The sequence below is a fragment of the Haloimpatiens massiliensis genome (assembly GCF_900184255.1).
Classification (GTDB): Bacteria; Bacillota; Clostridia; order Clostridiales; family Clostridiaceae; genus Haloimpatiens; species Haloimpatiens massiliensis.
On sequence record NZ_LT854640.1, the window covers coordinates 1407672 to 1523014 of the forward strand.

Here is a 115343-nt window from a genome sequence, read left to right on the forward strand (position 1 = left end):
TCGTGATTCTATATTTTTCAAGAAAATATATAGCTTAAGAACTGAATCTGAAAGATACAATTCAAGATGGAAAAATCTCAATACTGAACAAGCTCATGTTAGAAATATTAACTCTGTTACTAATCTAAATACTATTGGACACATTTGCCTTTTAACCGTTGCACTTGCTGCTATAAAATCTGATTGTATAGATAAATCCAAATCCCTATCGGGATTTAAAAGAACAGCTTAATCAAAATACATTTTTTAACATTGTTTTTTACTATGGGAGTAGTCTGCCCTTTTTGCTTTTTTTATTATTAATCTCTACTTCAAATTCTTCTCAACAAGCTCCGCTCAAGAAAATTTGGAACTATTTTACTTTAATCATTTGATTTTTTATCAATTATGCTCATCTCTATTCTCTATTTATTTCACTTTGTTTTATTTATCATAATAACTTCATCTTATATATAAAAAATAGGAATGGCAGACAGAACACTGGATAATAATTTGCTAATTGATGAAAGCTACTAAAAAAATTTCATTTAGTTTTTGCTAAATGGATATATCTATATTAATTGAAATTATCCTACACTAAAAATTCATAAACATTGAAAAGAAATTTGATTTTATGGTATATTTTTAAATATGTAACTTAAAAATATGAAAGAATAATGGGTACTAATTACCAAAAAAATATTTTAAATCCTGTAGAGTTCAGTTTAAATCTTGCAAGATTAATGATTATAGAATTTAATTACAATTGGTAATTTATATTAATTCCATTTTAAATTTTGAATGTTGTATTGTAGCATAAATGATCATTGATCATTGGTACATTTAGCATTAATGGAATACCCTTAATAATTATATCAGAAATTTTAGCTAATATAAAATGGAATAATTAATAAAGTAAAATTGTTTTGTGAAAGGAGAAAAAGTATGAATGAAGTAGATATTATCCAAATAATAAAGGGAGAAGATAAAAGAAATCCTTTTACTGATAAAGAGATAGGTGAAAAACTCAATATAGCAAGGGAAGCAGTAACTGAAATTCGAATTCAAGAGGGAATACCTAATTCTAGAGAGAGAAGAGAAAAGTTTATATATGAGGATATTAAAAAAATACTATTGGAAGATGTAAATATATCTGACAGAAAATTGGCAGGTCAACTAAAAGAAATGGGGTATGAAATTTCTAGATATTCCGCAGTTCAAATGAAAAAGGAAATTTTGGAAAATAATAAGGGTGGTTCCATAGATAGTGATAAAAAGGCATATGAAGAACATGAACTAAAGAAGGATGTAAAAATGGGCAAAACAGTGGAAGAAAAAGTGGATGAAAAGGTGGAATTAAATGTGGAGAAGCATGTGAAGCAACATGGGGTAGCTTTTGAAAAAATAGTGGGATACAACAAATCATTAAAAGTTCAAGTTAGCCAAGCAGAAGCTGCTATATTATATCCTCCTCATGGACTACATACGTTACTTTTAGGAGAATCTGGAGTAGGAAAAACTTTTTTTGCTCAAGCTATGTATGATTTTGCTATAAAGTCAGGAAATTTTAAAAAAGATGCTCCTTTTGTAATCTTTAACTGTGCAGATTATTCAGATAATCCACAACTTTTATTAGCTCAACTTTTCGGGTATGCAAAAGGAGCTTTTACAGGAGCTGTTGGAGATAAGAAAGGTCTTGTAGAAAAGGCTCATGGAGGAATTCTGTTTTTAGATGAAGTTCATAGATTGCCTAGTGAAGGACAAGAAATACTATTTTATTTATTAGATAAGGGAATGTATAGAAGGCTTGGAGAAGCTGAAAGTACTAGAACTGTTGATGTTATGATTATTGCTGCAACTACAGAGGAACCAAAAACATCTCTACTTCTTACGTTTACAAGAAGGATTCCTATGGTAATAGAGCTTCCTTCTATAAAAGATAAGCCTTTAGAAGAAAGATATGATCTTATAAGTGATTTCTTTTCAAAGGAATCTTTTAGAGTGGGAAAAGATATTACTGTTACTTATGAAGCTGTTAAATCTTTAATGTTGTATGAGTGCCCAGGAAACGTAGGACAGTTAAGAAGTGATATTCAAGTAGCTTGTGCTAGAGGACTTCTTCATGCTAAAATTAACAATTTAAATAGAATAATAGTTGGAATAAACGAATTACCCTCCCATGTTAAAAAAGAAATACTAGAAATACATAAAAGAGAGCCTAAAATTGAAAATTTATTTAATAGTAATATAAATGTAAGTCCAAATATGTTAAATGAAGAAACAAAGGAAAAGGATAGATATGTTTTGCCACAAAATATCTATCAATTTATAGAAGAAAAGTTTAGTGAACTTCAAAAAGAAGGGTTAGATAAAAAAACAATAAATAAAATAGTCAGTGAAAAAGTTGAATTTCAATTAAATAATTTTGTAAAGAATAATGAATTAGAGTCTATAGATGTAAATAAGAAATTAAGTGCTGTAGTGGGAAACAAAATAATAAATGCTGTAGAGAAAACTGTAGAGATAGCTAGAAATTTCTATGATAATGTACAGAAAAATTTCTATTATTGTGTAGCTATACACTTAAGTTCTACATATGAAAGATTAAATAATGGCAAGAAAATAAAAAATCCTCAACTAGATTATATAAAATCTGAATATGCATTGGAGTATAAAGTGGCAAAGATTATGGCTAATCAAATAAATGAAGATTTAAATATAGAGTTGCCAGAGGATGAAATAGGATTTTTAGCTATGTATTTGAAAACATTTACTAATGATAAGAAAAGCAAGGAGAGCAGGGTGGCTATAATTGTACTAACCCACGGTAGAGTGGCTGGAGCTATGGCGGAAGTTGCCAATAAACTTCTAGGAGTGAATCATGCTGTAGGAATAGAAATGTCTTTAGATGAAAGTCCTAAGGAAGCTTTAAAGAGAACAATAGAAGTTGTTAAGAAAATAGATGAAGGAAAAGGATGTTTGATATTAGTTGATATGGGTTCTTTGGTTACTTTTGGTGAAATTATAACTAAGGACACAGGGATTCCTACTAGGGTTATAGGAAGAGTTGACACAGTGATGGTATTAGAAGCTGTGAGACGTGCTATGATACCGGACAGTAATCTTTATGAAATCGCAGAGGCATTAGATGGTGATAAAAATTATGTAGGAATAGTTGAAGGAGTACAAAAATCTAGTGAAAATCCTAAAACTATAATAGCTCTTTGTATAACAGGGCATGGAACTGCTTTAAAAATAAAAAAATATATTGAAGATTTAACAGACAATTTTGATGATGATATAAATGTAGTGTCTTTGGGACTTATAGGTGAATGCCATGTGGAAGAAGAAATTAAAAAGTTATCTTCTAAAAGCAATATAATTGCAGTGGTAGGAACAGTAAATCCTAAAGTGAATAATATACCTTTTATATCTTTCGAAGAAGTACTAAATGGTATAGGAGTTAATAAAATAAAAAAGATTATAGGTGTAAATGCATCCAAGAATGAGCAAAAACTGCAATGGAAAAAGGAGAGACGTCTAGAAAAATTACTAAATGAAGAAATTATATTATTAGAAGAAAATTGTACTACCAAAAATGAAGTCATAGATAAATTGTGTAGTTTACTTCAAGAAAAAGGTTATGTATCATCAGATTTTACACTAAGTGTGTATAAAAGAGAAATAGTGGGAGCTACCTTTATGGGTAATGGTGTAGCAATACCCCATGGAGAACCGGAATATGTTATAAAACCAGCCATAGCCATAATGAAACTAGAAAAAAGCATATGGTGGGATGAGGAGAAAAAAGTAGATTTTATATGTATGTTAGCTATAAATGAAAATGAAAAAGAAGGAATATTAGAGTTACATAGTGTTATATCTGTTCCAAACAAGCTTAATAAAATAAAGAAAAGTAAAGATGTTGCGGAAATGAAAGAAAAAATAATTGATCAAATTATATAAATTGGCATGTAAATTGCTTTTAATAATTATTGAAAATATATGTTTAATAAATTTTTATAAAAAACTACACAATTAGCCGGTAAAGTGGCACGAGACTTGCTAAAGAATATAACATACAGGAGGTTAAACGTTAACATGAACTTAAAAAATTATTTTAAAAAGGAATTAATTATATGTAATTTGGAAGCAGAAAATAGAGAAGAAGTTTTTCAGAAGATGTCTAATGTATTATTAAAAGAGGGATATGTAAAAGAAAGTTTTTTTAATGGGTTAGTTCAAAGAGAAAAGGTATTTCCTACAGGATTAACTTTGACAAAGTACAATGTAGCAATTCCACATACGGATGCTGAACATGTAAATACTCCAGCTGTAGCTTTAGCTACATTAAAAAAACCAGTAATGTTTAGCAATATGTGTGATATGGATGAAAAGGTAAGTGTAAACGTTGTTTTTATGATGGCTTTAAATGAGCCACATAGTCAAGTTATGATGCTTCAACAATTAATGGGATTAATTCAAGATCAAGATACTCTTGAAAAAATGGTTGGGGCAGCAAATGTGGACGAAATAGTAAAGGTTATTGAAGAGTTGGATAAATAAAGGACTAGCTAACTTAAGAAGAAATATAAATTAATTTAAATTAGTTTATATATAAATTATTAAAATATACAAAGTAAGGGAGAGAGTAAAATGAGTATAAAAACAAAAGTAGTTTTAGTAGCATGTGGAACAGGAATAGCTACATCAACTGTAGTAGCAAACAGGGTAGAACAATTAATAAAGGACAATGGCTTAAATGCAAGAGTTATTCAATGTAAAATGGGTGAGGTAGCATCTAAAGAAGATGAGGCGGATTTACTTGTTACAACAACAATTCCTCCAAGACAATACAAATTTCCAGTAATCAAAGCTATGAATTATTTAACAAACATTAATACAGCAAAAATAGATCAAGAAATAATAAACTACTTAAAGTAATTTTTACTTTAAGTTCAGTTTGAAATGTAAACCAATACATTAGAATTAATCCAATTGTTTTAAAAAATAAATATTAAGGGGGAAAAAACATGGATGGATTATTATCGGTAGTACAATATATTTTAAACCTGGGGCCAACAGTTATATTACCGCTTACAATAACAATAGTAGGAATGGCTTTTGGACAAGGATTTAAAAAAGCTTTTAAATCAGGTATTACCATTGGAGTAGGTTTCGTAGGTATTAATTTAGTAGTAGGATTGCTTGTTAATAACTTAGGACCAGCTGCTCAACAAATGGTTCAAAGATTTGGATTGCAACTTAACATAATTGATATGGGTTGGCCGGCAGCTGCTGCTATAAGCTGGGCATCACCAGTAGCAGCTATTATGATACCAATAGCTATGGCAGTTAACATAGTAATGCTACTTACAAAAACAACAAAATGTATGGATATAGATATTTGGAATTATTGGCATTTTACTGCAGCGGCAGCTAGTGTATTTGTTTTAACAAATGGTAACTATTTGTTAGCTATACTAGGTGGAATCATATATGAAATAGCAGTTTTAAAGATTGCAGACAAGACTCAGCCAATGGTAGAAAATTTCTTTGGATTAGAAGGAGTTTCACTACCAACAGGTTCAACTACAGCTTTTGGATTAATAGGTATTCCAATAGCTAAGGTTGTAAACAAAATTCCAGGAATCAAGAATTTGAAAGCAGACCCAGAGACTATACAAAAGAGATTTGGAATATTTGGTGAGCCAATGATGATGGGCTTAATACTAGGTTTAGGATTAGGTGCACTTGCAGGATATGATTTTGGTAAGATACTACAAATGGGTATTTCAATGGCTGGTGTTATGCTATTGATGCCTCGTATGGTTAAGATACTTATGGAAGGATTAATACCAGTATCAGAATCAGTAAGAGAATTCTTACAAAAGAAATTTGGTGAAAAGGTCGATATCACTATAGGTCTTGACGCAGCAGTTGCTGTTGGACATCCAGCAGTAATGGCAACAGCATTAATATTAGTTCCTATAACATTATTATTATCAGTTATATTACCAGGAAATCAAGTATTACCATTTGGTGATTTAGCTACAATACCGTTTTACATAGCCTTCGTTGTTGGTGCTCATAAGGGAAACATAGTTCACTCAGTTATAACTGGAACTATAATCATGGCATTATCATTATTGATGGCAACTAATATAGCATCATTCCACACAATGATGGCACAGCAAGCACATTTTGCTATACCAAAAGGAACCACTTTAGTGTCAAGTTTAGATATGGGTGGAAACTTCTTAAACTGGATAGTTATAAAAATATTCCAAGTAATAGGTGGATTATTCTAAATTAAATAATAAAAAGAAGGGTGTTTTTATAAACACCCTTAAAAATAAATTGAATTAATAAAAATGGCATGAAAATTGCTGATATATTTATTGAAATACAAGATTAGTACAAATTCAACCATTAATATTAAAAAAATAAACCATTAATATTATAACACAAAATAAGAATAGATAATTGAATGGAGATGATTAAATGAAAGCATCAGTATTGTATGGGGTGGGAGACATGCGCTATGAAGAAGTACCAAAGCCTCAATGTGATGATGATTCTGTTATTGTAAAGGTCAAAGCCAGTGGAATTTGTGGTTCAGATCCTCCAAGAGTATTGAAAAATTGGAAATATGATTTACCAGCTATAATAGGACATGAGTTTTCAGGGGAGATAGTTGAAATTGGAAGCAATGTTAAAGGATTTGAAATAGAGGATAGAGTAGCGGCTATACCATTTATACCATGTAATGAATGCTATTATTGTAAATCAGGTTTATATTCTATGTGTGAAAATCATGGAATGCTTGGAGCTAAGTCTTATGGAGGATTTGCTGAATATGCAAAAGTTCCAGGAACAAATTTAATAAAAGTATATGATATGGATTTTGAAAGCGCAGCAATGATAGAACCATTAGCAGTTTCATTGCATGGAGTTTTAGGTCTTCAGCCAGGTGTTGGAGATACAGTTGCTGTTATGGGGGCTGGAACTATAGGACAGCTAGTTATTCAATGGTTAAAAATATATGGAGTAGAAAAAGTCATAGCAGTAGACATATCAGAAGTTAAACTAGGAGAAGCAAAAGCTTTAGGAGCAGATTCTTGCATAAATGCAAAAGAGTGTGACCCAGTAGAAAGAATTAACGAAATAACAGAAGACATGGGTGTAGACATATCTATAGAATGTGCAGGTTCTAAAATAACTGAAGAGCAATGTCTTTTAATAACTAAAAAACGTGGAAAAGTAGGTTATCTAGGAATAGCTTATACAGATGTTTTATTAAGAGAAAAAGCTTTTGAAAATATATTTAGAAGAGAATTAACTGTACAAGGATTTTGGAATTCATACTCAGCACCATTCCCAGGAAAAGAATGGACAAAGAGTGTTGAATATGTTAAAAATGGAAAAATTAAATTGAAAGAAATGATTTCACATAGATATAAATTAAGTGAAGCTAGTAAAGCTTTTGAAATGATAGGTTCTAGAACAGAAGAATATAACAAAGTAATGATATTAACTGATGAAAATCAATAAACAAAGCCCTTTATTTCGGGTAGAATGTTCTCGATTTGAGAGTTTGCAATTTTTATTTAGGGGCGTAGCTATTGTTATGTCCCATTTTCATAGAGTATAGAATATAGCGGTAGTAGGTATTCATGGGATAGTAAGTAATAACTAAATTATTGAGGGTGATAAAGGATGAAAGCTTTATTAAAATATGAAAAAGGCTACGGAAATATGGAGTTAAGAAATATAAAGGAACCGGATTTTAATGAAGAACAAGTTAAAATAAAGGTGAAATATTCAGGTATATGTGGATCTGATATACATACGTATAAGGGAGAATACAAAAATCCTAAAGTTCCTGTAGTTTTAGGACATGAGTTTTCTGGAGAAGTAGTAAGTGTAGGTAAAAACGTACAGGGGATAAAAATCGGAGATAATGTAACTAGTGAAACTACATTTTATATATGTGGAAAATGTGACTACTGTAAAAATAAAGATTACAACCTATGCTCTAATAGAAAAGGATTGGGTACTCAACAAAATGGAAGTTTTGCAGAATACGTCATTGCCAGAAAAGAAAGTGTGCATGTGCTTCCGGAAGGAGTAGATTTATTATCAGCGTCTTTAACTGAACCACTAGCATGTACAACACATGCTGTAATGGAAAAAACATCAATAAAAAAGGGAGAAAAGGTATTAATCTTTGGACCTGGACCTATAGGTAATTTCACAGCTCAAGTGGCTAAAGCTAACGGTGCTTATGTAATATTAGCAGGCATTGATAAGGACAAGGATAGATTAGAGTTTGCTAAAGGTTTAGGTATAGACAAAACCGTAAATATTCAAAAGGAAAACCTAAAAGAAATTGTTAATGAATTAACAAATGAATATGGGGTGGACAAGGTTTTTGAATGTTCAGGGGCTGTACCAGCAGTGAATTCTGCTCTAGATTTACTAAGGAAAAAAGGTACTTTAGTGCAAGTTGGATTATTTGTTAAGTCATTAAATGAATTAGATCAGGAGAAAATAATACAAAAGGAAATTAATTATGTAGGTTGCAGAAGTCAAAAACCAAGTTCATGGGTTAAGGCATTAGATTTACTTAAAACAGGGAAAGTGGATGCTAAAGCATTGGTTACAGATATTTATAGTTTAGATAATTGGGAAGAAGCTTTTGAAAAAGTTATGAGCGGAGAGGCTATGAAAGTTGTTATTGAATCTTAACTAAATTGTAGGAGTGATAAAATAATGAATAATGAAAAATTAAAAGAAGTAGCTACTCAGATTAGAATAGACATAATAGAAATGATAGCTCAGTCTAAATCTGGACATCCAGGTGGGTCTTTATCTTGTACAGATATACTAGCAACATTATATTTTGATAAAATGAATATAGAACCAGAAAATCCTCATTGGGAAGGAAGAGATAGATTAGTGTTGTCCAAAGGCCATGCTGCTCCAGCTTTATATGCAACACTTGCAGAAAAAGGATATTTTGATAAAAAACATTTAAGTACATTAAGAAAATATGGTTCTATTTTACAAGGTCATCCTGATATACATTCAACACCAGGGATTGACATGACAACAGGTTCTTTAGGACAAGGATTGTCAGCAGCAAATGGTATAGCTTTAGCTGGAAAGTTAAATGAAATAGACTATACAGTTTATGCAATTCTTGGAGATGGGGAGATACAAGAAGGACAAATATGGGAAGCAGCTATGACATCTTCACACTATGATTTAGATAATTTAGTAGTATTTATAGATAATAATGGACTTCAAATCGATGGAAGAAATGAAGACGTTAAAAATATTTATCCAATAGATAAGAAGTTTGAAGCTTTCGGATGGCATGTAATAAACATAGATGGACATAACTTTGATGAAATAAAAAATGCAATAGATGAAGCAAAAGCTACAAAAGGAAAGCCTACAGCAATAGTAGCTAAGACAGTAAAAGGTAAAGGAGTGTCTTTCATGGAGAATCAAGCATCATGGCATGGTGTAGCTCCAAAACCTGAAGAAAAAGAAGAAGCTTTAGCTCAATTGAAAGGAGATAAATAGCATGAACGTAGCAACCAGAGAAGCATATGGAAAAGCTTTAATTAAACTAGGTAAAATTAATAAAGATGTAGTAGTTATGGATGCTGATCTTGCAAAATCCACAAAGAGCATAGAGTTTACAAAATCAGCACCAGAGAGATTTTTTGATATGGGAATAGCTGAGCAGGATATGATAGGAACAGCAGCAGGACTTGCTGTTAGTGGTAAAACCGTTTTTACAAGCACTTTTGCTATGTTTGCTACAGGAAGAGCATTTGAGCAAATAAGAAATTCTGTAGCATATCCAAACTTAAATGTGAAAATAGCGGCAACTCACGCAGGGTTAACTGTAGGTGAAGACGGAGCTACGCATCAAGCTATAGAGGACATATCTTTAATGAGAAGTATACCTAATATGGTAGTAATAAATCCTGCAGATGCTGTGGAAACGGAGCAAGCTATTTTTGCTGCAGTAGAGCATCAAGGACCTGTGTACATAAGACTTGGAAGAATGGCAGTTCCTATTGTACATGATGAAACCTACAAATTCCAAATAGGGAAAGGTGAAGTATTGAGAGACGGAAAATATGCAACTATAATAGCAACAGGCATAATGGTATCTGTAGCTTTAGAAGCGGCAGAAGAATTGAAAAAGCAAGGTATTGAAGTAAATGTCGTAAACATGCCAAGCATTAAACCCATAGATAAAGAACTTATTATCAAGATGGCTAAGGAAACAGGCAAAATAGTTACTGTAGAAGAACACAGTGTTATAGGTGGGTTAGGATCTGCTGTAGCAGAAGTATTGGTACAAGAATATCCAACAAAAGTCAAGATGGTTGGTGTAAAGGACAAGTTTGGTCATTCAGGAACTCCAGCTGAATTATTAGAACACTATGGGTTAACAACAAAAGATATTATAGAAGCAGTTAAAACAGTATAATTTATAAATAACTTTATAAATTCTCCGTTGTTTATATGATAAGATTATGGAGATTGAATTTAAGGTGAACATGATCAGGTATTATCTCTTGTTCAATAGTTATTATGACTCAATTGTCACAGATAACTTTAAAACATTAGATAAATACGGATTCTGTTCACCTTTAAACATGTTTCCATTTGGAGGCTAAAGGAATATTTTAACTTGCAAAAACCTGGTGAAAAATAATATAATTAATATAGCCTAATCAAGATGCTGTTAAAATAGGGGGATGTATACAAAAAACATAATTACATAAAATAATATTAGGATTAACTATTGACAGGGTATATAATAGAATAATAGTATTATAATTACGGTATAAATTATGTTGTTATACAAATACTGTAGTAAGGCAGATATAAGATAATTTTCGTAGTAGGGAGGTGTAGAAATTGGATAAGAAAAAAAATATATCTATGGCGGTAATTAAAAGATTACCTAAATATCATAGATATTTAAGAGAGCTTATTGAAAATGATATAGATAGAATATCTTCAAAAGAACTTAGTGAAAAAATAGGGTTTACTGCTTCTCAAATAAGACAGGATTTAAATAATTTTGGTGACTTTGGACAACAAGGGTATGGATATAATGTAAAGGAACTTTACAATGAAGTCAGTGCCATATTAGGATTAACTAAAATTTATAAAACTGTAATAATAGGTGCAGGAAATATAGGTCAGGCTATTGTTAACTATACTTATTTTGATAAAGTGGGATTTAGCGTTCAGGGCATGTTTGATATAAATCCTAAAATAATAGGATTGAAAATAAACGATGTTGAAGTTTTAGATATTGATTTTTTAGATGATTTTTTAAGAAAAAACAATATAGATATAGGTGTAATATGTGTACCTAAGAATAGTGCTCAGAAGGTTTGTGATATATTAGTTAGAAATAGAGTAAAAGGAATATGGAATTTTGCTCCTGTAGATTTGCAGATATCAGAGGATATTGATATAGTAGTAGAAAATGTCCATTTGAGTGAAAGTTTGCTAACACTTAGTTGTTTAATGAATGATGATATTAATTAGGTTTAAAAAATTTTAATGGTATATTTAGTTTTATATAGTAGGGTAAACAAAAAATGTTTATTATATTTAATTTACATTATTATGGGGATAGAATAATAATTGGAGCTCAGCTTCAATTATTTTTTTATAATATTGTTAATAAAATAACGAAAAAAATAAATCTATGTAATATTAGGATTATCCCACAAAAAGCATTACATTACCTGAATTATGAAATTTCTCTGGAATGACTTGCATAAGAAGCAAAAGAACTGTTTAAATTTAATTTTAGAAATTCTTCTTTTAGACAGATAAAATTATCGTAACCCTTAAAAGGACGCCAGGCTAGCGAACCTGAGGCAGGACGCTGAATGTGAGCGTTAGATAATTTTATATGGCTAAAAGATTAGAATTTCTTAAATTAAATTTATTGTTCCAAGCTCTTATGCAAGTTATGGAGAAGAAATTTCATAATTCCATTACATTGTACCTTATTGTGGGTTAATCATATTATTCATTTTAAAGATAAAACTCTAAAGGGCTTCTGAAGATATAAATTTATAAATAAAGAAGTTCTTGAGCAATTTCAAATTTTATTGATAATTAATTATGTTAAATTTTACATTTGAATTAGTAATGATAGTAACGTAAATTATGAATTAAAAATATAATAATATAATATATATTTTTTTTAAAATATGTTAATATAGATATGGGGAGGAGTAATATGGAACTTAAAAACATTATTTTTGAAAAGAGAGAAAAAATAGGGATAATTACTATGAATAGGCCTAAGGTGCTTAATGCTATAAATACCGAAACTTTAAATGAACTTAATGAAGTTATAAGTTATGTTGAGAAGGACGAGGATATATATGTAATTATAATAACTGGAGCAGGCAAAGCTTTTGTAGCTGGAGCAGATATCAATGAAATGAAAGATATGACAACTATTGAAGCAAGAAAATTTAGCATACTTGGAAATAGAATTTTTAGAAAATTAGAAATATTAGCAAAACCAGTTATAGCAGCAATAAATGGTTTTGCTATTGGTGGAGGGTGTGAGCTTTCCATGGCTTGTGATATTAGAATAGCTTCTTCCAAAGTGAAATTTGGGCAATCGGAAGTAGGTCTAGGAATAACACCAGGTTTTGGTGGAACTCAAAGACTTGCTAGATATGTGGGTACCAGTATGGCAAAGGAATTGATATTTACAGGCAGATTTTTTACCGCAGAAGAGGCATTGAGTATAGGACTTGTAAATGCAGTGTATAAACCAGAAGAACTTATGGATGAGGCCATGAAATTAGCTGAAGTTATAGCTAAAAATGGACCAATAGCAGTTAGACTAAGTAAGGAAGCTATAAATAATGGTATGCAGATGGATATTGACACTGCTATAAGATATGAGTCGGAAATATTTGGGGAATGCTTTTCAACAGAAGACCAAAAAGAAGGTATGAATGCTTTTGTTGAAAAAAGAAATAAAAATTTTAAAAATAAATAAAACAAAAAATAAATAAGGGGGTAAAGTAAATGAATTTTGCATTGACAAAAGAACAAGAATTAGTAAAACAAATGGTAAGAGAATTCGCAGAAAATGAAGTTAAGCCATTAGCAGCAGAAATTGATGAAACAGAAGAATTTCCTATGGAAAATGTAAAGAAAATGGCTAAGTACAAAATGATGGGAATACCTTTTGCTAAGGAATATGGGGGAGCTGGTGGAGATACTTTATCATACATCATAGCTGTAGAAGAACTTTCTAAAGTTTGTGCTTCTACAGGAGTTATTCTTTCAGCGCATACATCTTTATGTGCATCTTTAATAGAACAATTTGGAACAGAAGAACAAAAACAAAAATATTTGATACCGCTTGCTAAAGGAGAAAAAATAGGTGCTTTTGGACTTACAGAGCCCAATGCGGGTACAGATGCAGCAGGACAACAAACTGTAGCAGTTGATATGGGAGAGCATTATTTAGTTAATGGTTCAAAAATATTTATAACCAATGGTGGAGCAGCAGATGTTTTTTGTATATTTGCTATGACAGACAAAAGTAAGGGGACTAGAGGCATATCTTGTTTGATAATAGAAAAAGGTTATAAAGGATTTTCTATAGGAAAACTTGAAAATAAAATGGGCATAAGAGCATCTTCAACTACTGAACTTATATTTGAAGATTGCATAGTTCCTAAGGAAAACTTAGTTGGAAAGGAAGGAAAAGGGTTCTCCATAGCTATGAAAACTTTAGATGGAGGAAGAATAGGTATTGCCGCACAGGCACTTGGTATAGCAGAAGGTGCATTTGATGAAGCTATTAAATACACAAAAGAAAGAAAACAATTTGGAAGATCTATATCTTCATTCCAGGGATTACAATGGATGATAGCAGATATGGATACTAAGATACAAGCAGCTAAGTTATTGGTTTATAACGCTGCATGGAAGAAAGATAAAGGATTTCCATACAGTGTAGATGCTGCAAGAGCAAAATTATATGCTGCTGAAGTAGCTATGGAGGTTACTACGAAAGCTGTTCAACTATTTGGTGGATATGGATATACTAAGGAATATCCAATGGAAAGAATGATGAGAGATGCAAAAATAACCGAGATATATGAAGGAACTTCAGAGGTTCAAAGAATGGTTATAGCAGGCAGTATATTAAGATAGGGGGCATTGAGATGAATATTGTTGTTTGTTTAAAACAAGTACCAGATACAAATGAAGTTAAAATAGATCCAAAAACAGGAACACTTATAAGAGAAGGAGTTCCATCCATAATAAATCCAGATGACAAAAATGCTTTAGAAGAAGCTTTAGATTTAAAAGATACGGTAGGTGCTAAAGTTACTGTTATAAGTATGGGGCCACCACAAGCTGAAAAAGCTTTAAGAGAAGCTTTAGCTATGGGAGCGGATGAAGCTATATTAATATCCGATAGAGCTTTTGCAGGAGCAGATACACTAGCTACTTCTCGTGCACTGGCAGGAGCACTTAAAAAACTAGATTATGATATAGTATTTGCAGGTAGACAGGCTATTGATGGAGATACAGCTCAAGTTGGTCCTGAAATAGCAGAACACTTAGATCTTCCACAAATAACATATGTTGAAAAGATAGAAGTAAATGGAGAAGAATTAAAAGTTAGAAGAGCGTTAGAAGATGGATATGAAACTATAAAAGTTAAAATGCCAGTACTTTTAACAGCTATAAAAGAATTGAATCATCCAAGATATATGAATATAGGAAATATATTTGGAGTTTTTGATAAAGAAGTGAAACTATGGAATGCAGATTATATAGATGTAGACAAATCCCTTCTAGGATTATCAGGTTCACCAACAAAGGTTAAGAAGTCAGCTACTAAGGAAACGAAAGGAGCAGGAGAAGTAATTAACTTGCCACCCAAGGAAGCTGCAGCTTACGCAATTGGAAAATTAAAAGAGAAACATTATATTTAATGGAATCGGAGGGGTAATAAATGAACATAGAAGATTATAAAGGCGTTTGGGTTTTTGCGGAACAAAGAGATGGAAAAATACAAAAGGTTGCATTAGAACTATTAGGAAAAGGAAGAGAGATTGCGGATAAATTAGGAGTAGAATTAACAGCTTTACTGTTAGGCGAAAATACAGATTCTATGGCAAAAGATTTAGCTGATTATGGTGCAGATAAGGTTTTAGTAGTAGATAGTCCATTATTAAAAAACTATACTACTGATGGATATACAAAAGTTATATGTGATTTAATAAAGGAAAGAAAGCCGGAAATATTATTTATAGGAGCAAGTTATATAGGAAGAGATTTGGGACCAAGAGTTGCAGCGAGATTAGAAACAGGACTTACTGCAGATTGTACAGCTTTAGATATAGATGAGGAAAATAATAATCTATTAATGACAAGACCAGCTTTTGGTGGAAACTTAATGGCTACAATAGTATGTGGAGCTCACAGACCACAAATGGCTACTGTTAGACCAGGAGTTTTTGAAAAATCACTAAAAAATGAAAATGGTAAATGTAAAATTGAAAAAGCCACTGTTAAATTGGATGAGAGTGATATTAGAACAAAAGTTGAAGAAGTAGTTAAGCTAGCTAAAGAAACAGTAGATATAGGTGAGGCTCAGATCATTGTATCTGGCGGTAGAGGTGTAGGTGCCGGTGAAAACTTTAAGTTATTAAAAGAGTTAGCGGATGCACTAGGTGGAGAAGTTGGTGGCTCAAGAGCAGCAGTAGAAAGTGGTTGGGTAGATAAAGCTGTTCAAGTAGGTCAAACAGGAAAAACTGTAAGACCCAAAATATACATTGCTTGCGGTATTTCAGGAGCTATACAGCATTTAGCCGGAATGCAAGATAGTGATTTTATAATAGCTATAAATAAAGATGGAGACGCTCCAATAATGAAAGTAGCTGATATTGGAATAGTAGGAGATTTAAATAAAGTTATACCAGAAATGATAGCTAAGGCTAAAGAAATAATTTAAAAAGACTGATAATTTGGAAAAGTGTAAAACTTCACTCTACGGTTATTTAGCTTATAGAAACTATATAAATAAATGAATATTTTGCTCTAAAGATATATTTATACATTTGGCAATAAACCTACACTTGCTTGTCTAGCTCGAGGAATTGCCCATAGGTAAAAATGTTATATTAGAGCAAAATATTTTATATAATGATTAAACTACAAAAAGGTACAATGTGGTGGAATTATGAAATTTATCTTTCATGACTTGCATAAGAGCTCGGAACAATAATTTTAAACAGTTCCTTTGCTTATTATGCAAATCATTCCAGAAAAACTTCATAATTCAAGTAATTTAATACTTTTGTGGGATAATCATATAATAAAATTATCTTGGGGTTTTAATATTAAAGGAGGGCGTAAAATATGAAAATATGTGTACTTGGTGCTGGTACCATGGGTTCTGGAATAGTACAGGCTTTTGCCATGAATGGTCATGAGGTTTTAGTAAGAGATATAAAGGATGAATTTGTTGACAGAGGATTACAAAATATAAATAGAAACCTTTCTAAATTAGTTAAAAAAGGAAAAATGGACGAGTCGGTTAAAGAAGAAATACTTACACGAATTTCAGGAACTACGGACTTAAATTTAGCAGAAGATTGTGATTTGGTGGTAGAAGCAGCTATAGAAAATATGGAAATAAAGAAAAAAATATTTGCTGAATTAGATGAAATATGCAAAGAAGATGCAATACTAGCTTCTAATACTTCATCACTTTCTATAACAGAAATAGCTTCCGCTACAAAAAGACCAGATAAAGTAATAGGAATGCACTTCTTTAATCCAGCTCCTATTATGAAGTTAATAGAAGTAATAAGAGGTATGGCTACATCTCAAGAGACTTTTGAAAAAATTAAAGAATTAGCTATAAACATAGGCAAAGAACCTGTAGAGGTGGCAGAAGCCCCCGGCTTTGTAGTAAATAGAATACTTATACCAATGATTAATGAGGCCATTGGAATATATGCTGAAGGGGTAGCTTCAGTTGAGGATATAGACAAAGCTATGAAATACGGAGCAAACCATCCAATGGGACCACTAGCATTAGGTGACCTTATAGGACTTGATGTATGTCTTGCTATAATGGATGTTCTATATAATGAGACAGGAGACACAAAATACAGAGCTCATTCATTACTTAGAAAATACGTTAGAGCTGGCTGGCTTGGAAGAAAAACATCAAAAGGATTTTACGACTACTCTAAATAAGAAAATTATGACGCAAGTTTAATAAGAAAAATCTGTCTTTAAGTCCACAATAAATATATTTTTTTAAGACTGCTCCCAATACGCCAAGAAATTCTAATGTTTTCAAATTTCAATACCCTAAAGCTTTCAAACTCGCTTCTAATGGCGCTCAAACATGAAAGCTTCTTAACGGGTATTGAAATTTAAAAACAAAGAATTTCTAAGGCTAGCTCGATAGTCTAAAAAAATATATTTATTGTTACCTTAAAGACAGATTTTTCGGTTCGTGCATAAGCTATTAAAGGAGAAGAAAAGCCGACTAAAGGATGATTTTTCTCCGCTATGCTACAAAAAATCTTTGATTAAATAAAAAATATAATAATTATTGGATTTATCAAAGTTCGATATTGGTATACTTAAAGGTGAAAAAGAAAATGTACATTCATATATCATTCAAAAAAAAGGATTAGGGTTGAAGATAAATAAAGGATAGATCTTCATGGTATAATGTTCTTATAAAGAGATTTAAAAATTCATTGGACGTTAAAAAGTGTATAAAATGAAAGGAGGGGAGTTTTAGTGAGAGTAGATACCTATAGTATACTTTCTCACTAATGATAAATCGTGAAACAAAAATTTAAGGATTTATTACAATTTGGGGTTATATTTTTATTTGCAATATTAATTCAAACCTGTGTAATAGGAATAAATGAGGTACAGGGAGTATCTATGCAACCTACACTGAATACTAAAAATGGTAGTGATAGAGTTATAGTTGAAAAAATAAGTAGGTTTACTAAGGATTATAAAAGAGGTCAAGTAATTATATTTAAGCCTTATGAAGATGAAAGAATGTTTTATATTAAAAGGATTATAGGGCTTCCAGGAGATGTAGTGGAAATATCAAAAGGAAAGGTTTATGTTAATAATAATGAATTAGAGGAAAATTACTTATCTAATAATACTATAACTGAACCAGAAATGAAGGTAAAAGTACCCAAAGGAGAAGTGTTTGTATTAGGGGATAATAGATGTAATAGTGAAGATAGTAGAAATATAGGAACCATTTCTATATGCAATATAAAAGGACATGCTATATACAGGATGAATATTTGGAATTTAGATGGAAACAAATTAAAATAGTATGATTTTTCGATAGTATGAAACTTTTTCTGTAAATAGCATTCTATGATAAAATTTTGAAGGTGTGGAGATTATAAAATGATCTCCATACCTTAATTTTAATATAATATTTAAAAATGCACATGTCAACAACATTCTTATACTTACTTTTTTAAGGCTTATTATTTTCTTTATTATCTTTTCCTGTATTATTTTTATTTTTGTTTTGAGAAGGAGAATTTTTTGTGCTTTTAGGAGGAATTTTAATATTTCCCTGATTCTTTAAATTTTTATTAACTTTAATATCTTTATTACTATTACTTTTTCCTTTAGAATTCGTGTCATTTTGAATCTTCTTTGTTGGTGAATTACTTTTATTTTCATTGGATGAATTGTTAGTTTTTTTGTTAGAAGTATTGTTTTCATTCTTGGAGTTATTAACACCTTTGTTTGATTTACTTTTAGAGTTTATATCATTAGAATTATTATTTTTTATGTCACCATTAAGTGTTCTATTTTTTTTAGAATTAGTTTTATTGCCTTTTGAAGTTTCGATATTGTAGTTTACTTTTAAATTTTTAAGTTCATTTTCTATATTGCTAAGGTTTAATTTTGTTGTATCACCTTTAAAACTTAAATTTATAGATTTAGTTCCATTTTTGTAATTATCATTTATATAATTTTCACTTTGGGCTTCTTTAAGTATTAACTGAATTCCCTTTTCTAAGTTTTGATTTTTTAAGTTTAACTTGTTTATTACATTGTTACCGTCAGTGTTTAAAGCTGTAATTTTAATTATTTTGTTCCACATATTTGCTTCTAATTTAATAGATGGATTTATGTCTATAGTTACTGCGTAAGCTATGCTATTGTAAAACTTAAAAAATGTTGTACATAGAAATATAATAAGCAAGGAAGCTGCAATTATAGAAAGTTTTTTTGTGTTTTTGTAAATAGATGATTTTTTAGTAAACTCTTCTGATTCATATATTTCTCCTATTGAGGGAGAGGGAGTTGAATTTTTAACATAAATAAATTCTCCACCGGGGGTTAGGATGCCAACTTTATTTTTATTAATTTCCATTACTATTCCTCTTTTAATCATTATTATCACCTGCCTTTTCAATATTAAGATATCCTTTGATATAAGGATAGTCATTACTAGATAATATTATAATTAGTACTATTAAGTATTTTCTCCAGGTTTCTATTAATTTTCTTTTACTATTTGTAATTAAACATATTTCTTTGACTGGTAGTTGTCTTTTATTTTCTAAGCTAGAAACTATAGTTTTGGCATGTACACAAGCTAAAGCTATGTTTAATAGGTTATTTCTAGTGTCCTTATGTTTGGGGCAATTTTTAGCAATATCCATGAAGGATAATTTATATTTTTTTAATTCATCATTTAGCAATTTTATTTCTTCCATTCTTATAGAATTCTCAGAAGCAATATTAAAATTATTTATAGATATATCATTATCAATAAATTTGAGGGTATCCTCATCATTCCAAGTTACAAGAGGAACTTTATTTGATTTTTTAAAAAAATCTATTAATGAGTTTTTAATTATTACAGAAGCATAATTAAAAAAACTTCCCTTTTTATGATTATAAGTATCACAGGCTTTATTAAAAGCTATAAGAGCTATGCTTATTTCATCATCATTTTTGTTATCTAAATTTCTCTTGCAAATTCTATTTGTTGTTTTATATATAAAATGCATACTTTCCTTTATAAAGTTATCTCTATTTTCTTTTCTTAAGAAATCTAGCTCCATATAAATCACCTCGAATCATAGAAAATAGTATACATTATTATATACGAATTAACCACAAAATTTTAAAGTGGTACTATACCCCTTAAAAAAATTTTTTTTAATCGTAAATATAATTGTAGATATAATTAACTCAATTTTCGCACATAAAGTTTAAACTCTACATTAGATTAATAAGGGTTTTTAATTTAAAATTTAGAATGTAAAATACAAATTTGTAGAATAGGTAAGAGGTAAAAAGTAAGAAGTAAGAGTGAAAAGGTAAGAACTAATAGGTAAAAAGGAAGAGCGCTTGAAAAAATTCAGCAAGGCTGAATTTTCAGCACAACTATTACTTACAAATTAATTATAAAAAACTCTTTGAGTTTTATCCTTAACTCTTACTTCTTAGTTCTTAGCTATTACCTATTTACCTACTACTTATCTGCAAATTTCAATTATAGTTAATTTCTAAAAGAGCGTTATTCTTCATTTAAAATTTATATTTTTATTTTATGACTGCGAAAGTTGAATAATTAATATTAAATTTTTATATGGGGAGGAGAAAAATATGAAAAAAATATGTATATTAACAATTACAGCTTTATTGGCTTTAGGAGGAGTCGCAAAGGCAGAGGAAATAGTGTCATATAAAGATAAAGCGGGCATAGCTCCGGATAGTATATTTTACAAGGTTGATAGAGCCTTAGAAGAAATAAGTTTAAATTTTACTTCTGATGAAAATAAAGCAGACAAGCTACTAAGTATTTCAGAAGAAAGACTTGGAGAAGTAGAAGTTATGGGTGAAAAGGAAGATAGTGAATTAGTACAGGAAACTCTAGAAGATTATAATGAAACTATGGAAGAAGTTCAAAATACAGTAGATGAATTAAAAGAAGAAAATGAAAATAATGCTAATGAAGAAGAAAATGAGGAAACTCAAGATGAAATAGATAAAGTGGAAGATGCTATTGCTAAAAATACAGAAAATTCTATAAAAGTTTTAGAAGGTGTAAAGGAAAAGTTACCAGAAAAGGCTAAAGCAAATATAGAGGCTGTAATAGAAATGCAAAAAAATAAAAAAGAAGCAGTAAGACTTATGGTGGAAAAAAGACATGAATTTAACGATGCTAAAGAGGCATATAATGAAGCGAAGGCTGTATTAGAAAATGCACAAGCTTCAGGTGATGCAGAAACTATAAAGAAAGCAGAAGAAGAACTTGAAAAAGCTGAAGAAGCACTTAATGTTAAAAAACAAGAGTTAGATGAAGCTATTGCCAAAAAAGTAGAAGCTGTTAAAGCAAAGAAAGGATTAAAAAAGGATAAAGAAGATAATGAAGATAAAAAAGATAATGAAGTAAAGGATAAAAATAATGAAAATAAAGTAGAGAGCAAAGTGAAAAATAGTGAACAAAATAAAGTAGAAGATAAGTCACAAAAGAAAGAACAGGTTAAGAAAATAGATAGAAATGAAATTAAATCAGGAGAAGATAATAAAAATACCCAGTCACAAAAAGGTAAAGGGGAAGAAAAAAAAGCTAGCATCAATAAGGTACAAGATAGTAATTTGAAAAATAGTGATGGTAAATCTAGTGAAACTTCAAAAGGAAATGTAAATAATAAATCTAATGTAAATAAAGAAAATTCTCAGGATAAAAATAAAAAAGATAAATCTAATTAGTGAAAAAGGATGCACCCGATTTAGGGTGCATTTTTAAATTGAAAATAAATTTGAATCATTAACAGAATGTTAACAATTATTCTCGCTATGTGGACAATAAATTTCCAGTACACCAATTATAATAAATATAACTATAAATGAGAAAAAGTCATAATATAATTTTAAAAATATATATTTATATAATAGAAACTTCTAGTGGCCAATCCCAAATGTAATTTATTATATAGACAAGTATAATTTAAATGTAAAGTACAGGGTTTTGAGGACTAGTCTCTATAGAGTTCAAAGTAAAGTTTTAAATTGTGGTGATATTTAACTAAATTTTTTAAATAAAGCATTTAAATAAAGTCTTTTATGGGGATTGGAGACTGTAAATTAGGGATTAATAAGAAGTATGTTCCTATAAAAATAAATGTATACGTGATTTTTTTTATTTATAGGATAAATATGATGAAAAAAATATAAATCTTAATGAGATTTATGAAAAAATTATTAAAAAACTAGAGATTATAAGGGGAGAGTGTTGTAAAAGTGATTGGTGCAATATCAGGGGATATAATAGGTTCAGTTTTTGAAAGAAAGAATATAAAAAGCAAGGAATTTCAATTATTTAGTCATTATTCAAGATTTACTGATGATACAGTATTAACAATTGCAACTATGGATTCCATATTGAATGGTAAATCTTTTACTAAAAGTTATAAAGAATGGTTTAGAAAATATCCTGATGTAGGATTTGGAGGGAGATTCTACACATGGGGGACCTCAGAAGATATTAAACCATATAATAGCTGGGGAAATGGTTCAGCTATGAGGGTGAGTCCTATAGGTTATGTGTATAATTCTATTGAAGAGGTTATGTTAAAAGCAGAGGAAAGTGCAGAAGTGACCCATAATCATATAGAAGGAATTAAAGGAGCTCAAGCTGTAGCTACTTCTATATATCTAGCAAAAACAGGCAATGGAAAAGAGGAAATAAAAAAATTTATAGAGAAAAGATTTAATTATGATTTAGATGAAAGTTTATACAGCATAAGGAAATGGTATGCATTCGATGTTTCTTGTGAAGGTAGTGTTCCTCAAGCTATAAGAGCATTTTTAGAATCTAAGGATTACGAAGATGCTATAAGAAATGCAGTTTCAATTGGAGGAGATAGTGATACTATTGCGTGTATGACAGGGGGAATTGCAGAAGCTTACTACAAAAAAGTTCCACAATATATTATTAGTGAAGTATATGGGATGTTACCGGAGGAAATGGTTAATATAGTTAAAAATTTTTATGAATCTGCTATCCCAGATGGGGGAAAAGTGTTATAATTACAATTGGAATAATGAAGATCAGGAGGGGAAAAGAATGGAGTTATCAATTAATAAAGAATATGTTTTAAACACAGCAAAAGAATTACTTCAATTCAATAGTCCAAGTGGTTTCTGTTTTGATATAATGAAAACTATTGAGGAAAGAGCAGAGAAATTTGGTTATACTTTTGAAACTAATAATAAGGGTTGTGGAATCATTACTGTGCCAGGTAAGAGTAATGATAAAGTAATGGGTTTATCTGCCCATGTTGATACTTTAGGTGCTATGGTTAGATCTATTACTTCTCATGGTACATTGAAATTTACTTTAGTTGGCGGACCTATAGTTCCTTCATTAGATAGTGAATATTGCCAAATTAGAACTAGAGAGGGTAAAACATATACTGGTACATTTTTAAGTACAAGCCCTGCTATTCATGTTTTCGCTGATAGTAGTTCAAAAAAACGTGATCCAGAAAATATGGAAATAAGAATTGACGAAGTAGTTAAATCTAAGGAAGATGTAGAAAAGCTAGGAATCTGTGCAGGAGATTATATTTTTATAGATCCTAAAACTACAATAACAGAAAGTGGATTTATAAAATCTAGATTTATAGATGATAAAGGTAGTGTTGCTTGTTTAATGGGATTACTAGAATTAATGAGCAGAGAAAAAATTACTCCAAATTATACAACTAAAATAATTATTTCTGTATATGAAGAAGTTGGACATGGAGCATCTAATATACCTTCAGATATAACAGAAATGATGTCTGTAGACATGGGATGTATAGGTGACGACCTTAATTGTACAGAATATGATGTTTCTATATGTGCAAAGGATTCAGGTGGACCTTATGATTATAACATGGTAACTCGTTTAGTTGAACTAAGCAAAGGGAATAAACTTGACTATGTAGTAGATATTTATCCTATGTATGGTTCAGATGTAGGAGCAGCGCTTCGTGGTGGTAATAATATAAGAGGAGCTCTTATCGGACCAGGAGTTCATGCATCTCATGGTATGGAAAGAACTCACTACAAAGCTTTTGAAAATACAATTAAATTAGTATACTTATATTTAACTAAATAAAATTAAATATACTTACTAAATATGTGGAAAATCTGCCTTTATTATAAACTTAAAGGCAGATTTTTATTTTTTTTAGAAATCTCCTCATTATGTTATAATTAATTTACTAATTCACAATTTATAAGTGAGGTATTAATTATGAATTATACAAAGCAATATGATAAAGATAATATAAATAGAATAATACAGCGTTCGCACATTAGAAGTGAAGAATATGGAATAGAAAAAGAAAGGATTAGCCCTAAAAAGATATTAAAGAGACATGAGATATCTAATAATATAAGAAATAACAGAGGGTTGCTAAAGATAGCTGCTCCTTTTATAAAGAAGATATATGAAATTGTGGCTGGTTCTGGCTTTTTATTAATATTGACAGACAGAGATGGATGTATACTAAACATAATAGGCGATAAGGATATGTTAAAAGCAGCTAAGGATATGGATATGGTTATAGGAGCTTATATGGATGAAAAGAGCATTGGAACTAATGCAATGGGTACAGCTATTAGTGAAGATATGGCTATTCAAATTTCTGCAAAGGAACACTTCATAAATGCTTATCATAGATGGACTTGTTCTGCAGCTCCCATTCACAATGAAAAAGGAGAAATTATTGGTACTTTAAATTTAACGGGGAAAAGCAGTGAAGTACATTCTCATACTCTTGGATTGGTTGTAGCATCGGTGAATTCCATAGAGAATGAGCTTAATAATAGAATTATAAATAATAAATTAGTAGAGGCATATAACTATATGAATACCATAATGGATGCTATGACTTATGGTGTAATAGCAGTAAATAATCATGGTATAATACAGAATTTAAATAAATTTGCTTGTAGAATATTTAATGTTAAAGAGGTAGAATGTGAAGATAAACCTGTAAGTATTATTTTAGATAATTGGAATGATATACTAAAAAAATGCCATACCAAAGAGGTATACAAAGAAAATGATGTAATTATAAGGGTTGGACAAAAGAAAGAGAGATATAGTGAAGATATACATCCAATTGAAAATGAAAGTGGTGAACTTATAGGAGTTGTAATAACTATAAAAGAAATTCAAAAGGTTTTTAATTTGGTTAATAAATACAGTGGAATGAACGCTAGATATACTTTTGATGATTTGATTTGTGAAGATAAAGAAATGAAAAGGATAATACAATTTGCCAAAACTATATCTTTAAGCCCATCTACAGTATTGATACAAGGGGAAAGTGGTACCGGAAAAGAGGTATTAGCGCAATCTATACATAACTACAGTACTAGAAAAGAAGGACCTTTTGTGGCTATAAATTGTGGTGCTATACCTAAAAATTTAATAGAAAGTGAATTATTTGGATATGAAGAGGGAAGTTTTACAGGAGGAAAAAAAGGGGGGAGACCTGGTAAATTTGAACTTGCCAATGGAGGAACTTTGTTTTTGGATGAAATAGGAGAGATGCCATTAGATATGCAAGTTAATCTTCTTAGAGTTCTTCAGGAGAGATGTGTAACCAGAGTAGGTGGCAGTAGGTATATACCTATAGATGTAAGAATAATAGTCGCTACCAATAAGGAATTGAAAAAGGAGATAGAAAAAGGAACTTTTAGAAGTGATCTTTACTATAGAATAAGTGTAATTCCTATTGAAATACCTCCTTTGAGAGAAAGGAAAGTAGATTTAGATATTTTACTTAAGCATTTCTTGAAAATTAAATCTTTTAAATTAAAAAGAAATATTCCTATTATAGATGAAAATTTATATAGAGACATAATGTCGTATAGTTGGCCGGGAAACGTTAGAGAACTAGAAAATTTTGTGGAAAATATAGTAAATTTAGGAGGAAACACATCATTTAACATAAAGCAAGAAACTATAATAAAACAAACACAAAATGACTTTGTGCTTGACAATTTAGATTATGCATGTTCGTTAGAAGAGTTAGAAAGAAGAGCTATAATAGCTTGTATGGAGAAATTTAAAGGCAATGTATCTAAATCAGCAAATACTTTAGGGATAAGTAGGAATACTTTATATACAAAGATGAAAAAATACAAAATAATGTTATAAATTTAATTTTTTTATACAAATAAATGAGTTTAATTTAACATAAATAAATGCAAAATGTGTTAAAAAAAATGACAATGTAATGAAATTTAACAGTGAATAAAATAAAAGTGTAATATTTTTTTACACTTTTATTTTATTCATTTTTTATGAAATGATTTAAAATTAACAAAACAGGGGTTTACATTGATATTTTTATGACAATACAATCTTGGCATGATAATTGCTAAGAATATAAGTATAGAAAATAAGCATAATAAACTATGTATAAACAAAGTATATAGGTAGGAGGAATGGAAAATGAGTAGATTTACATTGCCAAGGGACATTTATTTCGGAAATGGTTCATTAGAAACACTAAAAACTTTAAAAGGAAAAAGAGCCGTTGTAGTTGTGGGCGGAGGCTCAATGAAGAGATTTGGATTTTTAGATAAAGTAGAAGCTTACCTAAAAGAAGCTGGAATGGAAGTAAAATTAATAGAAGGAGTAGAACCAGATCCATCTGTTGAAACAGTTATGAATGGTGCTGCAGTTATGAGAGAATTCCAGCCAGATTGGATAGTTTCTATAGGTGGAGGTTCTCCAATAGATGCAGCCAAAGCTATGTGGATATTCTACGAGTACCCAGAATTTACTTTTGAACAAGCAGTTGTTCCATTTGGATTACCTGAATTAAGACAAAAAGCTAAATTTGTAGCTATACCTTCAACTAGTGGAACTGCTACAGAAGTTACAGCTTTCTCAGTTATAACAAACTATAATGAAAAGATAAAATATCCTTTAGCAGACTTTAATTTAACACCGGATGTAGCTATAGTAGATCCAGATTTAGCTCAAACTATGCCAGCTAAGCTAGTAGCACATACTGGAATGGATGCTTTAACACATGCTATAGAAGCATATGTTGCTACATTAAGATCATCTTTCTCAGATCCATTAGCTATGGAAGCTATAGAAATGGTAAAGGAAAATTTATTAAAATCATATGAAGGTGACAATGAAGCAAGAGATGAAATGCACATTGCTCAATGTTTAGCAGGAATGGCCTTCTCTAATGCATTGCTTGGAATAACTCATAGTATGGCACATAAAACAGGAGCTGTATTCCATATACCACATGGATGTGCAAATGCTATATTCTTACCATATGTAATAGATTTTAATAAGAAGGCTTGTGGAGAAAGATATGCTAAAATAGCTAAGAAATTAGGCCTTGCTGGAAATACTCAAGATGAGTTAATAGATTCATTAACAGATATGATAAGAGAAATGAATAAGAAGATGAATATACCATTAACTATGAAAGAATATGGTGTAACTGAAGAAGACTTTAAAGCTAACTTAGAATTTATATCAGAAAATGCAGTTGCAGATGCTTGCACATCATCAAATCCAAGAGCTATATCAGTAGATGAGATGAAGAAAGTATTTGAAGCTACTTTCTACGGAAATAAAGTAGAGTTTTAGTTTAAAATAAAAGGAAACCTCCCAAGTGGAGGATTTCTTTTTTAAAAAAATTATTATATAAATAGATAATATAGTATCTATTCGAAAAATCTATAATGAATTTTTTTATGTAAACAGGATTAAAAATTAGATAAAATATTAACTAAATGTTAACATGTTTTTATTAATCATTAGTTTACAGTTATCAAACCTCATACTCTTATGGTGAATGTAGTTCAAGTAAAATGTTAAAAAGTTATCGAAAAAACATTGTTTTTGTACATAATATGAAAAAACAAATTAAAAATAATTTAGAGTAGTTAAAGAAAAGTCTAAAAATTCAAATTTTAGAATTAACATTACAATAAAAATAACTTTATTAATGAAAAAATTGTGATATAATAAAACTAGTGTGTTTTTTTAATAAAAAATTTTAATAAAATTATAATAAAATATGGAGGAATTACCATGTTTAAGATAGTAGAGAAAAAATTATTAGCACCTCAAATTTATCTTATGAAGATACATGCACCAAGAGTTGCTAAAGCAGCACAGCCAGGACAATTTATAATCGTAAGAATGGATGAAAAGGGAGAAAGAATACCTCTTACTATTTGTGATTACGATGTACAAGCAGGAACTGTAACTATAGTATTCCAATCAATTGGTTGCTCAACTACAAGAATGGCTCAATACGAAGAAGGAGATAGCTTCGCAGATTTTGTAGGACCACTAGGTCAACCTTCAGAATACGTTCATGAAAATTTAGAAGAATTAAAAGAAAAGAAAATAGTATTTATAGCTGGCGGAGTTGGAACAGCTCCAGTTTATCCACAAGCTAAATGGTTACATGAGCGCGGAGTAGAAGTAGATGTAATCATAGGAGCTAAATCTAAGGATTATATGATCCTTGAAGATGAAATGAAATCAGTTGCAAATGTATATCCAGCAACAGATGATGGTTCTTATGGATATAAGGGATTAGTTACTAACTTACTAAAAGATCTAGTAGAAAATCAAGGTAAAAAGTACGATTTAGTTATAGCTATTGGACCTATGATAATGATGAAATTTGTATGTAAGTTAACTGAAGAATTAGGAATCAGAACAATAGTAAGCTTAAACTCTATAATGGTTGACGGAACAGGAATGTGTGGCGCATGTAGAGTTACTGTAGACGGAAAAACTAGATTTGCTTGTGTTGAAGGACCTGAATTTGATGGACATAAAGTTGATTTTGCAGAAGCAATGAAAAGACAAGGTATGTATAAATCACAAGAATGTGAAAAAACTGAAGAGTTTAATCAAAATTGTAAACTTCTAGATGAGAAAAAAGTAGATAGAATGAAAAGAACTCCAGTAAAGGAGCAAGATCCAAAAGTAAGAGCTACTAATTTTGACGAAGTATGTCTTGGATACGATGAAGAGGACGCAGTAAAAGAAGCATCAAGATGTTTAAACTGTAAGAATCCTCTATGTAGACCTAAATGTCCAGTTTCAATAGATATACCAGGATTTATTCAACATGTTAAAAATAGAGAATTTGCTGAAGCTGCAAAAGTTATAGCTAAATACAGTGCACTTCCAGCTGTTTGCGGAAGAGTTTGTCCTCAAGAATTACAATGTGAAGGAAAATGTGTTCTTGGAATTAAAGGTGAGCCTGTAGCTATAGGAAAACTTGAAAGATTTGTAGCAGATTGGTCAAGAGAGCACAATGTAGATTTATCAGAAACAGCTCCAAAGAATGGTAAAAAGGTAGCTGTAATAGGTAGTGGTCCTTCAGGATTAACATGTGCTGGAGATCTTGCTAAAATGGGCTATGACGTTACTATATTCGAAGCTTTACATGAAGCCGGTGGAGTTTTAGTATACGGAATTCCAGAATTCAGATTACCAAAAGAAAAAGTTGTTAAAGCTGAAGTTGAAAATGTTAAAAAACTAGGTGTTAAAATAGAAACAGACGTAATAGTAGGAAGAACTATTACTATAGATCAATTATTTGAAGAAGAAGACTTCCAAGCAGTATTTATAGGTTCAGGAGCAGGTCTTCCAAAATTCATGGGAATATCAGGAGAAAACTTAAATGGAGTTTTATCTGCTAATGAATTCCTAACAAGAAACAACTTAATGAAAGCTTTCAAAGAAGGATACGATACTCCAATTAGAGTTGGACAAAAAGTTGCAGTAGTAGGTGGCGGAAACGTTGCTATGGACGCAGCAAGAACAGCTTTAAGATTAGGAGCAGAAGTTCATGTAGTTTACAGAAGATCTGAATCAGAACTTCCAGCAAGAGTTGAAGAAGTTCATCACGCTAAAGAAGAAGGAATAATCTTTGACCTACTTACAAATCCAGTAGAAATAATTGGAGATGAAAATAACTGGGTTCAAGGAATGAAATGTATAAAGATGGAACTAGGTGAACCAGATGCATCAGGAAGAAGAAAACCGATAGAAATACCAGGATCTGAATTCGTGATGGATGTAGACACTGTAATAATGTCATTAGGTACAGCTCCAAACTCATTGATTCCTTCAACAACAAAAGGACTAGAAATTAATAAGAGAAGATGTATTGTTGCAGAAGAAGAAACTGGCGCTACTTCAAGAGAAGCAGTATATGCTGGTGGAGATGCTGTAACAGGTGCAGCTACAGTTATACTTGCTATGGGAGCAGGTAAAAATGCAGCAGCAGCTATAGATAAGTATTTAAGCGAAAAATAAATTATGTATAAAGCCTTGGGTTAAGTATAACCTAAGGCTTTTTATAATTTTATTAATACCAATATCCACCATGCCCATAATGAGGTCTTCTGCGCCTTCTACGCCTACCTATAAGTTCTCTAATTAGTAGTATTCTAAATAAGTCATTTAAGGCTCTTCTCCTACCATAATGACGTTTCCTATTATAATCTTTATGGTCATTATGTTCATACTCTTCGTCCATTTCTTCTAAGTGATCTTTAATATTTTCATACATATTTTCACAAGCTTCATCTAAGTCTTTATCACTTGGTGTATACATCCATCCATATTTTCTTTCCATCATGTCACAATGCATTATAACCATAGGATAAATTTTATGATAGATTCTAGGGTACATTCTCCTTAAATCTTCATGGTCATCATACATGTTCATGTAAGGCATGCAAGGCCAATAACAATTATACATAAAAGTCCTCCATAGAAATTTGCTCTTCCATAAAATTATATGATTTAGTTATAGATACTGTTACTAAAATTAGTTATTAAAGTATAGTAATAGTAAATCTGAGCTTAAGTATAAAACTCCTTTGAGAGTTTTAATAAAATATAAATTAATGGGTTGTCAACTAAGAATAAATACTACAATATATAGAATTTGCATGAAGCAAGCTTAAATTGGTATAATAAATACATGTGATTTAATATAAAAGCTGTAAATAGATATAAAGAGAAGGTGAAGATGTGGATTTTGAATATGTGGAAGAATTAAAGGATAGAATAATTATAAAAAATGTTAGAAATTTTGAACTTGCTCATGTATTTGATTGTGGACAGTGTTTTAGATGGATTCAGCAAGAAAACGGAAATTATATAGGAGTAGCTCTGGGAAGGGTAGCAGAAATAGAGAAATCAGGAAATGACATTATAATATACAATTCTAATGAAAGAGAATTTAAAGATATTTGGGCGGAATACTTTGATTTATATAGAGATTATGGAACTATAAAAGAAATTTTAAAAAGGGATCCAGTTTTAGAGGAAGCGGTGGAATTTGGAGATGGTATTAGAATATTAAAGCAAAATCCTTTTGAAATGCTTATCTCCTTTATAATATCTGCTAATAATAGAATACCTATGATAAAGAGAGCAATAAATAGTATAAGTAAGAAATACGGAGAAGAATTAGAGTATAAAGGACAAAAGTATTATACTTTTCCTACAATAGAAAAACTTCATGAAGCCACTATAGAAGAATTGGAAGAGTGTGGAGTTGGTTTTAGAGGAAAGTATATTGTAGACACAGTTGAAAAATTATATAAAGGTGAACTCAATTTAGAGGAAATAAAAAAATTAAATGATGATAAATGTCATGAAGAGATTCAAAAATTTGCTGGAGTGGGGCCAAAAGTAGGGGATTGTGTTATGCTATTTTCTATGCAAAAGTATTCAGCATTTCCTGTAGATGTTTGGGTTAAAAGAGCAATGCATTATTTTTATCTAGCGCCAGATGTATCTTTAAAGAAAATAAGAGAGTTTGCTAGAGAAAAATTTCATGAATTTTCAGGATTTGCTCAGCAGTATTTATTTTACTATGCTAGAGAAAATAAAATAGACATATAGTATCTTTGATTTATCAAGGCTTAATGGGCTTGAAAGGTGATTGGTCAAAAGGTTCGTCAAAAATAAAAGCGCTGGTAATATAATACCGATGCTTTTATTTTTATATTCTTAATATATTAGATAATCCCATGAATGTTTAAAAATATGTAAACTATTTTTAACTTATTATATTTAATTAAGTTATATAATACTTTGTAGAAGTGTAGTGAGTTTTAAAAATAGTATTAGTTATAAAGAAAGTCCGTATTTACATATAGAGTTGTAGCTAAAACTTAAAAAATTTAATATTAATTTTTAAAATATAAAGTATAGTATTCAGAAAAATTTCAAAACTATATAATAAGTAGAAGTATAATATTTACATATTAATTTATAAAAAATTTGCTTAAATAAAGTTGTTGATTTTATATAGATTGTTACGTTAGATAACTATGGGATAAATTATGTGGGTTAAGTCTATTATGAAAGTTGGAGAGCTTATGAAAAAAATAAATAGAAATTTGAGGAAATTTTTAGATTTTTTAATAAAATATAAAAAGACAACTGTGTCCATAATATTTTTACTTATATTTGGATATATATCCTATGAATATTATAAATATTTCAATATTTTAAAGGATCCAGTAAAGATAAAAAAAGCCATACTATCCTATGGAAATTACAGTGTATTAGTTTTTTTGATGTTACAAATAATTCAAGTGGTGGTTTTTTTTATACCAGGAGAAATAATACAAATTGCTGGGGGATACATATATGGAACTGTATTGGGGGGGGCATTTTCCATATTAGGCATATTAATTGGAAGTTTTATGGTTTATTATATATCTAGATATTTAGGAAGAGATCTAGTTCAGAAGATGGTCTCCAAGGATAAATTTAAGCTTTTTCATAAAATATTAGATGCAAGTAGTCATGTAAAGATTATATTTTTATTGTATTTAATACCAGGTATTCCCAAGGATGCCCTGGCGTATATATGTGGCATAGCGGATGTTTCCTTTAAGGATTTTATAATATTTTCTACCCTTGGAAGAATACCAGCTATATTTATATCTACATATTTTGGAAATAGAATTGAAGTTGGGGAGATAGGTTCTATTGTAGTTATATCTATTGTAGTGCTTATAATATTTATTATAAGCACCATTAAAGGTAATAGTATATTAAAAAAAATGTCAAAGAAAAAGAAAATTAATTAAGCTTTTTGCTAAAAATAAGCATTATTATGGAGTTTATGGATATTAATAATAGTATGAAAAAAAGACATAAAGCAAAAAAGCTTTCTGGAAGTATGTTTATAATTGGATCCTTTTCAGGAGAGAACATCCAATAATCATTTTTAAAAATAAGTTTATGAAAAATATCAAAACCCTTTTGAAAATTCATATAGACTAGAACTATAGCACCCATAAGACTTAATAGAAATGTAGAGGAAAGTTTTAAAGTTTCCTTTGTATTTATTAAGTTTTTATTTAAAAGTAAAAAATACATCCATAAAAAACCTAAATAGAATATATAAAAATTAGTGGTTATATTTTGAAAAATAGTTTTTACATCAATAAAGTGCATAATTCCTTCTTTAGAAGATGAAAAAGAAGGTAAATCTAATTCATTATTATTAGGATACATCAAATAATCTATTAGATAATTATAATTATTTTTTATTTCATTTTTTTCTAGAGACGAGGTGTTTTGAATTTGAAATTTATCAATGGAAAAATAGTAAATGGGTTTAAAATTTACAGTAAACAATATGCTCCATAAAATTATAATAAAACATATTAGAGTAGAAGTTATAATTTTGTAAATATTTTTCACTCAAAAGTCACCATCCTATGTGAATATAAAATATAGTATATAAGCTAATGAGTTGTAAGAAAACTCATATTTTATTATGTAAATAATACATTAAAATATACTTAAAGTATATAATAGATTCAATATTATTTAAAAAATTAGAAAAGCTTTATAGAAGATGCCCTGACACCTTCATTGTTCTTTGGAGGATGAAAGGGCTTTAATAAATATTAATTATTGTATAGAATAGATAAAAGAAGAAAAAGTATGAAAAATACAAATATATATTTATAAATCCATATATCGTGGTTAAAATGCCATTTTTAAGAAATTACGAGGTTTGATATTATCAACCTCATTAACTATCATAATAATTGTATTAGCACTCGATATTAATGAGTGCTAACAGATAATGATAAATAATATGTTTAAATATAATAAGGAGGGGTTTAAATGAATATTAGACCACTTGGAGACAGAGTTGTTATTAAAAGATTAGAAGCAGAAGAAACTACTAAAAGTGGAATAGTGCTACCAGGTTCAGCACAAGAAAAACCACAAATGGCAGAAGTTGTGGCAGTAGGTCCAGGAATGTGTAAAGACGGACAGAAAATCGAAATGGAACTAAAAGTAGGTGATAAAGTTATCTTCTCTAAATATTCAGGTAATGAAGTTAAATTTGAAGGAGAAGAATACACTATACTAAAGCAAGAAGATATATTAGCGGTAGTTGAATAATAAATATTATTGTAGTTAAAAAATAAAACTACATACAGGAGGGATTTACAATGGCAAAGAGTATTACATTTGGCGAAGAAGCTAGAAGAGCTATGCAAGCTGGTGTTGATAAATTAGCTGACACTGTAAAAGTTACATTAGGACCTAAAGGAAGAAATGTTGTATTAGATAAAAAATTTGGTTCACCACTTATAACAAATGATGGTGTTACTATTGCAAGAGAAATAGAATTAGAAGATCCATATGAAAATATGGGAGCTCAACTTGTTAAAGAAGTTGCTACTAAAACTAATGATGTAGCAGGAGACGGAACTACAACAGCTACACTTCTTGCTCAAGCAATTATAAGAGAAGGATTAAAAAATGTAACAGCTGGAGCTAACCCAATTCTTATAAGAAATGGTATAAGAATAGCTGTAAATAAAGCTGTAGAAGGAATAAAGGGAATATCAAAACCTATAAATGGAAAAGAAGACATAGCTAGGGTTGCAGCTATATCAGCAGCAGATGAAGAAATAGGAAAGCTAATAGCAGATGCTATGGAAAAGGTAGGCAATGAAGGAGTTATAACTATAGAGGAATCTAAATCAATGCTTACTGAATTAGATGTAGTTGAAGGTATGCAATTTGATAGAGGATACTTAAGCCCATACATGGTAACAGATGCAGAAAAAATGGAAGCTGCATTAGATGATGTGTATATCTTGATTACAGATAAAAAGATATCAAATATACAAGAAATACTTCCAGTACTTGAGCAAATAGTTCAACAAGGTAAAAAACTATTAATAATAGCTGAAGATGTAGAAGGCGAAGCTTTAGCTACATTAGTTGTAAATAAATTAAGAGGAACATTTACTTGTGTTGCTGTAAAAGCACCAGGTTTTGGTGATAGAAGAAAAGAAATGCTTCAAGATATAGCTATATTGACTGGTGGTACAGTTATTTCAGAAGAATTAGGAAGAGATTTAAAAGATGTTACTTTAGATATGCTTGGAACAGCTGAAAGTGTTAAAATCACTAAAGAAAACACTACAGTAGTTAATGGAAAAGGAAATAAAGAAGCAATCCATGATAGAGTAGCACAAATAAGAAGACAAATTGAAGAAACTACTTCAGATTTCGATAGAGAAAAACTTCAAGAAAGACTTGCAAAATTAGCAGGTGGAGTTGCTGTAATTAAAGTTGGAGCAGCTACTGAAACAGAATTGAAAGAAAGAAAATTGAGAATAGAAGATGCTTTAGCAGCTACAAAAGCAGCTGTAGAAGAAGGTATAGTTCCAGGTGGTGGAACAGCATATGTTGATGTAATACCAGAAGTAGCTAAATTAGAAGATGGCGTACAAGATATTCAAATCGGTATCAACATCATAAGAAGAGCTCTTGAAGAACCAGTAAGACAAATAGCTACTAATGCTGGAGTTGAAGGTTCAGTAATAATAGAAAAAGTTAAAGAAAGTGCAGCAAATATAGGATTTGATGCTCTAAATGGTGATTATGTAGATATGATGAAAAAAGGTATAGTTGATCCAACTAAGGTTACTAGATCAGCACTTCAAAATGCGGCTTCAGTAGCATCTACATTCTTAACAACAGAAGCAGCAGTAGCAGATATACCAGAAAAGAACCCAGCACCAGCAATGCCAGCACCAGGAATGGGCATGGACGGAATGTACTAATAGCATAAATTACAAGTAATTTATGGCTATAGGGCCAGTATAGTGGGCTAGTGTGTCAGAGGACTAGAGGGCCAAAACAGTGGGCTAGGGGAGGAAGATTTTCCTTTGCTTTGTTCAGAAAATATTTTATAGAATTGCGGTAAAAAAGTCTTTTACTTGAATAGTTGATAATTGACTAATCAAAGAACAAGGTTGTAGAATATAGAAACTAGAGTTATTCCATTGAATGGAAGGCTCTAGTTTTTAATATTTATAAATAAATTTGTAAGTTTCACATAATATTTTTATATTCAATACAATTTAGAAATTAATGGATTTTTTATTGATGTTTGAAATATATAATTTAGTGTTAGCATATTATATATGAAACTTATTTTATTAAAAGTATTATAATTGATACTAATGTTTCATAAAACATTGCGAATTTGCAATTTTACATGCAAAAAAATAAAAACATGCAATTTTATTTTAATTAGTTGTTGACAAATAGAGTATTTTTAAATAGAATGTTAATAATAAGTTTTTCAGAATCGTTAAAAAAAATGATAAATATTCGCTCATATATCCCTTAAATATGGTAAGGAGTTTCTACCGGGGGCCTTAAATTCCCGACTATGAGTGATTATGGTAGGCGAAAGCATACTATTTTCACTCGTACCGTTGATGTGATTTAGTGTGCTTTCTTTATTAAAGGGATATAAAACTATACCATTTTGGCTATTATAAATGTGAGCATGTTATGAATTGCTAAACATTGTGAGTGACTATTAAAAATATAAAAATTATGGAAGGGTGTGCGTAAAGTGGCAATTATATTAAAGACAGGATATACTTTTGACGACGTTTTATTAATGCCAAATAAATCAGAGGTTTTACCAAAGGAAGTTATTTTAAAGACAAATTTAACAAAAACTATAAAGCTAAGCATTCCTCTTATGAGTGCAGGTATGGACACTGTTACAGAATCTAAAATGGCTATTGCTATGGCTAGAGAAGGCGGCATAGGAATAATACACAAGAATATGAGCATAGAAAGACAAGCATATGAAGTGGATAGAGTAAAAAGACAGGAAAATGGTGTAATATCTGATCCATTCTCTTTATCACCAGAGAATACTATAGATGATGCCCTATCTTTAATGAGTCAATATAGAATATCAGGAGTGCCTATTACAGTAAACGGAAAACTTCAAGGAATAATAACTAATAGGGACATACTATTCGAAAATGATTATTCTAAAAAAATATCACAAGTCATGACTAAAGAGAATCTTATAACAGCTCCAGAAGGAACTACAGTAGAAGAAGCCAAGGATATACTTAAAAAACATAAAATAGAAAAACTTCCATTAGTGGATAATGACAACAATTTAGTTGGACTTATTACTATTAAAGATATAGAAAAAGTTAAAAAATATCCAAATGCAGCAAAGGACTCAAAAGGAAGACTTTTATGTGGTGCTGCAGTAGGAGTTACTAAAGACATGATGGTTAGAGTGGATGCTTTAGTTAAAGCTAATGTAGATGTTATAACTTTAGATACAGCTCACGGACACTCTAAAGGAGTTTTAGATGCAGTAAAGACTATAAAGGCTAAGTATCCAGAACTACAAATAATAGCCGGTAATGTGGCTACAGCAGAAGCAGTTAAGGATTTAATAGAAGCTGGAGCAGATTGTATTAAAGTAGGTATAGGACCTGGATCCATATGTACTACAAGAGTAGTAGCTGGAGTAGGTGTTCCACAACTTACAGCAGTAATGGATTGTGTAGAGGAAGCTAATAAATACAATATACCTATAATTGCTGATGGCGGATTAAAATACTCTGGAGACGTGGTTAAAGCCCTTGCAGCAGGAGCTAAAATATGTATGATGGGATCTATGTTTGCAGGTTGTGAAGAGTCACCAGGAGAAACTGAAATATATAAAGGAAGAAGTTATAAGGTTTATAGAGGCATGGGTTCTATGGCAGCAATGCAGTGTGGAAGTAAAGATAGATATTTCCAAGAGGATAGCAAGAAATTAGTTCCAGAAGGTATAGAAGGAAGAGTCCCATATAAGGGATATGTATCTGAGACTATATTCCAAATGCTTGGAGGAATACGTTCAGGTATGGGATACTTAGGAGCTAAGACTTTAGATGATTTATATAAAAATGCAAGATTTGTAGTTCAAACCTCTGCAGGACTAAGAGAAAGTCATCCACATGATATTAATATGACAAAAGAAGCACCAAACTATAGTGTAAATAGATAATTGGAGGTAACCTATGAAGAGAGAATTAGTATTAGTTGTAGATTTTGGAGGGCAGTATAATCAATTAATAGCTAGAAGAGTAAGAGAAAATGGAGTTTATTGTGAAATAATTCCTTACGATTATTCTATAGAAAAGATAAAAGAAAAAAATCCTAAGGGAATAATATTTACAGGTGGACCAAACAGTGTATATGCAGAGGGTGCTCCTAGAGTGGATGAGGAAATATTCCAGTTGGGTGTTCCAATACTTGGAATATGCTATGGTGACCAGCTTATGGCTCACAGCTTAGGCGGTGACGTTACAAGTCCTGACAAAAGAGAATATGGAAAAACAGAATTAGATATAGATAAGGATAATTTATTATTTGAAGGTGTAAAGGAAAAAGATCAATGTTGGATGAGTCACACAGACTATATTTCTAAAGCGCCGGAAGGATTCAAAGTTATAGCTACTACAAAAGAGTGCCCTTGTGCAGCTATGGCTAATGAAGAGAAAAAACTATATGGAGTACAGTTCCATCCAGAAGTAGAACACACTTTATTCGGAAAACAAATGCTTCACAATTTCTTATTTAATATTTGTAGTTTAAAAGGCGATTGGTCCATGTCTTCTTTTGCAGAAGAACAAATAAGCAAAATAAAAGAAGTGGTTGGAAATAAAAAAGTTATATGTGCCCTTTCTGGTGGTGTAGATTCATCAGTGGCAGCAGTACTTGTGCATAAAGCTATAGGAAAGCAATTGACTTGTATATTTGTAGATCATGGTCTTCTTAGAAAAGATGAGGGAGATCAAGTAGAAACAATATTTAAAAAGCAGTTTGACATGAATTTAATTCGTGTAAATGCTCAAGAGAGATTTCTTGGAAAGTTAAAAGGAGTTTCTGATCCTGAAAAGAAAAGAAAAATAATAGGTGAAGAATTCATAAGAGTATTTGAAGAAGAAGCTAATAAGCTTGGAGATATAGATTTTCTAGTACAAGGAACTATTTATCCAGACGTAGTAGAAAGCGGAACAAAAACTTCTGCTACAATAAAAAGCCATCACAATGTAGGTGGACTTCCAGAAGATATGCAATTTAAATTAATCGAACCTTTAAGAGAGCTATTTAAAGATGAAGTAAGAGCCGTAGGAGAGGAGCTAGGTATTCCACATAAATTAGTCTGGAGACAGCCATTCCCAGGCCCAGGTCTTGCTATAAGAGTTTTAGGAGAGATTACAGAAGATAAACTAGAAATAGTTAGAGAAGCAGATGCAATTTTCAGAGAAGAAATAGCTAACGCTGGTTTAGATGAGGCTATATGGCAATACTTTGCATGCCTTCCAAACATCCAATCTGTTGGAGTTATGGGAGATGAAAGAACCTATTGCCACACTATAGCCCTAAGAGCAGTAACTTCCTCTGACGCTATGACTTCAGATTGGGCAAGAATTCCATATGAAGTTTTAGATCTAGTTTCTCGTAGGATAGTTAATGAAGTTAAGGGAGTAAACAGAATTGTTTACGATGTAACTTCAAAACCACCAGCAACTATTGAGTGGGAATAGCTGAAACTTAGTAATATCAAGGAATAGATGATATAAAAAGTGTTTATGATTTACTTTTAGAATAAGTAAATTGTAAGCACTTTTTTATGCCTTTTGTGCTAAAAAAGAAGGTGTTTTAGAAATGAAGCGTGGAGAAGTCGTAGGGACTTGACAATTCGGAAAAAAACTCTCTGTAACCCCATGACAGTATTCGACAGTATATAACGACCATGATAAAATAAGAATATCATATGGAGGTTAGAAAATATGAGTAGAAGAAAATACACTTTAGAAGAAAAAATAAGAATGATAGAAGAATTAAATAGTGGTTTAACTAATGCTCAAGTTTGTAAGAAATATGGAATATCATCATCTACACTTAGTGTATTTAAAAAACAGCTTGCTGTAATAAATGCTACTGAATCAAAAGATTATAAAGCTACCGCTAAGGTAAGAAGACCTGTACCAGGGTATTCATATGGTTAAATAATTGCATAGTAGATGATTCAGTTATTGAAACACTCTTATATGAAGCATGTGAAAAATATCCTTTCTATGGATATAAGAAAATCACGAAAATTCTTCGTAAGAAGCATGGATTAAGAATCAATGCTAAGAAAGTGTATAGATTGTATAAAAAACTAGGTCTACTTCTATCATATGTTAAACATACAAAGCAAGGCCATTTAGCCATAGCAAGAGAACTAACGGATATTAATTAGTTAGTATTCGTTAGAAAATGTTGATAATTAAAAGGGAACAATCCGATTATAAAAATAAATTAAAAGAAGTTACGAGGGGTGAATAATATGTGAACTGTAATTTCAGAGTTTAGAATTAAAAATTATGTTGTGTTAAAATTAAATCAAGATAAACCATTAAAAAAATATTCTAAGTATTTTATAGATGGATTAGAGTTTGAGATTGTACCAGTGTATGATGCTCCAAGATGCGTAGCAATAGAATCAGAAAAAAGTTTTTTAAATAAAGAAGTTAAGTTTATTTAAGAAAGCACTTATTAAATAAAATAATAGGTATTTTTATAATACCTAAAAGTGAAAAATTTTCTTGATGGTAAGATAAATGTTAATCAGATAAAAAAATATAGAAAAAACGTATAATACAAATGACTATAATGCTAAAAGACTTGTGGAAACGGAAGTGTCCAGATGTTCTAGCAATGCCTTTGATAGGTTTTGCATTTAAACTGGGGTTAAAAAAGTAAGATATAATGCTACATTATGTAACACTTGTGATAAATGTATGGTTAATCACGACAAAGTATTTGATTTGAAGGATAAAATAGAATTACCAAGGCATCCGTTATGCCATTGTTTTTATACTGTTGAAGATGAAGATACTATTAAAATAAACTCAGGTGCTAAAAGTGGAGCACTTACTGGCAAGAATGACCCGGATTTTAAGAGAAGGGATGAACACGCGGAACAATATTATGAAGCAGTACGTAGAAGAAATTCTAAAAAAGAAATTTCGGCTATAGCTAAAAATACTAGATTAAATCCTAAAACAATTGAAAAAGTATATAATCATGGTTTTATAAATAAATACGATTTAGATCATAGATATGATAATTTTATTCCAGATTATGATATGGCACAATCATGGCAAAGGCTAAGAGAAGGTAAAAATATTCAAGAGCATGATCTGATTATGTTAAATCATGAAAGGCTTGAATATGAATTAATGAATAGGTATAATAAGAAGTATCTAGAAGCTCATAGATTAACTGAGAATAAATATAATTATGCTAAGGCTTTAATTAAGTACTTAACTTCTGCAAAATAAAAAGTTAAATTGGTAGTATTACCAAAAAATAAATATGGCACACTGACCTTATCCGTGATATATAAAAGTTACTACTCAATTAAAACACGGGAGGTTGTCAGTATGCCAAGTAAATTTACTAATCATATTGTATCCATTAATGATGAACTTTACAATTACTTAAATGATGTAAATTATGGAATGAGTAAACCTCAATTTCATCATATATCCACTATTATTAATGGATTAATAAATTTAGATGGCACTAAATCTTTATTAAAGATTTCAGAATATATACTAGCTGCTAAAAGCAGCAGTTCCATATATAGATTTTTGAGTAACTCTAAATGGGACGATAGTCTCATAGATAGAAATCGTATTAATTATTTAAAACTACATTTTAATAAACTCATAAAGCCTAAATCCGTAGGATTCTTAGTTATAGATGATACTGTTAATCCAAAAACTCAAGCAAAGAAGATGCAAGGATTAAGCTATAATCATTGCCATACAGAAGGTAAAAATCTTTGGTCCCACTGTGTAGTTACTTCTAATTTTGTAGCAGAGGATATGTCTATTCCGCTAAACTATAAGTCTTATTTTAACGAAGAAAACTGCAAAAATCATAATAAAAAATTTATGAGTAAACCAGATATAGCTTTAGGTTTTATTAATTCTTTTGAAAAACCTTCTAACTGCGATAAAATATATTGTCTTACTGATAGTTGGTACACTAGCGAAAAGTTAATTAATGGTTGTATTTTAAAAGGTTTTAACTTTATTGGGGCTTTAAAATCTAATAGAAAAATCTCTCCATTAGGAATTTCAATGCAAATTAAGGAATTTGCTAAATATATAAATCCATCTACCTTAGATGTAGTTACCGTCGAAGGTAAGGATTATAGAGTATATAAATACGAAGGCAAAGTTTCAAAGATTGAAAATGCATTAGCCTTAATTTGCTATGAAGTTGATGGGGACAGCTTTAAAGAACCAGTATATCTAATGTCTACAGACATAGAACTTAGTAATAAAGCTATAATAAAATACTATCTATATAGATGGAACATTGAAACTAATTACAAATATCTTAAAACACACTTAGGTTTTGACGAATATAAAGTTCAATGTATACTCTCTATCGAGAGGTATTTTCTACTTACATTTTTAGCAATCAATTTTTTAGAGATTTATAGATTATATAATCCTAAAAAACTTGAAACCATTGGTGATACTATAAAGTCTATAAAAAGCCTATCGGCTAAAGAATTGGTGCGTTTTGTTTATGAGGAAGCTAAAAATGATATACCTTTAGACACAATACTTGCTGAATTAAAATTAGTTTCTTAAAAAATTTTGTAAGTTACTTATAGGGAAAGTATAGAATTAAATGCTGTAACTATATTCCTATTAAAGAACTTACATCTATATTTGGGTTTTTAGCTTTTAAAATTAAAGAAGTTAAGTTAAGTATTTAAAGAAGAATAATTTAGAATAGGAGGTATGAGAATGCTTACGTTGAAATTAATAGAATTAAATGATGAAATGGTTACTTATGAATATTATCCAGAAGGTAATGAAAAGTATCCTGGGAAGGTTGCTTTAAACTTTAGAACTAAAGAAAAAATTTTTTCGAAAGATTCTTTTGAGGATTTTGGTAAAAGATATGCGTCTCATGCTCTCGGACGAATTGAAGAATATAATTTAAATGGAGAATTTAAAAAAGAAGGAGTAGTAGCATGGTACTAAAAGCACTTACTAAATAAAAATAGTAGGTGCTTTTATTATGTCTAATATTAAGAAAGTGAGGTTTAAATTATGTGGTTAATAATAGCGGCGATCTTGATTCCACTATTAGTTATAGACACCATTTCTGATTATAAAAAGATCAAATCAAATAAAGAACTGATTGAAACATTAAATAAAACATTAGAAAAAATTGATTAAGTCTTTAAAATAGGAGGTATAAGAAGTTCTTAAAAATATGGGTGTTAATGGAATGAAACAAGAAGGAAAAAATAAGAGTATTGAAAAGGACTTACAATGTTTAATTCAGACCTTAAAACTGTATGATGAAGAAATCTTTGGAATAGGTTCAGATAAGGAAAAAAGAATTGTAAGAACTATTCAAATAATGTATAGAGAAGATGACAAAAGAGTTTATGTGAGAATTTTAAAATTTGGTAATAGATTTAATAAGATTTCTACAACATTAGGGGAAAATATAGAAATTACGTTTGGTTTAGAATTAGATAGTGTAAATTCATCAGTTGAGTATTTCGAGTATATGTTATTTAAACAAAAAGATAAGAGGATAAATTTAGAAGAGAGCATAATAAATATCAAAAGGGAATTATCATATGTCATAATGGAAACATATATACTTATAAAGCAGGGAAAAAGCCTTTCAAAGGAAAATTATTCTATTTATATGTTGATAAATATAAAAAATTCCCTTATAATTTAAGGGAAAAAGATGCATACATGAGAACTTTAAATGAATTTAAACAAAAATTTGGTATAAAATTCGAGGTGTTGTAATATGTGTAACAAATATGAAGAATATTATGATGGAATACCACAAGAAATTGAGGACATGACTCTAGAGGAAATTGATAAAGAAATTAAAAGGTTAGAAGGAAAGGAAAAAAGTAAAGAGAAACAATAAAAGCACTTACTAAATAAAAATAGTAGGTGCATTTATTATGTTATAAGTAATTATAGAGGTTTTTCTTGTGTTGTTATAGAAAGTAGAAATTTGTAATAAAATTTTTACTTTTAGGAGGAACTTAAAATGAAAATAGGAGTTATAGGTGGTGTGGTAGGAGCAGCGGTCGTTGCGCTATTAATTATTATATTTGGAAAGGAAGATTTAATATGTAGTTTTAGAAATAACGTTATTAATTTATTTAAACGATATGACATTGAAGAGGATATAAATAATTTAAAAGTAATGAATAGTGATAAGTTGCTTAATATTAAATACACATATATAACGGAAGCAAAGAGATCCAAAAATTCGGGGGATAGTTTCAAGAGTTTTAGTATATTAATAACAATTTTCATCAGCTTAGTAAGTATTACTATACCTATTGCCACGGAATTTACTAATGATTCGTTAAATAAGTTAGATAATGTTTTAAATCATGGAATGGAAATTATTAAACAAGAAGATGTTTTTAAAAATGAAGGAGCTAAAAAAGTGAAACAAATCAATAATAAAAGAAAAGAACTTAATGATTTTAAAAAAGAGATGTTTGATGAAATAATGAAAATTCTGACTTATGCGGCTATTGGATGCATGATATTAGCGGCATTTATATTATTTAGAACCAGAAGGTATTATGATAAAGCATCACATTATGAAATATTGGTACAATATATTGATGATGAATTAATAGAAAAAAATAAAATTTAAAAAGTCTTAGGAAACTAAGGCTTTTTATTTTATGAAAAATTAAGAGTGTCTTTAGTATGTATAGGTTAAAGGGACAAAATGGAGGTAATGAAATGTTAAAAAAGATTTATTAGAATTAATAAAAGATATTGAAGATGATAAGGATTTTAAATCTTTTATAGATAATTTAAAGGACCAACATCTAACTAAAGGATTAGAAACTTGGAAGTCTAATAATTTACAAAAATTAATTGATGAAAAAGTAAAAGAACTTTATCCAGAAGATGATCCTAAGGATACAGAGTTATCAAAACTTAAACTTGAAATGGAAAACATGAAAAAAGAAGCACTAAAAAAAGAGTTAACTAATAAAGTTCTTAAAATAGCAACAGAAAAAGGTCTACTAACAGATTTGGTAGATTATTTTATTGGACAAAATGAAGAAACTACAAATAAAAACTTAGAAACATTAGAAAAAGTAGTTACTAATAAGTTAGAAACTACAGTAAAAGAAAGGTTGAAAGACAATATTATATAATCCTAGGAATAATTTTATCAAAGTCAGTTGTAATCTTAGATATATCTGAGAAATTAAAGGATGATTTCACAAGTGCAACTGAGGCAAGTAAGATAAAGAGAATATAAAAAAAGATTCATTATAGAAGAAATGTTTCGGGATTTAAAATCAAATGGATTTGATATGGAAGGCACATGGACAGAAGATATTGTGTATTTTCAAAATCTATATTTATGCTTAAGTATAGCCTATACATGAATGATAATATTAGGGGCAGATTGCTCTAAGAATAAGAAAAGCAAAATCATAGGAGCTACAAAGAAATTAAAGAACAAAATGGTTAGAATATATAGCTTATTTAGTTGTGGCATAAAATGGTTCAATAGATGCTATGATTCTGATTAAAGATAGTGTTTTCTTAATTTACAATGTTAATATTAGTCTTATAATGATTATTATTGAGTCTAAACATGATTTATGTAAATTACTGTCCGTAGATCAGATTTATAGCTACTACATTATTTTATACGAAAAATAGTAGAAAAAGATAATAAAAAGTAGTAGAATAATGTATTAGAAATTAAAATAATTGGAGGGGTAATATGTGGGCAATTGGAGTAAAGAGCAGAATATTAGAGATGCTGCTTGTTGGTTATCGAGAAAGGTAGAGCTTATAGAGTTAAAATCATATAATAAGATTAATTCAATTAATCAAACTATTTGTAGAGGTGGAATTTTTAATGTGGAATTAGGAGTAGGTAATTTGGGTGGTGAAAAAAATAAAAAAAGACCATGTTTAGTTATTAGTAGAAACCAACTTAATATAGGGGATACAGTGGTTGTAATACCTTTATCAACTAAATTTAAAACAAAGACTCACGGGAAAGGGAAAATTGCACCTAAATATGATAATCATTTAATTTTATGGAAATCGAAGTATGGATTTTTAGATGATGACTCATGCATCAAATGCGAAGATATTAGAATGGTGGATAAGGTTAGGATACAAGAACATATTGGAAACATAGAGCCACAAGATATGAACTTATTAAAAAAAAGGTTATTATTTACATTTGATTTTAAGTAAATTTACAAGTGCTTTTTTAAAACGCTTGTCCATAGATGAAATTTATGATAAGATTATAGTATAAATTAAATATGTTTGCTGTCTAGTCACAGCGGTAGAGACTAATCTTAGGTTAGATTAGGTTTTGTTTAAGGAAGCCATAGGCTTCCTTTGTTATATAAAAAGTTGTATTAAAATTAGAACAATGTACATAATATATACTATATGTTTGTTGTCTAGTCACAGCAGTAGAGACTAATCTTGAATTAGATTAGGATTGTAGCCATCCATAAAAGGATGGCTTGTTTATTAAACAATGAATATAATATAAAAATCTAAAAAGTGGGTGTTTATAGTAAAAGTAAAATATATAGGTGAAAATGATTCAGCTACTTTTATAAATGTAAATATATTGAACCTAGTATCTATAGAAGAAGTATGGTGTAGAATAGTTGATGAAACTGGAGAAGAGTATTTGTATCTATCGGATAAATTTAAAACACTAATATATGAATAGTAATAGAAAAATTATTAAAGTTAGTTAATGGTTTTATAAATATGATTAGCTAAGAATCTACTAAAATAGAAGAAGGTAGGTTCTTTTATTATGTCTAAAAAACAAATGAACATATAAATTTTTAGTAATATCATGAAACAATATTATAAATAAATACGATATTGTAAATCAAAAAGTACAATGTTACTATTTATATAGGGAGGGGTATAATGTCTAATTTTACTTTTTTAAAAAAGAAGTGGCCAACATTAGCTAAGTTAGGCACTCAGGCAGAAAAATATTTACATACGGATAGTAATGCGTCCATGTTAAAGATGCGTATGTTTGGTGAGCAAACAATAGATTATATATTGGCAGCTCTAAAAATTGAAACTTCAAGATTTGCAACTCAAGATGATAAGATTAAACTTTTAAGAAATACAAGATTAAATGGAGCTATTCCAGATCTATTTAATATAGTAAGACGTTATGGAAATAAGGCTAATCATGAAGGATATGAAAATAAGAAGGATGCTTTAGAATGTTTAGTTTCTATGTATAAAGTAGCTGCATGGTTCTATATTAAGACAACGAAGGATACTTCAATAAAACCATTAACATATAAAATACCAAAGGCAGTTAAGGCTAAAGCGCCTGTATATAATATTGAAGAGTATGCTAAGGAAAAAGAAGAAGTTAGGGAAGAGCATATTAAAGAAGTAAATGAAGTTAAAGAAAAAGTAAAGAAAGCTGTTGTAACTGAAGAAGATAAAAAATTAGAAAAAGAAGTTGAACAAACATTAGATTTAAATGAAGCAAAAACGAGAAAGAAACTTATAGATATAATGCTAAAGGATGCAGGGTGGGATATTAATAATAAGGAATTAGTTAAGTTAGAGTTTCCACTGGAAAATCATAAAGAAGAGGGTAAAAAAGGATTTGCTGATTATGTACTGTTTAATAAAAAAGGCAAACCAATTGCAGTAGTAGAGGCTAAAAAATCTTCTGTTGACCCTATTTTAGGGCGTCAACAAGCAGTTGAATATGCAAGTACTATAGAAAGAGATTATAAAGTAAGACCAATAGTATTTTATACCAATGGCTATGAAATATTTATGTGGGATCATAAGTATAGCCAGCCAAGACAAATTTGGGGATTCTATACTTTAGAAGATTTAGAGGAACTATTTTTTAAACATAAGTATAAGAAAGATTTAAATAAGTTAGAGATTGATAAAAGTATTGCAGGTAGACCTTATCAAATAGAAGGTATTAAAAGAGTATATGAAAGATATTCTAATGGATTTAGAAAAGCTCTTTTAGTAATGGCTACTGGAACAGGAAAAACAAGAACTGTTATTGCGCTAACTAAAGGAATGATGGAAGCAAATTGGGCTAAAAGAGTATTGTTTTTAGCTGATAGGGATGAACTTGTGAGACAAGCTAAAGAAGACAAAAATAGTTTTAAAACCTTTATGCCGGAGCAAATATCCTGTAGGTTTACGGGTAAAAACTCAGACAATAGAGAGGCTACACTATATTTTTCAACATACCAAACTATGATTAATTATTATAGTAATTTTAGCGTAGGTTTCTTTGATCTTATTATTTGTGATGAATCCCATAGAAGTATATACAAAACTTACAGGGATATATTAGAGTATTTTGACTCACACATTATAGGGCTTACAGCCACACCAGTGGATTTTATAGAAAGAAATACATTTGATTTATTCAATTGTGATACAGAAGATCCTACATTTAATTTTTCTGTAGATCAGGCTTGGAGTCATATTCCACCGTATCTTATTGAGCCAAGAGTAATTGATGCTACTACAGACTTTTTAAGAAAAGGCATAAAGTATAGTCAAATGACAGAAGAACAAAGACAGCAGGTTGATGAAGAAGGTTATGATGGAGATGAAATTGAATTTGATAAAAAGGAGTTAGAAAAGAAAATAACAAATAAGGATACCAATAGATATATATTAAAAACACTAATGGTTAATGGGATTAAAGTAGGTGACCACTTAGGAAAGACAATTATATTTGCTAAAAATAAAAATCATGCTAATTTATTAGATTCATTATTTAATGAAATGTATCCTCAATATAAGGGGAAAATGGCAGCGGTTATTTACTCGGGTATTAAGGATAAGGAAAGACTTATAGAAGATTTTAAAAATGAAGAATTTCCTAGAATAGCTATTTCTGTAGATTTATTAGATACGGGTATAGATGTACCTGAAATTGTAAATCTAGTATTTGCAAAGCCTATTTATTCAAAGGTTAAGTTTTGGCAGATGATAGGAAGAGGCACAAGAAGATGTGATAATTTATTTGGTGATGGAGTAGATAAAACTGAGTTTGCTATTTTTGATTGTTATAAGAATTTTGAATTCTTTGAAATGAATCCAAAGGGATTTGTTCCAAAACCTCAAAAAACATCTATACAGGTTAGATTTGAGCTTATGTGCAAGCTTTTAGAGATATATAAGTCAAAGGATAAAGAGAGCATATGTAGTGATTTTGTAACAAAGTTAAAAGCAAATATTGAAGAACTACCATCACAGAGTATAGAGATAAAGAAGAATAGAAAGAAAATAGATCAGGTTAAAAAGGAAGAATATTGGAAAGTTTTAAGCCAGGACTTTATGAAAAAGTTAAAGTTAGAGATAGCTCCATTAATACAATGGATTGAAGCTAAAGATAATTCAGATGCTATTTTATTTGACAATTCAATTTATAGAATACTTCAAAGCTTTGAAACTGAGGACAAGGATTCGTTAATTAGAGAAATTAATGCCACTATGGAAAAGCTAGCAAGACTGAAATTAAATATAAATCAGTTTGATGGAAAAAGAAAACTTGTAAAATCTTTATTGGAACCATGCGGTTGGGAGAAGCTTAGCTATGAAAAGCTAGAAAAAATAAGAGTAGATCTAAGAGATTTAATGAAACATCAAGGAGCCACAGCAGGAATTTTTGTGGTAATGGATATAAAGGATACTGGCGTAGTAACAAAGGAGATTAGTGCTGGAACAGTACTTTATGGAGCTAATATGGAGCCCTATGAAAAGAGAGTAAAGACAGCCATTGAAGAGAAATTAAATGACCATTTAGTAATTCATAAAATTAGAAAAGGGGAAAAGCTTTCTGAAACTGAAATTGATGGTATTTACTCAATATTTGGTAAAGATTTTGTTTATAGTATAGACGAGCTTTCAAGTAAAACGGATATAGATAAAGAGGACATAGTTGGTATTATTAGAAAGTTTGTGGGAGTAGATGAGAGTGAGTTAAATAAAAGATTTGAAGAATTTATTCAAAAGCACCACAGTAAGATGAATGCAACACAAATCAAAACTTTAGAAATAATTAAGAATGACATTGCGAAAAATAAAGGCATATCCTTTGCAGCATTATTCGCACCACCATATACATCTTTTAATCCAAACGGAGTAGATGGTATATTTGGAAGAATGGCTGATGATGTTTTTGATTTGATAGCACCATTTAGAGCAAGCGTTATATCTTAAATGTAGGAAGGAATGACAATAATGTTAAGTGCAGATATTAAGAGTAAAATTGATAAACTATGGAATAACTTCTGGTCAGGGGGAATATCTAACCCTCTTACTGTAATAGAGCAGATATCATATTTATTATTTATAAAGAGATTAGATGATATAGACAATGCTAATGAAAAGAGAGCTAATAGAATAGGAAAACCGTTTAAATCTCTTTTCGTAGAATTAAGTGAAAAATTAAAAGATAAAAATGAAGAAATAATTAAATCTGATTTTGATTGGGAATTAATGAAGTGGAGTCAATTTAAACATTTAGATGTTGAAAAAATGTTTCAGGTTGTATCACAGAAGGTATTTCCAGCTATAAAAAAATTAGGGGGAGATAATTCTAGTTTTACAGCTGAAATGAAGGATGCAGTATTTATGATACCAAAACCCTCATTACTTCAAGAATCTGTAAGAATTATTGATGAAATAAACATGGACGATGCAGACACAAAGGGTGACTTATACGAGTACCTTTTATCAAAGCTTGCTACATCAGGAGTAAATGGTCAGTTTAGAACACCAAGACACATAATAAGAATGATGGTAGAGCTTATGGACCCAACATCAGAGGATAAAATATGCGACCCAGCTTGTGGTACCGCTGGATTCATAATCAATTCTTTAGAATATATTTTAGAAAAATATACAAGACCAGAAAGTGTATTTACAGATGAAGAAGGAAATTTTCATAACAGAATTGGTGATATGATGAGTAATGAGGAATGGGAGCATTTTAGAACTGAGATGTTCTATGGATTTGATTTTGACTCATCAATGGTTAGAATAGCTTCCATGAATCTTATGCTTCACAGTATTGATAATCCAAATGTGAGAAGAATGGATTCACTATCTAAAAATTATGAAGAAGAAAACAAATACACATTAGTTCTTGCTAATCCACCTTTTAAAGGAAGTATAGATAAAAATGATATAAATTCTACATTAGTAAAAGGAGCAAAAACAACAAAAACTGAATTATTATTTATGAAACTTATAAATAGAATACTAGATTTAGGTGGAAGATGCGCCGTTATAGTACCAGATGGAGTTCTATTTGGTTCAACTAAGGCACACAAAGATATAAGAAAAACATTAGTAGAAGAAAATGCCTTAGAAGGTGTAATATCAATGCCTTCAGGAGTATTCAAACCTTATGCAGGTGTATCTACAGCGGTGCTTTTATTTACAAAAGGTGGAGAAACAAATAAAGTATGGTTCTATGACATGCAAAGTGATGGATTTTCACTAGATGATAAGAGAAACAAACTTGATAATGATGGAGATATTCCAGATATAATAGAAAAATGGAGAGCAATAAAGAAAGATAACTCAATAGAGCCAACTAAAGAAGATAAGTGGTTCTGGGTAGAAAAAGAAGATATAGTAGGTAATGATTATGACCTTTCTATAAATAAGTATAAGCAAATAGAGTATGAAGAAGTGGTATACGAAAAGCCAGAGGTTATATTAGAAAAGATTGAGGCTTTAGAAAAATCAATTTTAGAGGATATAGCTGTGATAAAAGGAATGGTGAAGTAGGATGAAGAATGTTAAGTTACAGGAAGGATGGAAAATTGATAAGTTAAGAAACTTGGTTGAAATAAATACTGGTAAGCTTGATGCAAATAATGAAGATATAGACGGGTTATACCCATTTTTTACATGTGCTGCTGAACCAATAAAAATTAATTCATATAGTTTTGATGATGAAGCTATTATTTTGCCTGGTAATGGTGCTAATGTGGGGTTAGTATTATATTATAATGGAAAGTTTGAGGCGTATCAGAGAACTTATGTAATAACTAAGTTCTCAGGTGAATTAAAATATTTATATTATTACATGAAAATGTACTGGAAAAGATATAATGATAATAAACAGTATGGATCAGCAACAAATTATATCAAAATGGGCAATATTACTGAGTTTGATATAGTTTTACCACCAATAAAAGTTCAAAAGAAAATAGTTGAGATTTTAGAACGTGCTGAAAAGGCTTTAGATAATAGAAAAGAAGCTATTAAGTTACTAGACGAATTAGTCAAATCGAGATTTATCGAGATGTTTGGGGATTTAAAAAGAAATTCAAAAGAATGGAATATACTTGCGTTTGATGATTTTGCAACAATAGATACAAATATGACAAAGGATTTTGATAAGTATTCTGATTATCCTCATATTGGAATAGACAGTATAGAAAAAAATACAGGTAATATTTTAGAGTACCAACTTGTTAAATATAGTAATTTAAAAAGTGGTAAGTATTTATTTGATGAAAGACATATTATTTATAGCAAAATAAGACCGAATCTAAATAAAGTAGCGCTTCCACAGTTTAAAGGTGTATGTTCTGCTGATGCTTATCCTGTTTTGTGTATAGATGGAATCACAGAAAGAAACTATTTTGGATACGTACTAAGAAGTGAATTTTTTTTAAATTATATACTTGCGTTTAGTGGAAGAACTAATATTCCAAAGGTAAATAAGGAGCAATTAAAAGGATTTAGAATGCCAACTCCACCAATAGAACTCCAAAACCAATTTGCAGACTTCGTTAATAAGGTCGATAATCTGAAGTTAAAAATGGAGAGTAGTTTAAAAGAATTAGAGGATAATTTTAATTCTTTGATGCAAAGAGCTTTTAAGGGTGAATTATTTTAAGGAAACTCGCTACTCACATTCGTTCCTAGGAGTAACTTCCACTGACTAAATCAGAGATTTAGAGTGTCAGTTAAATTGAAATTTGAAATGGAGAAGAGTTTAAAAGAATTAGAAAATAACTTTAATTCATTAATGCAGAGAGCATTTAAAGGAGAATTGTTTTAACTTTGCTTAATTAGGAAGATAAAATGTTATATTATTATCGGTAGAAAGGAGATTACCTTATGTTATATCATGCTTCAGGTGAAATGGTTGAATTCCCCGAAATTAGAAAAAGTAAGTATACTAAGGATTTTTCATGGGGATTTTATTGTACAAATAATTTTGAACAAGCAAAAAAATGGGCAAGAAGAAATAGGAAGAATCCTATAATTAATTATTATACTTATGTAGAAAATAATTCTTTAAAAATATTAAAATTTGAAGAAATGAATGATGAATGGTTAGACTTTATTGCAAAATGTAGAAGTGGCTTTGTACATGATTACGATATTGTTGAAGGACCTATGGCAGATGATACAATATGGAATTTTGTAAATGATTTTTTAGCAGGAGATATTTCAAGAGGGGCATTTTGGGAACTAGCAAAGTTTAAACATCCTACTCATCAGATAAGTTTTCATACTTTAAAAGCTCTTGATTGTCTGAAGTTTGAAAGAGGTGAGATTATTAATGAATGATGTTCAAAAGAATGATTTGCTTTATGTATGTTGTCTTATAGAATTTATAGGTAGAAAAAGTAAAAATAGAAGGGCAAAAGTTGTTGAAATATTAGGTAAGGAAGAATTAACTAGACAATTAGATATTGCAGAAGTTAATCATTGCTTATCATTTGATCAAGTTTCAGATGAAATAATAGAGTATTTTAATATACCCGAAGGTGATTTTGATACCGTTAAATTATGTAAATACAATGTTCCAAGTGTTCAAGCAATAGGAAAAGTATATCAGAGATTAATAGTAAGTATAATTTCAGAACAAGATAATTTAGTGGATGCTCTATTCAAAGTATTTAATTCATTTATAAGTGATGAAATTTCAGATTTCAATTCATCTGTGTATTATAGTAATCCAGAGTATTTAAAGTACTCTTACTTAGAAGGAAAATTATTAGATTAATAACTTTAATTCATTAATGCAAAAGGCTTTAAGGGAGAATTATTTAATTAATATATATGTTGCCTTGGAATAATTATCTTGGAAAAGATAAAAACATGACTCTCTAAAATGGGGAGTCACAAGTTAAATTCAAAGGGTGCTGTGATTTACAGTACCCTTTTGCGTCGATATGACAGTATTTTTATAGCTGTGTGTGGGGTGTAAATATCGTCGCATCGTCGCAAGTGAAATACATGTGTTGTTTTTGTAAAATTATGGTGATATAATTTATAATATAAGTATTTATTAATTAAAATGATGAATGCTGAGAGGAGTATTTAAATATGCGAGCTACAGAAACAAATGTACTAAATTTTATAGGAGGGCTAGATAAAGTATTTATAATTCCTCCTTTTCAGAGAAATTATGAATGGACATATGAACAATGTGAAGAACTTTTTAATGATATAATTGCATCTCATAAAAATAAAAAAAGTCATTACTTAGGTAATATTGTATATTATGTTGGTAAAAACAATGGAGCATCTTATAATGAATTTATACTTGTTGATGGTCAACAACGTGTTACTACTGTTCTTCTGCTTTTATGTGCATTGAGAGATAGTATAAAAGATGAAAATTTATATGATAGTGTTAATAAGAGATATTTAATTAATGATACAGGAGATAATCGATTTAGAATCAGATTAAAACAAACATCATATGACTCAAGAAGTTTTATGTCAATTATTGACGATACACCAATAGAAAATGATGATAATAACGTTACTAAAAATTATAATTATTTTAAAAAGTTAATATCTAACTGTGATGTAAATGCTAAAGAAATCTATGAAACTATTCCTAAACTTGAAGTCGTAGATGTAAATCTTCAAATTGAAAATGATTTGGGAGCAATACAAACAGTCTTTGAAAAAATAAATTCAACTGGAAAAAGATTAACAGCCGCAGATTTGATTAGAAATTTTTTACTGTTAGCTAATAACTCCTTTGAACAAGAAAGATTATACGAAGATTATTGGGTAAAAATTGAAAAAAGAATAAAAAACCAAAATATATCAAGGTTTTCACGTGACTATTTAATTTTGAACATATTCGAAGATGTGCCAGATTCAAATATATATAAGATGTTCAAAGATCACTTTAATAGCACCGGAGCGTTACATATAGATATTCTAAGGGATATGTACAAATATTCAAAATACTATGAGTGGTTGAAGTTTGAAAATTGTCCCAGTGATAAAATTAATAAATTAATAAAAGTTTTAAACTATGTGAAATCAGATGATGTATACCCATTATATTTGTATTTATTTGATACTCATTATGAAAGCAATAAACAAGAATTAATAAAGATACTAACATTACTTTCAGATTTTATGTTAAGATATAGAATTGTATCACCTTCTGGTGGAGGTGGTGCTCTACGCTCTGTTGTGCAACAATTACTTGAAGGTCTAAATTCTGGAATTCTAGAAAATAATTATCAGTCAATACTTTTTGAATTATCCAACAGCAATGCTCCTTCAGGAAGGTTTCCAACTGACGATGAATTTATAGAGGCACTAACTAATTCCGTAAATACTAATTACGCAAAAGTTGTTCTTTTAAAGATAGAGGAGAGCGAAAGAAGCAACATACCTATTCCATTAGAGCAAGTAACAATAGAACATATTATGCCACAAACGCTTAATGATTGGTGGATAGAAAATTTAGGTGGACAAGAAAATGCAGAAAGAATTCATGAAAAATATCTTAATTGTATTGGAAATTTGGCACCTATTTCTCAAAGCTATAACTCTAAAATCTCAAACAAATCATGGGATATTAAGCAATCCAATTTAAAAGATGTGCAATTTATAATTACTTCTGAAATAGTAGATAATATAGCATGGAAAGAAAATGAAATAACAAAAAGAAATAACAGACTTGCTAAAAGAGCTTGCAAAGCAATAACGTCTCCTTTAGCAAGAACTCGTAAATATCAAACGAAGAATACTACTAGCGAATTTGAAGCAGGTATATATCCTATTTCGGATATAACCACTCCTATGTCTGGAACAGTATTAGAATATGTTATTTATGAAAGCAGGAACATAGAGGTTTCCACATGGAAGGATTTCATTGCAGAAATTTGTAAAATAGCTTACGAAATAGACTGTGAGTTGTTTAAAAAAATTGTTAGGGATAATAAAATACATAAAGCGACTTCTAAAAACAATTACCCTGAAAAAGATCCTATTATAACTCCTGACTTACAGACAGTAATATGATAAATTCATGATTTTATTCATAAATTAACTTGAACTTCATTATATTTGAAATGGAATAATATAAAAAAATATACTCAAAGTCTTCAAATTTGTTGAATATAAAAATATTGGAAATTAATAAATGTATAAATATCCTATAATAACTCAATATTTTTTTAAATTTTACCCCAAATTATATGTCATATAGTACAAAATCAAATTTAAGCTTGTACTTATTTCTATCAGAAGTATAGCATCTATTAAACCATTTTAATCCACTTCTAAATAAGCTATAAATCCTAACAACTTTATTTTTAATTTTTTTAGTTGCACCTATTATTTTACTTTTTTTATTTTTAGAGCAATCAGCTCCCAATATTATCATCCAAGTATATGCTATACTTAAGCATAAATATAAGTTTTCAAAGTAAGTTAAATCTTCAGTCCAAGTATCTTCCATATTGAAACCCGCTGATTTCAAATCTCTAAACATTTCTTCTATAACAAATCTTTTCTTATATTCTCTAACTGCTTTTTTACTATCCATATTAGTTGCTAAATACCAAGTATCATTAGAATCAATATCCTTACAAACTGCTAAATTACACTTATATTTCTTAGCTGTTAATAATACAGATTTGAATTTTTTCACTCCATTTTTTAAGGGTTTTATGTCCTCTAGATATTTAATCTTCCCTTTACCTTGTATCTCTACAAGTAAATCTTTTGTGCATCTTATGCAGTATTTCCATCCAAGCTCCTGTATAAATTGAAATAAGTCTACACTTTTGAAACCCCTATCTCCTAATAGAATAACATCATAATTATAGGAAGAGAAAATTTTATAAAGCTCCGCTATGCCTTCTTTTACATGTTTAAAATTTTTATTATATTTTTCATCATATTCAAATATTTTGTACCACAAGGGTATAGCTCTTTTACCTACTTTAAGTGAAAATTTAAGTATTAAAAATCTATCATCAATCGTTGTATGGTCAAACATTATGACAATCTTCTTATTAGCACTTCTCTTTACATATTTTTTTAATATTTCTTCTATAAAAAAGCTATATAAATAATCTGGATTTATTGGTTTTGAAGTGAAAAACCTCTCTATTTTTTTTATTTTACTAGCTTCAGTTGCATCAGTATAAGAATCATTCAATTTCTCTGATATCTTCGATATTATTACAGATTCAGAAAGTATTATTCCTATGATTATATTTACTAGATTCTTTAACCGTTTACTTGTTATGGGTAATATTTCATATAGTATTTTTTCTAATTCTGCTGTAATATATTCTTGTGAATTGGTCATAGCTATCTCCTTTTTATTAAGTTATTGTTGTTTATAACTTATATTTTAAGGCGGTAGCTATATTTTTTTAACCCTTTTTTTATTGGTAATTTAAACCTTGGATAGTATCCCCTTTTTACTGTCTGTAAGTCAGATTATAACTCAAGTAAGTACGTTGCTTCTTGAAGCTAAACCAATTGGAGAAACGGGCTATTTTTCTGAAGGCGTTATAAGTTCTAATAGAGCTCGCGTATATGCAAAGCAGTTAATGGATTTGTATGGTGTTACGGATAGAATACAAATATCAGTACGTGAAAGGTAGCAATCAGCAACCCGTTGCCCCGTGTTCGCCCCTGTGCGGGATTAAAGCGAGGTGGTCGGCAAGCAACCCCTCGCAGCCACAAACATCGGCAGTGCCGACGTTTTCGAGAGTTCCTTTAGGTGGTCAGATTTGCGGTTTATCGCAGCTTAGGTGGTCGGGATATGCACCAAAGCCGATTTTTACGGCATTTACAAGGTGGTCAGTGAGGTGGTCAAGGCAAACATTCAGCATTTTTGTTCTGACTTTCCTAGACATACTTAAAACTATTCGCTGATAACATTTTGATAACAAAAAATCAGAGAAACAAAAATAATAGGGATAATATGAAGAAAAACCACACTAAAAAGACGCTTTTACTAAACTAATACGTTTAATTTATGGATAGCTTAATTGAGTGAGAATAAGATATAAAATAGATATATCAACGGTTTGACATACGTTTTATAATAAAATAGCAAAAAAAGTACCTATGATTTTATGTTTAAAAATGTAATTTTATGGGTGCTTTTTATTTTATAAAACATAGTAAATATTTGTAATATTAAATATTTTAAATACAATAATGGGATATATTGTGATACAATCGTATTAACAAGTTTGCTAAAGATAGTAATTATTTAGGATGGCTGAATAGTTACTAATATTGTTTTATCATAATAGAATATTTTAGAAATTCTCAAAAAAAAAGGGTGATTTTATGAAAAAGAAAGTTTTATTTAAAAATATTGCGTTCACATTAGCATTTTCTACAGTTATGTTAATAGGAGGCAATGTTGCCCATGTATATGCTGCTGAACCGATAACAAAAGACATTGATATGGCACAAATGACAGATATTGATATGATACAAACTATAAATATTAATAATTTTAAAGAATCTACTGAAAAAGTTAGTAGAACTATTACTATTACTGATTTAAATATAATTTTCCACAAAAATAAAGCTTTTAATGAAGGGTTTACAAATAAAGAAGTTAAAACACTAAATTCTCTATACACTGAAATGAATGAAATGATAAAGAACAATGAGGTATCCATTGTTAAAACATCAACTGGTAACTATGATATAAAACTTAATGATATTACTAAACTTATGGAACATAATGATAATCTAGTTAAAACACGTTCTGTAATTACTAAAAGATGGTATGAATATGATTTCTATTTTTCTGCTCGCCAATGTGGTGCTGCAGTTGCAGGGGTATTAGGCCTAACAGGTCATGTTCCGGAAGCAATAGCTACAACAGTTGCTGCTGGAGTTATGGGACTAGGTTCATCTTATTTATGGTATTGTTCTAATTGCAATGGACTTGATGCAAGTTATAATTACGTAACTGGAGTTTCTTTTAAAAGAAACAATAATTGTTAATTATGAGAAACAATAAAATTTATATTCTAATTTTAAATATATTAATAATAATTATTACCGCTCTATTACTCCTTACTAATTACTTTAAAAACAAGATTGTAGTAATTAATACTTTATATGATAATTTGTTAATTTTGTATGGAGTTTTTTATATAGGTATAATAATATTTGCGGTAGTTATAGCTATTGTTAACTTTAAAAATAAGAATAAAAATTCTAATTAATATTTTTATGAAAACCCTAGATTTTTAAATACAAAAAACACCTAATAATCCTAATAATCATATTCACTGTAAGGAAATAGATTAAAACATTGAATAAATTATAAAAAAGCATAAATTTTTTATGCTTTTTTCATTTTTGTCTATAAATAAAACCACCTGCTATGCAGGTGTGTTCAGAAAAGCTTAAGCGTTGAAAAAAAATACCTCACTTTGATAAAATAGAATTGGTTTCGTCAGCCAATCTAAAATCAAAGGAGGTATTGCCCAAAATGGACAATAATAGTTTAGCACATACTAAGTGGAGATGTAAATATCATATAGTATTTGCGCCTAAATATAGAAGGAAAGAAATATATGGAGAAAAGAAATAGGAAAAATATTGAGAACGTTATGTGAATGGAAGGGAGTAGAAATAATAGAAGTCAATGCATGTAAAGATCATATACATATGCTTGTATCAATACCACCAAAAATGAGTGTATCAGGATTTGTAGGGTTTTTAAAAGGAAAAAGTAGTTTAATGATATTTGAGAAATTTGCAAATTTAAAATATAGGTATGGAAACAGACATTTTTGGTGTAGAGGTTATTATGAGTGTTATATATTAGGAAAACCAACAAGCTCTGTTCGTGTGTAGGTGTCTTATCCTACCTGTAAATGCGAGTTGACTTCGATATACTGGATAATGCGGCGCAGCTCGTCGGCAAACTTAAACCGTATGCTTATGTCGCCGCCCTCGTATACTTTGATATGGTCAACCAGTTCGATTAAGATTTCTCTTGTCAGCTTGTCGATGTTCTCGTGTTTTCGGAAAGTTGCTAAAAAAGGATTTTCGGTGTCAATGCCATTTTCCAGTTCGTCCCGCTCTTTTTTCAGATTGGCAATCACTGTGCCAATGGCTTCATTTTGCTGTTCATAATCTTCACTCATGTGGCGGTAATCATTATGTGTGATATGACCGTCTTTCCAGTCCTGATAAAGTGCTTGCTTGTACCGCATGATTTTGGTAAGCTCTTTTTCTTTTGCGGTAATCAGTTCATTCAGCCGTATCGACTGGCTTTTTTTGAGCGGAGCCAAGTTAATTTTTGATACAATGGCGGAATAGCTGACTGCAAGATGTACCTGTTGCCGGATTGCATAGAGTACAGCCGCTTCAAGCCTTGTGCTTTTAATAGAGTGCATAGTGCAGGCTTTTTTAGAAAGGCTCTTATATGTTCCGCATTGGTAGTAAACGTACAATTCCTTGCTTGCTATCCGCGACATTGCCCGGCCACAATCCGCACAGCGGAGAAAGCCGCTAAACAGATAAAGCTGTTTCTGTTTTGGAGAAGTGCGGGTGTCACGCTTTAGCAGTTGCTTAACCTTTTCAAAGGCTTCGCGGTCAATAATCGGTTCATGGGTATTCGGGACAACAATCCAGTCTTTTTCAGGTACAGCTTCGATTTTGTGTATCTTGTAGCTTTTCACACGGTTTCGCCCCTGTGCCATATCTCCAACATAGACGGGATTTTTCAGCATATTGCTGATAGTAATGGTACTCCACATGGGCTGTGTCTGTCCGTTGGGGCATTTGTACTTTAATCCCTGACTTTGCTTGTAAACGGAAGGACACATAACACCGTGGTCGTTCAGATGATTCACAATAGCCCTGACGGTCATACCGCTTAGACACATGGAAAAAATCTTCTTTACCACTTCGGCGGCTTCATGGTCTACCAACAAAGCGTGTTTATCATTGGGGTCTTTGATGTAGCCATAGGGGGCATAGGAGCCAATAAATTCGCCATTACGTTTCTTGTAGTCAAACACCTGACGGATTTTCTTTGAAGTTTGGTAACAATACTGGTCGTTCATTACGTTCGTTATAGGAACAAGAATACTTGATACGCTGTCAGGGTTCAAATAACTGTCTACGCCCTCTGCCAAGCTGATAAAGCGTACATTCATCTGAACAAACAAATTTTCAATCAGGCTCCCGGCGTCCGTATAGTTACGGGAAAGACGGGAAAGGTCTTTGACAATCACGCAGTTTACCTTTTTCGCGTAAATGTCGGCCAGCAGTCTTTGAAAATCTGCCCGGTTCGTGTCTGTACCTGTGCAACCGTCATCAACATAGGTTTCGGCGCTTTCAAATTCATCAAGGTGCTGTCTGTAATAATCATCAAGCAACTTTTTTTGATTGGTGACACTGTTGCTGTCGTCCTTGCCACGATTCAAGTCCTCTTTGGATAACCGGATATATTTTGCAAGATTCCACCGTGTAGGATTATACGAAAATTGAGAAACAGCAGTATTTGTTTCCCTGTTTTTGGTTCGTGCCATGCTTCCTCCTTCCTATCACATTACACTTACATTATACCATTTCAGCATAATGCGAACAATGTTGTCGAGGGCTTAAAAATACTGTTAGATAGCTGATATTACCGACTTCGGGCCAAGTTGGCCCGAAGTGACATGACCGATTACAGGCCGCTTTTCTGCCGTATAAGAAAGTTTGTAATTACATCCTGCAAGGGGGGGCCGTCCTCCGGGAACTCTACCTTTACCGCAGTATCTCCATGACGGAAGCAGTAAGGGTTTTTTACCTGCTTCAAAATATGTGCCGCACGTTCCCTTTGAGGCAGGCTGTTATCAAAGTCGATTCCGCTAACATCTGTCAACTGTGATTTATCCACTGTGGCAATATCCACATCTTGCATTGTGATGATCTGTTCCAGATTTACCATCGCTTTGTGCCTCCTTCTCAAATGAAAAATGTACTTTATGTTTCCTGCTGTCCTATGAGGAAACATAAACAGTCACCACTTTATAAGCAAAAGTGATGGCTGTTAATCTTTCCTCATACTTCGGGCCGAGTTGGCCCGAAGTCAATAGGGACTGTTCCGGTAATGCCCGTCTGCTTCGTGAATGGATTTGAAGTCAAATCTTTCGTTCAGTTCCATAACCACGCGCCGAATATCATCAGAGCTAAAACCACAGCTTTCCATTGCCCAAATGACATAGCCGCGACAAGCATTGTTGCTCCACGGTTCAGGCAGTATTTCCGATAAATTCATATCTTTTTCCATTTCGATTCTCCTATGCCAGAATAGGGGGAGTGCCGCGCCGGGAAAGAATGGGCTGTCATTAGACAGAAATGCCCGGCGCGGCCTCCTATATGGTAAATAAGAGGATAACCCGGACAGGCGGCGGCAACCGCCCTCATGGGAATTTCACCCCGCCCCATGCTGATGGCGCGACGGTCAATACTGTGACGCGTTCAAACCGTAAGTATCATTGTACCAATCAAAAGATTATCGCCGGGTAGATTGCCATATCTGCTCTGTCACAGTTGGTAGGAATCGCTCACGCTCCGTTTGGTTTTTCCCCCTTTCAACGGGCGGTTTTGGCGTACCCTGTGGCTTGGCTCCCTTTTGATTGAACGTATCCGGGTTATCTGTATTCAGTTGTCAAAGAACGGCAGATGGAGAAAAAACTCCTTCTAATAGCCATGTGATTTGAAAAGCAAATTCGGAACTGGAAATTAAGACTTTTTCAAAAATTTCTCCATGCTTTTCAACCCTTTCTCAATAGCAACTCTGACGGCTTTTTCATTTATACCCTCTGCCCGTGCAATATCGGATTTACTCATACCGAGTATGTAATGGGCATAAATTCGTTTTCCTTGCTTGTCCGGCAAGTAAGCGATTGCGGAGTGCAGTTGTTCGGAAGTAATTTTACGCTCGTAAATCTCGCAAGGGGAAACTCTCTAACCCCATAACAGTATTCGACAGTATCTAACGACCATGATAAAATAAGAGTATCACATGGAGGTTAGAAGATATGAGTAGAAGAAAATACACTTTAGAAGAAAAGATAGGAATGATAGAAGAATTAAATAGTGGTTTAACTAATGCACAGGTTTGTAAGAAACATGGAATATCATCATCTACACTTAGTACATTTAAAAGACAGCTTGCTGTAATAAATGCTACTGAACCAGAAAATTATAAAGCTACCGCTAAGGAAAAAGCCTTAGCTGATGAAAATAGAAAGCTTAAAGAGCTTTTAGGTAAAAAAGAGTTGGAACTTGATATGTTACAGGATTTATTAAAAAAAAAGAAATACCTGAAATAGCTGATAAAATATCATTAGCAAAAGAATATAGTGAAAAAGGGCTTAAGTTAGCTAGAGCATGTAAATTGCTCCAAATATCAAGAACTTCTTGTTACCCTAGAAAAAAGGCTGAAAGAAATGAAAGTACGCCTACGGCTAAAGTCGGAAGACCCATACCTGGGTATTCATATGGTATAAATAATTGCATAGTAGATGATTCAATTATTGAAACACTCTTACATGAAGCATGTGAAAAATATCCTTTCTATGGATATAAGAAAATCACTAAAATTCTTCGTAAGAAGCATGGATTAAAAATCAATGCTAAGAAAGTGTATAGATTGTCTAAAAAACTAGGTTTACTTCTACCATATGTTAAACATACAAAGCAAGGCCATTTAGCCGTAGCAAGAGAAATAACGGGAATGAATCAACTATGGCAAATAGATATAAAATATGTAAGATCAATTAATGGGCAGTTTATAGTGTTAACAGACATTATAGATGTCTACACTAGAAAACTAGTAGGTAAGGAAATAACTAAAACTGCAACTACAAATGACGCTTTAGTAGCTATACAAAGGGCATTAAAAGAAAATAATGTTACTAGAAATATAGTTCTAAGAAGTGATAATGGTCCGCAATTTACCTCTGTAAAATTTGAACATTTCTGTAAAACTAATAACATATATCATGAGCTTATACCAACAAACTCACCTAACTATAATGCTCATATAGAATCCTTTCACGCCTTACTTGAAAAGGAATGTATAACTTGGAATGAAATTAGAGATTTTACCAATGGCTATATGCTAATTAATGACTACATAAAGTTTTATAATGATGAAAGAATTCATGGTAGCTTAGATTATATGAGTCCAAATGAATTTATAAAAAAAACTATGAATTAGTTAGTATTCGTTAGAAAATGTTAATAATTGAGGGAGCAATCCGGAAAGGGATTCAAAAAGAATATCCTTTTCGATCCCGTCGTCAGCGTCCAGCGAATAGTGGGCTTTGTTATAGAAGCGGCGGCGAATGTAGTTTTTCTCCAAACGTTCTGCTTCCAGCAAAGCGTCCTTGATTTCATCTGATATCTCAACAAAAAAGTCTGAATTATAAAACGGGTAATAATCCCGCAGATTGATTTTTGCCATAAGGCGTTCCTCCATTTCGATTTTTTAGGGAATAGTGAATCGAAATGGAGCGGGAGGGGAACGACAGCGAGGTCGGACTTCGGGCCAAGTTGGCCCGAAGTGACAAGGCTTGTTCCATACGTTGTCAGTGAAAAAAGGATACAAAAAAACACCTTTACGCAAATTAGCGCGAAAGGTGTCGAATAAAAAATGGGCGCAATAGCCGCCCACAAGTTGATATAATACTTTTAAACTATGTAAATGAAATTTTTCTGCTATATTAAACCGTCACAATATGGCGGCGTTTCTCTCAGAGAAAAAAATGCTTTGGGGTACATAAAAACCTCCTTATCCCAAAGCCGCCAGAATAAGAAGAATTACAGGTATACTCTTTCCGATTTTTAACGGAAAATGACGGCTTTGTATGTCTGTTAAATTTGTCAGCAATCGTATAACAGAAAATTGTTATATGAAAAGAGCCGATAATCAAGAGATATGTACTCATTGATTATCGGCTCTGCGTCTTTGCGTCTGGCTCTTTGATAACTGACATATTGAGTTGTAGCACATTGATTAGAGATTCTTGTTTACATTTGGGACAGTATAGGGGGAAGTTTTCGAGGATTGTATCTTTCCTAATTTTCAGTCTTGTTTTATTGCCACATATAGGACATAGTAACCATTGAACTTCAATCATTATCACCCCCTACATCATTTCATTAGTTGCTATTTTTCTGCTCTAATAATTACTGTTCCACAATTTTGATACAAAACTTCAACCGTTTTAAAACCGGCGTTTTTCATAAGTTCAAATTGATGTACCAATGTCAGTGGAATATCAATTTGTATAAACATATCTTAGGGTGTATTATTTTGCTTGCGCTTATATTCGTATTCCTTAAGGCAAAGCGCTTCCTCTTCATCGCAATAGGCAAATCTAGTATATTTCTGTTGCGTTGGACGGTAAGCTTTTAACGCGCTCAAGGTAGCTCTTGCTATTTCTTGCTTCTGTCAAATCGTAGGGGAAATTTAATTTCTCACTTACCTCCAAAGAAATTTTCTGAAACAAATCGCACATGAGAAAAACAGCATCCCATATAGCGTTTATTTGTGCTTTCGAATAAGATTCTAAGTATTGTTCATAAATCCCTTTCGGCAAATACTTGTCCATGTATTTTGCGGATTTCCCTGCGCTGACTGAAAAATCATTATCAATCCCAATTTTCCATTCCAGCAGCCGCCTAAGCATTGGCCTTATTTGAAAATTTATCATATCCATTGCATATGGAATCTCATTCCTCCATAATCCCTTCGCCACATTATTTAAACACCACCAAAATTCATTACATGTACAATAGAATTGATTTGGCACCGGCTTTTTCACCCAATATTCTTCATCGGACAATACTTGTTTTTGAGGCATGATATTGTCCTTGTCAACTAGTGTTTTATACAATTCTAGACTATTAAGTACATTTTCTAATGTCTTTACATGTAAATCCAATCTATTTCCATCAGTGAATTGAATTAGCCAACCATAGCAATTTTCAACATCAGAAGTGTAGTAGATATTTTCCTCTGGATATTGCATATACAAGCGCTCACCAAATCGATCAATCCAGGCTTTGTCCTCTCTGAATGACCTTGTTTCTGTAACAACATATACAATATCATAATCTTGAAAGATATCTTTTGGTACATTTGGATTTGCACGTGAACCTTCTAAGTAGGCCGCACGAATGCGGACATCATTGTTGGCAACTGCTATGATTAAATCCATCATTTCTTTTTCTGATCGCATACTGTGTCTCCTTTTATAGTGAAGATAAACTAAGTTATCCGGACAATTTTCTATTATATCAACTTATGAAAATGCGGCCTCATATTCTCGTATGTACAATGATATCGAAATCCCATATCGAATAATACTTTCTTGGTATTTTCAATATGTGCACCTAGCTGTCCTTTTTTATGACTGTCGCTTCCAATCGTGATAATCTCACCGCCTAATTTTTTATATAAAGTAAGTATATCTTTGGATGGTGTCATATCCGTAAGTCCATATCTGTAGGATGACGTATTTACTTCTATTCCTTTTCCATCACGAATGACAATTTTTAAAATTTCATTAACTATGTCTGAAATCTTTTCAAACGGATATGTGCCATTTTTATCATATCTTATAATAATATCTAAATGTCCCAAAACACTATAATTTTTATATTGTTTTACAATTTCCAGCAGCTCTTGATAATATTTTTCGTTATATTCTTTCTGGCTCTTTCCTTTCTGAAAATCCTGTGTCCATAATTCCAAGTTATCTATTTGATGCACAGATAGAATAATAAAATCAAATGGATATTTCACAAAGAGCTTTTCATATTGAGAAATTGTATGCACCTGTACTCCAAACTCCATTCCCTTTTTTATAGCAATCAAGTCACCATATAAATATTGTAATTCCTTAATCGTCTCAAAATATTCTGGATAATACACATTTGCCATAGGCATACCATCGCGATATTGAATTTCTTTCTTATCATTCCAGTCCAGCTTAACTCCATAATCTACATGATCCGTAAAACATATTTCTTCCATTTTTATTTGTATTGCATCTTTTACAACCTCTTCCATTTCATAAACAGAATCATCGCTAAATTCTGTGTGAACATGATAATCAGCAAACATTTTCTTCATCCCTTCAAGCAGTTTTTTTTACCAGCAATTCATGCATCATCACCATTAATAAAAGAATGATTAGCAAATATACCGGCAGCAAAACAATATTTATATGCTTTGCAATTAAGCCGAATAGCGGCGGCATCACACAGGTTCCCACATATGCACTTGCCATCTGAACCCCGATGATTGCCTGTGACTTATCCGCACCAAAACGGGACGGAGTGGAGTGAATAATACATGGGTAGATTGGCGCACATCCAAAACCAAAGAAAAACAAGCCGACCAAAGATATTACTTCATTTAACGGCAGTAACATCATAATAATACCAGCCGCAATGATTCCCTGCCCCAGACGAATCATTTGTAAATCGCTTAATTTCATACTTATAAATCCACTTAATACCCTCCCAATGGTAATACCAATAAAAAACATACTTGCAAAACCAGCCGCTGTCTCAATTGAAAATCCTTTGATCAGGGTAAGATAACTGCTTGCCCATAAGCCGGTCGTCTGTTCCAAAGCACAGTAGCAAAAGAAACAAAGCATTACTTCTTTTGCTCCAGAAATCTGAATTACCTCTTTCAAAGGCAATGCTTTTCCCGCTAAAATATCATTCTCTTCTGCCGTCCCTTTTTGGTTCTTCCATAACGGCAGGCTAAAAAACAAAACTACTGCAAAAGCAATCTGTAAAAAGGAAATATACTGATAACCTGCATTCCAATTCTGACCATGCTTCAAGGCATATCCCATCATATAAGGCCCAAGAGTTGCGCCGATTCCCCACATACAATGAAGCCAACTCATATGTCTGCTTGCATAGTGAAGTGCTACATAATTATTCAAGGATGCATCAACACTACCTGCTCCAAGTCCGTAAGGAACTGCCCAGAAACAAAGCAAACCAAATGAGTGTGAACTGGAAAAGCCAAATAAAGCAACTGCCGTCATAGTAATGCTGATGGTCGTTATCTTTCCGGTTCCAAATTTACGGGTAAGTTTATCACTCTGTAAACTTGAAACAACGGTTCCGATTGCAATAATCATAGAAATGACGCCTATGTATGAAATCGGCACCCCAAATTCCATATACATGGATGGCCATGCCGAACCCAATAAGGAATCGGGCAATCCAAGACTAATAAATGCAATATAGATAATTACTAACAGTAATTGAAACATATTGATCTCCTTCTCTTTTTTGTGATATAATAATATCATCATTCAACGAACTTTTATATAATATTTCACTCGAAATTATATAATAAAATCGTCAAAGAGAAGGTATCTTGTATGAGCATAGCAAAATGTAATGTAACAGTGAATTCTTCCGGTGAAGAAGTTCAAAAGCATGGAACGTCAGAATTCCCGATTGCTTTTTATGAGGAAAACTTATCAAGCTATTCTATTCCCTGGCACTGGCACGAAGATTTTGAGATTATATGGGTAATCTCAGGATCGATAAAAGTATCTGTTAATAGCACAGAACATATCCTAAACAAAAATCAAGGGATATTTATCAATGCAGGCTTTCTTCATTCCATTCATGCAACAAACGATGGCGAATACGTTTTAAGATCCATTGTTTTTCATCCAAGGCTAATCGGAAGCATAGATAGTATATACTGGCAAAATTATATTGAGCCGATTATCCAGAATAAAAATCTGCCATACATTTTATTAGACCCATTCATTAACTGGCAGGACAAAATACTCGCTTACTCGATTTCTGTATGGAACAGACTTTATAACACTGAAAATGGTTTTGAAATATATGTCAGGAACGAATTATCGCAATTGATTCTAATTGTGCTAACAAATCATTCCATATGTGAAGCAAAACCCAGCATTCGAAATCTTCGAAATGCCGATCGAATAAAAACCATGCTTCAATACATTCAGATGCATTTTTCAGAAACCATAACCATCTCTACTTTAGCAAGGGTAGCGCTGATCAGTGAAAGCGAAGTTCTGCGCTGTTTTCACCGTACAATCCATTCCACACCGAATCAGTACCTGAAACAATATCGAATCCAAAAAGCATGTCAAATGTTAATCGATACAGATATGACTTCTATCGATATTGCCTTTCAATGCGGATTTCAAAGCAGCAGCTACTTTACGAAAACTTTCCGAGAACAGATTGGCTGTACCCCTTTGGAGTACAGAAAAAGGGATCAGCAATGCTAATCCCTCTTTCTAATGTAATGAAAAGTTAGACACGACGACCAACTGATATTCGGCAAAAACATTGAATTTTTCTATTTCGAATCTACATATTAAAATCTTCTGCATCTTTTACGGGGTACCCTTTAGTAATCAGGGCTTTAGCAAAAAGTCCCTGACCAGATATTAGCTTCCCGGTAAATGTTCCATCATATATATTGTTAACTCCGCAAGTTGGACTTCTTGACTGCAAAATAGCCAAATCAATTTTTTCTCCTTCTATTTTTTCTAATGCAAGCGCAACTGCTTTCCTATAATCAGAATCAACATTATTTCCCTTATCATCCATCACTACTTCATCAACAATCTCAGCACATGGTCGGGGAATAGGCATATTGGCTAACATTTCAGGACAAATACTGAGAACCTCTTTTCCTTTTAGATATTCAATCACAGCTTCATTGCGATTGTTTCTTCCATTATATTTACAATTACATCCTAGTACACATGCACTTACTAATACTTTCATACTCAACAACTCCTATGGAAGACTTTTACCTTAATCTATATATTTCTCATACATCACCGTTTCGCTTATTTCTTTGCGTTGGGCAATATGACGCTCTGGACTTAAAAAGCCTTTTTCTGGATACCCCATTAAGAGTAAAGCTGTCGGTTCTATGTACTCTGGTAAATGAAATTCATTGCTTATAATTGCGGGATCAAACAAACCAACCATTACGCTTCCAATATTTAATTCTCTTGCTGCCAACATCAGGTGGTCACAGACAATACCTATATCCAAATCGCCAGAACATTTTTGATCAAATGGCCGTATTAATTCATCCCGTCGATCCCGACACACGATAAAAACACACTTAGAACCAAACGTTTGATAAGCCTTTTTAATTTTTAAAATGTTTTCTTCACTTTGAACAACAATAATCCTTTGTGGTTGTTTATTACAGGCTGTAGGGGCGACACGTCCAGCCGATAAAATCTGATTTAAGTCATCTTTTGGAATCTGTGCTCCCGTAAAGCCGCGTGTTGTGCAGCGTTGTTTTGCCAGTGTTAAAAAATCCATTATTCTACCTCCTTGTATAATAATGATGTAGTCATTAAGACTACTCATCTCAATTTAATTGTTTCTATAATAGATAACAGAAGAAGGATTTCTTCCTTCATCAGATGTTATCTTAGTTAATTATCATGCTTGACGGTTCCTATATAGACTCCAGACTTTTCATAAAGTATAATCTTCAAGGATAGGACAAATAATGTTTTCCTCCTTGGGAAGTCAGTATCTGCTGACTCATACCCGTGATTTAGTCAATTAGTCCATTCAATGAGGTTTTATGATTCGGCTGGTTGGGAGCCTCAGGCTATACCTGTATAACTCGCAAGGTTGTGTACTCATTAGATGGAAATGGATTCCTATCGGAAAGGAGCTTTTGCTCATGTCAAACATTTTATTTAAAAATTTATTTATCTCGGTCGGTATTGATGTTGGTGCAGATTTCAGTTGGATGTCTATCGCACTTCCTAACCAGACCTTTGTTGGAAAGCCTTTTAAAATACTACATTCAAACATTGATTCCCTTGAACTCGCTGTTTCTAAAATAAAAGAAGCAGAAGAGTTGTATTCTTTGGAAAGTCGCATTTTCCTAGAATCCACGGGAATTTATCATTACCCACTCTTCTGCTATCTTCGTGATACTGGATTTAATGTTAACCTAATTAATCCTATCATCACTAAGAATAGCACAAACATTAACATTAGAAAAGTGCATAATGACAGATTTGATTCAAAAAAAGCTGCCTTAATAGGCTTAAAGCCAGATTTAAAAGTATCTCTTATGCCATCAGATCTTGCTCTTGATTTAAGAAATCTTTCAAGAGAGTATTATGATTTGATGGACAACCGTTCTGCTTATGTGAACAAACTTCAAAGTGAACTTCGGATGGTATTTCCAGAATACCTTAAAATTTTTTCAAAAATAACTACTAATACATCATTAACCTTATTAGAAACATACACATCTCCAGATGCATTTTTAAATGCTTCCAAAGAAGAGATTATTGATTCTATAAGATCTACAGCTCGTTTTGGGCTTACATATGCTAATAATAAGTATAATGCCATTATAAAGGCTGCCAATGATGCAAAGACCTTCGGTTATTCTGTAAGTAGTAATTTTAAGCGTATTAGATTATACATAAGCTTTATTCGAAAGTATGATGAAGAGATTTCTTCTATACTCTCTGAAATGCATAAGCTTGTTGATGAAAATGAAAATACTGATTTTGTAAAGCAAATTCACTTGATTGAAACATTTAAAGGTGCAGGTTTTCTTTCTGCTGTAAGCCTCATGGGAGAAATCGGAGATTTCTCTGCGTTCAACTCACCAAAACAGCTTTTTGCTTATTTTGGTTTAGATCCAGCAGTAAAGCAATCTGGCAACTTTAATGGCACAAAAATCAGTATGTCAAAGCGAGGCTCTCGAATTGCCAGAAGAGTAATTCACACTATGGCATTAATCAGCATAAGCAAAAACAAAGATGGCTCCGCCAAAAATCAAGTACTTCGAGAATACTATCTTTTAAAGTGCCAAAGTAAGCCTAAAATGATTGCTCTTGGGGCAGTTATGCATAAAGTTTGTAACATATTATTTGCCATTCTTCGTGATGGGAAAGAATTTGAAATAATTACACCAGAAGAACACCAAAAGAATTATCTCAAAGCGAAATGCGGCTTCGCTGCGTAGTATAATTCCATAAATATAATTTCCGTTTTTTGTTAGTCTAACAAAAGTTTATTAAGGTTACCCTTTTTTAAGATAATAAAAATATTAATTATTTTTTTAATTCTTATTGACATTTCTTAGCTGGACTATATACGAATGATTATTCACATTATTATTATAGTACCCGCATTGATAGATGTCAACAAAATGCGAATAATGATTCACATTTCATTGACCTGATTTAAAGTTCCAAGTATAATAAAAAAGAGGTGATATTATGAATGATGTAAGAGAACCCATTCAAAAACGTTCTATTGAAACAAAGAAAAAAATACTAGATGCCGGGTTTGCCCTTTTTTGCGAAAAAGGATATTATAAAACCAATACAATTGAGATTGCCAAACGTGCTGGTATCTCAACAGGAGCGCTATATAGTTACTTTAAAGATAAGAAACAAATATACATTGCTGCTTTTCACGATTATCTTGAAAATATTTCAGGCCATTTACTTGAAAAATTAAGTTTGCAACAACCTTTTTCACTAGCTAGTTTTGTCGAAAATTGGATCTGTTATTATATTGACTTATATGCCGATACCAGTCACGCTCTGGCTCAGTTAAGAATGATGATATCAGAAGATACTGATATCAATCGTCATTTTTCCAATTTTGAAAATGAATATTTTTTAAAAATTAAAGAGCTATTAAATAAAAATGGCATAACGCAAGATGACTTATTTGAAAAAGTTTACACTTGCTGCATTTTAATTGATGCTCTTAGACAGGAAAAATCTGCATTTTCACACAACGGCTTAGACTTCAATATTTTTAAAGACCAAGTAACCAAAACTGTCATTGTATTATTGTCAAGTTGATTTTTTATTAAGGGCTAATAAAATCGCAGAGCAAGTCTATTTTTCTGTATGGCAATTCAATTTGTCATTTGATAACTCTATCTATGTAATCTATCAAGGGGTGTAAATGAGAGACTTCAATTAATTCGGAAGCTCTTTCAGACGCAAAGATGGCGTAAGAAATTGCTTTCTTACGCCGGTATTAGCCACAGGTCTAGAGGTCAGGTCTTACCTTTTTCAACTTGTTCAGTTCCCTCGCAAACACATATCAATATTCCATTGTATTAGATAAGGACATTTTCCTTTGGAAAGCGTCATTATTATATCAAAATATACTCCAATCCAAAATCCTTCGCAAAAGTCGTAAACATCTATTAATCCTTCATATTTTCAGACTTTTTACTAAAAAACCATCTCATTCAGGAAAAGAAAGGCATTTGATACAGAAAAAAGGCAATAGCAGGTCCTATACACAGTGATATTAATGTTGTAATCAATTTTTTATGCATAAGAATTATAGCACAAATTAAAAATATTATCTCACAATACATATCATCATGATTACTGGACATAATTTGCAAAAGCATTACCGAAATAACACCTGCTGATAGTAATACCGCTAAGATATTATCTTGCTTTATTTTATGACATAAAACGGCCAAAAACGGCGATATTGCGGTAATTGTATACCAAATTAACATATAGCTATTAACATTAACATGAATCAATAAATGGTATATATGAAATGTAATATTTAGACTTAAGAAAAAAAACAAAACTCTAATTGCAGCTGAAATAGATTTTTCGCTTTTTAATGAAATAAATAATGCAATAAGGATCCATATACCAAAATTTGAAAGAATCGCATTTACATTTATTTGACCTAAGAAGAAATTGATATGGATATGCCTATTGTCTATATAGGCCGAAAAAAGACCTAATAAAACACCAACCACTGTAACGCTTAGTATGGGAATGACATTCTTTTTTGTTATTTTATTCAACTTTATAACCCTCCAAATTATATAAATAGCGAGTAATATCCATTCGCATTTTTCCATGATACATCTATTTATTTGCTAAATGAGATTGCAGTGTGTAACTGTAGCAATAATAATTAACGCAACGCCTGAACCAAACCATAACCCAACGAAATGGGACAACATCTGCTAAAGGCCCAAAAATCGCCATACCAATAGGCAAAAAACCGGAGTAGATTATTTTTGTATTCCATTGTTTTTATCCATATTTGCATTATACTTTGCGATGAACTTAATGGCAACCATAGCTCCATATATCTTGCCTCTGGAGTCGTATCATAGTACATCTCGGCAGCGAAATTACCGTAAATGCTTACAGTTTCACCATCATCACCGCACACAGACAGACATAATGACCACGTATTCACGCCGAAGTATCAGCGAAAGATAATCTATTATCAATTGAGGGACGACATACGGCAAATCATAAGAGATTTATGCAAAAGGAAGGGAATTGCGATCATAGAAGGACATATAATGCCCGACCATATTCATTTGCTTCTCTCAATTCCACCAAAATACAGTATATCGCAAATCATGGGATATCTCAAAGGAAAAAGTGCGATAATGATTTTCGATAGACATGCAAATTTAAAATACAAATTTGGTAATCGGAATTTTGGGGCGGAAGGATATTAAAAGCAAACCACAATTTTTGTGCCATTTTTGGGGCTTACGCTAACCCGCAAGCAGGGCAAGTGTATTGACACTTGCACATTTTTAAGAATTTCCCTGCGGTCAACTCTTAAAAATTGCTTGTTGGGGCAAGCCGCCCCAAACCCTGCGACTTCGGGCCAATTTGGCCCGAAGTCGGTGCGTTGCACCTCATGTTGCGTCATGTTCGCTATCGCTCCATTTCCTTATTTTTCTGCGCGTCCGTCAGGCCGAGCAGGTGGTCTATATTGCTTTTCACCGTAACAATTTCCTGCATGGCCTTTTTGGTTTCCCGGTACTCCCGGTAAGCCTTTTTCTTATCTGCCGATAACCGCTGGAACTCCGCTTTGAGCGTATCCATTTTGGGGAGCTTCGCCCCGGACAGCAAACGCCGGAAGATGTCCTGCGCCGCCCGGTAGGTAGCAATATCGGCTTCATGCTCGGCAAGATATTTCTTGCTGTACTTCGCCGCCTTGTACCCCTCAAATACAGAACGGGTTTTAGCATAATCCACCACCGCTGCCTTTAGCTCCGCATTGACACGCATAGCGGCTTCGGTGGCTTTTATGCTGTCTGAAAGCGTATGGAAACGGTCGGTAAGCTCCGCGGTCTTTTGCTCCAAATCTGCATATTCCAGCAAACCATTTTCCTGCAAATACTGTAAAGCTGCCGCCATCTGCTTGAGGTTGAATACCTTTGCCCAGCGTTCATAAGCCGGTCCTTTTTCGGCTTTCATACGGGCTTGAATATCCACAATCAGATTGACCTTGCGCCGTTCCTGCGGAGCGGCTTTTCCCTCAATCGCCGCTTGTATATCCTCCTGCCCGTAGCCCTTGCCAAGCGTAGAAGCACGGAGCCGGGTAAAGCGTTCCTGCCCCTCTGCCCGAAAGCTGATCGTGCCGCCGCGCCCCTGCTTGATTTCATAGCCAGCCGCCGTCATTGCCTGTAAAAAAGTGTCCATATCCGGCGGCTTCGTTGCAAGACAAATATCAATTTGTGCCTTTAATTTTTCTTGAAAGGTAGGCGGTTTATGACCTCCCAGCCATTCCCCGTAATGCTTGAATTTCCCCTTGCTGTGGCGTTTCGGATTGGTAATAACAGACAGTCCGTTTTCAAGGCATATCCGGTCGGAAAGCCGCCGCACCGCACGGGCAGAACCGATAAAATCCCGGAATTTCCGGGTGCAGTCCAGTGAGGTGGAATTGTAGTAAATATGGCAATGAGGGTGGGGGCGGTCAGCATGGGAAACCACGAAAAAGGCGTGTCGCCCTTTTGTCCAGCGCATAGCAAGGTCATAGCTGATTTTAAGAGCGGTTTCCGGGTCTGTTTCGCCGGGCGGGAATGCCTGTCGGATTTGATAATACAGCACATCATTCTCCCGTTTTTGCTCCCGCCCGGTAATAGCCTTATATTTTGCTTTGGAGAGTAAAAATTCTGCGTCAGCCGTGGCAGGGTCACATTCATAGGCAAGAATTAAATCTCCGTTGCGGGTCTTATCTGGATTTTTCCCGTAGTCAAAACCGTCCTTTAAAGTTTCCATAATGGTCATGCCACTTCCCGTGTGACGGGTCATAAGGCGGGTGGTTGCCATGTCGTTTCCTCCTTTCCTCGAAAAAACAACTTCGGGCCAAGTTGCCCCGAAGTTGCCCGGCAGTTCTGTTATGCCGCTGTTAGCTTACAATGAAAAAGCGAAGCGAATTGTTTAGGCTGTGCAGTCCGTCAATGAGGTATTCCGCAATGGCGGGAATCCCAAGGGGTGAAATTAAAAACGACAGGAACAGGAACACGCCGAAGCCCAGCTTTTCACCGCTTATCAGCAGGGCAATACTGATAAGAACGCCTATCCCGGAAACTACCTGTAAGAGAGCGGCGGCATAGCAGAACACAAATTCAATCATGGGTGTTATTATCGTCAACAGAACCACAAACGGCGCGGCGATAATCTTAAATATCAGCTTGATAAACTTCATAAAAAATCTCCTTTCATTGAGTGGCTTTCTTGTTGTATCCTACCTATATTTTACCATTTTGGGCAGGGTGCAACAATGTTGTCGAGGCCGCACCGATCTTGTCCCGGGACTTCGGGCCAAGTTGGCCCGAAGTCAGCTTGTTTATGTAAGGAAAATGCTGTATAATTAAATATAAATAAATTTCCTAAATTGCAATAACAAATTGAACTAATTTTCTGGTAAGACTAAATTTGTTAACACGAATAAATGATGTCCAACTGTTCTTCAAAGAGTTCTTCCGGCGTTTTGTAGCCAAGAATCTTTCTTGGAAGTTGATTACACCAGTCTTCAATAAAAGCAATAGCATCAATGCTAAATTTAGATATAGCAACACCTTTTGGTATAAATTTTCTAATCAAACCATTATGGCGTTCATTTGTTCCACGTTCGTGAGGAGAATACGGATGTGCAAAGTAAACTTTTGTATCGGTATCTTTCTCAAGGGTTGATAATTCAGCAAATTCCAAACCGTTATCTCCAGTGATTGTCCTAAATATCTGGCTAAATTTTGAACCGAAATAATCCTTGATTTTATTAAGTTCTTCCCTAACTGCACTAGCCGTTTTTGATGGAATTATCCTAACAATTGAATTACGAGTTTGACGTTCAGTTATCGTTAGGAGGACGTTGTCAGTTTTAGCTTTTAAGCCTATGACAGTATCAATTTCCCAGTGGCCAAATTCATGCCTACTGTCAACTGATTCTGGGCGTTCTTCTATGCTCCTACCAAGATTTCTCTTATGGTGTCTAACTCTTTTGGGCTTATTATTCCTACGAAGCTTTAGAGGCAAATCCGTATTAGCAATATCTACTAAACCAAGGTCAATATAGTTATAGATGGTTTTGGTGCATACAGTTTCTGAAAGTTTGAATTTACCACTTTTAACAGTAGAACCTACAGATGCGTCAACAGACCATTCTTTAAGCCTCATTTCGTTGCACACGTGTGTAACAAAAGAGGAACAAGTAAAGCGTTTAAATTTGGGGCAACAGTTCATTCTATTGCGGTTGTAAATCGATTCGCCAGTGTCAGCCAGATATACCATAACTTTTTTGTTTTGGATAATCTGTGCTACAGTGCCTCTTTTAATTTCATTGGTTATGGTGTTAATGGAACGCCCCAACTCCTTTGCAATGCGATATGGCGTATACCCATCCTTAAGGCGAAGCTGTATGGTGACTCTTTCCTCAAAATTTAAATGTTTTTGTTTGCGAGAATTTGTGGTATTGTTAGGATAGTCCATAGTGATTGTCCTTTCTGTTAAGTTTGGTTTGTGGTGATTCAATCTTAACACAGGAAAACCTCTATGGATTTTTTATTTAGTTCAATTTGAGTTTACAATTAAGCTATAAATAAATTTTACCATTTTTTAAATTTGGTACATATTGCTGCTTTTGCAACGAAAAGGATGGATAAAGGCGAAGGAGAAGAACAATTATGAATATTGATGAAACATTGTATCAATCGATGCTCGAAAACCAGAATTGTTTAAAAATTAGCAGTAAGATTGAATTCCCTGTATTTGATAATTTCAATGGGGAAAAAGACTTACAGTCTATGCGTGAACAATATCGAAAGAGAATTGAACCGTGGCTTAGTGCAGCACTACAAACTGAACATTTATCTATGTTAATCGGCACTGGACTTACGATGGCAATCTGTTCTTCTGCTGATGTTAAGTCATCTTCTATGGCAAAGGCAAAATTTGGTGAGGACTTTTCTACTAAAATAAACACTTATGCTGAAAATGCCGCAAAGCAAATGGGAAGAGGTAATTATAATATTGAAGATCAGATACGAACCGCTTTATCCTTGCTTCATGGCTACGAAATAGATAATAATGATAAAGCAGCAAAGAAGCTTGGTGCTGAAATTGATATTGTTCTTACTGATTTTAGTAATAGTATTTTAGAAGCAGAAAAAAGTTTTATGACAGCACTAGAATCTTCAGATACTATCCAATCAGCTAAAGCAGAATTCGCACTATTTTTACTTAAGTCATTTATTACATCTTTCAGTAGTAGGACTGCAACCAGAGAGCGAACGCATATTTTTACAACCAATTATGATCGTTTTATAGAACTCGCTTGTGATTATTCAGGTATTAAAATTTTGGATCGCTTTTGGGGAAAAATTGTTCCCCGTTTTCAAGAAAGTCCAGCTACAATTGATTATTATTATCGGACACCAGATGCCAAAAATGAATTTCGCTATGCAGAAGGTGTTGTTCGTTATAGTAAAATTCATGGCTCTGTAGATTGGGTTAATAAAGATAATGCAATTTATAAGGATTGCCTTCGATTCGGAGCTGAAAAAGTTGAATTACCCAAAGATAAAACTTATCGTGACCATTTAATGATTTATCCTAATTCCATGAAATCAGTTGAAACAGCCTTATATCCATATTCGGAGCTCTTTCGTGATTTTAGCAGTGCAATATGTCGGCCAAATTCAACATTGGTGACATATGGATACGGATTTGGTGATACCCATATAAATAAAATCATAAAAGAAATGCTTAGTACTCCCTCTACGCATTTAATCATTATTTCCTATGGAATAGACGAACGTCTTGTTGGATTTTTAAGACAAATTAATCTTGCTCAAATAACATTACTCTGTGGTGGCGAGTTTGGTAGTATTGAAAATTTGGTACAATTTTATTTACCGAAAGCAGCTATTGACACGATAACTGAATCGGCAAGTAAACTCGTTGATGCTCGTAAAGGATATTTGGACAGAGCAGAGGTTAGTGCGGAGGTGGAGAATGAACTTTAATAATTATTCAGATAAATGTATCGGAATAGTAGACTCGGTTTCTCCTTCTGAAATTAAAGGTTTCTTATTGGATACTGCACCAACAAATGTTTCCATTACTGAGGGTAATATATCTTTATTCCCAAGAATAAATAGTTTTTTAACCATCCCTAATGAAACGGGGTGCTTAGTTGGCATGATTTCGTGGATAGGATATAATCATTTAAATGTAAATAGTGAGGTCAATCTTCCCCGGGGAGCGCGAATTATTTCGTTAAATATACTTGGTCATATCACAGCTACATTAAATGGCCTTGAATTTGAACGAGGAGCATTTACCTTACCTACTGTAGGTGACCCTATTCTTCTTCCTGACCCGGAGCAAATGGATACTATCATTGAAAACCATGATGAAGAATCCATCACAATTGGAACGTCACCATTAGCTGGTAATAGGGATGTCCGTATTTCTGTTAATGAACTTTTTGGGAGACATCTTGCTGTGCTCGGAAACACAGGAAGTGGAAAATCCTGTACGGTTTCTGGATTGATAAGGTGGTCAATAGAATCAAGTGAAAAAGCTGGTCAAAAATCTCCAAATGCTCGATTTATTATCCTTGACCCTAATGGAGAATATAAACATTCATTTGATAATTTAAATGTTGATGTAACACATTGTACTGTAAAGGATTTGGATAAATCCAGTTCTTCTCAACTGCGGATTCCTGCATGGATGTGGACAAGTTCTGAATGGGCTAGTGTATTTCAAGCAAGTGATAAAACACAAAAGCCTTTATTGCGTGAAGCTCTTAGAGATTTAAAAGCAGCAAACCAAGATTGTACTAAATTCAGCAAAGAAACTGTAACTGGAGATCGTATTAAAATTTTTATTTATAAATTGGAATGTTTTCTGCGTGAATCCATCGTTTCTCAATCTCATTTATCTAATGAAAGGACAAAATTCGGTAAAGAACTTAAGGCTAGAGTTGAAACGCTAAGGCTCGAAGTTCTAAAGCTTGAGGAAACGAACGATTATAAAACAGATTTAATAAATTTTTGTGACACTACTGATACTACAATTCAACAATATCAAGGTACATATAACGGAAATTTGTACTACAATATTTTCCCCGCGCAAGATGTTCAAATAATTCTTAGTAATACTATAGGTATCTCTGGTACTTTTGGAAAAGCAAGCGAAAACTTAACATGTAATGAAGATGATCCTATAGAATTCCCCATTGAAAACCTTGCCCCCTATATCGCTGCACTTGCAAATGATACCCAAGTGGCACAATATATTGATTTTATGACTATAAGAATTAAGAGTATTCTTCGTAATTCTGTACTGTCGCCCGTCATTGGAAACAATCCACAAATCACTTTGTTAGACTGGGTAAATTTATTCTTGGGTGAATCAAAAGAAAAGAAGGCAAAAATTTGTATTATTGATTTATCCCTATTACCTTCAAACATAGTCCATTTGATGGTTTCGGTCATTGCAAGGCTAATTTTTGAAGCATTGCAGAGATACCGAAAACACTATGAAAAGGAACTTCCAACACTATTAATTATGGAAGAGGCTCATAACTTTATAAAAAAGTATTCTGACAATAATGATAATTCGTCAGAAAAACTATGTACACAAGTATTTGAGAAGATAGCGCGTGAAGGTAGAAAATTTGGTTTGGGACTTGTTGTTTCTTCACAGCGTCCTTCCGAATTATCCCCGACAGTTTTATCACAGTGTAATTCTTTTATCTTGCATAGAATCGTAAATGATCGTGATCAAGATATGGTCAGGAGAATGGTTCCAGATAATATGGGAAATATTTTATCAGAACTCCCCGCTTTACCAACTAAAAAAGCTATTATTTTAGGTTCTGCCGTTTCAATTCCTACTGTGGTAGATATTAAAGATATCCCTTCACAAAACCGGCCTAAATCGGACACTCCAGATTTTTGGAAAGTTTGGACACATGCCGAAGAGCGTTCCCTGGATTGGAAACCAATTGTTGACACTTGGCAAGGCTAATTACCTGCTAAAGTAAAAGCGGGGAGCGACGGCATGTGCCAACGCTCCCCGCTTTTCTTATAGCTCCACTATCGCCGTAAGCTGTTTGAGTACCTCTGAAACCCGGCCCCATAGCTCGGTATAATCTTTTTGCAGAGCGGTAATTTCGGACGGATAAATGCCGTAGGTGTTGGCATGAATGGCAACCTGATTCAGATTGTTGGCACATCTGCGTTGCAGGGAAACCAGCTCCCGGACAGGGGAAATGTCAATATTTAACACATAGCCATTGAGCGCCATTTTTCGGATATAGGCGCTTAAATTCTGTGTTCCGGCCTGTGCCATACGCTCCTGAATGGCAGCGTATTCATCATCACTCACCCAAACATAAAGGGGAACGCCGCGCCTGCGTTTGGGGCGACTCACCGTTCCTCCCGTTCCCGGCTCCGGTGTTTTGCCGGCGGCTCCTTTACCCGGTCTTTCGGCCTTTCCTCCGGCATGGTCTGCGGAACAGGCAGAGGGGCATTATTTGGAATCCCATCAATCATATTGTAATTCTGCTCGATCGAAAGCTCTGCATTTTTTAAATAGTTATCCTTTTCCATTCTCAAAAAACCTCCTTTTTAGTGACTTCGGGCCAAGTTGGCCCGAAGTGATTACCTGTCTTTCTCTGCGCTTTTTTGGGGAGCAGGACGGGCGGCATTGTCCCGTGCCGCCTGTTTTGCTCCCTCTGCCAGCCGGGCGGTAATTGATTTACTTTCTCCCGGTTCCCGCATGGGAGCTTTTCTGTCGGGATTGCCGGGAGCTGCCCGAAGCTCATAATCGCCAATCTGCTTTTCTGTCAGAGGTGCGTCATACACAAGATAGCCCCATGCCAGAAAGCGGCCCTGTTCCACACTTTCCGGCTTATCAAAATTCACAAGGTATAACGGGCCGTTCTCCGTTTTGGGGAACGTGCCAATATCCACCGGCCTTTGTGTAGAATAATATCGATAAGCCGATTTTTCGGATACGCGGTAGTCATGATGATATTCGGAAACACGGTTCTCATAATCCCTTGTGGCGGCGGCTTTATCGGTGGTATAGTGCCCCCAATAATAATCGCGCCTGCCGCTTGCGTCCTCGGTAAACTGCCATGTGGCAAAGGGCTGTACCGCCTGCGGATTTTCCCCAAGAGCAAAACCCCGGTCATTCTCAAAGGCAATGGCCCGTTTGATTTCATATCCTTTTACGTTATCGCTCATTTTTCCCTCCGTTCTCATACATGGAAATGTCACGCTGTTACCCGCAAAAAGTGGGGGCAGGAAGCATAGATACCTTTTCCTTGAAACCGGCGCCGGAAAGCCCCGGAAATCAAGGCTTTTGGGGGCAAACTTCGTGACACCTTACCCCCTGTTTTTGCGCCTGTGCCGCTGTTGGCGGCGGCGGTCTGCTTCGCGTTTTCCTTTCCGGCGGCAGGCTTCGGAGCAATAGGCCTGACTGGTAACAGGAAGATAGGCCGCCCCGCAGACCGGGCAGGTCTTACGGGAAAGCACCGTAGGGTTTCCGGCTAAATCAGCTTCCAGCACCGGGTTAAGCGGAAGCACGGCCTTTTGAAAATATTTGCAGTATGTGCCCGTCCAGCATTTATCCATCATATAACAGCCGCCGTAATCAAGGGGCAGACAGCCATATTCCGGGTCATAGTTGGCGCATATCCCTGTTACCAGCCTGCGGATTGCGGCGTGTTCCTGGCGGGTCAGTTCCCGGGGTTCGGCACTCATACGTCTGACTTCGGGCCAAGTTGGCCCGAAGTTCCCTCCCTTTGCGGCAAAATCAAATCCCGGTAGCAAACGCCCACGCAGACAGAGCCGTTCCAATAACTGCAATCCCGGCAAGGGGAGCCTTTCGGCGGCTTGCGCGGTGGAACCGGGCGACAGGGACGGGGCTTTTCTTTCATCATTTTTTCATAGGGGCTGTTAGTAAAGTTCATGCGTCCTCGTCCTCCCCGGTATCCGAATCCTCCCCATCCACTTCCCACGGAGGGGTATCGTCCTCCTGCTCGTCGTAAGGGTTGGTTTCGTATTCGTCAAATTCGTCCTCTGCCAAAGCGGCCTGTTCCTGCTTCGGGCGATAAATCTTAAAGTAATATCCGGCCCCGCCGCCAATCACTACAACCGCCAGCACCAGCAGGAGCATGGTAGTATTGCTTTTTTGCTCCAATTCCGCAGAGGTTTCTAAAGAAGTTTCGGAGCTTATGTCTGTTTCAGAACCGCTTTCCGGTTCGGGAGTAGAAATAGCGGCGGTTTCATTTTCCACGGTATCCTCGGATTTTTCCGCAAGAGCCAGCAGGTCTTTTTCCGTCACGGCATTCAGAAAATACACATTGTCCATTTCCCGCTGAAGGTCAATCACGAGGTAAAATACATTTTCGTCCGGGGTGGTGATGGTGTAGAATTGCTTGCTGTCCTCGTCCGTGGCGGTATTGACTACGGTTCCCGTTCCGGCTGGGGTAAAGGGATTGGTTTCAGAAGTCGCCGGAGCTTCCGTTACTTCCGGGGTTTCCTCACCGCCGCTGGCATAGGCCACAGTGCTAAAGGAAAATACCATTAAAAAAGCGGCGCACAGCACCGCCATCATACGAAATTTCTTCATTCTTCGATTTCCTCCTTTTCAGTTTGGGCGGGTACTGCGGACTTCGGGTTAAGTTGGCCCGAAGTAGCCCCGCCTGTCTTTGCCACTTTCAGCAGGTCGGCAAGGTCGGTCAGGGAAATATCCATGCCGCGCACCGCGTCCACAATTTCCAAATTTTCAAGCTCGATTTTCTGCTTTTCCAGCTCCCGCAGCTTTGTTTGAAACTCATTGATTTTTTCCTTTGTTTTCTGTATGTCCTTGCTGACACGTTCAATTTTCGCGTTCAAAAAATTACCTCCTATGTTTCGTTAGGGCAAACGCCCATAGCCTAAAAAGTGACTTTGCCAGTAGCTTGTATTGATAGAAGCGTACTGTATGGGAGAGCCGCAATGGATCATCATGCCATTTCCTACGTAAATTCCCACATGGCTTGCGCCCGGAGTGTCGTAGGTGCCTTGAAAGAAAATCAGGTCGCCGGGCTGTGCTTCGCCCGGTGGGATATGGGAACAGAAATTGAAAAGCCCCGTTGCGGTCGTTCGCCCCACGCTTCCCACACCAGACTGATTGATGACCCAGCACACAAAGCCCGAACAATCAAAGGAAGTGGAGGGAGAAGAACCGCCCCAAACATAGGGATAGCCTAAATATTTCTCCGCTTCCGCAATCAGAGCGGCAAATTCCGGGTCGGCCAGAGCTTGTGGCGGTATGTCGTAATCGGTGTATTCTCCGGCATGGGCGTAAATATTGCCCTCAAACAGATAAGGGCGGTTGCCTTTGGTCTTTTGGTAAATGGCATAGCGTTCCGACTGCTCCGGGTCGAGATTGGTAAGAGCTACAGCCCCCAATGACTTATTTTTTAAAGACACATTGAGGATATAGTAATCATAGGGAACCTCGTAGGTGTCGGTATGGGTTTCGCCGTTTTCGTCCGTCCAAGTATCGGTTTCCGTGCGGTAGCGTACCTCCACCGTTTCCGTGATGGTCAGGATATACTGTTGCCCGAATAGGGCTTGCAGTTCGGTCTGTACCTGCGCCGGGGTGTAGCCGCCGTATTTGGCGGTCAGATAGGAAGCCAGCTCAAAGGGGTCATGCCCGATTTCGTCCACGGAATAGCGGTACTCGTCATAGTCTGGATAATCGCTTTCTATTCGGGAGAGCCGATCCCGTAAATCCTTTTCCAGTGCGGTATAGCTTTCGTCCACAGCTTCAATATCGCTGTCCGACGAACCGTAGGAAGTGCCGCCTACAACGCTAATCAGGCCGTTGCCAATGGTGGTGATTCCCGCCATGCAGGATTGCAGAACCACAATCAGCAGGAACAGCACCAGCCCAAGCAATAGAATTTTGGGATTGCGCTTTACAAAGGCCGCAACCGTTCGGGCAATTTTTTTTGTGAACCTCACCGCTTTTTTGCCCTGCTTTACCGCTTCCTTTGCCTGCTTTCGGTACTGCTTTTTTAGCTGTTGCTTCTGCCAGAACCGGGAAACCGGATTGCTTTGCAAGCCCGGATTTTCCTGCACAAGCTGGCGGTAGGTGTAATCGGCTCTTGCGCTGATATGTCTGCTTTCCCACTTGCGAACCTGCCGAGCGGGACGGGTTCTGATACGGTGATTGATAAAGCGTGTACCGCCCCAGATAAGGTGTTCCCCGGCAAGCTCCGTTTTGTGGGCGGCTTCCGTTCCCATATTTTCATGCTCCACTTCATGGATTTTTCCATGCACATACCGCCATGGCTGATACTGGACGGCACGGCTGATGGTTTTGACTGGGCCGGGATTTTTCTGCGGCTTCTGATTCGCCAACTTTTCACGGGCGGTATTCAGCTTATTGCCGCTTTTTTCCATACGGAGCTTTGATTTCTCCATACGCTTGCTGTCCGGCGGGGTGTCCGTTTTTTCATTACCGGGCGGCGGCTCCCCGTCATGCCGCAGACGTTCCGAGGGGCGGGGTTTCTTGCTGTCCTGTCGGAGCTTTCCCGACTTCGGGCCAACTTGGCCCGAAGTGGCAGGGGCAACGGATTTTGGTGGTATGGTGGTGTCCGGGGTGACTTCCTCATCAAACTGTAATTTTCGTTTTTTCGTATTAGGCGGGGCAGGGTCAGAGCGATTACCCACAGGCGGCGAAGCTCCCGATGGGTCGGAGGTTTGCGGCGGTGTTTCCCCGGCAGTTTCCTTTTTCGGGATAGCTCGCTTTTCTGACTTCGGGCCAAGTTGGCCCGAAGTTCCCGCCTGCCCTTTTGGCGTAAACCGCAAGCGGCCCGGCCTGCCCGTATCACGCATTTTGGACCTCCCGTATGTCCTCTGGCCTTGTGGTTAGCAGATTGTAGATTTCTCCACGGGGGAAACGGTCTACAAAGGGAATGGTGGTATTGCCGAAGAACAAAAGCCCTTCCCCTGAATTACTGTGGGCGATATACGAAAGCTGATGTTCCGATATACCAAGCTGTTTAGCGAGGATTGCCCGGTCGCCCTGCGCCTGTGACAGCAGTATCATAAAGTCGCTGTTTTCCAAGATATTTTCGATTTCCCGGCTGGCTAAAAGGTCTTTTACATTCTGCGTGAGGGCACTCGGTACACAGCCCTTTTTCCTCAGCATCTTCCAGACACGGACGAAATAACTGGCACTTAGGGCATCTTGCAGGAGAATATGAAATTCATCATAGTAGCACCAGGTCGCAAGGCTTCTGGAAAAGTTTTTGTCTACCGCCTGTGTCACCAGCTCATTTGTGATGTGCATGGCGATTTTGCGTAGGTTTTCGCCCATGCTTTTCAGCACGATACAGGTAATACGGCTATCGGTCTGCACGTTGGTAGGGTGGTTAAACATATTGAGGGAGCCGGTGCAGTAAAGCTCCAAGGCGGTTGCAATCCGTCTGGCTTCCGGTTCGGGCTGTTTGCACAGGGTTTCATACAAATCTTGCAGAAGCGGCATTTTCCCGTCCCCGATACCAAGGGCAAGCTCCCGGTACACCAAGCGCACACAACGGTCAATAACCGTTTTTTCAATGGGCTGTAAGCCCTCCTTGCCGCCGATAATCAACTCACATAAGGACAATAAAAAATCCGCTTTCATCGAAAGCGGGCTGTCCTCTCCGGCTAAGTTCAATTTTAAGTCCATTGGGTTGATGTGATGGGGGCTGTTGGGCGATATTTCTATGACCTCACCGCCAAGCCGCCTGACTAACGGGGCGTATTCGCCCATTGGGTCTACCACGATAATGCGGTCTTTGGTGGCAAGGAATACGTTGATTAGCTCACGCTTTGCGGCAAAGCTCTTGCCGGAGCCGGTGCTTCCAAGATACAAACCATTGGCGGATTTCAGCTTTTTGCGGTCTGCCATAATCACATTATGGGAAAGAGCGTTCATTCCGTAGTATAAAGCCTGCCCGTCCATGCGAAGCTCCTGCGTCATAAAGGGAACGAATATCGCCGTAGAGCTTGTTGTCATACCCCGCTGTATCTCGATTCCGTTGTACCCAAGAGGGAGCGAGGACATAAAGCCCTGTTCCTGCTGAAAATCCAGCCGTTTGAGAAAGCAGTTATATTTCTGCGTAATGCCCGACACCGTGAAAATATCGTTTTCCAACTGCTGGCGGGTGGGGGCTGTGTTCACCACAAGAAACGTGAGAAGAAACATTCGCTCGTTACGGCTCTGTAAATCTGCCAAGAGTGCCGCCGCGTCCTTGCTGTAAGTGAGCAAATCCGGGGGCAGAATATCAATGTCATACCCGGCTCTTGCGGCTTTTTTCTGCTCGTCCATTTTCATACGGTCTATGTCGGTCAGCTTTGCCTTGACCGTTTTTACCGCTTTGGTCTGGTCTACCGTCTGGATATGCAGGGTGATGGTCATTTCTGCGTCCACCTCCAAAAGCTCCGCTAACAGCTTGTCGGAAAGCTCCGAAGCCATAATCTGCATATACAGAGCCGCGCCCCATGTAGTCCCCACACGAAAGGCGCGGCTTTGGCGAAAATCAAAGGAAGTGGGAGCAATGAAGTCCTTTGTTCCCATGCCGGTTTTGGGTATCATATCCCAAGAGAAAATAAATTTTTCCTTTCCTCCGGGGTGTAGCTGGCTGTGCAGCACTTCCAGGCGTTCCCGCCCGGAAAGGGTTGCCGACTGTACGCCCAGCTTCTTGAAGTTCCCCACAATATCTGCTTCGATTCGCTCCAAGCGGGGCCGAGCCGCCGCTATCCCGTCTGCTTGAATCCCGAATGTAATGTATTTGGAGCGGACAATGCCGTTGTTGCTTTTGGCAATCTGGTTTTCCAGCATGGCGGTAAATTCACCCCGGATACTGTTAAAATCATCGTCCTGCGGGGAAATGTTCACGCTGTAACGGTTCTCCGGGCGGGAGCGGTGATTGATAAAGGAAAGCTGAAAGGGTAAGGCGCTGTCAAAGTAATTGAGAAAGCCGCAGTACCCGTCAAAAATGGTGCTTTGGTCGTCACTGGAAGCAACAGCATAGTTAATATCTTCATAGGAAAGGGTCTTTGTGTAGTAGCCCTCCCGCACCTTGCAGATACCGTCTTTCAGCATTTCCTTATAGGGAATGGTCTGCTGTGCCGACTGCGGCCCACGCCTTTTAGGCTTTCCGCTTTTTACAGGAATGGGCGGGCGTTTTGTTTCTTGTGCCATTGGGTGAAACCTCCTTTCCGGGTTTGCTTAGGTAGGAATAGAAATTCTGTGTCTGGTAGGGGCGTGTACGGGGCCACAGAAATTTGGAGCGGACAATATTTCGCACCACCTTTTCCAGCGGTTGTCCGTCACGCTCATACATGGCAATAAGAAAGCAAGGGAGCATTAGGGCAATCATCAGAAGCATGGCCCCGGTATTGCCAATGGCGGTACGGGTAAAAAGATAGGTCGGAATCCCGACTACCGCCGCCGTTCCGAAGCATAGTAGCTGGCGTTTGGTAAGATTGAACGCCACTTTGGTTTTTATTTTCGATAAATCATTTGGTACGCTTACATATGCCAATGAAAAATCCTCCTTTCCGGGTGTTTTCATGGTATAATTTAGAGAAAAAGCAAGGAGTGTTTTTATGGAAACATTGAATACAAAAGGGTTGTTGCCGATTGCACTTGACGCTGTTGTGTTGGAGTGCAGGGACGCAGCCGCTTTATCTGATTTTTATATACGGCTTCTCGGCTGGAAGAAAAACCATGTGGAAGAAAACGAGTGGACGGATATTATTTCGCCCTCTGGCGGTGTAAAAATCGCCTTTCAGCAAAATCCAGACTACGTTCCGCCCGTATGGCCGGACGAGCCGAGCGCACAACAGCAAATGGCACATTTGGATTTTACGGTACAAAATCAGGAGCAGTTGGAGCTTGCCGTACAGCACGCGCTTTCCTGTGGGGCAGTAAAAGCCAATATACAATATGGCGAAGCCACTTCACCGGAAAGTGAATCCTTATGGACAACTATGCTTGACCCAGCAGGGCATCCCTTTTGCTTTGTCATTTGGTCGTAACTTCGGGCCAACTTGGCCCGAAGTTCATTATCGCTCTGCGCTGTGAGTGGAAACCGTCTGCCGGGCCGGGGTCTTTTCAAGCCCGGCCTGCCGTACCCGCCAATAATCCGGGTTGTGTTCCCGAAGTGACTGATTGATGTTTTCCTCAAAAGCCACCTTATCCTTAATACGGTCAGGAACCGCCCACAGCTTTTTATCCAAAAGCTCCCGCAGGGCAACATCTTCCTGCGTATCTTCCTCAAAGCAGAGAAAACCGCTGTGACGGAAGCCGCACTTGATAGCGGCAGGAGAAAGCACCGCCGCCATATCCTTTGCAACCATTGTCCCGCCGTGACTGGCGGTACTCACAAGAAACACGCCGGGGCAGAGCATATCACAGGTCTGCACCTTGCCCCACGGCGATTGTTCCGGCTGTTGGTAAAGCATAGAATCCTCCTTTCCGGCACTTCGGGCCAAGTTGGCCCGAAGTTACCTTTCTGCATTTTGGGCCTTACTGGCCTTTGCCGTAGTAGAACGGGCGGCGTTTTCCTGTGCCGCCTGTTTGGCTCCCTCTGCAAGCTGTTTCGGGATAGACTGCTTTTCGGGGGAAGCAATGGCAGCGGCGCGGGTCTGCAACTTTTCAAGCTCCGCATGGTAAGCTGCTGTCACGGCTTCGGTCAGCTCGGCGCGGAACTCTTTTGTGATGGGGCGGGACGTATCCCGGTAGCCGGTCTTGCTGGTCTTATCCGGCTTGCTCGGCATACCTACAAAAATGCCCTTGTCGTTTTGCAAAATCTTGAAATCGTCAATTACAAAGCAGTCGTTCAGTTTCAGACTGGCAAAGCCTACAAGATTGCCTTTGGGTTCAATGAGCCGGGCGGTAACGTCCAGCTTCAGCGGCAAAGCCGCCTGTCCGGGTTGCGGTTCCGCTTCCTGCGGAACCGGTGTTTTTTCGTTGCTCATAGTAAAAAATTCTCCTTTCTCACTTCGGGACAAGTTGGCCCGAAGTTATCAGTGCGCTCCAAAAATGGATTTCGCAAGGCTTCCCGTTTTGAACATAGTAAAGCATAGCAGAACCGTATAGCCAATAACCGTCCATATGGCTCCAATGGGGTCGCCGCCTACGGCGATACTCTGCACCAGCTTTGCGTAAATTCCCACGCATACCAAAATCAGCAAGCCTTGAAAGCCCACGGCGCACAGGGATTTCAGATAGTTCTGACCCATGCCGCCGATTTCCCGGTTGACCAAGGTCGCTATTGGCACAGGGGCTAAACTGGTGAGTAGGTAAATTTCAATCATTCTGCCGTACACAATGACAAACACAACAATGTTAATTACTACGACTACTATTCGTATCAGGAAAGATTGCATCCACAGGCCAAGCAGAGGGCCGATTTCCATTGTCATGAGTTGGGTTTCCAAGCTATCCAGCATATCGGAGCTTACCGCCGTGTTTCCTGCAATCACGCCCCCTGCGTTGTTAATGACGCTTTGGGAAACATCAAATACTGCCATTACGATATTGAACGTGTTGGAAAGGAGCAGTACCGCGACAAAGGTCTTGAATATCCACTTGAAGAAAATCCATGTGTCAATGTCGTGCAGGTTGTTCCGCTCAATCAGCATTTGTATCAGCTCATAGCACATGACAAAGGTAAGCACCAGTCCGGCAATCGGCAAGACAACCGTTTCGGAAAGCTGCCGTATGAGGGAGAACACGCCGGGGTTCCAGTTCCCCGGCGTAGTTCCCACCTGTGTTGCAATCTCTCCGATCTGGTCGTTCACATTCTCAAAAAGACCGCTTAAATTGCCCATGATACCGTCTATCAGCAGGCCCTTTATCCATTCGTTAATCCAGTCGGTGAGAAAATCCATACCGGCCTACCTTAAAACAGGCTGGAAAGCATAGGTACAAGCGTTGTTCCCAGCAGGATAACGCCGCCCCCGGCCATGAGCTGCTTGATTCCTTGCGATTTCGCACCCGGATTGTCCGACCCGTAACCTTCTAAAAGGTTAATCACGCCCCACACGGCAAGGCCCGCGCCCAGAGCTACAACAAGGGTCTGTAAGGTACTAACTGCACTCGTAAAAAATCCCATAATCTGGTTACCTCCATGTTTTCATATTGTTTTCGGGTATAAAAAAACCGCCATCTCTGGTGGCTCCACTTCGGGCCAACTTGGCCCGAAGTTATGCAAATGCTTCCGGGTCGTCCACATCATCATAGTTGAGAATGTCCTCGTTCTCGTCTATGGCGGCGGTTTCCCCGCCGGCACTTACTTCATAAACGGTATACTGCTCATTGGGACTGAGCTTTTTCATGCGGCGGTTTACCAGCTTTGAAGCGTCAAAAGCGTTGCGCTTGTCGGCTTCGGCGGTATACCTGTAATTGGGGTGCTGTTTCAAATCGTATTTCGGGGAAAGGAACGGACGCAGACCGCGAAGCTGTAAAATGCACTTGTTGCCCGGCATAGTGGTCAATTCGTCCATTGTCATAAGCTCCTTGCCAAGCCGCTGCATATTCTGTCCGTAGCTTTCCGACTGGCCCCGTGTCCGGCTTTCTGTCTGCATGGAAATGGTTTCTTTCCCCAAGACCTCCGAAAGCTCCTTGATGGTGGAATGTTCCCGCCCACCAAGAAAAATCACGCTGTCCATATTCCCCATAATGGTTTCAGCGTGGTCTTTGTATAAGGCTTTGAGTTGGCTTTGCGCCTGTAAAAACAGGCACAGGGAGATTTCACGGGAGCGGATAACGGCAACCAGTTTTTCCAGTTGAGGCACTTGTCCTGTATTAGCGGCTTCGTCCCATAGCACCCTTACATGATGGGGGAGCCTGCCGCCGTATTTGCTGTCAGCCCGTTCGCACAAAAGATTGAACATCTGCGAAAAGGCAAGAGCAACAATAAAGTTGTAGGTCGTATTGGTGTCGCTGATGATGAAAAAGGTGGCGGTTTTCTTATCACCCATGCGGTCAAGCTCCATTTCGTCATAGCTCATAATCTCACGGAGCTGTCCAATGTCAAATGGGGCTAATCTTGCTCCGCAGGAAATCAGGATACTTTTAGAGGTTTTTCCGCTGGCGAGCTTGAATTTCTTGTACTGGCGCACCGCAAAATGGTTGGGATTGCGCTTTTCCAAGCCAAGGAACATATAGTCCACGGCGTTCTTGAAATTTTCATCATCTTCCCTTGTTTCCATGCTGTTCAGCATATCTACAAGGGTATTGATATGACGTTCTTCCTCCGGCCCCTCAAAGACGATATAGCCGATTAAAGCACAATAAAGCAAGGTTTCTGCTTTCGTCCAGAATGGATCGCCCTCTTTACCGTCGCCCTTTGTGTTCTCAATCAGAGCGTTTACAAACTTCAAAATATCGCTTTCCGTCTTTAAGTAGGCCAGCGGGTTATAGTGCATTGACCAGGCAAAATCAATGGAATTGAATACCTTGATTTTGTAGCCCTGCTTTTTCAGAAAAGAGCCGACCTGCTCTAAAATGCCGCCCTTTGGGTCAACCACCACATAGGACGAATGAGCCTGTAAAAGCTGTGGGGTCAGCCAAAAGCGAGTTTTCCCGCTTCCGCTGGAGCCTATGATACAGCAGTTAAGGTTTCGGGCGTTGGCGGGATTGGCGGGTCGGGTATTCATGGTAAGAAGCTCTGTCCCGGTTAGTATCACGTTGTTGCTGAATTTTGGGTCGATAAAGGGCTTGATGTCCTTTGCCGTTCCCCACCGGGCCGAGCCATATTCCACATCCCTCCGAAACTTTTTTGCGTTTTTTACCTTATACCATACCACCAGCCGGAGTATGACCGCCCCGGCAAGGCCAATGAGCCAATCGGACAGCACAAAGCCCGGCGCAAAGGAAGCAAATGCCGGGCTTATGGTTTTTATCATGCCAACCAGCTTATTTCCGAAGTCTGCACCTGCCGCAAGGCGGTAGGCTGTGCCGAGCTTTAGAAAGAACCACAGCACGAACAGATAGGGAACATTGGGAATCACATATTTACGGATTTTATCGTTCATTCCGCGTCACCTCCCGTTTTCGTTCCTTTTGGTGCGGTTTGGTACGCTCCCTGTCGGCAAAGTTTTTCAGTTGTTTCAGAATAGAGGGGCGGCGGCTCTTGCCCCGGTTCAGCACCAGCTTTGTGTATTCGCCAAAACAGGCGGTTATTGCGTCTGCCTGCCCGGCTTTGAAGAATAACAAATATTTGTCCGGCCCGGTTTTGTGAAAAGCATAATCTACATTGTATTTCCGGGCTACACGGTCAAACAGCTTCGTATCCCCGGACAAATCAAGGCTGTTCGTAGAAACGCCGTGGTTCATCAGCTTTTTTACGCTCTGTCTGCCCTGTGGTGTCTGCCGTTTCTGATGGCTCTTTTGTATCTGCCGGAGTGCTGCCGCCAGCACCTTTGCCAGCGTCCGGCCCGTCAGCTTTGTGGCATTGACGGATAGGGCAACCGTCCGGCGTTCAATATCTTCCTGCATGAAATTCCTCCTTTCCTGCCAGATATGGCAATCGTATAGGCGGGAGGACTTCGGGCCAAGTTGGCCCGAAGTGTGTTACCTCTCCGCATTGACAGGGCGGGGGCGTTCTGTGGTGGGAGCGTCCTTTTGTGCCTGTGCGATTTTTTCATTGTGGGTCGCAAGAGCTTCCCGGATAGAGGGCTTTTTCTCTGCCGCCCGTTCTTCCAACCGTGCCAGCGTATTCAAAGATTTTTCTATATGGCTTTTTATACTGGAAAAATGGGAACGCTCCGCACGGAATGGAGCGGATATGACCGCCGCCAGCTTGCCGGGCTGTTTTACTTCCTGTGCCGCTTCTCTGCCGAGCATGACCCGGCCCATGTTTTTCAAATGCCGCCCGGCTTGATGGTATTCGGTGCTGATTGCTTCGATTTTGGCAATAGCCTTATCGTCGTACTGAATATCCTTTGTGAGCATATCCCGCATGGCTTCTAAAGTGGGGCGCACCTTGAAGAACCGGGCTACGTTATCCAGCGCGGAAATGCCGGTTTCCTTAAAAGCGGTAACGGCGTTCTTACAACCGTCTATGACGCTTTGCTTTAGCTCCGCCAATTTATCCCGCAAGTCCAATACCTGCCCCTGCATAACAATGACCGCCTTTTGCAAAGCAGTCTTAACCGGGTGGTTCTGTTCCTGTGCTGTTCGGAGTTCCTGCCGCATGGCGGCAAGCTCCTTTACAGCGGCGTCAAGCTGTTTTTCCATTGCTCCGACCTGATGCAGAACCGCAAGAAAATCTTTTGTGGACGGGGAATTGTTTTCCCGCAATATCGCCAAAAGCTCTTTCACATGCTCATTTTCCAAAAGCGGTTCAGTGGTAGTTTTCGTTTTTGCCATAGGCTTTAACCTCCTTTCACACTTCGGGCCAAGTTGGCCCGAAGTGGCTTTACCGTTCCTCACAGGCCGGGGCAATGTGAGCCTTTTGCGGAGCGGGCGCGTTGTCAATCATCTGCTGATACTGTTTGAGGGTGTCACGAATAGAAAGCTTTTCCGGTTTGGGATAAGCAAAAATTCGGTGTTCCTCCGGTAAATCGTCCCTGCCGCTGTAAAACTCGGTAAAGCTGTCGCCTGTCCGCACCACATAGCCGCCATCTGTAAAGCGTCCGTCCTCGTCCATGCTCATATCCCGTCCGTAGGCTTCGTAATCAATGTAGTTTGTTAAATGCTCTGGGATTTCCAGCGTACACATTTCATCAATATAGAATCGCCCCAAATCTTCCTCATTCTCAATCCCGGCGTAAAACTCAAAACAATCCAGATTTTGCGTAAGGTTAATTAGGGCGGGTACACTGTTGTACTCCCCGAAGTCCACGGCGGCAGAAAACTTTTCTAACTCCCATTCCTCCATATCATCCAGCAGGGAAGCCAGATAGTTCAGCTCGTCAATGCTTTCATATTCGCCCAAGCAGTCACGCAGGCCGGGTACGTCGGTTTCATAATTGGTAATGAAAATTTCCTCATACCCCACACCGTCCACATGGATACGCTTCAAAAGAGCCTGCACTTCCTCGGTGGTGGCGGGGAGCTTTAAAGGCTCCCCGTCCAAATATCCCTCGTTATACCGTCCAAGATTGGTAACAAAGGCTTCAAGCATGGTCTTTTTCCTGTCCCTGCGTTTTCACGGTCAGAATCCCGTCCAGCGTGGTTGCCGTGATGTTCAGCCGCCCGGCAACGGCAATGTCGTTTTTCACGTCCTCGTCAATATCGCTTCCGCATACGACAAGCACATGAGAGCGGCGCAGGAGATCCCGGCTCATATCAATGCCGCTTTTATGTTCCTCCGGGATTGCGTCATTGAGAAAAAGCGGAAGATACAGGGTCGGGCAAACCGGGGAAAAACCGGCTTCGTAAACTGCCCGGCAATACTGCGCCGCCTGTTTGGTATCCGTATCGTGATTGCCGCACCACGCGGCAGTAATGTATGCTAAAGGTCGTTTCATGATTTAAGCACCTCCGTTCTTGTTGCGCTGAATGTGTCAACCTATCCCCGCGCCCTTTCCACGCTTTGGAAAGGGCGCGGCTCAAAGGAATCTATATCCCCGTCGCTTGACTGCCTTAAAGCATAACCGGGAGAAATCCGTCAAGAGTGCGAAGCACCGCCTACGGCGGCAGGCTCTTGACCGATTTTCCCGGTTATGCTACCTGATATATGGCGACGGGGAATATATTATATCCTTAGAGCTTTGGGGTGCGGGGCAAAGCCCCGCATACACAGACTTCGGGTCAACTTGACCCGAAGTGCTTATTTTTCCTGTTCGGCTTTCTTTTGAGGAGCCGAAACCTCTTTCAGTTTTGCCTTGTTTTCCTCAAGCAGCTTCATAATGGTATCCTTCATTTCGCGGGGTGTTTTCTCCTTGCCGAAATACTGGGAAAGTTCCTGACTTGAAATAATCACTTTGTCTGCCTCCTTTTTTTCTTCTAACATGATTCCGTCAATCACATCGGGGTTTAACAGCTTCTTTTGGTCAAGGTCACGCATACGCTGTGCCTGTGAGAGCGAGGGAGCCGACTGCTGGCCCTCAATAGCGATAGCAATATACCGCTGATTTTTGGGCTTGATAAACGCAAGCTCCACCGCGGGAGTGAACGCGATTTTCTTTTCGTCCACCATTTTCATAAGGTCGGGAACCAGCTCATTGAGCTTGATATACCGCTGAACCTGCTTGACGGTCATTTTGTTGCGCTCGGCTACGACCTCATTGGAACGCTGTCCGTTGCCGGTTCGCGCACCCTGCCGCTTGATGGCTTCCAACTGCATTTGCAGGGCTTTGGCCCGTTCGCTGGGCAGGATATTTTCACGCTGATTGGTGTTGTCCTCTACCATCTGCGTGATGGCCTGTTCGTCCGTCATGTTGCGGATAATACAAGGCATATCCGCAAATCCAGCTAATTCGCTGGCTTTCTGGCGGCGGTGACCTGATACGATTTCATAGCCGCCATCTTCACGGGGGCGCACAATGGCAGGCTGGGTAACGCCCTTGTCCTTAACGCTTTCCACCATAGCCGCCATTTCTTCATCATTACGAACCTGAAACGGGTGGTCTTTGAAAGCGTGAAGCTCGAAAAGATTAAGGTAAACAATCTGTTCCTGTTCGCCGGGGCGGGGTGCTTCCCTCGGTTCGGGCGGCAGCTCCGGGGCAGAGGGCGGCGTTTCCTGCTGTGCCTGTTCCTTAGCTTGCGGGAAAGCAGAAGCCCCGCCGCCAATTTCTGCGGTCTGTTTCGGTTTATCCGGTTTCTCCGACTTTACGGCCTTTGGTGCTTTTTCCTGTTTGACAGGGCGGGCAGGCTTTTTGTCTGCTTTTTCGGTGGTTTTAGGTGGACGGCCTTTCGGTTTTCTGCCCGGTTGTTCCGGTTTTGCCGCTTTTTCTGCTGGCTCCGCTTCCTGTTTTTCGAGGGTAGTCTGTTCCGCTTCCTTTACCGCCGCCTGTTTCCCGGAAACAATCTCATTGATTTTGTCAAAGGAAACCACCACATCACCGGGGGCGGGAATGTCAATGCGATTAGGTTCTTCCGGTCTGTCCTTATCGGATTCAGACAGGGCGGTTTCGTCCTCACGGGGAAGTGCCGCTGTTTCCTCGGCGGTCTTTTCCGGAGCAGGAGCTTCTCCGCCAATCTCCGGCATGGGAGCAGGCGTGTTTTTTTCTTCTGCTGTTGCTTCCTGGGCCGGGGCGGTTTTTACTTCGTCCGGCTTGTTTGGCTCATTTTTTGTCATGCGTTTTTCCTCCTTATCTGTTTTATGTCATGAAAAAAGGGACTTGATTTTTTAGGTCAAGCCCCAACGGGATATTTGCAATCCCTCCTTTCAATTTCGGGTCAAGTTGACCCGAAGTTCCGCTATCCAGATACAAAAATACCGCCCATCTTGTCCAATTGGGCGGTATCCTGTGTAATGTGATAGCTCATATTTTATTTTAGTATTCCCTTATCCCGCATAGAATAAGGGTTTTTGCAGTTTTCCTAATACATTTGGCTCATATGTGGATACAGTAGGAAAAAATAGAAAGGCGATAGAAGAGTATATAAAAAATCAACAAAATGAAGATATGATCGCCGATCAAATAAGTATTAAAGAATATATGGACCCTTTTAAGGGTGGCAAGTAACAGTTAAATTGCGGCTGGCGATACTTTTACACGTGCTTAAGGCACAATGCTGGTAAAATGCCCTTATAGGGCTTAAGAAAAACCACCAGCTTAGCTGGTGGATATTTATTATTAATAAAATGTTAATATGAAGTGGTGGTTGAATTTGTAATAATTTCAAGATGTGGTATTATATTATTTGTGATAGAAATATTAGTAAATATATTATTGTAATTTTATGCTGAGATGTTTAGATGAATAGGTAAAATAGTGGGAAAATTGAAAATCATATATGAAGGAGAAGTGATATGAACAAAAATCAGATTTGGCAAATTGTTAGACAAAGGGATTTCTCGCTGACGGATGCAGAAGTAGATGTTAAAACTGAACGTATATTTGATGATATCGAACGTGAAAGTTATGATTTTAATGGATATAAAAGAGAAGTATTTACACAGCAAGGGAAAAAAAGAGTAGTGTATAGTTATCCTAAGTTGTCGTGTGAAGATATACTTTGCCAATATTTAAAGAGGCAAGTGGATAAGGCGTTTAAAATCAGATATGCTAGCCGAAGCCGAATAATAAATATTTTATTTAATATATTACCTGTAATAAAGGATATGAATGATTTTGTAATAATACGAGCAGATTTTAAATCTTTTTTTGATAGTGTGTTAACAGAACATGTATATAATAAATATATTCGTGAATCAGTGATGAGTAGATCAGACAAGGAATTGCTAGAACAATATATATCAGAATTTAAGTATTGCTTTGCTGGATTATGTTTATCTAATGGGATGTCAGAAATTGTATGTAGGGATTTTGATGAGCGGATAAAAGCAAAGCTAACTAAATATGGTGTGTTTTTTTATGAAAGATATGTTGATGATATGTTGATAATAACTAATCGATATATTTCTCAAAGGATTTTTGAAGATATTATGAAGGAAACAATAGGTGAGGTTTTTGGAAAATGCCCAGTTAAATTGAGTATGGCACCAGGAAAGTTTTCGTTTATATCTAGAAGAAATCTTTCAACAACACAAAAATTTAATTTTTTGGGTTATGAGTATGAAATTAAAGAGGTTACTAAGACAAAAGGCAATAAACCAATAAAGGAAATGCAATTTGTATATGGAATAGCGAAAAAAAAACGAAGAAAGTATACTGGTATAATTGAAAGAGCGGTTATTCAGTATAAAAAGGATAATAATTTGGAATTGCTACGACAAAGAATTAAACTATATTCTTCTCGTGTAGTTATTGCTAGAACAATAGGGAGTAGTTCATTTGATTGGTTAACTAAAGGAGTTGTTGCAAGTTATAATGAGCTGAGGTATCACACTGATGCATTAATTCAAGATACGGAAACATTTTTGAAAAGCTTATATATAAACTTATTAAGAAAATATAAACTTGTAATTCCTTATTTTTTAAAGCAATCCATGACAGAGGATAGCATATATAGTTTATATTCAACTATGAAAAGAAATCGAACTATAATGTTTGAAAAAAGCATAGGGGTTTCTGAAGAAACACTTTTGAAGTGGATTAAGAAACTTGATCCAACATATAATAGTTGGAACAAAGACTATTACAGGATTGTGGTCGATTATCTTGAGATGATTAAAGTAGAGTAGCATCATCTCCGAAGAAATGATGCTACTCTTATACAACGTATAAACCTTGCGGTAAAGTACATTATATTGCTTACGTGTGTAACACAACTTAGCAACTAAGTTACTAAGAGATTACGTGAGCGATATATCGCTCACATAAAATTATATTATTAGATTGGAATGAAGTCAATGGATCTTAATAACATAGAGAGAAATCAGCTAGATTATATATTAACTGATGTTTTACCAACTGAATTATCAGAACAATTTACATACATCTATTTTTATGACTTCCTTGTGAGTAAAAACAAGGAAGTGGATGATATGATTAAAAAAATGATAGAAATGAAGAATAAAAACAAAGTGAAATTGTTTGAAAAAAGTAGTAATTGGGCAACTATGCCTTTGAAATATACTATTATGAAACAACTTCATAGTGAAAGAGAGTTAAGCCTGTTACAACCAATGGCAGCAATGCAATTGTTTTTATTTGTGTGCATTTATCATAAAGAATTGCTAACACTATTAGATAAAAATGCTGTTTTTTCATTACGGTATCATAGAAAAAATAATGAATTATATTATAAAAATAAAAATCGTTCTGTTACCAAATATTTTAGTGATTTGAGTAAATATATTGGAAAAGAGGTTATTGAACAAACGGGATTGTTCTTTAGTATTGGTCCATACAAGTCAATAGCTGCATTTACATCGTCGGAAGAGTGGCTCGTATTAAATAGTAAATATAAGTATTTTATTCGTACAGATTATAAAGCATGTTTTGATAGTATATATACGCATACCTTTAATTGGATTATCGGAAAGGATGTGAACGATACAAAAGAATTTAAAAATGGAAGTATATATACTTCTATAGATAGAATCTTGATGAATATTAATGCAAGAACATCAAATGGAATAGTTGTTGGTCCTGAGTATTCTAGAATGGTCGCAGAAATGTTATTACAAACTATAGATAGAGATGTATATAGTATGCTTCTAAATCAAAATTTTGTAGTAGGAGAAAATTATAATGTTTACCGTTATGTTGATGATATATTTATTTTTGCAGAATCTGAAAAGTTAGCAAGTAAAATAGTTGATTTATATGCAGAAGCTTCTCGTAAATATTTATTACGACTTAATGAAGGAAAATTATATAAAAGTAAGGTTCCATTTGTTTTGGAAGGCTGGCTGAATGACACAAATCTTTTTACTAATAGAGCAAGTACGTTGTTATTCTATTCTCATGATGAACAGAAGGCTTTTGTGGAGAATTATCATAAAGAAAATTGTGAAGAAGAGTCTGAGGAAATAATTAAACCACATTTATTAAAGAGTATGGTGTTATCAACAAGTAAGAGAACTATAATGAATCAGTTTAATGAGTTGATATGTAAATATGAAGTTAAGGATAGGACGATAGTTGCTTATTTCTTGGGAACTTTGTTAAATAAGGTTGGCAGAAATAAGGATAATGTTAATATTTTTAGAGATAGCATTTCTGGAAGTGTTGTATTTGATTTTTTGGATTTGGCTTTTTATGTTTATTCTTTTTTCCCGAACTATGGAAATACTCAAAAGCTATTATCAATTATTAGTTATGTTCGAGATGAATATGATATATTTGAAAAAAAAGATAAATTACAAAATTTATTTAATAGATATGTGTTTGTGTTTGATAAAGCTAATTTGAGCGACATAATTAATTTGATTTTATTTTGCTGTCAGGCTAAGATTGAAATTCCATATAGACAAGAAAAAAATATTGTTTTAGATTTGCATGAAAAAGATAATCCAATTTTATGGGCTTCATACTTAATGTATTCTCAATATAGTAAGCGTTATTACAAGGAAATTAGAGATATTATAGGAAGTACACTTATTGAAAGAATAGAGGCAATAGTTCAAAAAGATAGCGTTTACACGTATAGAGAATTTTGGTGGATTATTATATTTAATAAGGCATCATTTCTAACAACAGATGAGCAAAATGCAATTGATTCCACTATTTCTGTATTAAAAACAGGAACTAGGACAACAGCTGGAGAGATAATGGGGGATTTATTTGTAGATTATTTAAAGAATAGTAATGATCAATTCTTTGAATGGGATATAAATAAAAAGGATTTTCTTAGAAATATTACTTTTAAGACAAGACAAAGAAGTATTTTCAAAAACTATCAAGAAAATTTACATTCCCTTTATTGGAGTAGTTTATAAAAAACTACATTGGTGTTGTTAACGTTAAATATCACTAAAATGTCAATAAAAAATCAAAAAGAGTTGTAGACAAGGTGGAATATATTGTTGGTAATATTGAGTGGAAATAGAACTTAAAATATTTATTAAACTATATATATTAGCTTTGAAAAAATAAAAGCTTAAAACGTACTAAATTAATTCATCTAGTTTCTTTGATGCTATATATTTTTATTAAGTAAAGTGGACAAATTGACTTATTCATTTTTATATGTTTTATTATCAACATTCGTTTAAAATAGAGTTTAAATTAATTAAATAATATTGTTCTATTTTGTGAAAAATATTATTATAATAAATAAGGTTTCCCACCATAAAACACACCAAAATAAGAAAAGTTTTTGTAAGGCTTGATTATAAGCGGATTTCAATAAGAATAAATTTATTGAGTGGGAATAAGATATAAAATAGATATATCAACGGTTTGACATACGTTTTATAATAAAATAGCAAAAAAATACCTATGATTTTATGTTTAAAAATGTAATTTCATGGGTATTTTTATACCTAAAATTATTATAAAACAAGGTGTTTTATATGAGAAAAGGTTGTATCCTAGAAGAATTTTTAATTCCAGCAGTAAAAGAGCAAGAAGTGATAAAAGAAATCTACACAGATGAAGAATTGCATAATTTACTAGAAAAACCTAAAAAACATATTTTACTAGAATTAAGAACATGAACTATTATTTGGACACTTGCCAGTACAGAAATTATGGCAAGAAAACTAAGAGAATTACAAGTTAAAAACGTAATTATACCAGAAAATAAAAATTTAAATATAATGTATAATATAAAAAACATAAAAGTAAGAAATACTTACGAAATTTGTAATTTATAGGATAGATATTTATTATAAAATATAATTAACAATTAGGCTTATATTAAATACAGTTAATGCAAAAGAATGATCATAATAATGGATTATAGGAATCATAGAAAAGAATAAACAATGATTATGAAATGTGTAACTGATTGAAAAAGATATAAGCGATATTTCGTATTTATATATAAGGCACATTCAAATAAATAACAAGTCAGTATGATAGTCTATTTTGAGTCGTCATACTGCGTCAGCAGAACCCACCGATAGTTCTACTAGCGGCGGAACCTCCTTCCTTGTCTGACACAAAATATACCAGCATCTTTGACTTGTTATTTATTTTCATGTACCTAAAGATGATAGGGGTGATTATATGATTAAGCGTGCTATTAGGTTAACAAGTGTAGTGCTTTCAATTTTTGTATTTTTGCTTGCTTTTCAGTCTGTTTCATCTTCACAACAAATGCTGCCATTGGGCACAACAGAGCGATTTGATCTGTTTGTGGGTAAGTCCGAAGATAATGAAGTTCATAATGAAGAGCTTATTTCCAATTTGAATAAAATTGTTGATCAAAATGATGCTACATTAGTGAAAGTAAGTATAGACTCCGATAACTATGGGAATAAGAAAGGCATAATCTGGTTTGGTACAGAAGAACCTGAACATAAAGGAGTTGTTATTGAAAATCAAAAAATAGGATGGTTGGATTCGTCATTAACAGGGCAGTTTATTCCGGCATCAGATATTGGTAGTCAACCATTATCTGGCACATATGCTGTGAAAGGTGGAGAGGCTTTTCGAAATGAACTGGATACATGGGCTAAAAAAAATGGTCTTGGACTTTCATGGTATAAAAACATATCTTTTTTTAAAAATCTTAATTTCTATTTGTTTTTAACTGGTGTAGGTAATGCAGTGTTATCAGCATTTTTGTTATTACTGACAACTTTGATTTCATGGTTTGTTATTCATGCTAAATCACGCACATTAAGGCTACTTGGCGGGGTGAGTCTTAATCAAATTCATTTTGAGGACATGAGGACGATAATTAGCCTTATTGCTCCAAGTGTTTTTGTAGGATGGATTGTTTCACTTCTTTATGTAGCATTAAAGGGTGGCACGGCACAGGTTTCGTTGGTGGGGTGGAAAACTTTTGTTACATTAATTGCTGTTGTTGTGCTTATAGGTGTTTTTGCCACTGTTTTTTCTTTGATAGCGAGTCCGAAATCACAACATATTGCACAGAGACAAATTCCTTTAAAACGTTTCAAACAATTAGGGAATATCACTGGTGCTATAACGATTTTTCTTGCATTGCTTGTTGTCCCTTCCACAGCCAGTGACGCAATAATTTCATATCGTTTAGCTAAAGAACATTCTTTGTGGCAAAGTATGCAAAAAACTGTAAGAATGTCTTTTAGTGAAATAGATCCATTGGAAACTAAAGAAATGTTGCCTGAGGTTGAATCATTATTTAAACGTATGCAAAGTGAGAATAATCTACGCACATCTCTTGTTATTGATAAAGCTATTTCTATGACTAAAGAAGAGATGGGGGAATATGATCATGTAATCATAACCGATAATGCGTGGGTTGATGCTTTTGGGGTTGGCATAGATAAACAAGGAACATCAGGAAAACTTACTTCAATAGATTTTCATAAGATATCATTACCGCTTGCAACGTTTTTTAAAGAACAATTGCCACTTTGGACAAAGACTGGAGAGATGCAGCCGGATGGAGTTGGATTTTATGAATACACAGGGAACAATTTTATTTCTCTGCCACCTAATGTTGGTCTTGCAAAAGAGACAGTCCAAGCAAAAAACCCACTGGTAATTTTAGTAGATGATCCTGTATCAATTCTCAAGATGAAGGGATTCTTACTTTATGCAGCATCCAGTGGAAATGTGGTGTTTTCCAATGAAGAAAAATTGCGTTCAGCATTAGATGAATCTCCGGTTAAGCCGTATGTGTCATCAATTGATGGAATTGCCGATTTAGCTATAGAGAGGGCAAAAAAGTTTAATAAGGAAGGTAGGTATTATATGATGGCATGTATTCTTATTCTATCAGCGATGTTAGTTGCAGGAATAATGAGTGCACAGCTGTGGGTAGGAACAAATCGAAAACGTATTTTTACATTGCATACTTTCGGAAGGACATATAGTTCTATAATCAAACCTATAGTAAGAAAAGAATTATTTACTGTTCCAATTGTAATTATAGTTGGAGCTGTAGTCGCTTATAAAATTAAATATCCTTCGATTTTTATTTTAATTATTGTTGCTTTATCTATTGCTCTTTTATACGCAGTTGGAAGTTTACTTGCATATAGATTATGTGCAAGACAAACATTTCATCAAACGAGCCATAGGTACTATTAGAATACTGTTGTAAAGGGGGTAATAACATGAACATAAAAGCTAACAATATAGGTGTAATTATTAATGAAAAAACGATTTTTACAAATGTTAATCTTCAGGTGCATAGCAAGGAAATGGTTGCTATTACAGGACCTTCAGGCTGTGGAAAAACAACACTTCTTAATTGTCTTGGCCTAATTCAGACGGTAAGTAGCGGCAATATCTTTATAGATGATAAAAATATAACTAATTGGAATGACAAACAAAAAACAAAATTCTGGCATGACTATGCAACATTTATTTATCAGGACTATGGGATTATTGAAGATGAGAGTGTTGCGTATAACGTTACTTTCAACAAACATCAAGCACGCAGCAAGGAGGTAGAAGAAGTTCTTAAAGATGTGGGACTTGATGGTAGAGGAAAAGAGCTTGCATTAGTGCTTTCGGGTGGAGAAAAACAGCGTTTAGGAGTAGCACGAGCAATCTATAAAAATGCCACTATTATATATGCTGATGAGCCCACAGCTTCTCTTGATGCGGAGAATCGTGAACTGGTAATAGATCTATTGCATGAACGTTCAAAAAGTGGTGCTATCGTGATACTTGCCACACATGATGAGAGACTTGTGAAAGAATGTGATAAAGTGATAAATCTTGCAAATTCGCACGGATAGTAAATTTAGATTCAGAAAGTTGATATCTGTGATGTAAATGAGAGTTTCTACAATTAGTTGTTTTAAGTATTATTACCGACCTTAATAGTTGGATTTTAAATCCGGCAAAAGAGGTCGGTTTTTATATTTTCACCTTAACCCTACCAGTTACATAAATGTTTTTATATGCTATAATTAGCATAAATAAGCAAATAATTACACAATGAAGGTTACTGTAAAATCACATATATTTGACTTAATTTTTTACATAGTGGTGGTTTTAGGAATAGTATTTGCTATGACTTATATACTTTATACTAGTTATAAAAAGCCATTTGATATATAGTGAAGGGATTTTGCCGATATTATATGCTGATCGTCGCAAACCAGTTTCAAATCATGTATATCAAAGTGTTGGTTATGAATTTTGTGGTGATGTTACAGAGTATAGATTTTTAAATCGTAATTAATTAGTATATATGGTTATTTTGTATCTAAAATAATTATCTGTTGTAAATTATAATATTTTGAAATATTTAAAGGTAGTTTACAACAATGTGTCAGTGAAATATTTATTATAGCGAATAAATGGGGAAAGAGGAGACAAGATGAAGAGGTATATTTTAAAACAAAAGAAATTGTTAATTTTAAGCACTTTATTAACAATTTTAGTAGCAGTATGCAACACTAGCATGGCGTTTCTTATGAAACAGTTGGTTGATATAGGTACTATAAAGGATATTAACAAATTTAAGAGTACAATTCTTATTACAGGGGTAGTTATAATATCACTTTTAATTAGTGAGTACTTTAAAAAGATAGTAAATAATATATTGATAAAAAAATGGTCAATGGACCTTAAAAATGATGTTTTTGATAAATTGTTAAAAAGAAATCCTAAAAATTTCAACAGTAGTAACTCTGGTGAATATATATCTACACTTACAAATGATATGAATATGATAAAAGAAGTATATTTTGAAAGTATAATTGCATTGATACAAACAATTATACAGGTAATTATTGGTGCATACGCTATATTTAAATTAGATATATTAATAGGAACTTTTATAGTAATTTTAAGTATTTTGCCATTATTTATTCCAAGGGTAACAGAAAAATATCTTTCTAGTAAAAAGGAATTTCAATCAGAGAAGATAAGTGTTTTTACTTCTAAGATTAAAGATATTTTTGAAGGATTTCAAGTAATAAAAAGTTTTAATATTCATGATAGAATAAGTAAAGAATTTAGAAGAATAAATTATGAAGCAGAGGATTCAGAACTTAAATATAAGAATTACAATAGTTTTGTAAATATATTAACAGCTTTCTTTTCATACCTTATGTTATTGGTTTCTCTAGCCATAGGAACATATCTAGTTATTAAGGGAAAAGCAACAGCAGGTATACTTATTGCAGCTATTCAGCTTATGGATATTGTTGATATGGCAGTTCTGGATTTTACTTATGAAGTTATTGATTTAAAATCTATTAAACTTGTTAAAAGTAAAGTTTTACGCATTATACATGAGAAAATTCCAAGTGAAGAAGGTATGGAGAAGGAAGCATTTAATGAAAGCATGGAATTTAAAAATGTATGTTTTTCTTATGAGAAAGGTAAAGAAATTCTTAAAAATATTAGTTTTTCTATAAAAAAGGGAAATAAATATGCTATTGTTGGACAAAGTGGTAGTGGAAAATCTACTATGTTAAATTTGCTTTTAAGATATTATACAGAGTATGAAGGAAACATATATATTGATGGAGTTGATAGTAGAGAGTTTAAACTCAGCAATTTATATAGATTAATGTCTGCTATTCATCAAGATGTTTTTATGTTTGATTCAGATATTAAGGATAATATATGTTTATATAATAATTATAGTGAAGAGGAAATAAAGGAAGCTGTAGAGTTTTCGGGATTACGTAGCATAATTAATAATATGGAGGGCGGAATAAATGCACTTGTAGGTGAAAATGGAAGTAACCTATCTGGTGGCGAAAAACAGAGAATTTCTATTGCCAGGGCTATAATAAGACATACTCCTATTATTTTGTTAGATGAAGCCACATCTTCATTAGATAATGAAACATCATGGAAAATTGAAAATTCCATTCTCGACTTGAAGGACAGTACAGCTTTGGTTATTACACATAAATTATCTGGAGATTTATTAAAAAGGTACGATAAAATACTAGTTATGAAAGATGGAGTTTTAGAAGAAATGGGAAGTTTCCATGAACTTATAAATAATAAATCATACTTTTATAATTTATTTAATATTGAAGCTAATGTTTAGAAAGTTAATTAAGAAGAAAATTTTAAAGGGATTAATGAAGGGGTATAATGCCTAATTTTACTTTTTAAAAAAAGAAGTGGTCAGCATTAGCTAAGTTAGGCACTTAAGCGTAAAACTACTTACATACAGATAGTAACACATCAATGTTAAAGATGTGTATGTTGAGAGGGCAAACAATAGATTATATATTGGCAACTTTAAAAAATCAAATTTAAAAGGGGGATATTTTATGAAATTTAAGAATCCTATGTTGGTTGTAACTAATATGGAGAAATCAAAAATATTCTATAAAGAGGTTTTAGGATTAAGGGTTATTATGGACTTTGGAGCTAATGTAACTTTAACCGGTGGTGTTGCTCTGCAAACAAAAGAAAGTTGGAAAGAGTTTATTCAGAAAAATGAAAATGAAATAATTTTTAATGGCAACGACGCTGAACTATATTTTGAAGAAGACAATTTCGACAGCTTTATTGAAAAACTAAATACTATTAAATACATTGAATACGTACATCCTGTTTATGAACATAGATGGGGACAAAGAGTGGTTCGTTTCTATGATTTAGACAAGCATATTATAGAAGTTGGTGAAAACTTGAAAATCGTATGTAAACGATTCTTAGATAGTGGGCTTACGGTAGAAGAAACAGCAAAAAAAATGGATGTTCCTATTAAATTTGTTCAAGCATGTGCGAAATAAATTTGAAATTGAGTATTATAACAAGGCCTAAGTCTTTTAGGGTTCTTAGGTATGTTTGCTACCAATAGTGCAATAAAAAACAAACAACATGGATAATCTGGTTAAAAGTAAAGAACTAAGTAACAGTATAAAATACTAATGGTAAAAAACTATATATTGGACTAGTTGCAAATAAGTTATCTGTGTTACAATTTAAATACAGATTAAGCATTAAGGAGATATCTTTAGTTATTTAAAATATAAATAAAAGTAATTAAATATAGTAAAATGCACTCATGAAAAGGAAGTGAGTACATTTGAAGAATAATAACTATAAACCAAATGAATTTGCAGAATTAATTAATGTATCAGTTAGAACATTACAAAGATGGGATAACGAAGGAATATTAAAAGCATTTAGAACACCAACAAATAGGAGATATTATACTTATGAGCAATACAAAGAAAATATAAGAAAAAGATAAAGGAAGATGAAGAAGTTGAAAAAAGCATACAAAATAGAAATTAAACCAACAGAAGAACAGATAACTAAAATTCATCAAACTATTGGTGTAAGTAGGTTTATATACAATTTTTATATTGCTCATAATAAAGAAGTTTATGAAAAAGAGAAAAAATTTATTAGTGGTATGGATTTTTCTAAATGGCTTAATAACAAATATATTCCTCATCATCCTGACAAAGCTTGGATTAAAGAAGTGTCTTCCAAAGCTACTAAACAAGCCATTATGAATGGAGAAAAAGCATTTAAGAAATTCTTTAAAGGGGAAAGTGGCTTTCCTAAATTTAAGAAAAAGAAAAACCAAGATGTTAAAGCTTACTTTCCAAAGAATAATAAAACAGATTGGACTATTGAAAGACATAGAGTTAAAGTTCCGACTTTAGGCTGGATTAGATTAAAAGAATTTGGATACATTCCAGTTAACTCCATAGTTAAAAGTGGTACAGTAAGTCAAAAAGCAGATAGATATTTTGTTTCAATTTTAGTTGAAGAAGCTATTAAAGTAGACAATAAACCTTATTCAGAAGGAATAGGCGTAGACCTTGGACTAAAAGATTTTGCAATTTGTAATAATGGCTTAACTAAAAAGAATGTTAACAAAACTAAAACAGTTAAAAAAGCAGAGAAGAAACTAAAACGTGAGCAAAGAAAACTTTCAAGGAAATATGAAAGTTTAAAATTAAGAAATAAAAAAGAGAAAGGAGAAGCTACTCGTCAAAATATCCAAAAACAAATAGTCAAGGTACAAAAACTTCATCAAAGACTTACAAATATAAGAACTGATTACATAAATAAAACAGTAAATGAGTTAATAAAACAAAAACCAAGTTTTATAACTATTGAAGATTTAAATGTAAGTGGAATGATGAAGAATAGACATTTAGCTAAAGCGGTTGCTGGGCAAAAGTTTTATGAATTTAGAACTAAGCTTATTTTAAAGGCCAAACAAAATAATATTGAAGTAAGAATAGTTGATAGATTCTATCCAAGTAGTAAAGTGTGTAGCTGTTGTGGAGCATATAAGAAAGATTTAAAACTATCTGATAGAGTTTACAAATGCAGTTGTGGGCTTTCTATTGATAGAGATTTAAATGCTTCAATAAATTTAGCTAATGCTAAAGAATATAAGATAGCTTAATTAAACAAGCACTTATATGTGTACCCAAGGCTATTTGGGGAATTAACGACTGTGGAGTGCTATACAAACTGTAGTAGCTTAGGCAAGGCAGAGTACGTTGAAGCAGTAAGAATCTCAATATGGATACATTTGACCATATTTTGAGTAGCAGGTGGCAATTTGGTACAGCAATATACCAAAAAAATGATTCGAGAGACATTCATTAAATTGTTGAATGAGCGTCAACTTAACAAAATCACAGTTAAGGATATTGCTACAGAATGTGAGATCAACAGAAATACTTTTTATTATTACTATTCAGATGTATATGCAGTTTTGTCAGAGATTTTCCAAACAGAACTTCAGAGAGTCATTGATGAGTATAATGATACACTTTCATGGGAGGAAAGTTTTATTGTGGCTACTAAGTTTGCTTTAGAAAACAGAAGAGCCATTTATCATGTATATAATTCCATGCAAAGAGAAGAATTAGAGAACTATATATACAATGTAGCAGGAAATGTAATGATTCGGTATGTTGAGAAAGTAAGCGAAGGTATCGCAGCCTCTTCCATGGATAAAAACCTCATTGCTTCCTTTTATCAGTGTGCTCTTACTCAAATGGTGTTACGTTGGATTTCTTCCGGAATGAATGAAGATCCTGAAATTATTATCAGACAAATCGGGCAGCTTTTCGATGGAAACATTCTCTTATCCCTTAAGCGAAGTGTTGCTTTAAATGGTATATGATAAAAAATGAACAGGAGATTTTTTTTATTAGTCATTTTAATGTGAATGCCTAAAAATTAGGTAAAAAAACTGAGGTGTTGGAGTTTCGAACACCTCAGTTTTTTTATCTAATGTAAAAGATATAAAAAAGTTATATGATAAAAATAAATAAATCCTACTGATAGCAAGTATTTATAAAGCTGAAGGAAAAATTATTATGTATGTATTGTACTGTGTATATATTAATAAATTGAATGCAAAAAATTTAAATGTAATGGTAGGATTTAAAAGAATATGAATTAAGAAAGAAGGGGCAAAAATGAAATTAAAAACACATGATGCTAGACTTACGCTTACAAATGGGAGTTATCATTCTTTAGTAAATGCAAGAAAGCCTAAAGGAATTGATGGTAAAAAAGCTTACCTAATTGGTACAGGAATTGGTGCTTTGGCTGCTGGTTGTTTTTTGATTCGTGATGCACACATGGATGGTAGCAAGATTACTTTCTTGGAGCAATTAGATATCCCTGGGGGATCTTTAGACGGTGCGATTCGTCAGAATATGGGTTATGTGGCACGTGGTGGACGTGAAATGGGACATCATTTTGAGGTTTTATGGAACTTGTTTAGTTCATTACCATCTACAGAAGACCCTAATATGACAGTGTTAGATCATTTTTATTATACAAATTATGATGATCCAAACTCTAGCAATTGTCGTATTACTAAAAATCAAGGTGAACGACATGATAATGGAAAGTTTAATTTAGGCCAAGACTTAGCAAAAGAATTAGCTGCTTTTGTAAGCATGCCTGATAAAGAACTTCAAAATAAATCTATTGAAGATATTTTTTCCGAGGAGCTTTTAGATACTGATTTCTGGACTTTATGGAGAACAATGTTTGCTTTTGAGAACTGGCATAGTGCTTTAGAGATGAAATTATATATGAATCGTTTCATCCATCATGTTGGAGGTTTAACAAATCTTTCAGCTTTACAATTCTCACGTCATGACCAATATACTTCATTTGTAAAGCCTATGGTTAAATATTTAGAAGAGCATGGTGCTAAATTTCAATATGGAGTTACTGTTGATAATGTTGAGTTTTTAATTTCAGATGATAAAAAGGTTGCTAAGAGAATAGTAGCAACAGATAAAAATGGAAATGATATTTCTATTGAATTAACAGAGAAAGATCTAGTATTTATTACAAATGGTTCTATGACTGAAGGTTCTGGATATGGTGATGACAATAATCCTGCTCCATTTAATAAGGAACCAGAAGGATGTTGGAGGTTGTGGAGAAATATATCTGCTCAATCAGATGAATTTGGACATCCAGATAAATTCTGTACAGATCCAGAAAAATCTAATTGGGAGTCTTGTACAGTAACTTGCCATGATGAACGTGTTCCTGAGTACATTGAAAAGATCACAAAACGTTCTCCATATGGTGGACGTACTGTAACAGGTGGTATAGTTACAGCTGTTGATTCTTCGTGGTTGATGAGTTGGACCATAAACCGTCAAGAACAGTATTATGGACAGCCTGAAAAAGACGTTCTTGTGTGGGTATATGGTTTGTTTACTGATGTCCCTGGCGACTACATTAAAAAACCTTTGAGGGATTGTACAGGTAAAGAAATTACAAAAGAATGGTTATATCATATAGGTGTTCCTACAGAGAAAATTGAAGAATTAGAGGAAAGTTGTACTGCAGTTCCTGTTATGATGCCATTTATCACATCTCAATTTATGCCTCGTGAATTTGGAGATCGTCCTTATGTTGTACCAAAGAATGCAGTAAATTTTGCTTTCCTTGGACAATTTGCTGAAACGCTAGATGATCCAGGACGTGATACTGTGTTTACTATTGAATACTCAGGACGTACAGCTATGGAAGCAGTATACGTATTGACTGGAGTTGAAAAAGGAGTTCCTGAAGTGTTTAATTCAAGATATGATATCCGTTATTTGTTAGATGCAGGTAAATGCTTACTAGATGGAGAAAAGCCAGAAATGGATTTACCTCCATTGACCAGACGTAAAATTCAAAAACAAATACGAGGAACAGAAATTGAAGAGTTGCTAAAGGAATATGAAATTATTTAGTAATGTATACAATTAAATAGTATTATTAGAATCCCGATTTTTTTAAGCGGTAAATATCTCGTCACATTGACAAAATATTTGCCGCTATTTTATTAATCTTTTTTATCAAACAGAAAAAAATTTCTACTCCGCTACAATCTTTTTCTGTCTATGAAATTCTCCTGCCCATTTAAATGCTTGTTTTGATACAAGAACTGCAATGATTTCATTAATAACAGCTGCTGCTGCAATGGTTCCTTGAATGATTTTGGCATTCTCAGGTGCTGGGGTGTTTAAAACAGAAACTGCAATTCCTGTAAATACAAGGGATACACCTGAATGAGGAAGCAATGTAAAACCCAAATATTTTTTTACTGTTGGAGGTGATTTGGTTATAACAGCACCAAAATATGCTCCGCCAATTTTTCCCGCTGCTCTTGATAGGATATAAACCAAAGTAAATATTCCTGAACCTAATATTAAATGGTAATCCAAAGGAGCGCCAAGATTTAAAATAGTGGCTATTAAACTAAAAACTAATAGTGGATTGAATGAATTCATAATGGTTTCCAATCGTTTTTCTGATACCATATTAGAAAATGTAGCAGAAAATGACATACCAATCATCATGAAGTTTAAAGCAGGTTTTGGTAATACAATATAGTTAAAGAAGAAACCAATACCAGAAGCTACAAATATCATGGCAACTACAAGTAATACTGTTATAGTTGATGTTTGTTCCTTTTTTAAAACTAATCCAGCTAATAATCCTGATGCAATACCTATAATAATAGGTAAAGTTACAATCAATAATATCATATATATTGGAAATTGTCCTGCTGATATATTAGCCGAAACCATAGCCATTACTGAAAAAAATACTACCACTCCTACTATATCATCAAGGGCTGCCATTGGAATCAGTGTCCTTGTTACAGGACCATCGGTTTTAAATTCATTAACAATTGATAAGGCAGGTGCTGGTGCGGTAGCTAAAGCAATTCCACCAAAAATAAAAGCTAGATATAATGAAATATTCATTGTATAAAATATTACTGCAAACACTCCAGATACAACTAAAAAGGTTCCTAAGGATTGACTAAGTGTTGTAATGAAAATTTGCTTTCCCGATTTGCGTAATTTTTTCCATACCAGTTCAGTACCTATCATAAGTCCTACGGAACATTCCAGTATATGCATTGTATTCTGATACCAAGTTTGATTAATTA

General features: G+C 34.4%; 108 protein-coding genes, 4 pseudogenes and 1 riboswitch (2 of these 113 cut by a window edge). Of the genes and pseudogenes, 72 read left to right on the forward strand and 40 right to left on the reverse strand.

Going from position 1 to position 115343, the window contains the following annotated elements; all coding sequences use genetic code 11:
* The 16 genes from C1715_RS14845 to lepB all read left to right on the forward strand — a co-directional run.
* Nucleotides 1-232 carry the end of a transposase gene (locus C1715_RS14845; protein ID WP_102400621.1) on the forward strand. 1079 nt of this gene lie to the left of the window's left edge, so only the last 232 of its 1311 coding nucleotides appear in the window; the start codon falls outside the window, past its left edge; its stop codon occupies nucleotides 230-232.
* A gap of 692 nt (nucleotides 233-924) precedes the next feature.
* Nucleotides 925-3945 (forward strand): sigma 54-interacting transcriptional regulator, encoded by a 3021-nt coding sequence (locus C1715_RS14850; protein ID WP_102401219.1) that lies wholly within the window; start codon nucleotides 925-927, stop codon nucleotides 3943-3945.
* A gap of 135 nt (nucleotides 3946-4080) precedes the next feature.
* Nucleotides 4081-4545: a PTS sugar transporter subunit IIA gene (locus C1715_RS14855; protein WP_102401220.1), complete on the forward strand. Its 465-nt coding sequence runs from the start codon at nucleotides 4081-4083 to the stop codon at nucleotides 4543-4545.
* 90 nt (nucleotides 4546-4635) lie between these two features.
* Nucleotides 4636-4923, forward strand: a complete 288-nt coding sequence (locus C1715_RS14860) for a PTS sugar transporter subunit IIB (RefSeq protein WP_102401221.1) — start codon at nucleotides 4636-4638, stop codon at nucleotides 4921-4923.
* Between the two features lie 89 nt (nucleotides 4924-5012).
* A complete protein-coding gene (locus C1715_RS14865; RefSeq protein ID WP_102401222.1) occupies nucleotides 5013-6290 on the forward strand; it encodes a PTS galactitol transporter subunit IIC in 1278 nt (425 codons plus the stop codon).
* A 193-nt stretch (nucleotides 6291-6483) separates the two neighbouring features.
* The gene (locus C1715_RS14870; RefSeq protein WP_102401223.1) at nucleotides 6484-7533 is read left to right on the forward strand and encodes a galactitol-1-phosphate 5-dehydrogenase; all 1050 of its coding nucleotides are present in this window, start codon (nucleotides 6484-6486) and stop codon (nucleotides 7531-7533) included.
* Between the two features lie 165 nt (nucleotides 7534-7698).
* Nucleotides 7699-8730, forward strand: a complete 1032-nt coding sequence (locus tag C1715_RS14875) for a zinc-binding dehydrogenase (RefSeq protein ID WP_102401224.1) — start codon at nucleotides 7699-7701, stop codon at nucleotides 8728-8730.
* 24 nt (nucleotides 8731-8754) lie between these two features.
* Nucleotides 8755-9573 carry a transketolase gene (locus tag C1715_RS14880; protein WP_102401225.1) on the forward strand — a complete coding sequence of 273 codons (819 nt, stop codon included), beginning with the start codon at nucleotides 8755-8757 and terminating at the stop codon, nucleotides 9571-9573.
* A 1-nt stretch (nucleotide 9574) separates the two neighbouring features.
* Nucleotides 9575-10495 carry a transketolase family protein gene (locus C1715_RS14885; protein ID WP_102401226.1) on the forward strand — a complete coding sequence of 307 codons (921 nt, stop codon included), beginning with the start codon at nucleotides 9575-9577 and terminating at the stop codon, nucleotides 10493-10495.
* A gap of 434 nt (nucleotides 10496-10929) precedes the next feature.
* Nucleotides 10930-11571 carry a redox-sensing transcriptional repressor Rex gene (locus tag C1715_RS14890; RefSeq protein WP_102401227.1) on the forward strand — a complete coding sequence of 214 codons (642 nt, stop codon included), beginning with the start codon at nucleotides 10930-10932 and terminating at the stop codon, nucleotides 11569-11571.
* A 706-nt stretch (nucleotides 11572-12277) separates the two neighbouring features.
* Nucleotides 12278-13057 carry a short-chain-enoyl-CoA hydratase gene (locus C1715_RS14895; protein ID WP_102401228.1) on the forward strand — a complete coding sequence of 260 codons (780 nt, stop codon included), beginning with the start codon at nucleotides 12278-12280 and terminating at the stop codon, nucleotides 13055-13057.
* Between the two features lie 29 nt (nucleotides 13058-13086).
* Entirely contained in the window at nucleotides 13087-14226 is a 1140-nt protein-coding gene (locus C1715_RS14900) for an acyl-CoA dehydrogenase (RefSeq protein ID WP_102401229.1), read from the forward strand.
* Nucleotides 14227-14237: 11 nt separating this feature from the next.
* Nucleotides 14238-15017: an electron transfer flavoprotein subunit beta/FixA family protein gene (locus tag C1715_RS14905; RefSeq protein ID WP_102401230.1), complete on the forward strand. Its 780-nt coding sequence runs from the start codon at nucleotides 14238-14240 to the stop codon at nucleotides 15015-15017.
* 20 nt (nucleotides 15018-15037) lie between these two features.
* Complete coding sequence (locus tag C1715_RS14910) at nucleotides 15038-16039, forward strand: electron transfer flavoprotein subunit alpha/FixB family protein (RefSeq protein WP_102401231.1); 1002 nt, start codon at nucleotides 15038-15040, stop codon at nucleotides 16037-16039.
* A 407-nt stretch (nucleotides 16040-16446) separates the two neighbouring features.
* Complete coding sequence (locus tag C1715_RS14915; protein ID WP_102401232.1) at nucleotides 16447-17292, forward strand: 3-hydroxybutyryl-CoA dehydrogenase; 846 nt, start codon at nucleotides 16447-16449, stop codon at nucleotides 17290-17292.
* A gap of 603 nt (nucleotides 17293-17895) precedes the next feature.
* The gene (gene lepB / locus C1715_RS14920) at nucleotides 17896-18414 is read left to right on the forward strand and encodes a signal peptidase I (RefSeq protein ID WP_180964105.1); all 519 of its coding nucleotides are present in this window, start codon (nucleotides 17896-17898) and stop codon (nucleotides 18412-18414) included.
* A gap of 151 nt (nucleotides 18415-18565) precedes the next feature.
* Here the strand turns inward: lepB and C1715_RS14925 are convergent, their stop codons facing one another.
* Together C1715_RS14925 and C1715_RS14930 are read right to left on the reverse strand one after the other, a co-directional pair.
* On the reverse strand, nucleotides 18566-19498 hold the full coding sequence (locus tag C1715_RS14925; protein ID WP_102401234.1) for an anti-sigma factor domain-containing protein: 933 nt from the start codon (nucleotides 19496-19498) through the stop codon (nucleotides 18566-18568).
* Nucleotides 19491-20174 (reverse strand): sigma factor, encoded by a 684-nt coding sequence (locus C1715_RS14930; protein WP_102401235.1) that lies wholly within the window; start codon nucleotides 20172-20174, stop codon nucleotides 19491-19493. The genes C1715_RS14925 and C1715_RS14930 overlap by 8 nt, the downstream gene beginning before the upstream one ends.
* Nucleotides 20175-20721: 547 nt before the next feature.
* Here C1715_RS14930 and C1715_RS14935 point away from each other — a divergent pair.
* The 6 genes from C1715_RS14935 to C1715_RS14960 all read left to right on the forward strand — a co-directional run bounded on the left by C1715_RS14935 (nucleotide 20722) and on the right by C1715_RS14960 (nucleotide 30445).
* A complete protein-coding gene (locus C1715_RS14935) occupies nucleotides 20722-21831 on the forward strand; it encodes a DUF5667 domain-containing protein (protein ID WP_102401236.1) in 1110 nt (369 codons plus the stop codon).
* A gap of 531 nt (nucleotides 21832-22362) precedes the next feature.
* On the forward strand, nucleotides 22363-23151 hold the full coding sequence (locus C1715_RS14940) for an ADP-ribosylglycohydrolase family protein (protein WP_102401237.1): 789 nt from the start codon (nucleotides 22363-22365) through the stop codon (nucleotides 23149-23151).
* Nucleotides 23152-23188: 37 nt separating this feature from the next.
* On the forward strand, nucleotides 23189-24226 hold the full coding sequence (locus tag C1715_RS14945) for a M42 family metallopeptidase (RefSeq protein WP_102401238.1): 1038 nt from the start codon (nucleotides 23189-23191) through the stop codon (nucleotides 24224-24226).
* Between the two features lie 138 nt (nucleotides 24227-24364).
* Nucleotides 24365-26281 carry a sigma-54-dependent Fis family transcriptional regulator gene (locus C1715_RS14950; protein ID WP_102401239.1) on the forward strand — a complete coding sequence of 639 codons (1917 nt, stop codon included), beginning with the start codon at nucleotides 24365-24367 and terminating at the stop codon, nucleotides 26279-26281.
* 297 nt (nucleotides 26282-26578) lie between these two features.
* Entirely contained in the window at nucleotides 26579-27745 is a 1167-nt protein-coding gene (locus C1715_RS14955; RefSeq protein WP_102401240.1) for an iron-containing alcohol dehydrogenase, read from the forward strand.
* A gap of 447 nt (nucleotides 27746-28192) precedes the next feature.
* Nucleotides 28193-30445, forward strand: coding sequence for a bifunctional dihydroorotate dehydrogenase B NAD binding subunit/NADPH-dependent glutamate synthase (locus C1715_RS14960; RefSeq protein ID WP_102401241.1), 2253 nt, complete (start codon nucleotides 28193-28195; stop codon nucleotides 30443-30445).
* A 52-nt stretch (nucleotides 30446-30497) separates the two neighbouring features.
* On the opposite strand, the gene C1715_RS14965 is transcribed toward C1715_RS14960, so the two are convergent.
* A complete protein-coding gene (locus C1715_RS14965; protein ID WP_102401242.1) occupies nucleotides 30498-30893 on the reverse strand; it encodes a hypothetical protein in 396 nt (131 codons plus the stop codon).
* Nucleotides 30894-31168: 275 nt separating this feature from the next.
* Here C1715_RS14965 and C1715_RS14970 point away from each other — a divergent pair, with 275 nt between their 5' ends.
* The gene (locus tag C1715_RS14970; RefSeq protein WP_102401243.1) at nucleotides 31169-32047 is read left to right on the forward strand and encodes a DNA-3-methyladenine glycosylase family protein; all 879 of its coding nucleotides are present in this window, start codon (nucleotides 31169-31171) and stop codon (nucleotides 32045-32047) included.
* A gap of 461 nt (nucleotides 32048-32508) precedes the next feature.
* A complete protein-coding gene (locus tag C1715_RS14975) occupies nucleotides 32509-33246 on the forward strand; it encodes a TVP38/TMEM64 family protein (protein ID WP_242971970.1) in 738 nt (245 codons plus the stop codon).
* On the opposite strand, the gene C1715_RS14980 is transcribed toward C1715_RS14975, so the two are convergent.
* The gene (locus C1715_RS14980) at nucleotides 33239-33865 is read right to left on the reverse strand and encodes a TIGR01906 family membrane protein (RefSeq protein ID WP_102401244.1); all 627 of its coding nucleotides are present in this window, start codon (nucleotides 33863-33865) and stop codon (nucleotides 33239-33241) included. The two genes, C1715_RS14975 and C1715_RS14980, sit on opposite strands and share 8 nt — an antisense overlap.
* Before the next feature lie 432 nt (nucleotides 33866-34297).
* On the opposite strand from C1715_RS14980, the gene groES reads away from it, so the two are divergent.
* From groES to C1715_RS15080, 23 genes are all read left to right on the forward strand, one after another.
* Nucleotides 34298-34582 (forward strand): co-chaperone GroES, encoded by a 285-nt coding sequence (gene groES / locus C1715_RS14985; protein WP_102401245.1) that lies wholly within the window; start codon nucleotides 34298-34300, stop codon nucleotides 34580-34582.
* Between the two features lie 50 nt (nucleotides 34583-34632).
* Complete coding sequence (gene groL / locus C1715_RS14990; RefSeq protein ID WP_102401246.1) at nucleotides 34633-36261, forward strand: chaperonin GroEL; 1629 nt, start codon at nucleotides 34633-34635, stop codon at nucleotides 36259-36261.
* 537 nt (nucleotides 36262-36798) lie between these two features.
* A riboswitch (purine riboswitch) is annotated at nucleotides 36799-36896 on the forward strand.
* A gap of 168 nt (nucleotides 36897-37064) precedes the next feature.
* Nucleotides 37065-38519, forward strand: a complete 1455-nt coding sequence (guaB, locus tag C1715_RS14995) for an IMP dehydrogenase (protein WP_102401247.1) — start codon at nucleotides 37065-37067, stop codon at nucleotides 38517-38519.
* 13 nt (nucleotides 38520-38532) lie between these two features.
* On the forward strand, nucleotides 38533-40065 hold the full coding sequence (gene guaA, locus C1715_RS15000; protein ID WP_102401248.1) for a glutamine-hydrolyzing GMP synthase: 1533 nt from the start codon (nucleotides 38533-38535) through the stop codon (nucleotides 40063-40065).
* Between the two features lie 246 nt (nucleotides 40066-40311).
* A complete protein-coding gene (locus C1715_RS15005; RefSeq protein ID WP_242971971.1) occupies nucleotides 40312-40530 on the forward strand; it encodes a transposase in 219 nt (72 codons plus the stop codon).
* Between the two features lie 26 nt (nucleotides 40531-40556).
* Nucleotides 40557-40766, forward strand: a complete 210-nt coding sequence (locus tag C1715_RS20335) for a helix-turn-helix domain-containing protein (protein WP_423240840.1) — start codon at nucleotides 40557-40559, stop codon at nucleotides 40764-40766.
* A 129-nt stretch (nucleotides 40767-40895) separates the two neighbouring features.
* Nucleotides 40896-41051 (forward strand): hypothetical protein, encoded by a 156-nt coding sequence (locus tag C1715_RS19515; protein ID WP_180964106.1) that lies wholly within the window; start codon nucleotides 40896-40898, stop codon nucleotides 41049-41051.
* A gap of 256 nt (nucleotides 41052-41307) precedes the next feature.
* Nucleotides 41308-41850: a hypothetical protein gene (locus C1715_RS19860; protein WP_242971972.1), complete on the forward strand. Its 543-nt coding sequence runs from the start codon at nucleotides 41308-41310 to the stop codon at nucleotides 41848-41850.
* A 102-nt stretch (nucleotides 41851-41952) separates the two neighbouring features.
* The gene (locus C1715_RS15020) at nucleotides 41953-43179 is read left to right on the forward strand and encodes an IS701 family transposase (RefSeq protein WP_102399121.1); all 1227 of its coding nucleotides are present in this window, start codon (nucleotides 41953-41955) and stop codon (nucleotides 43177-43179) included.
* Between the two features lie 159 nt (nucleotides 43180-43338).
* Nucleotides 43339-43578 carry a hypothetical protein gene (locus C1715_RS15025; protein ID WP_102401250.1) on the forward strand — a complete coding sequence of 80 codons (240 nt, stop codon included), beginning with the start codon at nucleotides 43339-43341 and terminating at the stop codon, nucleotides 43576-43578.
* Nucleotides 43579-43828: 250 nt separating this feature from the next.
* Nucleotides 43829-44296, forward strand: a complete 468-nt coding sequence (locus C1715_RS15030) for a hypothetical protein (RefSeq protein WP_146005402.1) — start codon at nucleotides 43829-43831, stop codon at nucleotides 44294-44296.
* A gap of 75 nt (nucleotides 44297-44371) precedes the next feature.
* Complete coding sequence (locus tag C1715_RS20095) at nucleotides 44372-44497, forward strand: hypothetical protein (RefSeq protein ID WP_278320116.1); 126 nt, start codon at nucleotides 44372-44374, stop codon at nucleotides 44495-44497.
* A 126-nt stretch (nucleotides 44498-44623) separates the two neighbouring features.
* A complete protein-coding gene (locus tag C1715_RS15035) occupies nucleotides 44624-45247 on the forward strand; it encodes a hypothetical protein (protein ID WP_102401252.1) in 624 nt (207 codons plus the stop codon).
* A 157-nt stretch (nucleotides 45248-45404) separates the two neighbouring features.
* Nucleotides 45405-45764, forward strand: a complete 360-nt coding sequence (locus C1715_RS15040; RefSeq protein WP_242972012.1) for a DUF4355 domain-containing protein — start codon at nucleotides 45405-45407, stop codon at nucleotides 45762-45764.
* A 237-nt stretch (nucleotides 45765-46001) separates the two neighbouring features.
* Entirely contained in the window at nucleotides 46002-46148 is a 147-nt protein-coding gene (locus tag C1715_RS19865) for a hypothetical protein (RefSeq protein WP_242971973.1), read from the forward strand.
* 199 nt (nucleotides 46149-46347) lie between these two features.
* Nucleotides 46348-46830, forward strand: a complete 483-nt coding sequence (locus C1715_RS15050; protein WP_102401254.1) for a type II toxin-antitoxin system PemK/MazF family toxin — start codon at nucleotides 46348-46350, stop codon at nucleotides 46828-46830.
* 325 nt (nucleotides 46831-47155) lie between these two features.
* Nucleotides 47156-47326 (forward strand): hypothetical protein, encoded by a 171-nt coding sequence (locus C1715_RS19525; protein WP_180964107.1) that lies wholly within the window; start codon nucleotides 47156-47158, stop codon nucleotides 47324-47326.
* 209 nt (nucleotides 47327-47535) lie between these two features.
* Nucleotides 47536-50844, forward strand: coding sequence for a type I restriction endonuclease subunit R (locus tag C1715_RS15055; protein ID WP_102401255.1), 3309 nt, complete (start codon nucleotides 47536-47538; stop codon nucleotides 50842-50844).
* Between the two features lie 21 nt (nucleotides 50845-50865).
* On the forward strand, nucleotides 50866-52422 hold the full coding sequence (locus C1715_RS15060) for a class I SAM-dependent DNA methyltransferase (protein WP_102401256.1): 1557 nt from the start codon (nucleotides 50866-50868) through the stop codon (nucleotides 52420-52422).
* 1 nt (nucleotide 52423) lies between these two features.
* Nucleotides 52424-53542: a restriction endonuclease subunit S gene (locus tag C1715_RS15065; RefSeq protein ID WP_102401257.1), complete on the forward strand. Its 1119-nt coding sequence runs from the start codon at nucleotides 52424-52426 to the stop codon at nucleotides 53540-53542.
* A gap of 224 nt (nucleotides 53543-53766) precedes the next feature.
* Nucleotides 53767-54222, forward strand: coding sequence for a DUF3990 domain-containing protein (locus tag C1715_RS15070; RefSeq protein ID WP_102401258.1), 456 nt, complete (start codon nucleotides 53767-53769; stop codon nucleotides 54220-54222).
* A complete protein-coding gene (locus tag C1715_RS15075) occupies nucleotides 54215-54661 on the forward strand; it encodes a hypothetical protein (RefSeq protein WP_102401259.1) in 447 nt (148 codons plus the stop codon). Before C1715_RS15070 ends, C1715_RS15075 begins: the two co-directional genes overlap by 8 nt.
* A 323-nt stretch (nucleotides 54662-54984) precedes the next feature.
* Nucleotides 54985-56934 (forward strand): DUF262 domain-containing protein, encoded by a 1950-nt coding sequence (locus C1715_RS15080; protein WP_102401260.1) that lies wholly within the window; start codon nucleotides 54985-54987, stop codon nucleotides 56932-56934.
* A 172-nt stretch (nucleotides 56935-57106) separates the two neighbouring features.
* Here C1715_RS15080 and C1715_RS15085 read toward each other — a convergent pair whose 3' ends face one another.
* Complete coding sequence (locus C1715_RS15085; RefSeq protein WP_102398659.1) at nucleotides 57107-58231, reverse strand: IS4 family transposase; 1125 nt, start codon at nucleotides 58229-58231, stop codon at nucleotides 57107-57109.
* Between the two features lie 97 nt (nucleotides 58232-58328).
* Between C1715_RS15085 and C1715_RS19650 the strand changes: the two genes are divergently transcribed.
* The 3 genes and pseudogenes from C1715_RS19650 to tnpA (C1715_RS15105) all read left to right on the forward strand — a co-directional run.
* On the forward strand, nucleotides 58329-58532 hold the full coding sequence (locus tag C1715_RS19650) for a hypothetical protein (protein ID WP_102401261.1): 204 nt from the start codon (nucleotides 58329-58331) through the stop codon (nucleotides 58530-58532).
* 697 nt (nucleotides 58533-59229) lie between these two features.
* The gene (locus C1715_RS15095) at nucleotides 59230-59901 is read left to right on the forward strand and encodes a hypothetical protein (protein WP_102401262.1); all 672 of its coding nucleotides are present in this window, start codon (nucleotides 59230-59232) and stop codon (nucleotides 59899-59901) included.
* Nucleotides 59902-60394: 493 nt separating this feature from the next.
* Nucleotides 60395-60717 (forward strand): annotated as a pseudogene (tnpA, locus tag C1715_RS15105) (IS200/IS605 family transposase); the annotation flags it as partial.
* 50 nt (nucleotides 60718-60767) lie between these two features.
* On the opposite strand, the gene C1715_RS15110 reads toward tnpA (C1715_RS15105), so the two are convergent.
* The 4 genes from C1715_RS15110 to C1715_RS15125 form a co-directional block, all read right to left on the reverse strand.
* The gene (locus C1715_RS15110) at nucleotides 60768-62447 is read right to left on the reverse strand and encodes a recombinase family protein (RefSeq protein ID WP_102401264.1); all 1680 of its coding nucleotides are present in this window, start codon (nucleotides 62445-62447) and stop codon (nucleotides 60768-60770) included.
* Between the two features lie 140 nt (nucleotides 62448-62587).
* Nucleotides 62588-62851 (reverse strand): DUF6870 family protein, encoded by a 264-nt coding sequence (locus C1715_RS15115; RefSeq protein WP_009064822.1) that lies wholly within the window; start codon nucleotides 62849-62851, stop codon nucleotides 62588-62590.
* Nucleotides 62852-62992: 141 nt separating this feature from the next.
* Nucleotides 62993-63193, reverse strand: coding sequence for a hypothetical protein (locus tag C1715_RS15120; protein ID WP_011988842.1), 201 nt, complete (start codon nucleotides 63191-63193; stop codon nucleotides 62993-62995).
* Nucleotides 63194-63648: 455 nt separating this feature from the next.
* Entirely contained in the window at nucleotides 63649-63855 is a 207-nt protein-coding gene (locus tag C1715_RS15125) for an RNA polymerase sigma factor (protein ID WP_479724090.1), read from the reverse strand.
* A gap of 92 nt (nucleotides 63856-63947) precedes the next feature.
* On the opposite strand from C1715_RS15125, the gene C1715_RS15130 reads away from it, so the two are divergent.
* Together C1715_RS15130 and C1715_RS15135 are read left to right on the forward strand one after the other, a co-directional pair.
* A complete protein-coding gene (locus tag C1715_RS15130) occupies nucleotides 63948-64241 on the forward strand; it encodes a transposase (RefSeq protein WP_102401265.1) in 294 nt (97 codons plus the stop codon).
* Nucleotides 64242-64249: 8 nt separating this feature from the next.
* Complete coding sequence (locus tag C1715_RS15135; protein WP_278320140.1) at nucleotides 64250-65131, forward strand: IS3 family transposase; 882 nt, start codon at nucleotides 64250-64252, stop codon at nucleotides 65129-65131.
* Here the strand turns inward: C1715_RS15135 and C1715_RS15140 are convergent, their stop codons facing one another.
* From C1715_RS15140 to C1715_RS15165, 5 genes are all read right to left on the reverse strand, one after another.
* On the reverse strand, nucleotides 65132-65377 hold the full coding sequence (locus C1715_RS15140; RefSeq protein ID WP_242971974.1) for a hypothetical protein: 246 nt from the start codon (nucleotides 65375-65377) through the stop codon (nucleotides 65132-65134).
* 487 nt (nucleotides 65378-65864) lie between these two features.
* Nucleotides 65865-66053 carry a cysteine-rich KTR domain-containing protein gene (locus tag C1715_RS15145; protein WP_011988843.1) on the reverse strand — a complete coding sequence of 63 codons (189 nt, stop codon included), beginning with the start codon at nucleotides 66051-66053 and terminating at the stop codon, nucleotides 65865-65867.
* Between the two features lie 240 nt (nucleotides 66054-66293).
* Nucleotides 66294-67157: an aminoglycoside 6-adenylyltransferase gene (locus tag C1715_RS15155; protein ID WP_011988845.1), complete on the reverse strand. Its 864-nt coding sequence runs from the start codon at nucleotides 67155-67157 to the stop codon at nucleotides 66294-66296.
* 53 nt (nucleotides 67158-67210) lie between these two features.
* Complete coding sequence (locus C1715_RS15160) at nucleotides 67211-68044, reverse strand: histidinol-phosphatase HisJ family protein (protein WP_009064810.1); 834 nt, start codon at nucleotides 68042-68044, stop codon at nucleotides 67211-67213.
* Between the two features lie 13 nt (nucleotides 68045-68057).
* Nucleotides 68058-69218, reverse strand: coding sequence for an MFS transporter (locus C1715_RS15165; protein ID WP_102401267.1), 1161 nt, complete (start codon nucleotides 69216-69218; stop codon nucleotides 68058-68060).
* Between the two features lie 111 nt (nucleotides 69219-69329).
* On the opposite strand from C1715_RS15165, the gene C1715_RS15170 reads away from it, so the two are divergent.
* The gene (locus C1715_RS15170) at nucleotides 69330-70226 is read left to right on the forward strand and encodes an AraC family transcriptional regulator (RefSeq protein ID WP_009064827.1); all 897 of its coding nucleotides are present in this window, start codon (nucleotides 69330-69332) and stop codon (nucleotides 70224-70226) included.
* An 82-nt stretch (nucleotides 70227-70308) separates the two neighbouring features.
* Here the strand turns inward: C1715_RS15170 and C1715_RS15175 are convergent, their stop codons facing one another.
* Together C1715_RS15175 and C1715_RS15180 are read right to left on the reverse strand one after the other, a co-directional pair.
* Nucleotides 70309-70731, reverse strand: coding sequence for a 2-thiouracil desulfurase family protein (locus C1715_RS15175; protein ID WP_011988846.1), 423 nt, complete (start codon nucleotides 70729-70731; stop codon nucleotides 70309-70311).
* 30 nt (nucleotides 70732-70761) lie between these two features.
* A complete protein-coding gene (locus tag C1715_RS15180) occupies nucleotides 70762-71286 on the reverse strand; it encodes a nitroreductase family protein (protein ID WP_009064821.1) in 525 nt (174 codons plus the stop codon).
* Nucleotides 71287-71659: 373 nt separating this feature from the next.
* Between C1715_RS15180 and C1715_RS15185 the strand changes: the two genes are divergently transcribed.
* Together C1715_RS15185 and C1715_RS15190 are read left to right on the forward strand one after the other, a co-directional pair.
* Nucleotides 71660-72967 carry an IS110 family RNA-guided transposase gene (locus tag C1715_RS15185; protein WP_035287686.1) on the forward strand — a complete coding sequence of 436 codons (1308 nt, stop codon included), beginning with the start codon at nucleotides 71660-71662 and terminating at the stop codon, nucleotides 72965-72967.
* A gap of 256 nt (nucleotides 72968-73223) precedes the next feature.
* Nucleotides 73224-73820 carry a TetR/AcrR family transcriptional regulator gene (locus C1715_RS15190; RefSeq protein ID WP_009064831.1) on the forward strand — a complete coding sequence of 199 codons (597 nt, stop codon included), beginning with the start codon at nucleotides 73224-73226 and terminating at the stop codon, nucleotides 73818-73820.
* A 398-nt stretch (nucleotides 73821-74218) separates the two neighbouring features.
* On the opposite strand, the gene C1715_RS15195 is transcribed toward C1715_RS15190, so the two are convergent.
* Nucleotides 74219-74803, reverse strand: a complete 585-nt coding sequence (locus tag C1715_RS15195; RefSeq protein WP_020073007.1) for a hypothetical protein — start codon at nucleotides 74801-74803, stop codon at nucleotides 74219-74221.
* Nucleotides 74804-75148: 345 nt separating this feature from the next.
* Between C1715_RS15195 and tnpA (C1715_RS15200) the strand changes: the two are divergent.
* Nucleotides 75149-75475: pseudogene (tnpA, locus tag C1715_RS15200) on the forward strand (IS200/IS605 family transposase); the annotation flags it as partial.
* A gap of 208 nt (nucleotides 75476-75683) precedes the next feature.
* On the opposite strand, the gene C1715_RS15205 reads toward tnpA (C1715_RS15200), so the two are convergent.
* The 3 genes from C1715_RS15205 to C1715_RS15215 form a co-directional block, all read right to left on the reverse strand.
* The gene (locus tag C1715_RS15205) at nucleotides 75684-77084 is read right to left on the reverse strand and encodes a relaxase/mobilization nuclease domain-containing protein (protein ID WP_029161776.1); all 1401 of its coding nucleotides are present in this window, start codon (nucleotides 77082-77084) and stop codon (nucleotides 75684-75686) included.
* Between the two features lie 79 nt (nucleotides 77085-77163).
* A complete protein-coding gene (locus tag C1715_RS15210; protein ID WP_020073005.1) occupies nucleotides 77164-77463 on the reverse strand; it encodes a CD1845 family protein in 300 nt (99 codons plus the stop codon).
* A gap of 233 nt (nucleotides 77464-77696) precedes the next feature.
* Nucleotides 77697-78746 (reverse strand): IS30 family transposase, encoded by a 1050-nt coding sequence (locus C1715_RS15215; RefSeq protein ID WP_102401957.1) that lies wholly within the window; start codon nucleotides 78744-78746, stop codon nucleotides 77697-77699.
* A 194-nt stretch (nucleotides 78747-78940) separates the two neighbouring features.
* On the opposite strand from C1715_RS15215, the gene C1715_RS15220 reads away from it, so the two are divergent.
* Nucleotides 78941-80281, forward strand: coding sequence for an SIR2 family protein (locus C1715_RS15220; RefSeq protein ID WP_020073004.1), 1341 nt, complete (start codon nucleotides 78941-78943; stop codon nucleotides 80279-80281).
* Entirely contained in the window at nucleotides 80271-82295 is a 2025-nt protein-coding gene (locus C1715_RS15225) for an ATP-binding protein (protein ID WP_027103904.1), read from the forward strand. The genes C1715_RS15220 and C1715_RS15225 overlap by 11 nt, the downstream gene beginning before the upstream one ends.
* Nucleotides 82296-82352: 57 nt before the next feature.
* Here C1715_RS15225 and C1715_RS15230 read toward each other — a convergent pair whose 3' ends face one another.
* The 9 genes from C1715_RS15230 to C1715_RS15275 form a co-directional block, all read right to left on the reverse strand.
* Nucleotides 82353-82700, reverse strand: coding sequence for a plasmid mobilization protein (locus tag C1715_RS15230; protein ID WP_020073002.1), 348 nt, complete (start codon nucleotides 82698-82700; stop codon nucleotides 82353-82355).
* Complete coding sequence (locus tag C1715_RS15235; protein ID WP_020073001.1) at nucleotides 82697-82879, reverse strand: DUF4316 domain-containing protein; 183 nt, start codon at nucleotides 82877-82879, stop codon at nucleotides 82697-82699. Before C1715_RS15235 ends, C1715_RS15230 begins: the two co-directional genes overlap by 4 nt.
* Nucleotides 82880-82930: 51 nt before the next feature.
* Nucleotides 82931-83518 (reverse strand): defense against restriction DarA-related protein, encoded by a 588-nt coding sequence (locus C1715_RS15240; protein ID WP_020073000.1) that lies wholly within the window; start codon nucleotides 83516-83518, stop codon nucleotides 82931-82933.
* A 141-nt stretch (nucleotides 83519-83659) separates the two neighbouring features.
* Nucleotides 83660-84037 (reverse strand): cysteine-rich VLP protein, encoded by a 378-nt coding sequence (locus C1715_RS15245; RefSeq protein WP_020072999.1) that lies wholly within the window; start codon nucleotides 84035-84037, stop codon nucleotides 83660-83662.
* Nucleotides 84038-84242: 205 nt separating this feature from the next.
* Entirely contained in the window at nucleotides 84243-84908 is a 666-nt protein-coding gene (locus C1715_RS15255; protein WP_020072998.1) for a DUF4366 domain-containing protein, read from the reverse strand.
* Nucleotides 84905-85174: a DUF4315 family protein gene (locus C1715_RS15260; protein WP_020072997.1), complete on the reverse strand. Its 270-nt coding sequence runs from the start codon at nucleotides 85172-85174 to the stop codon at nucleotides 84905-84907. Before C1715_RS15260 ends, C1715_RS15255 begins: the two co-directional genes overlap by 4 nt.
* Nucleotides 85175-85195: 21 nt before the next feature.
* The gene (locus C1715_RS15265; RefSeq protein ID WP_029161777.1) at nucleotides 85196-87166 is read right to left on the reverse strand and encodes a C40 family peptidase; all 1971 of its coding nucleotides are present in this window, start codon (nucleotides 87164-87166) and stop codon (nucleotides 85196-85198) included.
* Nucleotides 87159-89522, reverse strand: a complete 2364-nt coding sequence (locus C1715_RS15270; protein WP_029161778.1) for a VirB4-like conjugal transfer ATPase, CD1110 family — start codon at nucleotides 89520-89522, stop codon at nucleotides 87159-87161. Before C1715_RS15270 ends, C1715_RS15265 begins: the two co-directional genes overlap by 8 nt.
* Nucleotides 89470-89865 (reverse strand): PrgI family protein, encoded by a 396-nt coding sequence (locus tag C1715_RS15275; RefSeq protein ID WP_020072994.1) that lies wholly within the window; start codon nucleotides 89863-89865, stop codon nucleotides 89470-89472. Before C1715_RS15275 ends, C1715_RS15270 begins: the two co-directional genes overlap by 53 nt.
* Nucleotides 89866-89929: 64 nt before the next feature.
* Between C1715_RS15275 and C1715_RS15280 the strand changes: the two genes are divergently transcribed.
* Nucleotides 89930-90361, forward strand: a complete 432-nt coding sequence (locus C1715_RS15280) for a VOC family protein (RefSeq protein WP_020072993.1) — start codon at nucleotides 89930-89932, stop codon at nucleotides 90359-90361.
* A 27-nt stretch (nucleotides 90362-90388) separates the two neighbouring features.
* Here C1715_RS15280 and C1715_RS15285 read toward each other — a convergent pair whose 3' ends face one another.
* The 10 genes from C1715_RS15285 to C1715_RS15330 all read right to left on the reverse strand — a co-directional run bounded on the left by C1715_RS15285 (nucleotide 90389) and on the right by C1715_RS15330 (nucleotide 98577).
* The gene (locus C1715_RS15285; RefSeq protein WP_020072992.1) at nucleotides 90389-90787 is read right to left on the reverse strand and encodes a DUF7007 domain-containing protein; all 399 of its coding nucleotides are present in this window, start codon (nucleotides 90785-90787) and stop codon (nucleotides 90389-90391) included.
* A 42-nt stretch (nucleotides 90788-90829) separates the two neighbouring features.
* Entirely contained in the window at nucleotides 90830-91303 is a 474-nt protein-coding gene (locus tag C1715_RS15290) for a SpoVG family protein (RefSeq protein ID WP_020072991.1), read from the reverse strand.
* 48 nt (nucleotides 91304-91351) lie between these two features.
* Nucleotides 91352-92218, reverse strand: coding sequence for a VirB6/TrbL-like conjugal transfer protein, CD1112 family (locus C1715_RS15295; protein ID WP_020072990.1), 867 nt, complete (start codon nucleotides 92216-92218; stop codon nucleotides 91352-91354).
* Nucleotides 92219-92229: 11 nt separating this feature from the next.
* Nucleotides 92230-92442 (reverse strand): Maff2 family mobile element protein, encoded by a 213-nt coding sequence (locus C1715_RS15300; protein ID WP_011988858.1) that lies wholly within the window; start codon nucleotides 92440-92442, stop codon nucleotides 92230-92232.
* A gap of 91 nt (nucleotides 92443-92533) precedes the next feature.
* Nucleotides 92534-94366 (reverse strand): VirD4-like conjugal transfer protein, CD1115 family, encoded by a 1833-nt coding sequence (locus C1715_RS15305; RefSeq protein WP_102401268.1) that lies wholly within the window; start codon nucleotides 94364-94366, stop codon nucleotides 92534-92536.
* A complete protein-coding gene (locus C1715_RS15310; RefSeq protein ID WP_020072988.1) occupies nucleotides 94356-94829 on the reverse strand; it encodes a PcfB family protein in 474 nt (157 codons plus the stop codon). Before C1715_RS15310 ends, C1715_RS15305 begins: the two co-directional genes overlap by 11 nt.
* Nucleotides 94830-94904: 75 nt before the next feature.
* A complete protein-coding gene (locus C1715_RS15315; protein WP_020072987.1) occupies nucleotides 94905-95702 on the reverse strand; it encodes a DUF6674 family protein in 798 nt (265 codons plus the stop codon).
* A gap of 49 nt (nucleotides 95703-95751) precedes the next feature.
* Nucleotides 95752-96459 carry an antirestriction protein ArdA gene (locus tag C1715_RS15320; RefSeq protein WP_020072986.1) on the reverse strand — a complete coding sequence of 236 codons (708 nt, stop codon included), beginning with the start codon at nucleotides 96457-96459 and terminating at the stop codon, nucleotides 95752-95754.
* Entirely contained in the window at nucleotides 96452-96805 is a 354-nt protein-coding gene (locus C1715_RS15325) for a DUF7768 domain-containing protein (RefSeq protein WP_020072985.1), read from the reverse strand. The genes C1715_RS15320 and C1715_RS15325 overlap by 8 nt, the downstream gene beginning before the upstream one ends.
* 302 nt (nucleotides 96806-97107) lie before the next feature.
* Nucleotides 97108-98577 carry a ParB/RepB/Spo0J family partition protein gene (locus C1715_RS15330; protein WP_029161781.1) on the reverse strand — a complete coding sequence of 490 codons (1470 nt, stop codon included), beginning with the start codon at nucleotides 98575-98577 and terminating at the stop codon, nucleotides 97108-97110.
* Nucleotides 98578-98833: 256 nt separating this feature from the next.
* Between C1715_RS15330 and C1715_RS15335 the strand changes: the two are divergent.
* From C1715_RS15335 to C1715_RS15385, 13 genes and pseudogenes are all read left to right on the forward strand, one after another.
* Nucleotides 98834-98968: pseudogene (locus C1715_RS15335) on the forward strand (IS200/IS605 family transposase); the annotation flags it as partial.
* Nucleotides 98969-99255: 287 nt separating this feature from the next.
* On the forward strand, nucleotides 99256-100590 hold the full coding sequence (locus C1715_RS15340) for a reverse transcriptase domain-containing protein (protein WP_102401269.1): 1335 nt from the start codon (nucleotides 99256-99258) through the stop codon (nucleotides 100588-100590).
* Between the two features lie 168 nt (nucleotides 100591-100758).
* Nucleotides 100759-102792 (forward strand): RNA-directed DNA polymerase, encoded by a 2034-nt coding sequence (locus tag C1715_RS15345; RefSeq protein WP_180964108.1) that lies wholly within the window; start codon nucleotides 100759-100761, stop codon nucleotides 102790-102792.
* A gap of 576 nt (nucleotides 102793-103368) precedes the next feature.
* On the forward strand, nucleotides 103369-103512 hold the full coding sequence (locus tag C1715_RS19530) for a hypothetical protein (protein ID WP_180964109.1): 144 nt from the start codon (nucleotides 103369-103371) through the stop codon (nucleotides 103510-103512).
* 33 nt (nucleotides 103513-103545) lie between these two features.
* Entirely contained in the window at nucleotides 103546-103671 is a 126-nt protein-coding gene (locus tag C1715_RS20100; protein WP_278320118.1) for a hypothetical protein, read from the forward strand.
* A 355-nt stretch (nucleotides 103672-104026) separates the two neighbouring features.
* Complete coding sequence (locus C1715_RS15350; RefSeq protein WP_102401271.1) at nucleotides 104027-106042, forward strand: DUF6619 domain-containing protein; 2016 nt, start codon at nucleotides 104027-104029, stop codon at nucleotides 106040-106042.
* Between the two features lie 26 nt (nucleotides 106043-106068).
* Nucleotides 106069-106698 carry an ABC transporter ATP-binding protein gene (locus tag C1715_RS15355; RefSeq protein ID WP_102401272.1) on the forward strand — a complete coding sequence of 210 codons (630 nt, stop codon included), beginning with the start codon at nucleotides 106069-106071 and terminating at the stop codon, nucleotides 106696-106698.
* A 587-nt stretch (nucleotides 106699-107285) separates the two neighbouring features.
* Entirely contained in the window at nucleotides 107286-108977 is a 1692-nt protein-coding gene (locus C1715_RS15360; RefSeq protein ID WP_102401273.1) for an ABC transporter ATP-binding protein, read from the forward strand.
* A gap of 229 nt (nucleotides 108978-109206) precedes the next feature.
* Nucleotides 109207-109674 (forward strand): VOC family protein, encoded by a 468-nt coding sequence (locus C1715_RS15365; protein WP_102401274.1) that lies wholly within the window; start codon nucleotides 109207-109209, stop codon nucleotides 109672-109674.
* 296 nt (nucleotides 109675-109970) lie between these two features.
* A pseudogene (locus C1715_RS15370) lies at nucleotides 109971-110167 on the forward strand (MerR family DNA-binding transcriptional regulator); the annotation flags it as partial.
* Nucleotides 110145-111314 carry an RNA-guided endonuclease InsQ/TnpB family protein gene (locus tag C1715_RS15375; protein WP_180964110.1) on the forward strand — a complete coding sequence of 390 codons (1170 nt, stop codon included), beginning with the start codon at nucleotides 110145-110147 and terminating at the stop codon, nucleotides 111312-111314. The pseudogene C1715_RS15370 and the gene C1715_RS15375, both read left to right, overlap by 23 nt.
* A 159-nt stretch (nucleotides 111315-111473) precedes the next feature.
* Complete coding sequence (locus C1715_RS15380) at nucleotides 111474-112043, forward strand: TetR/AcrR family transcriptional regulator (RefSeq protein WP_102401276.1); 570 nt, start codon at nucleotides 111474-111476, stop codon at nucleotides 112041-112043.
* A 298-nt stretch (nucleotides 112044-112341) separates the two neighbouring features.
* Nucleotides 112342-114135, forward strand: a complete 1794-nt coding sequence (locus C1715_RS15385; RefSeq protein WP_102401277.1) for an oleate hydratase — start codon at nucleotides 112342-112344, stop codon at nucleotides 114133-114135.
* Nucleotides 114136-114258: 123 nt separating this feature from the next.
* On the opposite strand, the gene C1715_RS15390 is transcribed toward C1715_RS15385, so the two are convergent.
* Nucleotides 114259-115343, reverse strand: partial view of a cation:proton antiporter gene (locus C1715_RS15390; RefSeq protein WP_180964164.1) — the 3' portion only. Its footprint extends 154 nt past the window's final position; 1085 of the gene's 1239 nt are visible here — the last part of the coding sequence; its start codon lies beyond the right edge, outside the window — the gene reads right to left on this strand; its stop codon occupies nucleotides 114259-114261.

Excerpts from the sequence above, each read along its gene's own strand:
- C1715_RS14850 (WP_102401219.1), top strand. The coding sequence starts at position 925 with ATGAATGAAGTAGATATTATCCAAATAATAAAGGGAGAAGATAAAAGA.
- C1715_RS14855 (WP_102401220.1), top strand. The coding sequence starts at position 4,081 with ATGAACTTAAAAAATTATTTTAAAAAGGAATTAATTATATGTAATTTG.
- C1715_RS14860 (WP_102401221.1), top strand. The coding sequence starts at position 4,636 with ATGAGTATAAAAACAAAAGTAGTTTTAGTAGCATGTGGAACAGGAATA.
- C1715_RS14865 (WP_102401222.1), top strand. The coding sequence starts at position 5,013 with ATGGATGGATTATTATCGGTAGTACAATATATTTTAAACCTGGGGCCA.
- C1715_RS14870 (WP_102401223.1), top strand. The coding sequence starts at position 6,484 with ATGAAAGCATCAGTATTGTATGGGGTGGGAGACATGCGCTATGAAGAA.
- C1715_RS14875 (WP_102401224.1), top strand. The coding sequence starts at position 7,699 with ATGAAAGCTTTATTAAAATATGAAAAAGGCTACGGAAATATGGAGTTA.
- C1715_RS14880 (WP_102401225.1), top strand. The coding sequence starts at position 8,755 with ATGAATAATGAAAAATTAAAAGAAGTAGCTACTCAGATTAGAATAGAC.
- C1715_RS14885 (WP_102401226.1), top strand. The coding sequence starts at position 9,575 with ATGAACGTAGCAACCAGAGAAGCATATGGAAAAGCTTTAATTAAACTA.
- C1715_RS14895 (WP_102401228.1), top strand. The coding sequence starts at position 12,278 with ATGGAACTTAAAAACATTATTTTTGAAAAGAGAGAAAAAATAGGGATA.
- C1715_RS14900 (WP_102401229.1), top strand. The coding sequence starts at position 13,087 with ATGAATTTTGCATTGACAAAAGAACAAGAATTAGTAAAACAAATGGTA.
- C1715_RS14905 (WP_102401230.1), top strand. The coding sequence starts at position 14,238 with ATGAATATTGTTGTTTGTTTAAAACAAGTACCAGATACAAATGAAGTT.
- C1715_RS14910 (WP_102401231.1), top strand. The coding sequence starts at position 15,038 with ATGAACATAGAAGATTATAAAGGCGTTTGGGTTTTTGCGGAACAAAGA.
- C1715_RS14915 (WP_102401232.1), top strand. The coding sequence starts at position 16,447 with ATGAAAATATGTGTACTTGGTGCTGGTACCATGGGTTCTGGAATAGTA.
- C1715_RS14925 (WP_102401234.1), bottom strand. The coding sequence starts at position 19,498 with ATGATTAAAAGAGGAATAGTAATGGAAATTAATAAAAATAAAGTTGGC.
- C1715_RS14930 (WP_102401235.1), bottom strand. The coding sequence starts at position 20,174 with ATGGAGCTAGATTTCTTAAGAAAAGAAAATAGAGATAACTTTATAAAG.
- C1715_RS14935 (WP_102401236.1), top strand. The coding sequence starts at position 20,722 with ATGAAAAAAATATGTATATTAACAATTACAGCTTTATTGGCTTTAGGA.
- C1715_RS14945 (WP_102401238.1), top strand. The coding sequence starts at position 23,189 with ATGGAGTTATCAATTAATAAAGAATATGTTTTAAACACAGCAAAAGAA.
- C1715_RS14950 (WP_102401239.1), top strand. The coding sequence starts at position 24,365 with ATGAATTATACAAAGCAATATGATAAAGATAATATAAATAGAATAATA.
- C1715_RS14955 (WP_102401240.1), top strand. The coding sequence starts at position 26,579 with ATGAGTAGATTTACATTGCCAAGGGACATTTATTTCGGAAATGGTTCA.
- C1715_RS14960 (WP_102401241.1), top strand. The coding sequence starts at position 28,193 with ATGTTTAAGATAGTAGAGAAAAAATTATTAGCACCTCAAATTTATCTT.
- C1715_RS14965 (WP_102401242.1), bottom strand. The coding sequence starts at position 30,893 with ATGTATAATTGTTATTGGCCTTGCATGCCTTACATGAACATGTATGAT.
- C1715_RS14975 (WP_242971970.1), top strand. The coding sequence starts at position 32,509 with ATGAAAGTTGGAGAGCTTATGAAAAAAATAAATAGAAATTTGAGGAAA.
- groES (WP_102401245.1), top strand. The coding sequence starts at position 34,298 with ATGAATATTAGACCACTTGGAGACAGAGTTGTTATTAAAAGATTAGAA.
- groL (WP_102401246.1), top strand. The coding sequence starts at position 34,633 with ATGGCAAAGAGTATTACATTTGGCGAAGAAGCTAGAAGAGCTATGCAA.
- guaA (WP_102401248.1), top strand. The coding sequence starts at position 38,533 with ATGAAGAGAGAATTAGTATTAGTTGTAGATTTTGGAGGGCAGTATAAT.
- C1715_RS15005 (WP_242971971.1), top strand. The coding sequence starts at position 40,312 with ATGAGTAGAAGAAAATACACTTTAGAAGAAAAAATAAGAATGATAGAA.
- C1715_RS19860 (WP_242971972.1), top strand. The coding sequence starts at position 41,308 with ATGGTTAATCACGACAAAGTATTTGATTTGAAGGATAAAATAGAATTA.
- C1715_RS15020 (WP_102399121.1), top strand. The coding sequence starts at position 41,953 with ATGCCAAGTAAATTTACTAATCATATTGTATCCATTAATGATGAACTT.
- C1715_RS15025 (WP_102401250.1), top strand. The coding sequence starts at position 43,339 with ATGCTTACGTTGAAATTAATAGAATTAAATGATGAAATGGTTACTTAT.
- C1715_RS15030 (WP_146005402.1), top strand. The coding sequence starts at position 43,829 with ATGAAACAAGAAGGAAAAAATAAGAGTATTGAAAAGGACTTACAATGT.
- C1715_RS20095 (WP_278320116.1), top strand. The coding sequence starts at position 44,372 with ATGTGTAACAAATATGAAGAATATTATGATGGAATACCACAAGAAATT.
- C1715_RS15035 (WP_102401252.1), top strand. The coding sequence starts at position 44,624 with ATGAAAATAGGAGTTATAGGTGGTGTGGTAGGAGCAGCGGTCGTTGCG.
- C1715_RS19865 (WP_242971973.1), top strand. The coding sequence starts at position 46,002 with ATGATAATATTAGGGGCAGATTGCTCTAAGAATAAGAAAAGCAAAATC.
- C1715_RS15055 (WP_102401255.1), top strand. The coding sequence starts at position 47,536 with ATGTCTAATTTTACTTTTTTAAAAAAGAAGTGGCCAACATTAGCTAAG.
- C1715_RS15060 (WP_102401256.1), top strand. The coding sequence starts at position 50,866 with ATGTTAAGTGCAGATATTAAGAGTAAAATTGATAAACTATGGAATAAC.
- C1715_RS15065 (WP_102401257.1), top strand. The coding sequence starts at position 52,424 with ATGAAGAATGTTAAGTTACAGGAAGGATGGAAAATTGATAAGTTAAGA.
- C1715_RS15070 (WP_102401258.1), top strand. The coding sequence starts at position 53,767 with ATGTTATATCATGCTTCAGGTGAAATGGTTGAATTCCCCGAAATTAGA.
- C1715_RS15075 (WP_102401259.1), top strand. The coding sequence starts at position 54,215 with ATGAATGATGTTCAAAAGAATGATTTGCTTTATGTATGTTGTCTTATA.
- C1715_RS15080 (WP_102401260.1), top strand. The coding sequence starts at position 54,985 with ATGCGAGCTACAGAAACAAATGTACTAAATTTTATAGGAGGGCTAGAT.
- C1715_RS15085 (WP_102398659.1), bottom strand. The coding sequence starts at position 58,231 with ATGACCAATTCACAAGAATATATTACAGCAGAATTAGAAAAAATACTA.
- C1715_RS15095 (WP_102401262.1), top strand. The coding sequence starts at position 59,230 with ATGAAAAAGAAAGTTTTATTTAAAAATATTGCGTTCACATTAGCATTT.
- C1715_RS15110 (WP_102401264.1), bottom strand. The coding sequence starts at position 62,447 with ATGGCACGAACCAAAAACAGGGAAACAAATACTGCTGTTTCTCAATTT.
- C1715_RS15115 (WP_009064822.1), bottom strand. The coding sequence starts at position 62,851 with ATGGTAAATCTGGAACAGATCATCACAATGCAAGATGTGGATATTGCC.
- C1715_RS15120 (WP_011988842.1), bottom strand. The coding sequence starts at position 63,193 with ATGGAAAAAGATATGAATTTATCGGAAATACTGCCTGAACCGTGGAGC.
- C1715_RS15130 (WP_102401265.1), top strand. The coding sequence starts at position 63,948 with ATGAGTAGAAGAAAATACACTTTAGAAGAAAAGATAGGAATGATAGAA.
- C1715_RS15140 (WP_242971974.1), bottom strand. The coding sequence starts at position 65,377 with ATGGCAAAAATCAATCTGCGGGATTATTACCCGTTTTATAATTCAGAC.
- C1715_RS15145 (WP_011988843.1), bottom strand. The coding sequence starts at position 66,053 with ATGATTGAAGTTCAATGGTTACTATGTCCTATATGTGGCAATAAAACA.
- C1715_RS15155 (WP_011988845.1), bottom strand. The coding sequence starts at position 67,157 with ATGCGATCAGAAAAAGAAATGATGGATTTAATCATAGCAGTTGCCAAC.
- C1715_RS15160 (WP_009064810.1), bottom strand. The coding sequence starts at position 68,044 with ATGTTTGCTGATTATCATGTTCACACAGAATTTAGCGATGATTCTGTT.
- C1715_RS15165 (WP_102401267.1), bottom strand. The coding sequence starts at position 69,218 with ATGTTTCAATTACTGTTAGTAATTATCTATATTGCATTTATTAGTCTT.
- C1715_RS15170 (WP_009064827.1), top strand. The coding sequence starts at position 69,330 with ATGAGCATAGCAAAATGTAATGTAACAGTGAATTCTTCCGGTGAAGAA.
- C1715_RS15175 (WP_011988846.1), bottom strand. The coding sequence starts at position 70,731 with ATGAAAGTATTAGTAAGTGCATGTGTACTAGGATGTAATTGTAAATAT.
- C1715_RS15180 (WP_009064821.1), bottom strand. The coding sequence starts at position 71,286 with ATGGATTTTTTAACACTGGCAAAACAACGCTGCACAACACGCGGCTTT.
- C1715_RS15185 (WP_035287686.1), top strand. The coding sequence starts at position 71,660 with ATGTCAAACATTTTATTTAAAAATTTATTTATCTCGGTCGGTATTGAT.
- C1715_RS15190 (WP_009064831.1), top strand. The coding sequence starts at position 73,224 with ATGAATGATGTAAGAGAACCCATTCAAAAACGTTCTATTGAAACAAAG.
- C1715_RS15205 (WP_029161776.1), bottom strand. The coding sequence starts at position 77,084 with ATGGCAACCACCCGCCTTATGACCCGTCACACGGGAAGTGGCATGACC.
- C1715_RS15210 (WP_020073005.1), bottom strand. The coding sequence starts at position 77,463 with ATGAAGTTTATCAAGCTGATATTTAAGATTATCGCCGCGCCGTTTGTG.
- C1715_RS15215 (WP_102401957.1), bottom strand. The coding sequence starts at position 78,746 with ATGGACTATCCTAACAATACCACAAATTCTCGCAAACAAAAACATTTA.
- C1715_RS15220 (WP_020073004.1), top strand. The coding sequence starts at position 78,941 with ATGAATATTGATGAAACATTGTATCAATCGATGCTCGAAAACCAGAAT.
- C1715_RS15225 (WP_027103904.1), top strand. The coding sequence starts at position 80,271 with ATGAACTTTAATAATTATTCAGATAAATGTATCGGAATAGTAGACTCG.
- C1715_RS15235 (WP_020073001.1), bottom strand. The coding sequence starts at position 82,879 with ATGGAAAAGGATAACTATTTAAAAAATGCAGAGCTTTCGATCGAGCAG.
- C1715_RS15240 (WP_020073000.1), bottom strand. The coding sequence starts at position 83,518 with ATGAGCGATAACGTAAAAGGATATGAAATCAAACGGGCCATTGCCTTT.
- C1715_RS15245 (WP_020072999.1), bottom strand. The coding sequence starts at position 84,037 with ATGAGTGCCGAACCCCGGGAACTGACCCGCCAGGAACACGCCGCAATC.
- C1715_RS15255 (WP_020072998.1), bottom strand. The coding sequence starts at position 84,908 with ATGAAGAAATTTCGTATGATGGCGGTGCTGTGCGCCGCTTTTTTAATG.
- C1715_RS15265 (WP_029161777.1), bottom strand. The coding sequence starts at position 87,166 with ATGCGTGATACGGGCAGGCCGGGCCGCTTGCGGTTTACGCCAAAAGGG.
- C1715_RS15270 (WP_029161778.1), bottom strand. The coding sequence starts at position 89,522 with ATGGCACAAGAAACAAAACGCCCGCCCATTCCTGTAAAAAGCGGAAAG.
- C1715_RS15280 (WP_020072993.1), top strand. The coding sequence starts at position 89,930 with ATGGAAACATTGAATACAAAAGGGTTGTTGCCGATTGCACTTGACGCT.
- C1715_RS15285 (WP_020072992.1), bottom strand. The coding sequence starts at position 90,787 with ATGCTTTACCAACAGCCGGAACAATCGCCGTGGGGCAAGGTGCAGACC.
- C1715_RS15290 (WP_020072991.1), bottom strand. The coding sequence starts at position 91,303 with ATGAGCAACGAAAAAACACCGGTTCCGCAGGAAGCGGAACCGCAACCC.
- C1715_RS15295 (WP_020072990.1), bottom strand. The coding sequence starts at position 92,218 with ATGGATTTTCTCACCGACTGGATTAACGAATGGATAAAGGGCCTGCTG.
- C1715_RS15300 (WP_011988858.1), bottom strand. The coding sequence starts at position 92,442 with ATGGGATTTTTTACGAGTGCAGTTAGTACCTTACAGACCCTTGTTGTA.
- C1715_RS15305 (WP_102401268.1), bottom strand. The coding sequence starts at position 94,366 with ATGAACGATAAAATCCGTAAATATGTGATTCCCAATGTTCCCTATCTG.
- C1715_RS15310 (WP_020072988.1), bottom strand. The coding sequence starts at position 94,829 with ATGCAGGAAGATATTGAACGCCGGACGGTTGCCCTATCCGTCAATGCC.
- C1715_RS15315 (WP_020072987.1), bottom strand. The coding sequence starts at position 95,702 with ATGGCAAAAACGAAAACTACCACTGAACCGCTTTTGGAAAATGAGCAT.
- C1715_RS15320 (WP_020072986.1), bottom strand. The coding sequence starts at position 96,459 with ATGCTTGAAGCCTTTGTTACCAATCTTGGACGGTATAACGAGGGATAT.
- C1715_RS15325 (WP_020072985.1), bottom strand. The coding sequence starts at position 96,805 with ATGAAACGACCTTTAGCATACATTACTGCCGCGTGGTGCGGCAATCAC.
- C1715_RS15330 (WP_029161781.1), bottom strand. The coding sequence starts at position 98,577 with ATGACAAAAAATGAGCCAAACAAGCCGGACGAAGTAAAAACCGCCCCG.
- C1715_RS15340 (WP_102401269.1), top strand. The coding sequence starts at position 99,256 with ATGAACAAAAATCAGATTTGGCAAATTGTTAGACAAAGGGATTTCTCG.
- C1715_RS15345 (WP_180964108.1), top strand. The coding sequence starts at position 100,759 with ATGGATCTTAATAACATAGAGAGAAATCAGCTAGATTATATATTAACT.
- C1715_RS19530 (WP_180964109.1), top strand. The coding sequence starts at position 103,369 with ATGAGAAAAGGTTGTATCCTAGAAGAATTTTTAATTCCAGCAGTAAAA.
- C1715_RS20100 (WP_278320118.1), top strand. The coding sequence starts at position 103,546 with ATGGCAAGAAAACTAAGAGAATTACAAGTTAAAAACGTAATTATACCA.
- C1715_RS15350 (WP_102401271.1), top strand. The coding sequence starts at position 104,027 with ATGATTAAGCGTGCTATTAGGTTAACAAGTGTAGTGCTTTCAATTTTT.
- C1715_RS15355 (WP_102401272.1), top strand. The coding sequence starts at position 106,069 with ATGAACATAAAAGCTAACAATATAGGTGTAATTATTAATGAAAAAACG.
- C1715_RS15360 (WP_102401273.1), top strand. The coding sequence starts at position 107,286 with ATGAAGAGGTATATTTTAAAACAAAAGAAATTGTTAATTTTAAGCACT.
- C1715_RS15365 (WP_102401274.1), top strand. The coding sequence starts at position 109,207 with ATGAAATTTAAGAATCCTATGTTGGTTGTAACTAATATGGAGAAATCA.
- C1715_RS15375 (WP_180964110.1), top strand. The coding sequence starts at position 110,145 with ATGAAGAAGTTGAAAAAAGCATACAAAATAGAAATTAAACCAACAGAA.
- C1715_RS15385 (WP_102401277.1), top strand. The coding sequence starts at position 112,342 with ATGAAATTAAAAACACATGATGCTAGACTTACGCTTACAAATGGGAGT.